The following is a 115,343-nucleotide window of genomic DNA, read 5'->3' as shown; positions in this document are numbered from 1 at the left end:
ATTATTTTCCTTTTGATTACGGATGAAGGGTTATTTTCAATAAATGTTGTAGACGAGCAAAAAAGCCTAAACAGGCAAAGTCTAACTAAAAGGTGGTAAAAGATATCATTGTTAATAGTGGCTAAACCTGGAGCTTTGACAAGCGTATTAACGACAGCTCTCACTTAAGGTAAAGCATTGTGTTATTTAACTGTTATGCCATTTAACATAGAGTAGATTGGGATTAGAGTAAAGTTGAATTTGTGAACAGCGCCTATTTACAATTTTGTTTTAAGTGTTTTTGTGTTGATTCAGGAGTATGGATATCTTTGTCTTACGAGTCTTTAACACAACTGCGCTGCAACTACTAAAGTAGTCATTTATAGATCTGATTATAATGATAGATAAGATACTAGACGTGTTAAGCAAAGTGATGTGGAAAACACTGTCTAAAAGCAATTAGTGCGTCAAAATCAATTCGCAATTTAAAACCAATTAGAGAGGGTATTATGAAAAACACGACTTATAAACTAGGGTTAGCCGCAGTGGCCGCTTTGGCAGTAACGCTTGGCGCTTGCGCGGAACAAGAGAAGTCTCTTGAAGAGCCCGACGCTATGCAGACAGTAGACGATGCACAAACGCAAGTAGAGCAAGAAGCGACTGGCGTTGATGATGTCGCACAAGTGACTGAAGGCGTCAACAGTGCAGATATCTCGGATGATCCTATGGTCGGTGATGATGTCGCAGTAGCGAGCGCCGATGATGACGTGGCTGTAGCGACGGTGGACGACGCTGATGTCCTCGATGGTTCTGAGTCTGAGGAGCATATCTCAACTTATTAATAGCTTATTGACGGTTAGGGATATCGCCGCGTTATTAGCGTGACAGATAATACAGCGCTAAGCGGCCTAAAGTGTTAAAATATAGCTCAAATTACGGCAGTGATTTGGGCTTTATTTATGGCGTAAGGGCTAGGAATAGAGAGTATTTGCCTTTTTGCTGTATGATAAGCGACAATACGCTGCTTTTTATTTCAGTAAGCTGCCAAAAGCTGCTTAAGCCTATAAGTATCGCCTTATTCATAATAATCGGAAAACTGTTGAACCATGCTTGATATTGCCAAAGACTCGACTCGCCCTATCGCTCTAGATATACAAGACCTACACAAAAGCTACGGCTCTTTAGAAGTGCTAAAAGGGGTATCACTCACCGCCTATGATGGCGATGTGATCTCGATTTTGGGCTCATCAGGCTCAGGGAAGTCGACGTTATTACGTTGTATTAACTTGTTAGAAAAACCAACTAAGGGGCGTATCAGTATCGGTGATGATGAGCTGATGCTAAAAGCCAGTAAATCCGGCGAGATGCAAGCGGCAGATCATAGACAGCTTGAAAATCTGCGGGCGCGTGTTGGTTTTGTTTTCCAAAACTTCAATCTATGGCCGCATAAAACGATACTGCAAAATATCATCGAAGGACCGACTCAGGTTCTAAAAATCAAAAAAGATCAAGCCATCAGTGAAGCCGAACAGCTCCTAAAAAAAGTAGGCTTATCCGATAAAAAAGACGCTTATCCTGCCAATCTCTCTGGCGGTCAACGTCAGCGTGTCGCTATCGCGCGCGCTTTGGCTATGCAGCCAAGAGTGCTTTTGTTCGATGAGCCAACTTCCGCGCTCGATCCTGAGCTAGTTAACGAAGTACTCGCCGTCATGCAAGACTTGGCAGAAGAGGGTCGTACGATGCTGATTGTCACCCACGAGATGCGCTTTGCTCGTGATGTATCAAGCCAAGTGGTATTCTTACATCAAGGTGTCATCGAGGAGATGGGCACGCCTGAGCAAGTGTTTGACAACCCAAACTCAGAGCGCGTCAGAGACTTTATGGCTTCTCATCGCCAGAACTAATCACTATTTCGGACTTATGAGCTGACCTGTCGGCTGATAAGTCTGTCTGCATCAATTGAGCTATTTTAAAACTGGCCTAGTGTTATCAATGTCCTCTCTTTATAGCGTATGTGCTATAAAGAAAGGCATTGCGTCATACGTTTTTACGGCGGTGTCTTCTTACTTATTTCCAATAACAGCAGCACCGTTTATTACCCAATAATGACAGTCAATACCTAAAACGTTTGTTTTTGATATTGTTGTCAGGTATTATCGATGGGTTTATAAGCTGCTAATATCTATCGTTATTACGACTGTTTGGTCAATGATTAGATAGGGATATTAAATTAAAATAAGGAATATATGATGTCGAATTCTCGTCTATTATGGTCATCAATGACTATCACCGCAGCGCTAGCATTGAGCGCCTGTAGCCAGCCAAGCGATGATACGGTAGAGACAAATGCTGAGGCACCTGCTGCCGATGTCGCGGGTAAAACCATTCGTATCGCAACTGAAGGCGCTTATCCTCCTTTTAACTATACCAATGCTGATGGCAGTATTGCAGGATTTGATGTCGATGTCGCCAACGCTTTATGTGAGCAGATGCAGGCAGATTGTGAGATCGTCGCGCAAGATTGGGATGGCATTATTCCAGGTTTGCTCGCGCAAAAGTATGACGCCGTTGTCGCAGGTATGTCTATCACTCCAGAGCGCCAAGAAAAAGTAGACTTCACTGAGCCGTACTTCGCTAATACTATGGTTTGGCTGACTGAGACCGATGGTAGTTTTGATCCTAACGCTATTAGTAACCTAAATTTAGGTGGTCAGCGCTCAACCACGCCTGGCGTCTATCTGCAAGATAACTATGAAGGTAAAGACGGCAACACGGTACAGCTTTATGATAACTATGACAATGCTTATTTAGATCTAAAATCTGGTCGCAGCGATGCGGTATTGGCCGAAAAAGTTTCAGCCAAAGCTTGGTTAAAAGACAATCCAGAAGGTTTTGGTATCGTGGGTGATGAGATTGATAACGATGACAACATCGCTATCGCGGTTCGTAAAGGGGATCCTTTGAGAGATGATTTTAATAAAGCTTTGAGCGAGATCCGTAGTAACGGTGAGTTGGCTCGTCTAGAACAAGCAAACTTCAACCAATAGTCTGCTGCTCGATAACTGAGGAAAACATAATGAGCTTATCTAAATATTCTCAAAACAAGTCAATCTTGCCCACCAAAGCGCTTTGGTTAGCACCGCTCAGCGCCGCTATGCTCATGCTTGCTGCTTGTAGTAATGGCTCAGCGCCAGAAGAGAGCCAAGTTGCAGACGACGGCGCAGCGACTGAGACGCCAATGAACATCAAAATCGCGACTGAGTCGAGCTATAAGCCTTTTAGCTATACTGATGCCGATGGCAAGCTGATCGGTTATGAAGTTGAGCTGGTCGATGCGTTATGCGCGCAGATGAACGCGGAGTGTGAGCTGATATCTCAAGACTGGGATGGTTTGATTCCCGGCTTAAATGCGCAAAAGTTTGATGCGATTATCGCGGGCATGTCGATTACGCCAGAGCGTCAAGAAGTTGTTGAATTTAGCGACCGTTCCAAAAATCTTACTCAAACCTAGCCAATATTGACTATTAGATAGGTTTGACGTTTTCTTTCTGCTTCATTGTCACGCGCTATTTCTCATTTGAGATTTAGACTGACCACGACTCCACAGACTTTTTTAATTGGCGATGGAACTCACCGTCCAATAAACAGGATTATGCAGCTGTTAAAATAACAGTCGCGTTATTTAAAATATTGATGCTGGCGTTGAGGTCACGGTCATGAGAAACCTGACAGTTAGGCTGCTCTACTCTGCCTTCAATGTAGCTCATCTTTGAGGATATGATTGCAGTTTGAACAGGTTTTGAGCTTGGGTAGAAGGGTCCGACTGATTTCACAACCTTGCCTTGCTCAGTGGCTTTGTAGAATGGCTGTCGCTTAAACTCAAAGAAACCCAAGTCACTGATAGCTCTTATTATACCGCCTGTTCTTAACCATACCTTTGACATTCAAATCCTCAATCATAATCATCGAACTCATTAACCAGACTTATTGTGATTTGATGGAGAAGAATCTTACCTAATACACCTGATCTTATAGTGCAAACGAGAGAGCTTGGTTTTTCGCTTTTCTGTTTTTACTGCCTTTTTAGTGCGACTGAGCGCTTTGTTTAGCGTTCTTAGTTTTTAAGGTTTGCTTGAAGTGGTTTTGGCGCTTTAATTTAGTGCCGTCTGATAAAACCAGTAAGTCAGTAATACCAAGATCAACATAACGCTTTTACCTGTCTTTTTAGTAGGAATTACAGCTTTTTGTATTTCAACAGCCACACTAACAAACCCACTTACCGCCACGTTTAGAGATGGTGGCTGACATGATCTTGCCGTCAAAACGTAAAGCTTCTTTTAAAGACAGCCCAAGTTTGGGATACGAATGGATTTACCATTTAATGGCAAATTGGTCGTTGGATAAACTGAATCTATCGTCACGGCCTTTTACGAGCAGTTGGGTATTTCGCTAAGCCTTTAAGTTGTTATAAGCATCACCCAGCTGCATGATTCCGCCTGCGGAGCGCATTTGGTCGCCAGCATATGGGGAATAATTCACGCTTAATGGCGTTCAATTCGCGTCTGACTTCGCCTGTGAGGGGCTTGTTTAGATTTTAGTATCAACCTCAACGCCTGCGGCCAAACACACTCACGGTACGCTTTGTCAAGCGCATACTGCCACTGCCACTCATGCAAAGCCAGTTGTAGGCTTTCTCGCCGCGCCACAAGCACGAGCAAGGTGATTTGCCTGTACGTTGTTTGGCTTGAGTTCGATAATGTGTCCACGGATCATAATGCTTTTAACCGCCTCTATTAATTGTTGGTTTTTCTTGCTGCGAGAGCCGTAGCCTCGCTGAAAATACGGTGATAATCACCAACATCTTGGGCTAGTCATCTGCTCAAAACTCAACTCTTTCACCTTGATTGATTATTACCACTTCAACGTGCGAGCCTCACACAACATGAAAACCAGTTCTGCAAATCGTAAAAGCCTGTCTTTATGGGTAATTACCAGCCGTTCAACTTTGTGCCCAGTATGTCATCAAGCAGGTTTTTAAGCATAACATAATTCATTCCACACCTGAGATCGGTAATCGTCTCAAAGTCCAGCCACTGGCACAATAGGATTCCAAAACTTGAGACTGGCGAAGTAAGTCGTCTTTTTGATCACGACTCGACACACGAGCATAAGCAATGGTTTTTCGGTCTAATTTGGGTGGTGTATTCAGGAATGGGGTCTGATTTCACTTAAAATCATATCATACAACGTTTTCGGTTCGCTTGGCGACTAACATACCATCTCCTCATCCCAACGTCTTAATGTGGATTGAAGCAACCCCGAAATGTTTGGCAGCCTCCCCAATACTAACCCAGTTTCCCCATAACTTGCTCTCTATATTATAGATATAATCTGCATCTATTATAGTAATAAATAGGTAGTTTTGTATATATTTTATTTAACTGTTTGCAACCCTTACTTTCATACTGGTATTATTCTTATCGGTAAAAAAGGCGACGATATTACAGTTGCTGATCTTGAGGGCCAACCAGTTGCTTCACAGCGCTCAACGGTATCTTCGCAGTACCTGCAAGACGAGCATCCAGAGTTTGATATCAAGCTTTATGATACCCAAGACAACGCTTATCTAGATCTAACTTCAGGTCGCGTACGCGCTATGATGTCTGACAAAGTCACTGGTATCGACTGGCTAAAAACTGAAGCCGGTAAAGACTATGAAGTCAAAGGCGAAGAGATCAGCACTGACGAAGATGCGATGGGTATTGCTTTTCGTAAAGGCGATCCGCTAGTGGGTAAATTTAACACTGCATTGGCTGAGCTAAAAGCTGATGGCACTTACGATCAGATCACTGGCAGCTACTTTGGCACCAGCTCTACTGCAGCGGCAAATAAAGCGGCGGCAGCGGATAGCGTTGAAGAAGTGATAGTGATTGAAGGTGATAATGTCGATGCGAATGCAACTATCGCAGCCGAAGAGCAGACAGAGACTGTCAGTAACTAAATATCAGTAACTAACTATCAGTAATTAGCTGTCAATAAATAAAGTAACAAGCACTGTTGTTTTATATGGCTATAGTTTTATGCTGAGCCCTACATAGTGGCGCTTTATGCTTCTCATAGCGTAGGGCGCCGTTATTGTTTATAGCGCTTGTATCGACTTACTCATAAAAAGGAATCAAGGATGACGATAAATTACCCTAGTATTTTTGGCGCAAGACAGGCGCTACAAAACCCTTTGTTTGCAGCAGTAGCCTTAGGAATGCTGGTAGGCTGTAGCAATGGTCAAGAGGCCAATACTGCGAGTACAGAAACTGCCGATACGGCTGCCACTGAAGCCACTGGCGAGGTTTTACGTATCGGTACTGAAGGCGCTTATGCTCCTTTTAACTATACCAACGCTGATGGCTCGCTTGGCGGTTTTGATATCGAGATTGCCAATGCTCTATGTGATGATATGCAAGTCAGTTGTGAGATTATCGCGCAGGATTGGGATGGGATTATCCCCGGTCTCAAAGCGGGCAAATACGATGCCATTGTCGCTGCGATGTCGATTACCCCAGAGCGCGCTGAGCAGGTCAGCTTTACTGATCCCTATTTTAGTAATACCTTAGTGTTTTTGGCAGAAGAAGGCAGCGATTTTGACCCGAGTAATCCTGATGATATCAACTCAAAAAGCATCGCTGCTCAGCGCTCGACGATTTCATCGCAGTGGCTAGAGCAGGCTTATCCAAAAGCCAATATGCAGCTGTACGATACTTTGAGTAATGCCTTTTTAGACTTAGGCTCAGGGCGTGTTGAGGCGATGATATCTGATAAGCTGCCAGCTATCGAATGGCTGAGCTCCGCCTCAGGCAGCCAATATACGCTAAAAGGTGATGAGATCGATATCGATGATAATTTTGCTATTGCGGTACGCCCAGGGGATCCGCTGCAAGCTCAAATCAATGAGTCATTAGCTAATATTAAAGCAGATGGCAGCTATGATGCTATCCATAACAAATACTTCTCAGTAACCACAGATAGTGACTCTAGCAGCACTGCCACGCCAGTAGCCGCTGAGGTAGAGTAGTCAAAAGCTGTCGCTTGAGTTTATGAAAGTTAGGCTGGTAAGCACTCAAAAGGATATCACAGCTTCGTGGTATCCTTTTTTATTGCCACTAACTGTCTATTTTGACTGGGTATTTGCTATCAGCGTTAACATCGAGCGTCTCAGTTATGATAAAATCAGCGCGTATTTCTATCTGAGTAATCAGTGCATGAATCTTTGAGTCAACTGATAGTCATTTATTATATATTCCAAAACCGCTTCTCGTTGCTACAGACCATAACTATCGCTTTATTTTCGCTGGCGTCAGGACAGTAAGCTGACATTTCGAGCGTTATTTGTGGCTTAGCAAAAACGCCAGTGACGCGACCAACATATAGAGACTGAGTGAATAACTGTGTTTGATTTACAAGGATTTGGCGCCCTGCTATTAAGCGGCGCGACCGTCACCATTAAGCTTGCCATAACTAGCCTGATAATAGGTATGCTATTAGGACTGCTTGGGGCAACGGCTAAGCTGTCGAACGTTTGGCTACTGCGTAAGCTTGCCACTGTCTATACCGCAACGATGCGCGGTATCCCTGAGCTATTATTAGTGCTATTTATCTATTATGGTGGCTCTATTTTGCTGATGAGCATTCTCAAACAGTTCGGCTACAATGAGTATGTAGAGATCAGCGCTTTTTGGGGCGGGGTGATGGCCTTATCTATTGCTTTTGGTGCTTATGCCACTGAGATCTTTCGGATGTCTATTCAAGAGATTCCTGCCGGACAGAAGGAAGCGGCGCAAGCGATAGGGATGCGTCCTTTTCAGACCTTTTATCGGATTACTTTGCCGCAAGTTTGGCAGATTGCCTTGCCAGGCCTTGGCAACTTGTTTTTAGTACTGCTCAAAGACACCGCTTTAGTCTCGGTCGTTGGACTCCAAGATATTATGTATCAATCTTCACGCGCGGCGCAATCCACCCAGCAACCTTTTACCTTTTATATGGCAGCCGCTATCATCTATTTAGGTCTTACTATGCTTATCACCGGCTTTATGCTTTGGCTAGAATGGCGCGCCAATCCAGCCGCGCGCTATGCCAAAAAAATCAGCCGTCAATCCACTCATCAGCCATCGACTTTAGGGTAGAGGAGAGACGTTATGGATTGGAATTGGCAGGTCATTTTTGAGTACTTTCCGGATCTATTAGGCGGGGCGGTACTGACTGTACAGCTCGTTGTGATCTCAGGAATCATTGGACTGTTCTTTGGTTTGATTTTGGCGTTACTGCGTCTGTCTAAAAGCTGGCTGGTACAGATATTACCGTTTTTGTATATTTTCTTTTTTCGCGGTACGCCGCTGCTAGTACAGATATTCTTAATCTACTATGGTTTAGGTCAGTTTGAGGCGGTACGTGAGTCATTCTTGTGGGAGCCGGTACTCAGTCAAGCTTACTGGTGTGCGATTATCGCTTTTACGCTCAATACTAGTGCTTATCTTGCAGAGATTATTCGCGGTGCGATTCAGGCGATTCCGGTAGGGGAGCTAGAAGCGGCAGATGCTGTGGGCATGTCACCGTGGCAAAAGCTCACTCGTATTACATTGCCGCGCGCTTTTGGTATTGTCATTCCTGCTTATAGTAATGAAGTGATTTTTATGCTCAAAGGCAGCGCGCTGGCTTCAACCATTGCGCTAATGGATATCACCGGCGTGGCTCGTACGATTAGTGCGCGGACTTATACCTTGATGGAGCTGTTCTTTGCCGCTGGTATTGTCTATCTATTATTATCGTGGATTATATTATTTAGCTTTGGACGGTTTGAGAAAAGAATGAACCGTCATGCCAGCTACGTGCCGCCTGATGTGATGACCAATACTATTCCATAATTGAGCGATAGATGAGTGATGAGCCAAGCGCTGAGAGTTACCGATAAGAAACTTGATAATAAGGTACAAGCTGCTATTGGCAAAGTGGTTTGCGTCGGTCGTAACTACGCCGCTCACGCGCATGAGCTCGGTAATGCAGTACCAAGCACACCGCTACTGTTTATAAAACCAGCCTCTGCTATCGTCTCTATTCACAATGACATTATCCGTCCAGATCCCAAGGTTTATGGTGAGACTCATTATGAGGCGGAATTATGCATTCAGCTTGCCTGTGGTTTATCGGCAGCGACTGCCGAGCAAGCGAAGCAAGCGATAGGCGGCATCACTTTAGGATTAGATTTGACCTTAAGAGACTTACAAAGTCAGCTTAAAGCCAAAGGTCACCCTTGGGAGCGCGCTAAATGCTTCGATGGCGCTTGCGTCCTTGCTGACTGGCTCGAGCCGCAAAGTTTCGGCGACTTAACGCACATTCAGTATCAGCTCTACGTCAATGGCGAGCTCAAGCAAAATGGTGATAGTGCCTTGATGTTATTTCCTATCTATGAGCTACTCGCCGATATTAGCCACGCTTTTAGCTTACAGGCAGGTGATGTCATTATGACCGGTACGCCAAGCGGAGTAGGTATTTTGCGGGCAGAAGATAACTTAACGCTAGTCTTAGGCAAACAGCAATGGCAAACCCAAGTTAAGTAACTTTTATTCTTATAAAGTATTAAACATCTTAGTGATTTATTGGCTTATCTATAACATCCATCCTAGTTACAACCATAAAACAAATACATCTCTTCTTTTTATCTGCTATTAAGGATAGTATGTAATGCTCTCTTTCTTGTAAATTATCAATATTATGAATCGTCCAGACTTACCCGATATTACTCATGATAGCTACGGAAGTGGCAATAAAGACGATGCCGACATGGTCTATCGTCCGGGCGCGCATCCTGTCGCAAAGTCTAGTATGGCTATTCATGGCGATTTATATGAACACCTCTCGCAGCTTGATATGGATGAGATGGCTAGGTTATTAGCAGATGACGCTGAAGATACGCTCACTACAGACTCAGTCTCTCTAGGCGATTTTTTTGAGGGTTTAGCTCAGCTGGCAACGATGGGTGTGGTGGAGATGACAGAGATTGTTGAGTCTATGCATCGCGAGATTATGCTGCGTCCGATAGGGCGCTTTAACGAAAACCACCTAAAAAACTGGCATGGCGGCGTCACAGGGCGCGTTTACGGACTCGTACGCCATGTGATGCTGATGTTAGGCAATAATCTCTCCTCAGGACTGCGTCTATATAAAAACGTAGCAAGACAAACCAGCGCTCAGCCGCTTCCTGCTAGCCTAAAAAAACTCGTCAATGTGTTTAATGGGGTGATGGGTGATCATCTAGTCAATAATGGTAACTCGCTTGCGATTCCTATGACCCTATACAACCAAGAGGGCGTGCCTCAACGCGAAGAGCTATCGGGCCGTATTATTATCTTGTGCCATGGCCTATGTTTAAGCTACTTAAGCTGGCATCCAGACGAGGACAATAGCTTAGGGCAAGCCATCAGCCGCAGCCAGCCTGACTCGACAGTGCTTTACTTAGATTATAATACTGGGCGACGTATCTCACGCAATGGCCGCACACTCTCCAAACTGCTACAAGACTTAGTGGATAATAATCCTAATATCAGTCAAATCGATTTGGTCGGCCATAGTATGGGCGGGTTAGTGGCTCGTAGCGCGCTGTTTTATGCTAAGCAAGATCGCCTAGATTGGATGAAGCGCGTGGGTAATTTGATTACTTTAGGCTCGCCGCATCACGGCGCTGTCCTTGAGCGCATTGGGTTTTTGGTGCAAGATATTATCTCCAAAGTCCCCTTCGCAAGCTCGCTTGCGCACTTAGGGGATATGCGTAGCGCCGGTATCATTGATTTGCGTCATGGTAGTATTCGTGATGCCGATTGGCAGTCTTTAGAGGGGCGAAGTGTCGTGCCACAAGACTTCCGGCATCCTGCTCGTCTGCCAAGCGGTATTAAGACCTATTTTGTCGCGAGCGCCTTGATAGAAACCCATTACGACTCAAAGGTAACTAACCTGCTCGGGGACAGTCTAGTGTCAGTAGCTTCAGCATTGGGCGAAGATGATGGTGAGCACAATCTGTTTGTACCAGAAGGCCGTAAAGCGATCTTTTATGGCGTGAACCACATGGGTCTCATCCATAGCAGACGAGTGCGCGAACAAGTCGTGGCTTGGCTACTTGATAACGGCAAAAGCGATTATGCTGCTCGCGACCGTATCCACTCTTATCCTCGCAGCTTAGGCGTGATTGCTGAAGCGTTATAAAAATAGGGTTACACCAATTTTGTACGACTGACGTTTAAAAAACTATATATTTAAGAGCCAAAAAACCCTTTAAACTTGCGCCTAAAGGGTTTTGAATTTACCTAATAACCAGCCAATTTATTGTGCAAAAATAGCCGTCACATCGTCTTTATCAAAGGTATAGACCTCACCGCAAAAACCGCAGTCCATCTCAAAAGTGCCGTTTTGCTCTTCAATGATATCGAGCGCTTCGGTTTCACCGATTTGTGCTATCGCCATCTCACACTTCTCACGCGAGCAAGTACAGCCAAACTCTAAGCTGACAGGGTCAGGCGCAACGACGTTTTCTTCGTTATATAAGCGGTAGATAATCTCGCTGGCTGCAAGTGTGGTCAGCTCTTCACTTTTGACGGTGCTAGTCAGTATGCTCAAGCGCGTCCATAAGTCATCATCGATACCAGCGTCTTGATTACGCTCCACTTCGATATTCTCTGCTGCCGTACGCGGTAACATCTGCACCAATACGCCGCCGGCTTGCAAACCGTCTGACGCCAAGTTAATCAAGGTGGGAATCTGAGCGGATTGCTTTTGGTAATGGGCTAGGCAGTCCGCTAGATTATCATGGCTACGCTCGACGATACCTTGATACGGCTCGCCATTATCCGGCTGAATATTAATAAATAAGACGCCTTGACCAATCGCGCCTAGCTCTGCAAAAGCCTCATTTGCCTGCGTCATGTCTTCCCAAGCAGCGATTTGCTCATCGTTATCCGCTTTCCAGCTAGCAAGCGCCCGGATAATGCCGTTTTGATCGCACTCAGCCATCGCCCAGTTCAGTAAGCTATCTTGATCTGAGGACTGTAGTTGGATAGATAAACGACCATCTATCTTGACGGTACCTATCAGTAAGCTTGCTGCCGTGAGCATCTCGCCTAGCAAGCGTTTGATGGCTTCAGGATAAGGCTTTTGGGCAATAGTGGAAGCGTAGCTACGCGATAAGCGCACCACATCACCGCGCACCGGCGAGTCTTCGATAAAGAAGCGCTGACGCACATCATTACCGCTTGCTTTGTCTGAGGGCTGCAACTGATTTGTTTGCATAGCTGAAGTATCTTGTGTCATATATTTTTATCTTATTGAGTTAAGAAGGTGCTAGCTTTATGGGGGTTATTCAGAATTTATCAATCATAAGAAGAGCACTTGTGGCCACAGTTTATGCATACCCGAAGATGAATTTATTGTAGAAAATAGCAACAATAGGCTAAAAAGTTGCATAATAATTATAAAAGTGTTGTACAGTAACATTAAGTTGCATTAAGATAACTAAAAGTAACTACACGGATGCCTGTTAGTAATAGCTAATTAAGCATTTTTTAACTAATAATATGTGATAAAAGGATGTACCCTATGGCTTACGCACTCAGCAAACCTCTAACATTAGCAGCGTTTATGGCACTAGGCCTTGCTGGCTGTAATAACAGCAGTCAAACTGCGACCGATGACGCTGCAACTGACGATGCTGCCACTACTGAAACCTCTACAAATACCAACGGCACCCTTCAAAAAATCAAAGACTCAGGCACTATCGTTGTCGGCTATCGCGACTCTTCTATTCCGTTCTCATACATCGCGGATGATCCAAATCAGCCTATGGGCTATGCGCACGATTTAGAGATGAAAGTTGTGGATGCGGTGAAGCAAGAGCTCAATATGCCGGACTTGAATGTTCGTTATAACTTGATTACCTCGCAAACGCGTATCCCGTTGGTACAAAACGGCACTGTCGACTTTGAGTGTGGCTCAACGACTAACAACGAAGAGCGCCAAAAACAAGTGGGCTTCTCAAACGGCTTTTTTGAGATCGGAACGCGTTTGTTGACTGCGACAGACTCAGGTATCAATGATTTTGCTGACTTAGACGGTGAGACATTAGTTACTACCGCAGGTACGACCTCAGAGCGCTATATTCGCCAGTACATCGATGAAAAGCAAATGGATACTAATGTCATCTCCGCCAAAGATCATGGCGAGGCATTCTTGATGCTAGAAAACGGCCGTGCTGATGCCTTTATGATGGATGATGTACTACTAGCCGGCGAAAAAGCCAAAGCTAAAAACCCAGATGAGTGGGTCATTGTAGGCGAGCCGCAGTCGTTTGAGATTTATGGCTGTATGCTGCGTAAAGACGATCCTGAGTTCAAAGCCGTAGTCGATAAAGCTTTGACGGATGTCTTTGCCTCAGGTGAGATCAATAGTATTTACGATAAGTGGTTCTTAAACCCAATCCCGCCCAAAAACGTCAACTTAAACTTTGAGATGTCAGATAACCTAAAAGCACTCATCGCCGATCCTCATGATGGCGCTCAGCCAAAAATGGCAGCGGCACAGTAACCCTCACTCCTCAACTTAGCTGGTACTCCTAAAAGCTTCATTATTGAAGCTTTTAGGGGTTAAGCCTATCAACCACTGCTTGGAGAGACAAGCATGAATTATAGCTGGAACTGGGGTGTGCTCTTTGAGCAGACTGGTGTCGGTAGCGAGCTGTATATCCATTGGATGATTACTGGCCTTGGCTGGCTGCTACTAATCGGTAGTATCGCTTGGGCTATTGCGATGGTCGTTGGTACTATCTTCGGTATTATGCGTACTTTGCCAAGCAAGCCTGCGCGGGCGATCGGTACCGCTTATGTGACCTTTTTTCGTAATATTCCGCTACTGGTGCAATTGTTCTTTTGGTTCTATATTGCCCCAGGGTGGCTGACACCGGCGCTACAAGAGTGGTGGTATAAGGAGCTCACGCCTAATACCTCAGCGATGCTCTCAGCGAGTATTGGTCTGGGTCTATTTACCGCGGCGCGTATCGTTGAGCAAGTGCGCACGGGTATTGAGTCCTTGCCGCAAGGCCAGATTAACGCCGCTTACGCGCTAGGCTTTACGATACCGCAGGCTTATAAGCAAGTACTACTGCCGCAAGCTTTTCGTATCATCTTGCCGCCTTTAAGCTCTGAGCTGACCAACTGCTTCAAAAACGCCTCTGTTGCCTCGCTCGTTGGGGTAATGGAGCTGATCAGTCAGACGAAGACCATTAGCGAATACACCCAAAATAGTCTTGAGATCTATACTTATGCGACGATTATCTATTTAGTGTTTAATCTGTCGCTGATTGCGATTATGGGTCTAATCGAGCGTAAACTTCGCGTACCAGGGCTTATTGCAGGGAGTCAGAAATGAGTATGATGACCGAACTTGCGACTGCATATCCAGGCCTGATGGGCGGGATGATTACCACCTTAAAGGTGTTGTTTTTAGCGATTCTTGGCGGTATAAGCCTTGGAACCGTACTGGCCTTGATGCGCTTGTCGGGTATCAAAGCCTTAGAGGTACCGGCTAAGCTGTACGTAAACTACTTTCGCTCAGTGCCACTGCTACTGGTGCTATTGTGGTTTTATTTTGCCGTACCGATGATTTATTTTTGGGTAGCAGGTAAGTACTTGCAGCTCAATGCCGCTTTTGCCTCTTGTGTGGTCGCTTTTATGATGTTTGAGGCCGCTTACTTTTCTGAGGTCGTGCGAGCTGGTATTCAATCCATCGGTAGTGGTCAAGTCAATGCAGCAAAAGCGCTTGGCATGACTTATGGGCAGACCATGCGTCTGGTTATTTTGCCGCAAGCGTTTCGTAAGATGCTACCGCTGATCTTGCAGCAGTGTATTATTCTCTTCCAAGATACCACTTTGGTTTTTGCGATTGGTTTGACCGATTTTTTCCGTGCCGCTTACGTGCGCGGTGAGCTGATGGGGTTACTCACCCCTTATATATTAGGTGCAGGGGCAATTTACTTTATTATCAGTTTGACCGCTTCTATTGGCGTACAGCACGTGCAAAAAAAGCTCAGGTTCTAGCGTTTGATTGAATAACTTAGTCGTAGAGGTTTTCGCACTAAACTAGCGTAAACCCTACGGACATAGCGCTATCACTTATTTTACATACATGACAAAAATATTAAGCATAAGGCTAGGAGCCGACGATGAATAAGGCTAAGACATTTATAAATGACTTTGGCGGACTGGTGACAGATAACGGTCATGCTAGCGATGAGATAGTCATTGAAATGGATAGCGTCAGCAAGTGGTATGGCGACTTTCAGGTACTCACTGACTGTACTGCTCATGTCCATAAAGGCGATGTGGTGGTCGTTTGTGGCCCATCTGGCAGCGGTAAATCTACTTTGATTAAGACCGTTAATGGTCTTGAGCCTTTTCAAAAAGGGCAAATCATGGTCAATGGTATCTCGGTTGGCGACTCGAAAACCAATCTGCCAAAGCTACGTAGCCGTGTCGGCATGGTGTTTCAGCATTTTGAGTTATTTCCGCATCTGACTATCATTGAGAATCTGACGGTCGCGCAGATTAAAGTTTTGGGCCGCCGCGAGGACGAGGCCAAACAAAAAGGTATGGCTTATCTAGACCGCGTGGGACTAAGCGCGCAGGCACCAAAATATCCGGCTGAGCTGTCCGGTGGTCAGCAGCAGCGGGTAGCGATTGCGCGGGCGCTAGCGATGGATCCTGTGGCGATGCTGTTTGATGAGCCGACCTCCGCGCTTGATCCTGAGATGATTCAAGAGGTGCTCGATGTGATGGTAGAGCTGACCCGTGAGGGTATGACGATGATGTGCGTGACCCACGAGATGGGCTTTGCCAGTCAAGTGGCGAACCGTATTATCTTTATGGATGAGGGTTATATCGTTGAGAACTGTAGCAAAGATGAGTTCTTTGAGGGTGCAAAAAGTGATCGCGCGCAGCAGTTCTTATCGAAGATTTTGAATCATTAGACTATTTCGATTGACGATTATTGATAGCTTTATTCTCAATAAGAAAGCCTGTTTTTTACCAGTAATGATTATACAAAGCGCCTTATTAAAGACAGTGAAACACTCTCTTTAATAGGGCGTTTTATATTGACGCTTTTACACTTTTTTTATAGCGATTCAAAATTATAGCAATTCAAAATTATAGCAATTCAAAAAAAAGACTTGGAGCTTATGATGTTTACGCCTAAAGCATTTAAAGAGGAGCGCTTTGATATCATAAAAGCATTTATCAAAGAGCAGCCTCAAGCGACGGTCGTCGCACAAACCAAGTTAGGACTAGAAGCTTGTCATATTCCGATGTACTGGCAGGATGACGGTAGTGAGTACGGTTGTCTGTATGGTCACATTGCCAAAATCAATCCGTTAAATAGTCGCGATAATATTAAGATGCCATGGCTGGTGATATTTCAAGAGGCAGGTCATTATATCAGCCCCAACTGGTATCCAAGCAAAGCGATAACCCATAAAGAAGTACCGACTTGGAACTACCGTAGTGTACATATCACAGGATCAGTGAGTCTGCTCACGGAGTCTGAAGCCTTGGTTGATATTTTATCGACGCTGACACAAGACTTTGAAGCCAGTCAGCCGATGCCATGGTCGCTCAATGATGCACCAGAAAACTATATTCAGGCACTCTGTCGAGCGATTGTGGGTATTCGGGTTAGTATCACAGATGTGCAAGCGCAGTTTAAACTGAGTCAGAATAAGACAGCGGAAAATAAAGCAGGGGTAGTCGCAGGACTAAAACGGTGTAAGACGGTAAAGGCAGATGCCATGGCAGCGTTGATTGATTAGGTAAAGGTGTATAGATAGTATAATATAGATGGATTAAATATTATTTAATGATATCAATCTAACTCAATCTCAGTAGGACAAGTTATGACGTTAAAGCGAACCGTTGGAATACTGCTATTTAATGAAGTAGAGGTATTAGATTTTGCTGGACCTTTTGAGGTGTTCTCACTGGCTGAGAATAAATCAAATAATAAGCACTTTAATGTGATCACTATTGCTGAGCACCCAGCACCGATTTCTGCTAGAAACGGTCTACAGGTTATTCCTGATTATAGTTTTGCCAACCATCCTCATCTCGATGTACTCGTAATCCCTGGTGGTTATGGTGCCGAAAAAATAGAGATACATAATCAAATAGTGATCGATTGGATTATTGTTCAAGCAGGCGTCGCAGAGCTGACTCTGTCCGTATGTACAGGTGCGCTGCTGCTAGCAAAAGCAGGGTTGCTCGCTGGTCGAGCGGCAACCACACATTGGATGGATTTGGACAACTTAGCCTCTTATCCTGATATAGACGTTATTGATAATATTCGTTATGTCGATGCTAGTGATGATATGCGTAATATCGTTACATCAGCAGGGATAAGCGCGGGTATCCACGCCAGTCTGTACTGTATCGAAAAGCTCGTAGATAACCAAACCAAGCGCGCCACCGCCCATCGTATGGAATTCGATATTGATTGAGCAAGTTACTGGATAGATGAGTGAGTGCATGTCTGTTTACTGATACAATGGCTGCCATTCTTGTTGATAATTAGAATAATTCATAAACCATATTGGAGTTTTTATGAGCGTAGACAATCTATCTGTAGCATCGGCAACCTCATCAAAAAATGGCATCGTTATCGTTGGTGCAGGCCTAGCAGGCTGGCACGTGATAGATGCTATCCGTAGTAAAGATAAAGAGATACCGATTACTTTAATCACGGCCGATAATGCCGATCGCTATCATAAGCCGATGCTGACGATGGCGATTAGCCAAGATAAAAAACCGGCCGATTTAGTGCGAGCGGCGGGGGAGCAGGCAGCAAAGACCGCTAATGTCACTTTATTAGCCCATACGCAGGTCAGTGATATCGATGCGGCAAGCCAAACATTGCAGCTGGTCTCTGCAAATCGCTCAGACCCTGCCAACACCAATTACGCGGTCATCAATTATGACAAGCTAGTGCTCGCGATGGGCGCACATCCCATATTTCCTAAGAGCTTGCCTGAGAGTTTAGTCTGGCATGTCAATCATATTGAGCGCTTCGGTCAGCTGCAAGAAAAGCTCTCGACGGGTAGCCAGCACGTGGCTATTGTGGGCGCAGGGATGGTCGGTACCGAAATCGCCGAAGACTTGCTCAAAGCCGGTCACAAAATCAGCCTAATTGATCTCAATGATGCGCCACTTGCGCAAATGCTACCGGCGAAAGCGACCGCTCGTATTAGGCAAGCGATTGAGTCGCAAGGTATTGAATTTTTGGGCGGTTATCAGGTGACTGATGTCGTACGTAATGAGGATGACAGACTAGAAGTCAGCTATGAGCCGTTAGAGAATGTGCAAGGACAGGCTAATACTATGACAGTCGATCATGTGATTGCTAGTACCGGTCTGGTCGTCGATGATAAGCTGCCCGCAGCGGCAGGTATAGAGTTCAATCCGCGCACGGGTATTGTTGTCGATGCGCCAACGCTACGCACCAATGCTAACAATGTCTATGCCATTGGCGATTGTATGTCTATCGATGGCGTGGCTTGTCGTTACGTGGCACCGCTAAGAGCGCAAGCCGCGACTATCGCTGATGATATCTTAGGCCACGCGCATGCTGGCTACGACCATAAACCGCCGATGATTCGTCTGAAGAATAAGGCGATTGCGGTAACGGTGGTTGGCGTGCCACAAGCGACAGGTAACTGGCAAGTCAAAACCGAAACGACCGATGAGCTGGTCATGGAATTATTTGACGACGCTACTGATGATAAAGCGGTAAAAGCCACAGTGTCTCTTAAAGTACCAGCAAAGCCAGCAGCGAAAGCTTGATGGGTATGCAAGTGCTCTTGGTGTGATAGCTGGGTCGCCAGTCTTTTATTCATAAGAGGCTGGCTTTTTTACGGCTAGTCATATCATTTATCATAACGGCTATCGACTGTGTGAATGAGACATCTTGTATCAATATGATTGACAGGGTTTGATTTCAGACGTTATAGTGAAGAGATATAAGGGACAAGCCACAATAGATTTATTGATAAGCTTGATTAGCAAAACGGAAAAGTAAAACGAAAGGATTCGTTATGATTCAACCCTCTCCACTTAGCACTGCCTACAGCGATATTCTAAATAATATTCCAAAAATAAACATGGGCGCACGCTCCGCAAATGCACCTCTCACTCAAAGTTACGACAAAGGCCCCGATGTCCCGCTTATAGAAGCCACTATTGGCGATTTTTTTGATGCTATTGTGGCCAAATATCCCGAGCGCGAAGCGTTAGTGGTGCGTCATCAAAACATTCGTTGGACTTATAAACAGCTACAAGGGCAAGTCAATAAGCTCGCCAGCGCCATCATCGAGATGGGGCTTGAGATTGGTGATCGCATCGGTATCTGGTCGCATAATAATCGTTTATCCCAATGATGGCTTTGAACCACTAACGGTACTACAAACGGTAGAAGCTGAAAAATGTACCGCGCTGCACGGCGTGCCGACGATGTTTATCGCTGAGCTTGATTATCCTGACTTTGATAAATTTGATTTATCGAGTTTGCGTACGGGGATTATGGCAGGCTCTAGTTGTCCGATTGAAGTGATGCGCCGAGTCATCGATAAGATGCATATGCAGGAGGTCACCATTGCTTATGGCATGACTGAGACGAGCCCTGTATCCTGTCAAACTAATGAGCACACGCCGCTTGAAAAACAAGTCTCGACCGTTGGACTGGTGCAGCCTGCGCTTGAGGTCAAAGTTGTCGATACGGGTACTGGCGAGACTCTACCTATCGGCGAGACAGGCGAGCTACTGACAAAAGGCTATTCAGTGATGAAAGGCTATTGGGGTAGCCGCTTTAAGACTCGCGAGGCGATACAAGACGGCTGGATGCATACTGGCGATTTGGCGACGATGGACGAGGATGGCTATGTCAAAGTCGTCGGTCGTAGTAAAGATATGGTCATCCGCGGCGGCGAGAATATTTATCCGGTTGAGATTGAAAACTATCTGTATCGTCATCCAAAAATACGCGACGTACAAGTCGTTGGCATTCCAGATGAGCGTTACGGCGAGGTGTTGGCGGCTTGGATTATTCCTAAAGAGGGAGTTGATCTGACAGAAGAAGAGGTCAAACAGTTCTGCTACGATAATATCGCCCATTATAAAATCCCGGCTTACTATCGTTTTGTCACAGAATATCCGATGACCATCACGGGTAAAATTCAAAAATATAAAATCATTGAGCAAATGACAGCAGAGTTAGGTTTGGCATAGTATTGATTTATATAAGTATTGATTTATATAAAAGCTTTATCATTCAAAACACTGCTAAGTATTTAATGACCCCTTATTTTTGCAAAAATGTTTTATAGTTAAAATTAAGACATAGAAGTATAACAAGGAAGACCATGAGCGCCATTATCACCAGTAAACTAAGCCCCAATTCGAGCGAGTTTCAGCAAAACAGTACCGCGATGCAAGCGCTCGTCGATGATTTATACCAGCATCTGCATAAAATTGCCCAAGGTGGATCAGAGCGTGCTCGAGCTAAGCATTTAGCGCGCGGTAAGCTGTTACCTCGCGCGCGCGTGGAGCGCCTGCTCGATGTTGGCACGCCGTTTTTGGAAGTAGCACCGATGGCAGCGCATGATATGTATGATGCCGATATCCCAGCGGCAGGCGTGATTGCCGGTATTGGCCGTATTAACGGCATCGAGTGCATGATCGTCTGTAATGATGCTACGGTGAAAGGCGGTACTTACTACCCGATGACGGTTAAAAAACACTTGCGCGCACAGGAAATTGCGCAGCAAAACCATCTGCCTTGTGTTTATCTCGTTGATTCAGGAGGCGCGAATCTGCCGAATCAAGATGAAGTGTTCCCTGATAAAGATGACTTTGGGCGTATCTTTTTTAATCAAGCCAATCTGAGCGCGGCAGGTATTCCGCAAATCGCGGTTGTGATGGGCAGCTGTACCGCAGGCGGCGCTTATGTGCCGGCAATGAGCGATGAGTCTATTATTGTCAAAGATCAAGGGACGATATTTCTCGGCGGCCCGCCACTGGTCAAAGCGGCAACGGGTGAAGAGGTCAGCGCAGAAGACTTGGGCGGCGGTGATGTGCACACGCGGCTATCAGGGGTGGTCGATTATCTAGCACAAAACGATACCCATGCGTTGTCGATTGCCCGCGATATCGTTGGGCATTTGAACCGCGATGCGAAAGTCATTCCCAATCAAATCACCCCGCGGCCTCCACGCTATGATGCTAAAGAATTATACGGCATTATTCCCACCGATAAACGCAAGCCGTTTGATATTAAAGAGATCATCGCCCGTATCGTCGACGATAGCGCCTTTGATGAATTTAAGGCGCGCTTTGCCAATACGCTGATTTGCGGCTTTGCCCATATCGAAGGCATGCCTGTCGGTATTATCGCCAATAACGGTATCTTATTTAGTGAGTCGGCGCAAAAAGGCACACACTTCATTGAGCTGTGCTGTAAACGCAAAATCCCGCTGGTGTTTTTGCAAAATATCACCGGCTTTATGGTCGGACGTAAGTATGAGAATGAAGGCATCGCTCGTCATGGTGCCAAAATGGTGATGGCGGTTGCCAATGCCAAAGTGCCTAAATTCACTGTCATCGTTGGCGGCTCTTTTGGCGCAGGTAACTATGGCATGTGTGGCCGCGCTTACGACCCAAGATTTCTATGGATGTGGCCAAACGCACGTATCTCTGTGATGGGCGGCGAGCAAGCGGCATCGGTATTGGCTACGGTAAAGCGTGATAACTTCGAACGCAGTGGCGAGTCGTGGAGCGCTGACGATGAAGAAGCGTTTAAAGCACCAATACGCGATATGTATGAGGAGCAAGGCCATCCTTATTATGCCACTGCAAGGTTATGGGATGATGGCGTCATTGATCCTGCTGATACCCGTCAGGTATTAGCGTTAGGACTTAGCGCGGCTCATAACGCACCTATTGAAGAGACGACCTTTGGTATTTTTAGAATGTAGATTTAGTTTGATAAGTGATAATTCTCGTCTACAAGTATGATAGGAAACTTGGCGTGTGGCTGGTAAAAATTTCCTTGCGTGCTGTGCCTACGCCGACAGAGGCTGCAAAAATTTCTACCAGCCACACTATTTACTTTTCAAAATAGAACTACTGTATTGAAAGAAAAGCTGCTACAAAACTAAGAGAAAAATTATATGAATAATTATAAAAACCTATTAGTAACCATAGAAAACTACGTCGCAACCGTAACTTTAAACCGTCCTGAAATACGCAATGCGTTTAATGATAAAACAATTAGCGAATTAACCTCTGTGTTTAAGCAGTTGGGTCAAAGCGATGACGTTCGTGTGATTGTCTTAGCGGCAGCAGGTAAGGCTTTTTGTGCCGGCGCGGATCTGAACTGGATGCGAGCGATGGCAGATTATGACTATCAAGAAAATCTAGCCGATGCTGATACACTCGCGCAAATGCTCAAAACCATTTATGACTGCTCAAAGCCCACCATTGCGGCTATCCAAGGTGATGTTTATGCCGGTGGCATGGGGCTGGTGGCAGTGTGTGATATCGCTATCGCGGTTAAAAATGCGAATTTCTGTCTCAGTGAAGTGCGCTTAGGTCTAGCGCCTGCAACGATTAGCCCTTATGTGATAAAGGCGCTAGGCGCGCGAGCCTCACAGCGTTACTTCTTAACCGCTGAGGTGTTCAATGCCAAAAAAGCACGGCAACTTGGGTTTGTACATGAGCGCGTCAGTGAAGAGAGCCTAGATGATACGGTCGCTAGGCTATGCGCGAAGATCGTCAATAACAGCCCTGATGCGGTCAAGACCTGTAAGCGCTTACTTCATGATATCGAAGGTAAGCGTATTAATGATGAGTTAATCGCTGATACGGTGAAGGAGATTGCTGATATTCGCGCGTCAGAGCAAGGAAAGGAAGGCGTACAAGCCTTTTTGCAAAAGCGTAAGCCGGATTGGTTGGCTGATAAAGAGTAGTGTAGTTGATTCACTTTAAAACCAATACAGTGCTACTGGGATAAATTGTATGCAGCATCGAAAAGTGCGAAGCGCACAGCAAGCAAAGAAAATTTATACCAGTAGCACGACAAAATAAATATATCGATTTTATTTTGAATTGACTATAACCCGTTTAAATTAAGGCAAAGTATCAAATATAAAGCACAGGAATTGCTATGTTCTCCAAAATACTCATCGCCAACCGTGGTGAAATCGCTTGCCGAGTCGCGGCTACTGCCAAACGTATGGGCGTACGTACGGTCGCCGTTTATTCAGATGCTGACCGATATACCAAGCATGTCGCTGTTTGTGACGAAGCCGTTTATCTCGGCGGTTCTGCGCCTAAAGACAGCTACTTGAAAGGCGATGTGCTCATTGCCATTGCCAAAGATCGCGGCGCGGAGGCGATTCATCCCGGTTATGGGTTTTTAAGTGAGAACGCTAATTTTGCTGAAGCATGTCAAAATGCAGGTTTAGTATTTATCGGGCCCTCAGCGAATGCCATACGCGCGATGGGCGGTAAATCGGAGTCTAAGCGCTTGATGGAAGCGGCTGGTGTACCTCTGATACCCGGCTATCACGGTGATAATCAAGATAGCGATTTTTTGAAGGCGCAAGCAGACGCTATTGGCTATCCGGTACTCATTAAAGCCAGTGCAGGCGGCGGCGGTAAAGGCATGAGAATCGTTGAGAATAGTAATAACTTCGACGATCTTTTAGCGTCCTGCCGCCGTGAGGCTATCACCAGCTTCGGTGATAGTCATGGTAATTATGTACATTTGTTTGAGCGCGACTGCTCGGTACAGCGCCGCCATCAAAAGGTACTAGAAGAAGCGCCTGCGCCTGACGTCGATGAGTCCATGCGGGCGGCCATGGGAAACGCTGCCATCGATGCTGCGCGTGCAGTCGATTATGTCGGTGCGGGTACGGTCGAGTTTATCGTTGAGCAGCGCGAGACGGGTATGAGTTTTTATTTTATGGAGATGAACACCCGTCTGCAAGTCGAGCATCCCGTGAGTGAGGCGATAACAGGCGTCGATTTGGTGGAGTGGCAATTACTGGTAGCCGCCGGTCAGAAACTACCGAAAACGCAAAATGAATTATCTATTAGTGGTCATGCGATTGAAGCCCGTATTTGCGCGGAGAATCCTGACAATAATTTCTTGCCAGCAACGGGGACGCTGTTCACGTATCAAAAGCCTGAACATAGTACTTTTACTATTAACAAAAACGGTAATGATGTGCGTATCGATGATGGGGTACGCGAGGGCGATGTCATCAGCCCGTTTTATGACTCGATGATTGCCAAGCTTATCGTGCATGCGCCAACCCGCGCGCAAGCATTAGCGAAAATGGATCAAGCATTAGCACTCACTCGTATCGTTGGCTTACCCAATAATGTCGCGTTCCTACGTTATGTGATTAATACTGACTCTTTTAGTCAGGCCAATCTAGATACGGCTTTAATAGAGCGTGAAGCGGATAAGTTATTCAATCAGCACCCGTTAGAGCTATCGGCGTTGGTAACCACTGCTATCGTGCAACAATTGGCTAGTGAGAAAGACACAGTGAGAAATAATGCCAATGATCCCTTTAGTCAGCTCTCCGCGTTCCGCGTTTATACCGACTACACGCGTACTTTTAACCTCATTTATAATGAAGAAAATTACCTTGCTCATATTAGTAATTGGCACAATGCTAATAATGCTGCATGTCAAAACAATGCGGGTCAAAAAAATACAGATAGCACCGATCGTTTTTCTTTAACGATTGAGCATGATACGAGTGGGGCAAGCTCCTCAGAAAAGTCAGATGAGGCTTTATATAACGCTCAAGTCAGCTACCATAGTGATGATGCCCATAATCATACCTTATGGCTCGATGATACGCGCATCAAAGCGCAAAGTTGGACGCATACCGAGACGGTTTATGTCTTTACCGATAGGGGTCGCGATCAGATTGAACTTATCGATGCCATGGCTTATGCAGGGGAGGATTCTGCCGCTGTTGGTAGTCTCAAGTCGCCTATGCCAGGACAGGTGATTGCCTTTAAAGTCGCGGTCGGCGATAGCGTCAAGCAAGGCGAGCCATTAGCGGTGATTGAAGCGATGAAAATTGAACATACGATTACCGCGCCCACTGACGGCGTTGTCGCAGAATTGCTATTTGCAGCGGGCGACTTAGTCGCCGATGGTGATGAGCTACTGCGTATTGATAGCGAGACGAGTGAAGCTTAAGGATACTAACTATGAATAACGCGTACCCAAATCATGTCACCATCGTCGATGTCAGTCCGCGTGATGGCTTACAAAACGAATCCATGACCGTACCGACAGCGATCAAACAGGCCTTAATCGAAGATTTGACCAAAGCAGGGGTTAAGAAGATTGAGACTACTAGCTTTGTTTCCCCTAAATGGGTGCCGCAAATGGGTGATAATAATGAGCTAATGACAGCGCTTGCAGCTAGTAGATCAGATGACGTGATCTACTCAGTGCTGGTGCCAAACATGCGCGGTTTTGATGATGCTATCTTGCACCGTCCTGATGAGGTGGTTATCTTTGCCTCAGCGAGCGAGACTTTTAGTCAAAAAAACATCAACTGCAGTATCGATGAGAGTATCGAGCGTTTTGCGCCAGTCGCTGCCGCGGCCAAAGCGCAAGGCATCAAAGTACGCGGCGTAATCTCCTGCACGGTCGGCTGTCCTTATGAGGGCGAGATTGACCCTAATCAAGTGGCTTATGTGACCAAACGCTTGGTTGAGATTGGTGCAGAACAAATTGGCATCGCTGATACCATAGGCGTCGGTACGCCTATTAAGGTAAAAAAAGCGTTAGCAGCGGCACTTGAGTATATCGATATTGCACATATCTCAGGGCATTTCCATGATACTTATGGACAGGCGCTGAGCAATACTTTAGCGGCGCTCGAGATGGGCGTTAACGAATTTGACACCTCAGTCGCGGGCCTTGGCGGTTGTCCTTATGCTAAAGGCGCTACGGGCAATGTCGCGACCGAAGATGTGGTCTATATGCTCCATGGCATGGGGATTGAGACTGGTATTGATTTAGATAAATTAGTCGTCGCAGGCGAGCGCATCAGCGAATTTTTAGGACGCCGTAACGACTCTAACGTTGCAAGAGCTTTGATTAATAAGCGTTCAGCTTAAGTCATCCTGTTTTAATTAGGGCGTGTTGAACATTCACAAATGCGCACTGCTGATCGCTACTAGTTTATCAAAGCTGTGTTCTAGTCGTCGTTAAAATTGCAGGTAATGCTTATTGCATTGGTTAGCTGATTTTATTTAAACAGTCGCAACGACTAGGGCGATTTTAGCATCAGCCCTCACGACAACAACAGGGACAGGACTATTTTTTGCCGCTTTATTGATAAAAATAGACGCTTAGAACGACTAAACTTACCATTTTTATCTGCAAATCGCCTAAAAAATAGTCTCTGTCAGTGCCATGGTCGAATGTTCAACACGCCCTAATATAAATATCTACCGCTGCGTATAGCTGGCGCAAATTTTATTCGCTTGCTGTGTGACTTCGTCACTCCAGAGGCTTCAAAAAATTTATGCCAGCCATGCCATTTTTATACATGCTATATTTTTATATAAGTTATCTAATTTTATTAATAGAGTTAAAGATTATAAATAAGGAATTATTATGAGTTTACCCGGTTTAGACTTTCAGCTTGGCGAAGATATCGATGCGCTGCGTGATGTGGTAGCGCAGTTCGCCGCTAAAGAAATCACCCCACGCGCAGGCGAGATTGATAGCAGCGATGAGTTCCCGATGGATCTATGGCAAAAAATGGGCGATTTAGGCTTACATGGCATTACCGTACCTGAAGAATACGGCGGCGCTGACATGGGCTACGTCGCTCATATGGTGGCGATGGAAGAGATTAGCCGTGCATCCGCCTCTATTGGTCTAAGCTACGGCGCGCACTCAAACCTTTGCGTCAATCAGATCAAGCGCAACGGCTCAGAGGCACAAAAGCAGAAATTTTTACCTAAGCTAATCACCGGCGAGTTCATCGGTGCGCTTGCCATGAGTGAGACGGGTGCAGGGTCTGATGTGACCAGCATGAAGCTTAAAGCCGAGGAAAAAGGCGACGTCTTTGTGCTAAACGGTAGTAAAATGTGGATTACCAATGGTCCAGATGCCGATGTGATGGTGGTCTATGCCAAGACCAATCCTGAGCTTGGCGCGCAAGGGATTACCGCCTTTATTATCGAAAAAGGTATGGACGGTTTTGGTACGGCGCAAAAGCTCGATAAACTTGGGATGCGTGGTAGCCACACGGGCGAGATGACTTTCAATAATGTTGAGGTGCCAAAAGAGAACATCTTAGGTGGCCTGAACAACGGCGTAAAGGTACTGATGAGCGGCCTTGATTATGAGCGCGCAGTATTGGCAGCGGGTCCTATCGGTATTATGCAAGCCGTGATGGACAATGTCGTGCCCTACATTCATGACCGTAAACAGTTCGGTCAAGCGATTGGTGAGTTTCAGCTGATTCAAGGCAAAGTCGCTGATATGTACACGATTTTGCAAGCAGGTCGCAGCTTTTTATATACCGTCGGCAAGAATCTCGATATGCTAGACGCACAAGGTGCAGGTCATAGCCGGCAAGTCCGTAAAGACTGCGCTAGTGTGATTCTATGGTGCGCGGAAAAAGCGACCTTGATGGCAGGCGATGGCATCCAAATCTTTGGTGGTAACGGCTATACCAATGAGTATCCGCTTGGGCGCTTATGGCGCGATGCTAAGCTGTATGAGATTGGCGCAGGCACCAGCGAGATTCGCCGTATGCTGATTGGTCGCGAGTTGTTTAATGAGACTAAATAGGTAGTTTATAGTCGATCTTGTAATAAAAAAAGCAGTAAGTCCAAGACCGACTGCTTTTTTATTTTTAACACTTTTAATATAGCTTTAAACCACTAGCTGCTTTTTACTGTAATCAAAATATCTAGCCAAGCCATTGAGAAGTAAGTCATCACGCAAGCGTACCGGACGATTGACATGCTCAGCAATCATAGCCGCATCACCGCCGGTCATGATCAGCTCAAAGTTAGGATGGCGATGAGTGATCTCATTGATAGCACCAACGATAGATAATAAAATGCCGTGATGGACCGCATCTTGAGTGGTGACTCCTTGCGCGATACTATCAAAAGCACCGTTTGAAATCGTAATCTGCTTAGTACCCGAAAATAGCGACTCGCGCTGCAAATAGATGCTCGGAAAAATATAACCGCCTAAATGCTCGGCATGATCGATCAGATCTATCGTGACCGCGGTACCGCAGCCCACTACGCATTGGCGCTTCGTCCTATCTACTGCGCCAAGCATCTGTAACCAGCGATCACAGCCTAATTGTTTGGCATCATAGCGACTACTCATCAGCGCGTGAGATGAGTCGACATTGACAAACTCAAAGGGTATACCCAGCCGACTGAGCGTCTGTGCTACTTTGCCATTGAGCTCATCACCCAGCACCGATGAGATACCGATAAAGTCAGGCGCGTAACGCTCAAATCGATCGGTCAGTCCCATTAGCAGCTCAGCTGGCGCTTGCAAATGCTGGAGTGCATTGTGCGAGACAATTTGGCCAATATCATCAGTGAGCCAGTATTTAAGCCTAGTATTACCTAGATCTAGCCAGAGCATAGTTTTTCCTTATTGGCTCTTTATCTAGTGTTCATTAAGTCTCATTTATCACATCAATGCGACCGGTAAAAAGTGCTGAAATATTACCGTTATCTTGCTGCAATTGCAAACAGCCGTTTGTATCGATACCACAGGCACGGCCTTCGATAACGTGCTCGTTATGGTTAAGATTTTGCGTGATTCTTACTCTCAAGCCTTTGAGTGCATCTTGCGGTGTAAACTCTCGGTTAAACTGAGCCATTGCATACTGGGTAGAGCTGGGCTGTACATGAGACTTTGCGGCCGATATAGCTTTGAAGCAATCGACAGCGTCTAGTAAAGCCTGACTGATTTGCTCATAAATAATGCTTAAGCTTGGCAAAGGTTCTAACGGATTATCCTTGGCATCTTTATTGATCGACTTATGAATATCTTGTAGGCTAATCGCTTGATAACTCATGCCTTCTAGCGTTTGTTCGGTGAGCTTAGGCGTCGCCGCTACATTTAACCCCACTCCTATGACTACGCCTTTTAGTTTGCTTGCTATCCATACCGGCTCAATCAAAATGCCAGCCAATTTATTAAAAGCGATAAGGCTGTTGTCATTTAAATCAAAACCTAAATCTTGCTTGTGCAGTGGATAAAAGCCCAAATCATTGGCCCATTTGACTCCGATAGGCGTTTTGTTTTGCGCTTTTAGCTGCGTGTTCAGCGCTTGGATAATCGGCATTTTTGCTAATTCTAAACCAATCATTAACGATAGCAGGCCACTGATAGGGGTGTTAATCGGATGATAAAGGGAGAGATAGACATTGCCCGGCGGCGATTGCCAAGAGCGGGTATGTTGCCCACGACCTGCTGTCTGCGTCTCAGCGGTCAGTAGCTGTTTATCATTGCTATCAAGCTTACCTGCTTGTAATGTCTCTAGCAGCTCGCTATTGGTTGATTTGCTACTAGAGAGGTGCCGATGGTTGAGCGCGGATAAGCTATTGTTTTGAATGGATAAAGGCATAAGGAGGTTCGCTAAAAATAGAGTGGTTTGAGCTGACGTCAGATGACTTGTAAGACAATAATTACTAAGATGTTTGCTATACTAAGCGCCTGCTACTGCGCAAGTCAGGCAAGTTATTATGAGCTAAAAGGTTATCTTATTAAATAGCAGACCCATAATAGCTGAACAAAACAGCAGAATAATCAGAGCGCAAATAAAGGATTTCGTTAATGCTATATGTATGGTTTGTGATTGCCGGCGCGTTTGCTGGCGTCTGCGCGGGTTTATTCGGCATCGGTGGCGGCATGATAATCGTGCCAGCTCTCGTTTGGATTTTTACCGCGTATAATTTTTCGCCAGAGGTCGTCACTCACTTAGCGGTTGGCACCTCTCTGGCGACTATTATCGTCACGTCTATCAGCTCATTGACCGCGCATAATAAACGCGGCGGCGTGCGCTGGGAGATTTGGCGCGGTATGGCTATCGGCCTTGTCGTGGGTAGTGTCGTTGGCGCAGGCATTGCTGACATGATAAATGGACAAGCACTACAAGCGATCATCGGTATCGGTGCTTTATTAGTCGCGCTGAAGATGCTGTTTTTTTCTAATAAAGAACAGTTAGGCAAACCGCTACCTTCTAAAGGCATACAAGTCGGAGCAGGGACAGGTATCGGTATGGCATCCTCCATATTTGGCATTGGCGGCGGTAGTCTGACCGTGCCATTTTTGAATTGGGCAGGGCTTCCGATGAAGCAAGCGGTTGGTACCTCCGCCGCTTGTGGTCTGCCTATTGCAGTGGCGGGAGCACTCGGGTTTGCTTGGTTTGGGCAAGATGTGGCTACTCTACCCGCAGGCACGATAGGTTTTGTGCATATTATTGGCTTTATCTGTATATCGGTGGCTAGCTTTATTACGGCTAAAATCGGTGCAAGACTTGCGCACCAACTGCCAGCACTGATGCTAAAACGAGCTTTTGGAGTATTATTGATATTCGCAGGCGGGCAGCTGTTTTTGAGTGGGATTGGGGTGTTGTAATTATCTTCTTTTTAAATGTCTTTTGCGTAGTAAGAGTCTTTATATTCAAAGCAAAGCGGCTAAGCAAACTTGTAGCCAAGCTGATCTCGTGCAAACGCAATACCTTTAAAGATCCTAAAAACCCATCTCAATTTCAGGTAGAATAGCCGCCTGTTTTATTATCGAAAAACTCACCGTTTATGCGTTTAAAATCTCTCAAACTGGCAGGCTTTAAGTCCTTTGCCAATGTCACTACTTTTAGCTTCCCCCGCGGCATCACTGCTATCGTCGGGCCAAACGGCTGCGGCAAATCAAACGTCATTGATGCAATCCGTTGGGTATTAGGCGAGACCTCCGCCAAGCAGTTGCGCGGCGGCGCGATGAGTGATGTAATCTTTGCTGGTACGCAAGATAAATCGGCCAAAAGCGTGGCCAGCGTTGAGCTGACCTTTGAGCATACCCAAGATGAGCAGACGGGCATTCGCCACGAGCTCAACCTCTATCAGGAGCTATCAGTACGTCGGCAAGTCAACATGGAGGGCCGCTCCGATTATTTTATCAATGGTACCCGCTGTCGTCGCCGTGATGTGGTCGATGTGTTTTTGGGCACAGGGCTTGGCGCGCGTAGTTATGCCGTGATTGAGCAAGGTATGATCGGGCGTATCGTTGATTCAAGCCCCATGCAGCTGCGCGAGTTTATCGAAGAGGCGGCGGGGGTATCGCGTTATCAGGCTCGGCGGATAGAGACGCAAAAGAAGCTTGAAAAGACACAGGAGAATTTAGCGCGTCTGCACGATATGCAAAGCGAGCTAGTCCGTCAACAAAAAAGCTTAGCGCGTCAAGCGAGCAGCGCTCAGCGCTACAATGAGCTGGCCGAGACCTTAGCGGATATTAAGCAACAACTGGCGATTCAGCAGTTATATCAAGCCAAACAAGCCCAACTGCAACATAAGAATGCGTATGAAGGTAGTGATTTAGCACTCAAAGAGCGGCAAGCGCACTATGAGCAGTTAAAGCATAAGCAAGACAAGCTCAGCACCCAGATCAACCAAGAGCAATGGCTAAAAGACGAAGCACAAAGCGCGCATTATCATCAGCAGCTTGAGCTTCAACAAGCAAAGCATCAGCTAGACGATGTTACGGCGAAGCTGACAGTGATTGAGCAGCAGCTGGTTGCTTTGGAGCGGCAGCGTCAGCAGTCGACTGACGAGCTTGATAGAATAAAGGATGAGCAGGATCAGCAGCAGCTCGAGCTTGCTCGCCTGCAGCCAGAGCTTACTAAGCTAACCAAGAAGCGCCAAACGTATCAAGCGGAAGAGCCGCCACTACAACGCGCATGGTCTGAGTCACAATCGCAGTTAACGCGTCTGCAAGATAACGTGCGTACCCTCGAGCAGCAGCAAGCCATCAATAGCCAAGCGCAAAAGCGTCATCAGCTGAGTCAAGAGAAGCTCGCTGCTCGCCAGCAAAGTTGGCAAACGCTGTGGGATCAGGCGCAGACTCAAAGCCCTACTCATGATGACTCTTTGAGCATAGATGAGCAAGACAAAAGCGCCAGCAGCGTTATCGATGAGATAGAAGCTCAGTTACAGCAGCGTGCGCGTCAGCAAGATAGCGTCGCTGAACGGCTAGCGGATTTGCAACCGCAAGCTCATACGTTGCAGCAGCGTTTGACCGAGCAGCTACGCGAGGTGACAGCACAAGAAAAAAGCCACGCGCTACTGGCAGGCGAGTACGATACGCTACATAAGATCGTACATGCCAAAACGACTCAGAAGCCGACCGCACAAAAAGAGAAGTCGGATAAAGGTTTGGCAAATGACGTTGTTATTAATACTGACAATCTACTGCCGGTTTCTACTTTGCGCGAGCAAATCAAGCTTAGTCCACTTGGCAAGGAGCATGCGCAAACCCTTGATAAGGTATTAGCATTATGGCTAGATAGCCAAGTGCTTATTGGTGATCAAGTTGGTCTAATCTCAGAGCCAGAGCTTTCTAGATATCTGCCAAATTTACTGAGCTTTCAGCATAGCCAACACTCCCAAAGTGAAGCTAATAAACAGTCAGCTAGTCGCCATAGTTTGTGGCTGCCTGCACAGATGGCCGATAGCGCTGATCAGGATTTTACAGCCAAGCTACCTGCTAATTTGCAAGCTAAAGTACAGCCTTTATCTGCATTAATTACTAAGCCTGCTTTAGCGATATGGCAGCAGTGTTATTTATATCTTGCAGATGATGCGCCTAACCGCGAGACCACTGCAGAATTGACCGAAATCCTAAAAGTATTGCCGTCATCGGTTTTATTAGTGACTGCAGAAGGTTGGTTGATTAGCGCTAGTGGCACTGTGAATTTTAATCAATTCGCCAAGCAACAAGACGCTGCGCAAAACAGTCAATTTTTGATGCAGCGTATGCAACAGCAGCAGCGTTTAATAGAGTTGGAAGAGCTGCTTGATACTAGCGATGAGCACATTGATTGCTTGCATAAGCAAATAAAGAGAAGCCAAAGCGAGTATGACGCGCTGACCATAAGCTTAGATGAGAGCCGCGCTCAAAACGAGCAGCTTACGCGCGAGGTGTATGATTATCAGCAGCAATTGGCAACTGAGAAAGCTGCCCTCAAGCAAAGACAGGCCGATGCCCAGCGTTTGCAGAGCGACAAATTGGCACTGGAGCACGAGCAACAAGAGCTTGCCGCCGAGCAACAAACACTTAATGATGAGCGCGTGCAAATCGAAACAGACTTACAACTCATAAGGCCCAAAGTCCAAGCTGCACAGGATCGGCGTCAGCAGCTACAAGAAGAGCGTCACGAGCTGCAGCGCAATCGTCAAAAAGTTGACGCCGATTGGCAAGCCCTGCAGCTGCGCCAACAAAAACTTGAGATGCACCTTGAGCATAGTGCTAATAGTCTACAGCGTGCAGCGCAATTTCTTGATGAGTCTTTACAAAACCGGCAGACACTGATCGCCAGTCGTGACAGCTACCAACAGCAACTGCCGACGCTGCAGGTCACATTACAGACTATAAACGCCAAGCGCGATGAGCAGCAAGATTTATTAGCCACGCGTGAAGCCGCGCTGAGCACTCTTAAAGATGGGTATAACGAGCAGCAATCTGCCTTAGATACTTTGCAGATTACCTTACAGGATCAGCAAGAGAGCAATGCCAAACAGGCGACAGAGTTGGCGCTGAGTGAGTCTAAACTCAACGATGCAAAGGATAGCGTACAGAGCGCATTAGATGAGTACCATTATATTTTATCTAAGAGTAGTGAGCAGGCGTTAAAGGCTGCGCCGCCGCAGATAAGTGTCTCAAGCTTATTAACCGATTTTATTACTCATAAACGCCGCGTCCGTCCCGAGAAAATCGCTGAGTTACAAGCTGAGCAGGCCAGTCTTGAGCAGCAAATCAGTAAAATAGGCGCGGTCAATCTGGCAGCAGTGGCAGAGCTGGCTGAGGTTAATGGACGCTTAGAGCCGCTTGCACAGCAGACCGAAGATATTGCCGCTAGTATGCAGACTTTGACGGATGCTATTGCTTCGATTGATGAGACGACTAAGACGCTATTTATGCAAACCTTAGAGTCGGTCAATGGTGAGTTATCTAAACTGTTCGCCAAAGTATTTGGCGGCGGGCAAGCCAGTCTAACGCTAGATTTGCAGGATATGCCTACGGATACCCAATCTGATATCAGCGCTGATAAATCTGAACATTGGCGCGCAGGGTTGACGTTAATGGCGCAGCCAAAAGGCAAGCGCAATAGCCGTCTCGCTGTACTCTCAGGCGGCGAAAAGACCTTGACTGCGCTGAGCCTAATTTTTGCCATATTTAAACAGCATCCGGCGCCGTTTTGCGTGCTCGATGAAGTCGATGCGCCGCTTGACGATGCTAATGTTGCTCGTTTTACTAGCTTGATTCATGAGTTGGCGGATGATTTACAGTTTATCTTCATTAGCCATAATAAGCTCTCGATGCAGATTGCCGATGAGCTAAAAGGTATCACTATGCCTAGCGCAGGTGTTTCTACTTTAGTGAGCGTCTCACTTGATGAAGCCGAAAAGTACATCGAAAGTTAACTATAGTCGATCCACTATAAAAGAAATGCAGTGCTACTGGAATGAATTTTGCGCAGCCTCTGGGAACGCAGCACGCAAGGAAAATTTATACCAGTAGCACATTACAATGCCTGTACTCTTTTACTCTTTTTATTTAGGATTTACTATATCACGAGTTAAGTATTGATAAACAAACTTTATAATTTAGGGTAAAATCAAAGCCGTTATATTTATGGCAAGTTTCTATTCGCTTTCTACACGCTTTTTACCCGCTATCATCTACTGAACGGCACGTGCAATGATGAGTAACAAGTGTCAAACCGTTACAAGGTGATGACGCTTTTAGGTAGCCGTGCTAGACTGATAGCGTTTAAACTGCTGTATATGCTCTGATTACTTTTATCATTACCTATATTGTTAGCTATATTATTATTAGGATGTATTCTCTTATGACCGCTATCCAGTTTGTGTTGATCGCCATTGCCGCTTTGATTGTGCTAGCAGGACTGTTTATGGTCATTCGTAGTTTCAAGCGCCAACAAGATACTGATGCGGCCGCCGTTAATTATGATAAAAACGGTATCCCTATCATTCCGCGTCATGAGCGCAATGTCGTTGATGAGCCAGACTTCGATGATACTATCGCCGGTGAGACAACGATTGTTCCTAATAGAGAGTATCTGAGTGCTGTGGTTGAAGAAGAGCCGTTGACACAAAACCATACTGAGGTTGATGCGCAGCTGACACAAAATCGTGGTACGACGGCTGATATTAATGATAATGAAACCAATCCTGAGTATGCCCGCTGGCAAGCAGAACAGCAGCGCGCAGATGACGAAGAGTTTGCGCAATTCGCCCAAGACAATAACTCTGACATTCAAAGCGAGCCGGATGCTTTTTCAAGCCTGATGTCAGCGACCGATAGCCTGATGCCCGTGATTGATACTGCCGAGGAGCCGAGCTTCACGGACAACAGCCCTGTGCTCGACCAGCACTTATTGACGCCTATTGATGAGGCGCAAAACGGGCCGCTGATCAATGCCAAAGACAACATCAATATTACTATTTTGCCGCAGCAAAGCCGTGAGCGCCCGAGTGCGATTATTCGCGGCAGTGATTTATTAACCTTAGTGGATAAGTACGGCTTGCGCTTTGGCGCGATGAATATGTTCCATCGTTATGAGCAAAAAGACGGCACCGGTATGCTTTGGTTTAGCATGATGGGTATCACTGATAATGGTATCGCGCCTTTTGATCCGCATAGCGTGGCGACCAATGTCTATAGCGGCGTGGTGTTGTTTTTATCGCTGCCACATCCGCAAGCGGTGCGTAGTTTTGATAGCATGATGAGTATTGCCTATATGATGGCAAGCGACCTTGATGCGATAATGCTAGACGAAAATAACGAACCGATTACGCCAGATTATAAGCAGCAGCTACGCAATCAAGTCCGCGATTACGACAGCTAAAATAGCCAAATAACCTCTCATTTAACGTCATTTTTATTAAGTAAAAGTGGCGTTTTTTTATGCCAGTGTTTACTGTAAAGCGCCCCCTAAATTGTTATCATAGTTGCTATTATCAATCGCTCAATAACCACTATAGATACCGACTATGACTGACTCTGGCAACTCTAATAACACTCATAACTCTAAAAACCATGCGACCCATGCGACCCATGATAGCGATGTCATTAGCAAAATGCGCACCTTGATTGCAGCGCTAAAAACGCATAATAATGCCTATTACGTCCTTGATAATCCTATGATTGAGGATAGCGAGTACGATCAGCTGCGTCTGTCCCTTATCGAGCTTGAAGAAGAGTATCCAGATTTGGTGCAGCCTGATAGCCCGATCAATCAAGTCGGTGATGTGCCGCTATCGGCCTTTACGCAAGTCACCCATGACATTGCTATGTTATCGCTTGGCAATGTCTTTGATTATGATGATCTCAGCGACTTTATGCGCCGCGTCAATGATCGTCTAAGCGTGGCACAGCAAAACCCTGAGTATGAGATGGAGATGAAGCTCGATGGCTTGGCCGTGTCGCTAAAATACGAGTATGGCCAGTATGTACAAGCGGTCACTCGCGGCGATGGACAAACGGGCGAGGATATCACCCAAAATGTCAAAACTATCCGTAATCTGCCACTGTGGCTGGCAGATGCCAAAGATATCGAATTGCTAGAAGTACGCGGTGAGGTGTTAATGCCAAAAGCCGGTTTCGAGCGCCTCAATCGTCTAGCAGAGGAAAATGGTGAAAAAACCTTCGCCAATCCACGCAATGCCGCAGCAGGAAGTTTGCGTCAGCTCGACCCTGCGGTAGCGGCCAGTCGCCCGTTAGCGTTCTATGGCTATTCGGTCAATCAAGGCTTGCCTGAGCGTATCGACACGCAATCGGGTGCACTGGCTTGGCTTGGCGATATTGGCTTTACCGTCAGCGCAGTGCGCGTGGTTGCCAATCCACGCGAGGCGCAAGCGTACTACGAGTCAGTGATTGAAAAACGCAAAAAACTACCGTTTGAGATTGACGGAACAGTGATTAAAGTCAACAGCCTTGCTCTGCAGCAGCAATTAGGGTTTTTATCTAGAGAACCACGCTGGGCGACCGCTTATAAATTCCCTGCTGAAACCGTGATGACCCGCCTGCATACTATCGAATGGCAAGTCGGGCGTACCGGACAGATCACCCCAGTCGGCAAACTAGAGCCGGTCAAAGTTGGCGGTGTCACCGTCAGTAACGTCACTTTGCATAACTTTGGCGAAATTCAGCGCTTGGATGTGCGCGCAGGCGATATGGTCAGTGTGCATCGTGCAGGCGATGTGATACCCAAAGTCACCCGTGTTTGGGAAGAGCAACGCCCAGACGACTCTCAGCCTGTCGAGCTACCTTCCACTTGCCCGGTTTGCGACTCACCCGTAGTGCTACCCGAGGGCGAAGCCTTAGCGCGCTGTACGGGCGGTCTGTTTTGCCCGGCGCAGCAGACCGAAGCGCTGATTCATTTTGTCTCACGCCGCGCCATGGATATTGATGGTTTGGGTGAACGCTGGCTGATCAGCTTTTTTGAGCAGGGACTTATCAAAACCGTCGCCGATATTTATCAGTTGCATAAGCATCAGGATGAGATGATTACCTTTGAAAAACTCGGCGAAAAATCAGTACAAAACATCATCGAAGCTGTTGAGGCCAGTAAAAAAACGACCTTGCCACGTTTTATCTATGCCCTTGGCATTCGCGGCGTGGGTGAGACGACCGCGCAAAACTTCGCGCAGCAATTTGGTGATTTGGATAGCTTAATGAGCGCCGATATGGATGCCCTTATCGCCACGCCAGACGTTGGTACGATTACCGCCGAGCTGATTTATGAATTTTTCCGCGCCCCGCACAATGTTGAAGTTATTGAAAAGCTGCGCGCTGCTGGCGTGCATTGGGATACCGTCGAACAAGTAGCGTCCGACAGGTTACCTTTAGATGGGCAAACTTGGGTCATCACCGGCGCGCTTGCGAGCATGGCGCGTGATGAAGCCAAAGCAAAACTGCAAGCCCTCGGCGCAAAAGTGGTGGGCAGTGTCTCCGCCAAAACTACGGCGCTACTGGCAGGGGAAAAAGCTGGATCAAAACTAACCAAAGCGGAAAAATTGGGTGTGAAAGTGGTGAGTGAGGATGAGTTTTTGGCGATGGTTGGGGAGTAGTGCAAACGAGCAAAGTTAGCAAAAACAAGACCCTAGTTTATTCAAATAAACTAGGGTTATGAATTAAAACATCTGTAACCAACGCTTTTATAACAGGCACACTTACAGCGTTACCTAATTGTTTGTATGCAAAACTGTCTTTTGGATGCAAGACGTAAGAATCTGGAAAACCTTGTAATCTGGCGCATTCTCTAGGTGTCAAACGCCGTACGCGCCCATTATGATAAACCCCTAGCCTGTTAGAATCAGAGGCTGTTAATGTAATTGATACGCTATCAGGATCAAGGAATTTGAACACCTCAAAAGACATATTACCTGCGACTAAATTGTATAGACCCTCTTTTTCTTTAATATAGCGTTTATCCAATAAAGACTCAATGACCGTGTTTATATCGTCATAGGGATAAAAAGTAGCAATTTGTTCTTTGCTCAATGCTTTGCCATCTTGATGCGTACCAAAAATATTTTTTCGGCGATTAGCGATTAACAAATTCATAAAATCAATTTCATGGGGAGTGCATTGTCCGCGCAATCCTAAATCCCATGAATGTATAGAGTTGCCACCACGGCTATCAATAAGGCGTATGCCATGTAATCTATCTAAATCACCATCCAAAACCTGAGTTAGTTGAGAAATAAATGTGTCAGAACAATCGTAATACTCGTTGGGGTTTGACTCTAAAATATCTTTAACCAATACAGGCTGAATACTTTCAAACAAATCCATAGTGGTCAGACTTTGTTTGAAAGCATGTGAGTCTACGGCGCCAACATCATTTGCTAATGTCAGGATAGGTTTGGCGTCTTTAACGGCGACAATATAGATACGCACCCGATTTTGTGCCACACCATAATTACTAGAGTTTAATAGTCTATATTCAAATTGATACCCTAAGTCACTCAGTACATTTTTAATAGTTTCAAAAGTTTTGCCTTTATTATGACTGACAAGACCCCTGACATTTTCTAAAACACACATAGAAGGCTGTTTGGTGGCAATCAAGCGTGCCACATCAAAAAACAATGTGCCTCTTGTGTCTTCAAAACCTAATCGCTTACCTGCAGAAGAAAAAGCTTGGCAAGGAAATCCTGCTAATAATACGTCAAAATCTTTTACGTCAGACAATTGAGTAATATCACAATATGGATTTTCACCGAAGTTTTGCTCGTAAGTTTTGCAAGCTTCTTTATCTATTTCTGCACTAAGCACGCATTTGGTTTTGATACCATTTTTATTCAGTGCTTGTTCAAACCCCAGACGGATACCACCCGTTCCAGCGAATAAATCAATAAATGTAATCATCAAACGTTGTCTTTTATATAGTTAGCCATCTTTGATAAACTTGCATCAGAAAAATTAGCGGTGAAATCACTATAATTTAAAATGTTTTGCACGGCGCTTTTTCTTTGAAAGTTCCCTGAGCCATCGATAATATAACCTACTTTATGCCCATGCGAATGTGCTATAGACTGCCTGTTATTGGCATTTTGTGACTTTCTTTCAATAACAGAATTGGTAGTGACTTGAAAGCTAATTTCTATACCTATAGAGCGATCCGTTTTAGCATTAGAAATGACCAAATCAAATTTGGTGAGTTGATCGTTGTTTAATGTCATGTTTCTTAGAGTATGACCGTCAAAAGTGTAGTCGTCAGGCAACATGGCTTGTAGCTTATCTTTAATATAACCTTCACAAATGTACCCTAAGTCATTAGCGGTCGATCCACCAATTTGACGACTGACAAACAAATAGCGCTCTTTGATATATTTTTCTAGCTTATCGGCATCACCAATCATACTGCCAATAATTGCTTTTTCTAAGATTTCATCTGGCAAATTGGCAGGGTCTGTCGTATTCGCGCCCCAAATCAATAACATGCATACATCGAGCATATCATGATCAAAGGTTTGCCTGTTTTCAAGTAATAGCGTCTTTTCTACTCTAAGCTTTTTATTGTTCCAAACCCGTTTTTTAGGAGTGCTAAATACATAAGTATGAATCACATCATCAGCGGTAAATTGTAGCTGACCTGTAGGAAACAGCTGAGCAAAGTCTTTGCCATAGCGCTGTAAGCGTTCGCCGCCAATATCGGTTATTACCATCAAATGCTTCAAAAATAAATTGGCAGACAGCTTTTTATTTTGAGCCAGTGCTTGCTGCCAAGCGTAGGGGGTGGCATCAGCAAACTTTAAAACATTGATAAAAATATCTTGCGTTTCAAGCAGCGGAATCAATGTGCTTTTGTCCGCCGCTTCTTCTACCAACTGCGTTGGCCAATAGTTACAAGCACCTTGTGCCAGCTCTTCGACAGTCTGCATAAAATAAAGCGCCCTATGTATAAATAAAAGATAGATTTTAACATCAATTGTATGTGGGCACGAGTTGTAAATAGATCGGAGGTTGTAGGTTTATATGTGACTAAATACTATAATCCGCTCAACTTTTGCCACCTAAAATTTAAATTTAGAGTACCACGCTAACCAACTATCTAATCCTCATGCGGATTAACCATAGCCTCACTTTTTTCCCCATCCGGAACAATTCTAATCGGCAATATCAAACCTTTAGCAAAGTCATCGGCGAACACATACTCGTATCGGCTAGCAGTGACCTCAGGAGTCGTATGAACGATAAGCTCAACCGTTTCGCCATCGGTAAGCTCGTGCGAGGTGTATGTGCTTTCTAGTTGGTTAAGGACTTTTGATACGGCCTCATTACTTGCCATGCCGACGGTGAGACTGTGCTGCGCTGTCGCCTCGTCCACATCGAAGTAGTCCGCGTAGTCTTTGACGTTTTGACTATCGATAGCAAAGGGGTAGTCGTAGTTGCTACGATCTGCGACAGGCTCACCGCTAGCTACTTTTGACCAGTCAATATCGGTAACTACTGACGAGGTTTTATTTGCAGTAGTCGCATTATCGACCTCTACAGAGACATTTGCCTCAGTATTAGCAGAAGTAGCGACGCTATCTTGGTTACTAGTATCACAACTCGTTAGTACGGCTATGCTAAGCGTAGATGCTAGCGTTAGACGTAATAGATGAACTCTCATCACTCTTCCTTTTTTATAAACAGCTTATTTGAGCATGAATTATAGGCAATTAGCATTGCTAATATTTTGACAGCTTTTATGAGCGTTCACCACTTAATCGGCTATAAAAAAACAGCCATCACTCGATGACTGTTTAACGTATTGCTAATCAATACAAATATAGTTTTAGTTAAAGCTCAATCACTATCACTGCTTGATTGACGCAATACTATTAACGACCCATCTTACAGTTGACTTGGTACTCTTTACCATTTGCCCATTTCGTAGCCAATATAGCTTCATCACCTTTCATGTGCCAAGCATAGATGATATCTGGGTTAGAGTCATTAATATAGCTTGCCGTGTCGCCATTGACGCCGCCGACTAAGATCACTTCTTGTTGTGACCAGTTCAGTTTAGGAACAGTGGCACTGATCGTCGCCTGATTTTTATTAATGGACTGCTTTGCTAGGATTTGGCTATCATCAGTACAAGTATAAGGGGCAGGCGCCATACGATCGTAAGCCATATCACTCGTACTATTTGTCGGAGTGGCTGGAGTAGTAGGAGCGGTAGGGGTAGTGGTAGAGCAGGCTGCTAGTAGAGCAACGGCAGGTAGGGTAGCGGTGAGTTTCATCATAGTATTCATAAACATCTCCAAAATATATTACTTTATTATTAGGGGTTCTAGCACTGTAGGTGCATAACATTTATGGTAACCAAAGCATCTACTTTAGAGTGTTAGGAATTGTTCACTACCTTATAACTTCATTTCTTAAATATTGACTAATGTAATTATGAAATTTAACTAAAAAAAGCGCTTGCTGACTTAAGCCAACAAGCGACTTTTTATAGTGCTTCGTACTATTTACACTTTTCTATCTCACGTTATTTAGTCTTACGCGGCGGTAAGCCCGTATGCTGAGTCTGAAAGTTACCTTTGCTGACTCTCTTTTTGGAGCGGTTGTTGGCTTGAGCTTTATTAGTACTATTTTTATTACGGTTCTGACGCTTAGCTGAATCATTACCAATGCGGCTATTTTTCTTACGCGCCGATTGATAGCTGTCCTGCGCCGCATCGCGGCCTTCTAGATGCGCATTATATGGCGGGATAAGGCAGCCACGGTTTTTACCGATAAGATCGCTACGGCCCATATCTTGCAGCGCTTTACGCAGTATTGCCCAGTTTTTAGGATCATGGTAACGCAAAAAGGCTTTATGCAATTTACGCTGCTTACCTGATTTGACGATATCCATATCACCGCCCGCGCGGCTGACTTTGTGTAGCGGGTCTTTGTGAGTGTGATACATCGTCGTCGCTGTTGCCATAGGGCTTGGATAAAAGGCTTGCACTTGATCGGCGCGGTAGCCATGACTTTTTAGCCATAGCGCCAGATTCATCATGTCTTCATCTTTAGTACCGGGGTGCGCGGCGATAAAATAAGGTATTAGATACTGCTCTTTACCGGCCTCTTGACTGTATTGCTCAAACATCGCTTTGAACTTATCGTATGAGCCCATGCCCGGCTTCATCATCTTGGACAGTACGCCTTCTTCTGAATGCTCTGGGGCAATTTTTAGATAACCACCAACGTGATGGCTGACCAGCTCTTTGACGTATTCAGGATCTTTTACCGCCAGATCATAACGTAGACCGGATGCAATCAGGATCTTCTTCACGCCTTTGATATCACGCGCTTTACGGTATAGCTGAGTCAAATTACTATGATCAGTAAGCAGGTTTTCGCAGACGTCTGGATAGACGCAAGAGGGCTTACGGCAGTGCTTTTCGATGGTTTCATCTTTACAGTTAAGGCGATACATATTGGCCGTCGGGCCGCCAAGGTCGGAGATGACGCCTGTGAAGTTTGGCGCGGTATCACGAATGGCTTCGACTTCACGTAGGATAGAGTCCTCAGAGCGGTTTTGAATAATACGACCTTCGTGCTCGGTGATTGAGCAAAAAGTACAACCGCCGAAACAGCCGCGCATGATATTGACCGAAAACTTAATCATGTCATAAGCAGGGATACGCGCATCGCCGTAGCTCGGATGCGGCAGGCGCGCATAAGGCAAGTCAAAGACATAATCCATCTCTTCGGTCGATAGCGGAATTGGCGGTGGATTGAGCCAGACATCGATAGAAGTGAAGGAGTTACCCGCGCCGCTACTATGACGCTGCACTAGCGCCCGCGCGTTACCCGGGTTAGTCTCGAGATGTAGAATACGGCTGGCATGCGCGTAGAGCACCGGATCTGATTTGACATGATCGTAGTCGGGCAAGCGAATGACAGTTTGCTCACGTGGCGGCATTTTTAGCTTATGTTTAAGAGCAGTTTTTGGCTTATATTCTTTATTATCTTCAGCCTCCATACCGCGCATTTGCACCACTTGCGTATCCGTAACGACTTGCTCAGCGTTCAGAACTTTATTAGTGACAGGCTCTGCGACAAATCCTGCGTATTGGGCAGACATACCAGTCATCGCTTGGCCAACGGGCGAATCGCTAGGCTTTTCTTGCTCAATTTTGCAGCTATCAACGTCTTCAGTCATCACATAAGGGTTGATAATTGGATCGACACGGCCGATGGTATCGACATCGTTACTGGCGACCTCTGTCATATGCGCTTGCCAGTGGCGACGGCTTGGAGTCAACAAGAAAGCTGTACCGCGAAGGCTGCTCATTTGCTCAAAGGTATAGCCTTTGGATAAACCATGCACCACGTCGACGATAGCGCGCTCAGCGTTCCCGTAGAGTAAGACATCAGCGCGGCTATCGAGCAAAATACTACGACGTACTTTATCCGACCAATAATCATAATGGGCGATACGGCGTAGGCTGCCTTCGATGCCGCCTAAGATAATGGGCACATCAGGATAAGCTTCACGGCAGCGTTGACTATAGACGATAGCGGCGCGGTCCGGGCGTTTGTTCGCTACATTGCCTGGTGAGTAAGCATCATCGCTACGTATCTTGCGATCAGCAGTGTAGCGGTTGATCATGCTATCCATATTGCCGGCGGTGACACCATAAGCGTAGACAGGTTTGCCAAGCTCCATAAAGGCGTCTTTGCTCTTCCAATCAGGCTGCGCGATAATACCGACGCGAAAGCCTTGCGACTCAAGCAAACGCCCGATGATTGCCATACCGAAGCTTGGATGATCGACATACGCATCGCCCGATACGATGATAACATCGCAAGCATCCCAGCCCAGCGCGTCCATCTCGGCTCGGCTCATCGGCAGATAAGGCGCCGGCTCATAGCAGCTCGCCCAGTGCTTATCGTAGTCATATAACGGTTTAGTGCCTTGTTTAAAGGCGGTATGGGCAATGGTATCGGCAGACATGGACAGACCTTAATCAAAAAAATGTGTTTTGCATGTAGCCGCTACTATCAGTTTTAGTGAGCCGCTCATTTAAAGGCGCTCATCTTAACATGAATCGTACTCAGGATGTGATATTCAATCACCGATAAGTGATTGATAGTGTAAGATTAATCCAATAATATCTTCGTACCACTTTTGGTGAAGTTCATCACAAACTGACTGCTAAAACTACGCACATTATTATCATGCGTCAGCAAATCACGGGTAAATTGATGGTAATCTTGCATATTTTTGGCATTGACCATCAGCATAAAATCCGCATCCCCTGATACTTCATAACAGCTCATCACCCGGGGCTGGCTGCTCATTAGGCGCTCAAATCGGTGCTGCATCGAGTTATTCGAGCGTAGCATCTGGATCATCACTATTGCTGTTAGGCCGTATCCCACCTTGTTTGGATTGACAATAGCAATCTGTTTGCTAATTACCTCATTATCTATTAGCGCCTGTACGCGTCGCTGTGCGGTTGCAGTAGACACGTGTACTTTTTCGGCAATGGTTTTTAGCGGTAAAGTCGCATCGTCTTGTAGTAGATTTAGTATGGCTTTGTCGGTTTGATCAAGAGTGTGCGTCATAGTAGTAGTCTGCTTAATTAGGCAAGGTTCATTAGTCAATAAGGATAATCAGTAACAACCCTAAATTGTGATAAATAACGAATAATAATCCAATATTGCGATAAATAAATTCATAAATAGTTAAATATAGAGATAATATATCAAAGCGCTCGCGTAAACTAGCATCCCTCAGCTTAATAACAACAAGATGCTGTGGCATAAAATCTAGTTCAATTTTGGAGCGTCTATGTCAACCACTACTTTATCATCGGCATTCACAAGCACTGTCTCACGCTTGCCTGTACCTGCGATTTGGGCTTCAGGCAGCGCTAAGCAGCGCACGTTGATTATAGGCGCGGCATTAGCGGTATTGTCTAATGTATTATTTGGTGTAATTTATGCTTATAGTCACTTTTTAGCGCCATTATCGGGTACGCAGGTTTTTATTTGGCGTATGCTAGCGATGTGGGCGGCGCTCGTAGGCTATTTATTGATTAGCGGGCGTCTAAGCTTGCATGTCGATAAGTTAAAACAGCTAAGAGCAGCCAAGCAGTGGGCATGGCTGCTACTACCAACGCCGATATTTTTGAGCCAGTTTTGGCTATTTATGTGGGCACCCATCAATGGCCAAGGCGTACAAACGGCGATGGGTTATTTCCTGTTTCCATTGATGATGGTGTTGTTTGGTTGTGTGCTATTCGGTGAAAAGCTTAGCCGCTTACAATGGTTGGCGGTAGGCTTTGCTGCGCTTGGCGTTGGCAGTGAGATTGTACGGACCCAAAGCGTGTCTTGGGCAACACTTTGGGTGTGCGGTACTTATCCGCTGTATTATATTATTCGCCGTCTGCAAGGCATTGGTGCGATAACGGGCTTACTGGTTGATTTGACTATTTTTGCACCGTTTGCTTTAGGGTATTTATGCTTTATAGCGCCAAGTAGTTTGAGCTTAGTTGGCGGCTCAGGCTTCTTTATTATGATGCTAATAGGACTAGGTATCTTAAGCGTGCTGGCGATGAAAACCAACGTCGATGCCAGTCAAATGCTACCAGTCAATGTGTACGGCATGATGAGCTACCTAGAGCCGGCGCTGCTATTTATCTTAGCGATTACGGTGCTGGGTAATCCGTTTGAGTCAGCGATGCTCTATAGTTATGGGCTGATCTGGTTAGGCATTGCGTTTTTAATTATTCATGGTTTTCGTCAATTGCGTAAAGCCAGTCAAGCAAAAAAGGCTTCGCTAAAAATTAAAACCGCATAACATTTAAAATTAATAAAACTAAAAAAAGGACGGCTTATAAAAGTCGTCCTTTTTGTATTAAACCACTATAAATGACTTAACCCAAATGCTGTTTAAAGCCGCGCTGCTTATCACGCTCCCAGTCGCGATCTTTTAAGGTTTTACGTTTATCATGCTGCTTTTTACCAACGGCAAGTCCGATCTGACACTTCACCATTGAGCGCTTCCAGTAGCAGGATAAGGGCACGCAAGCATAGCCTTTTTGATTAACTGCGCCGTAAAGCTTATCGATCTCGCGGCGATTAAGTAGTAGCTTACGCGTGCGCGTGGTGTCAGGGTTGACGTGCGTAGAGCTGGAGATTAACGGCTGAATATGGGCACCAAACAAAAAAGCCTCATTATTACGAAAGATAATATAAGCTTCGGTAATGGTCATTTTGCCGGCGCGAATGGACTTGACCTCCCAGCCTTGCAGTGACAATCCTGCCTCAAAAGTCTCTTCAATAAAATACTCGTGCCGCGCTTTTTTATTACTGGCAATTTGGTTGTCCGGTTTTTTAGATTTTTTTGACATAATTTCTCCCTCAAAACGTTAAGTTGCTGTTTTAAATGTGCTGACTTGAACTTAACGCTTTAGTCTTACTGTTCCTCATCCTAACCCACTAATGTCATCATTAGCTTGTGGTTATAAAACGGATGAGTCGAGCGAGTATTGTAACAAATCGATAGTTAAAAAGGGTAAAGCGAGCTTAGGACAAATGTAGTCGTTACTATTGTAGTCTAAGCTCGCAAAAGCGAATAAACTGAGTGTTCAATCACTGCTAAATTTGCTAGGATACGCATACTATCAACGATTATATTAGCCTTGCTATGAACCCATCATCTACACCTAAAGCTTCTAAGCTACATACCAAAATCCTCTATCCTGGCACCTTTGATCCCATTACCACCGGTCACGTCGATTTGGTCAAACGCGCGACTAAATTATTTGATGAAGTGGTCATTGCTGTGGCTTCAGGCCATCATAAAAAGCCGCTATTTAGTTTTGAGGAGCGGGTACGGTTGGTGGAAACAGTATTTGCGGATCTGCCGCAAGTCTCTGTCGTTGGGTTTGAGGGTCTGCTGGTGGACTTTATGCGCGAAAAGGGAGCAACTGCTGTTTTGCGCGGCTTGCGCGCGATGTCAGATTTTGAATATGAGTTTCAACTGGCCAATATGAACCGCGAGCTCGATGAAAATTTTGAGGCAGTGTTTTTGACCCCCTCTCAGAACTATTCATTTATCTCATCGACTATGATTCGCGAAATCGCTAAGCTTGGCGGCGATGTCAGAAAGTTTGTACCAGAATGCGTCTCGCAGGCCTTTATCGATAAGTTGGCGATTCAGACTGAATAGATTAGCAAGTATTGGCTTTTATCACTAACGAAGCGTATTTTTAAAACGGTAACCACAAAATCATAAAGGGGTAGGTCATGGCGTTATTAATCACTGATGAATGCATCAACTGTGATGTCTGCGAGCCGGCTTGCCCAAATGAGGCCATCTCCGAGGGCGATGATATTTATGTCATTGATCCTGACTTATGCACCGAATGCGTCGGTCACTTTGATGAGCCGCAGTGCGTGGTGATATGCCCGGTGGATTGTATTCCCAAAGATCCAGATCATGTTGAGACTGAAAGTGACTTATTGGCCAAATACAAGCGTATTACGGGTCAATAAATATTGATAAGCGATTGATGACGTTTGGGTTTACAACGCTTTAGGGACGATACGATGACCAAAAAAACCACGACCGCCACAGCTATCCTAGCAACGAATGAGTTTGATCAGCAACATCTTTGGCATCCATATGCCAGCTTACCACCCACCTATTCCAATATCGTTATCGATCGCGCTGAAGGGATTTATATCATTACTGAAGACGGCACGCGCCTGATTGATGGTATGTCGTCATGGTGGGCGAGCGTCCATGGCTACAATCATCCTAAGCTAAATGACGCACTGACTCAGCAGCTGGGTAAAATGGCGCATGTGATGTTTGGTGGCTTGACCCATCAGCCAGCGATCGATCTGGGCAAAAAGCTACTCGATATTGTGCCTTCTGGTCTCGATGCGATTTTTTATGCTGACAGTGGCAGTATCGCCGTAGAAGTGGCACTAAAAATGGCGCTGCAATATCAAGTAGCTGCTAAGCGCCCAAACAAGCAACAGTTTGCCTCGACCCATTCAGGCTATTACGGTGATACGTGGCACGCCATGAGTGTCTGTGATCCTGTCAATGGGATGCACAGTCTGTATGGCAAGCAGCTACCGATGCAGCATTTTGTCTCAGCACCGCCACTTGGCTTTGATCGCGCATTGACGGCAGATGATCGTGAGTCATTAGCTCAGTTTTTTGTAGAGTATGGTGAGCAGCTGGCAGGTTTTATCATTGAGCCAATTATTCAGGGCGCAGGTGGTATGCGTTTTTATAGCCCTGAATATTTGCGGCTATTACGCGCACTTTGTGATAAGTACAATGTACTCTTGATAGCGGATGAGATTGCTACTGGATTTGGGCGTAGTGGAAAGTTATTTGCCTGTGAGCATGCCAGCATTACCCCTGACATCATGACCATTGGTAAAGCGCTGACGGGTGGCTATATGACTTTTGCCGCAACGCTCTGTACTCGTCATATTGCCGATACCATTCATAATAGTGACTGTCCAGCGCTGATGCATGGCCCGACTTTTATGGGTAATCCGCTCGCCTGTGCGGTCGCCTGTGCATCGATTGATTTGATCCTGTCTTATGATATCGAAACGCGTACTGCCAATATGCAACGTACGATGGAGCAAGACCTGACGCCAGCTGCGCAGCTGGCAGGTGTTGCCGAGGTACGTTGTTTGGGGGCAGTTGCTGTGATTGAGTTGTATGAAGCGGTTGATATGCCCATTTTTCAGTCTTTATTGATTGATCATGGCATCTGGGTCAGACCCTTTGGTAAGTTGGTATACATCATGCCGCCTTATGTGGTTACAAATGACGAGCTGACCACCTTATGCCAAGCGCTGCTAAAAGTAGTACGTAAATATTTAGAACATCGAGGTTAACCATGAGCGTGCTATTTGTATCCGGCATTGATACCGATATCGGCAAAACCTATGCCACGGGTCTACTTGCCAAAGCGTTGATGCAGCAGGGTGTGAACGTTATCACGCAAAAATTGGTGCAAACAGGCATCAGTAAACAAGCAGATGGCGAACTAGGCATTGCGGATGATATTTTAAGTCACCGTCAATTGATGCAGATGCCATTACAGCCATGCGATCTGGACTTTACCACCTGTCCTTATCGCTATGAGAAGCCTGCGTCACCGCATCTGTCCGCAGCATTGGCCAATCAGCCTCTTAACATCAATGTGATTACTGATGCCACCAAAGCACTACAAGCCGATTATGAGATGGTGTTGCTTGAAGGGGCAGGCGGGCTACTGGTACCGATAAATGAGCAACTATTAACCTTGGATTATATCGCTGAGCAAGGCTATCCTATCGTCTTGGTCACCTCTGGCCGACTGGGCAGCATCAATCATACGTTACTAAGCTTAGAAGCCATAAAATCGCGCGGCTTAATGATCCATAGTGTGATTTACAATCATATCCATGATGATGCTGAGCAAACGGATGCTGAGATTGCAAATAGTACCATTGATTTTTTGCAGGCGTATTTGGCGCGCTATTATCCCAAAGCGCACTGGCTGGTTTTGGCCAAACAAGCAAATGAACATTCAGATGATGCTGACATAGCCTTGCCAACAGCGTTTATCTAAGTGTTTAAAATGCTTTTAAGGTCATTAAAGTCATTCTAAAAATAAGCTGAAAAGACATTCCCATACAGGCGTTAGTTTTGCTATACTAGCGCGCTTGGTAGACTAGGCAATCGCCGCTGCATACTGTTTGTTATTTTTAATAGATAGAATTGCAGGGGAGGAAAGTCCGGGCTACATAGGGCAGCGTGCCAGCTAACGGCTGGGCAGAGTAATCTGACGACCAGTGCAGCAGAGAGTAGACCGCCTCACATCAGCATGTGAGGTAAGGGTGAAAGGGTGCGGTAAGAGCGCACCGCGTGAATGGCAACATCTCACGGCAAGGTAAACTCCACGCGTAGCAAGACCAAATAGGCATCGGTATGGCGCGGCCCGCGTTCGATGCGGGTAGGTTGCTTGAGCGTATTAGCGATGATACGCCTAGAGGAATGATTGTCCACGACAGAACCCGGCTTATCGGTCTGCCAAACCTATTTTGCTTATTAGGTTTGCTAATTTATTTCAGCAGTTAAAGCAGTTTTTTTGCAAAAAATGTCAGATTGGGGTTGACGCAAGTCGATGCTATCGGTATTATACCGAGCCTTAAATGGCGATGTAGCTCAGCTGGTTAGAGCGCACGACTCATAATCGTGAGGTCAAGAGTTCAAGTCTCTTCATCGCCACCATATTCAAAAAAGCCAATCCTTAGCGGTTGGTTTTTTTTTGCCTGAAATTTTACCTCAAGCATAGAGTCGACAAATCGTGTTGCGCCGTTTGTTAATGGTATCAGGCCTTTCTTTATTTATAATCAATGTTTATACTCAATCGAGAATGACTCCATCAAAAACGCTCGTTTTTTGTTATGCACCAATCTTGTCAAATAAAATCGCCTTACTTTAGAGCCAAAAACTGCTAGAATACCTGCACGTATAAGTACGTTGTAATAAATGCTAGAGACGCGATTTTGCAACTAACAACTACGATCCAATCATCCTTTATTTAGTAGGCGCTTTGTGACTGCATTAGCCAATATTCGTAATTTTTCTATCATTGCCCACATTGATCATGGCAAGTCGACCCTTGCTGATCGTTTTATTCAGATGTGCGGCGCGCTGCAAGATCGTGAGATGCAGGCGCAAGTGCTTGACTCTATGGACATCGAGCGTGAGCGCGGTATCACCATTAAAGCGCAGTCGGTCACGCTATATTATGACCATCCTAATGGTGAGCGTTATCAGCTAAACTTTATTGATACGCCAGGTCACGTCGATTTTTCTTATGAAGTATCGCGCTCATTAGCGGCTTGTGAAGGCGCGCTGTTAGTCGTTGACGCGGCGCAAGGCGTTGAGGCGCAGTCGGTTGCCAACTGTTATACCGCAGTCGATCAGGGCCTAGAAGTCATGGCTGTCCTTAACAAGATTGATCTACCGCAAGTGGAGCCTGAGCGCGTTATTCAAGAAATTGAAGATATTATCGGCATAGAGGCAATCGATGCCCCTCGTGTTTCTGCCAAGTCAGGCTTGGGCGTGGAGGCGTTATTAGAGGCGCTAGTTGAGCGTATCCCAGCACCGACAGGCGATCGCGACGCGCCGCTACAAGCGCTCATTATTGACTCTTGGTTTGATAGCTATTTGGGTGTTGTGTCTTTAGTGAGAGTCCGTGAAGGTACTGTGCGTAAGGGCGATAAGATTTATATCAAATCGACCCAAGAATCGCATCCGGTCAGCTCAATTGGTGTATTTACCCCTAAGCCTTTAGATACTGGTATTTTAGAGGCGGGTGAAGTTGGCTTTATCATCGCTGGGATCAAAGATATCGCTGGCGCGCCAGTAGGGGACACTATCACTCATGAAAAAACGCCTGACGTCGATCGTATTCCAGGGTTTAAGCAAATCACTCCGCAGGTCTATTCAGGGATGTTTCCGGTAGATTCTAACGATTTTGAAAAGTTCCGCGAAGCGCTGAAAAAACTGCAAATCAATGATGCGTCACTGTTTTTTGAGCCAGACACTTCTGATGCGCTAGGGTTTGGTTTTCGCTGCGGCTTTTTGGGTATGCTGCACATGGAGATTATCCAAGAGCGTCTTGAGCGCGAATATGACTTGGATCTAATCACCACAGCGCCTTCGGTTATCTATGAGATAGAAAAGAAAGATGGCGAGGTGATCTACGTTGATAATCCATCAAAACTCCCTGAGCCCAACAATATCGAAGAGTTTCGTGAGCCGATAGCGCGCTGTCAGATATTAGTGCCGCAAGACTATCTGGGTAACGTTATGACCCTATGTATTGAGCGCCGCGGTGTACAGGTCGATATGCGCTTTATGGGTAAGCAAGTACAGCTTATTTTTGATATTCCAATGGCCGAGGTGGTCATGGATTTCTTTGATCGACTCAAGTCAGTCTCACGCGGCTTTGCATCCTTAGATTATAACTTTGAGCGCTATCAAGTCGATAAACTGGTCAAGGTTGATGTGCTGATTAACGGCGATAAAGTCGACGCCCTAGCGATGATTGTGCATCAAGATCAAGCGCGTTTCCGTGGTAATCAGCTAGTGGGTAAGATGAAAGAGCTGATCCCGCGCCAGATGTTCGATGTCGCAATTCAGGCCGCGATTGGCAGTCAGATTATTGGTCGTAGCACGGTCAAAGCGATGCGTAAAGACGTCTTGGCTAAGTGTTACGGCGGTGATGTTTCGCGTAAGAAAAAGCTGTTATCTAAGCAAAAAGCAGGTAAAAAACGCATGAAGCAAGTAGGTAATGTGGAGATACCACAAGAAGCCTTCTTAGCAGTATTGCAGGTCGATAGTTAATAAATCATTACGACTACCGATGGTTTGATATCAGAATAGTTACGGTTTTAAACGAAGCGATAAAGTGAATGTGGCAAAATGAGTCATTTTTTGATAGCTGAAGGGCACTTTGATGGATTTTGATTTTAACTTAATTTTAGTGCCACTAACGCTAGGTTTAGGGCTGATTTGGCTATTAGATAAACTGGCCTTGAAGCAACGAAAAACGCGTGGTCCCGGCGAAGAAAACCTACTAGTGCGCTGGGCCTATGACTTTTTTCCAGTACTGGCAGTGGTCTTAATTGTACGCTCTTTTTTGATTGAGCCTTTTAATATTCCATCCTCTTCTATGGTGCCGACGCTATATACTGGCGATTTCATTGCGGTAAATAAGTTTGCTTATGGCGTGCGCTTGCCTTTAACTTATAGTAAAGTTATTGATACAGGTGATCCTGAGCACGGCGATGTCGCTGTATTTCGTTATCCTGAAAATCCAAGTGTGCATTATATCAAGCGCGTTATTGGCCTGCCGGGTGATACAGTCAGTTATGACAATGGTACTCTTGCTATCAATGGTACAGAGGTAAAAACAGAGTCTGTCGACTTTGCTGCCAATCCGGAATTGACCTCACAGCTGTATCCAGCAGGTCAGATTGCGCCAGGTGAAGTGCTAACTGACGCCGAAGCGATGAGAATGGGGCAGTTAGAAGAAGAGCAAGCGCAGTATTTTAAAGAGACGCAAGGCGAGCATGAGCATCTGGTTCGCTATCTAAAAGGCATGAACAGCTCACAATATGCGCCTTTTTTACAGCAGCAAGCGTCAGAGGTAGTGAGCTCGGCTGGGAATCAGTGGCGTATCACGGTTCCTGAAAATGAATATTTTGTCATGGGTGATAATCGTGACCGCAGCTTAGATGGCCGTTTTTGGGGATTTGTTCCTGATGAGAACTTAGCCGGAAAAGCTGTTTATATTTGGATGCATAAGCCGCCTGGTCTAAGTATGCCAACTTTTGATCGCAATGGCTCCATCGACTAACGATACCAGCTTACTCAGCTTACCCATTTTATATAGGAAGCGTAAGGATGAAGCAAAACAGTTTATCTGCACAGCGCGGCAGTGTGACTAGTATAATTTTATTATTAATCATTATCGTCATAGCAGGTAAGCTAACCTTAGCTATTGCGCCTGCGCAAGTGGGCGATTATCAATTGACGAAGCTATTAGCGGCTCAGTTAAAAGAAGCGAATGCTAATAACGAGACATCGACTCAGTATATTGAACGCGTCAATAGACAACTGAATATCAACGCTTACTACGATACTGTAGCCCAAGATATTTTTACCTTTACGAATAAAAAACCAGGACAATTGGCGATTTATAAAAATTACCAAGAAACCAATAACTTTTTTGCAAACGTTGATATCGTCAATCGCTTTGAAGGCGATATCGATGGGACGTCAGCAGAATAAGCACTCACTAAGCTGCTATATTAATACGATAAAAGGATAGCCAAAAGCCACGCATGAAATCAAATCCGCCGCAGCATAAAGCAAAGCCCGTGCCTGCTAGTCATAAAACAAGCACCGTTACTGACGCGCTAACATTAACCCCAAGTTTTATTCAGGGCTTAGAAGTGCTGATGCGCAAGCTTGGATATGTTTTTAATGATCCAAGCTTACCTAAGCTGGCTTTGACTCATCGCTCTTTTGATAGTAAAACAAACTACGAGCGCTTAGAGTTCTTAGGGGATGCGCTGCTCGGAATGATCGTAGGTGAAGCTCTATACCATCGTTATCCTACGCAAAACGAAGGACGCCTGACACGTATGCGCGCGACTTTGGTTCGCCAAGAGTCGCTGGTCATCATAGCGCAAAACCTAGAGCTGTCGAATCATCTCATACTCGGTGTTGGCGAGCGTAAGGGCGGCGGTCGTAACCGTGCTTCTATTTTAGCCGACGCGGTAGAGTCATTAATCGGCGCGATATATCTCGATAGTCAAGATATTAATATTACCCGTAATTGCGTGCTGGATTGGTATGGTGAGCTGATAGAAAACGTCAATGAACAAAAAGTGCTAAAAGACGCCAAAAGCCGTCTGCAAGAATGGCTACAATCTAAGCAGTTCGAGCTTCCGGTTTATGAATTAATAGAAACTCGCGGTAACGCTCCGCATCAGATTTTTGTTGTTCGCTGTCAGGTAAATATCAGTCAGTGCCCTGATGTGACTGAGTCTGGCGAGAGTCGCCGTATCGCCGAACAAAAAGCAGCTGAGCTGATGATCAATCAGTTGCACAAACTCCCCAAAGCGATAAAAAAACGCCCTTAAGATAAGCCTTACTCTTTACTCTTATCCTTTTATAACTATCCTTAAAGTATCAATTCTTTTACTATAAAAGTCATTACTTTAACCTTAAAGATAAAGCCAATAATATGAGCCAAAATAACGAAACTGAGCCAAATACCGAAATTAACACGCCTAAAAACAGTAGAAAGATAGGCGAGTCGTTAGCGGCTGTGCAATCACAAACAGCTAATGATGCTGACAACAGTGCCGAGACACTAAACACTACTGATAATGACGACGCAATCGATAGTTTCTTTTCAGCGAATAGTCACAACGACATTGCAGAGAACTTCAAAGCCGGTTATGTGGCCATTGTCGGACGTCCAAACGTAGGTAAGTCGACGCTGATGAACCATCTTTTGGGTCAAAAGCTCTCTATTACCTCACGTAAACCGCAGACGACGCGCCACCGTATTCATGGTATTTTGAGTACCAATGAGATGCAGGCGGTGTTCGTGGATACCCCAGGCATTCATCACAATGAGGTGCGCGCGATCAATGAGCGCATGAATAAGGCGGCATTATCAGCCTTAGTAGATGTGGATTTGGTACTGTTTGTAGTAGACTCAGATCAATGGCGTGAAGATGATTTATTGACTCTACAAAAGCTGGGTGAGACTGACCTAAAAATCGTTTTGATTATCAATAAGGCCGATACCCTAAAAGATAAGGGCGTGATATTACCGTTAATCGAAACGTTCAATGAAAGCTTCGATTTTGCCGATATCGTACCGGTTTCTGCTTTGAAGAGCCAAAACCTAGACCGCCTGCAAGAAGTTATTGCTTCGCATTTGCCCGTTGCAGATCCTATTCACGATCTGGAGCAAATCACCGATCGCTCAGAGCGTTTCTTAGCTAGTGAAATTATCCGCGAAAAAATTATGCGTAGCGCCGGAGATGAAGTACCCTATGATCTGACGGTACAAATTGATGGCTTTAAAGATGAAGCGGCGCATAAAGACCCTAAAACCGGGCGTCCTCGCAAAGCTATGACTTTTATTGATGCAACTATCTTTGTCGAGCGTAGTGGTCAAAAAGCCATTGTCATTGGCGAGAAAGGTCAGCGCATTAAACAAGTGGGTATAGACGCTCGCAAAGATATGGAGCTGCTGTTTGACAAAAAAGTCATGCTCACGCTTTGGGTTAAAGTCAAACGCGGTTGGTCAGATGATGAACGTGCTCTAAATAGCCTAGGGTATTAATAAAAGCTGTCACTCAAGTAACACTCTAATTGACGCTGAGGTAATAATAGATGCGCAATGAAGCATTAGTCGGTTATTTATTACATCAGCGCTCCTACCAAGAAAAACGCGCGATCTACTACCTTTTTTCTCAGCAGCATGGCGTCGTACATGGTATTGGCAAAAAAGGCGCGCCGCTATTTGCACCACTACAGCTGTTTGCTACCGGTAAGCGCGATCTTAAGACTTTTAGCCAAATTACCCTCAGTCAGCTCGATCGCCTATTAAATGATGAGCCTACTCCCGCAACAAACCAGTCATCAGCAGTAACATCGCCAGCTGCTCATAACCCACACTATGGTCAAATCCGCGGTCAACAGCAATACGCGGCTTTATATCTCAACGAGATATTATGGAAGCTACTTCCTAGCGAAGATCCTATGCCAGTGCTATGGCAACATTATCAAGATAGTTTAAATTTGCTCAAACAGCCATTAACAGCCGATGAGCTGCGCTTGTGTCTACGTCAATTCGAGCAGCACTTATTTAAAGAGTTAGGCTTTGCACTGAGCTTAACGCAGGATAGTAACTTAGAAGCTATCGAGGCAGAGACTAGCTATCGATTCTTAGCTGATACTGGTTTTGTACCAGTGGTAGCAGAGGAGTCAGCAGACCTTTCTTCCTCAGCAGCCGCTTTGTTTCGTGGTCAAGAAATACTGTCAATGACTCAGCTCGGTATCGAAAGCTCAACTTTGAGCTCATGGTCGCGCTTACATCGTCAACTTATCGATCAGCTACTCGATTATCAGCCGCTACAAAGCCGTCTGTTGTGGCAGCAGCAACAGCGTTATCAATAACTTCTCTTCTGTTTAGAAACTTAAAAAAATGACTAACAGCCAGTTGGATGAGCGGCGTCAGGTTTGTATTTCACAATACCGCCTTGGTTAAAAGATATTTGATACTTACTTTGATTGTAGCTGGAGGTAGGACAGTATTTGATATGACCAAAAAATCCTCGAGGCCTACCGCTATCGCCCCAAAACTTAATATAGTGCCGATTACCTGCTCGCAGATGCAGCTGCGCATACCTAGGAGACAAGCGCTGTTGCTCTAATAGCTCATCTGTAGAAATATCGAAGTGCTGATTATCGTTGTGGTCAAAGAATAGTAACATCGCTTTATTGCTATTTTTATGACAACGTCCTGCTGAATCCGATAAACAAACAATTAGATTTTGACGTCTTAAATAGCTCTCCGCTTTTGCAGTAGCTAACATAGAGCTTATGTCGTATCTGATGCGCTTGGACTCCATATTGGCTAACTGAGTTAATATAGATGGCGCAGCAATGATGGCTATTATCGCTAAAACACAGACAGTTACGATAAGCTCTACTAAGGTAAAACCCTGATCCTTTTGAATCTGGCATGAGCGTCGCTCGATAGTGTAACTTAGAATGAAAAAGATAAATAATACTAAAATTAATATTAATATAAACGAATATGTTAGTAATGGATGATTTAAAGAGTACATGATTTCTTACCGCCCTGAGCTAATTGCTAATTAATAGGGGAATGCGGTCTACAGTAAATCTTAAATAAATGAGTAAAGCCTACAGCGCACTACTGACATAGATTATATTTACGCACTGTATTTATCTTTAGTGATAGCACTATCTATTATTGGATAAATAATAAGTCCAATCCTAATAGGATTATTAGTGCTAGCAAGTGAAATAATGTTTACTAGTACATATAAGCAGAATATAGCCTAACTGTCAAAAAATGTTTCAATTAGTGAACTGAGCGTTTTATGAATAGAGAAAGCTACAAGGATGTATTAGAATGCTCAGATACAACAAATAAAGAAGTTGATATTATTTAGGTAGGTTTAGTAACCATAAGTCTAAGGTCAAAAACAAAAAGATTGTGGTTATGTCAGTTAATATCAGGAATGTATCTCAAGTTTGTTTTAGTTACCCTATTATCATGTAATAATGTGTAGCTGCCTGATAAAAAAAGTTGTAAACTGAATTAATAATCGCTAAGCTACTTCCTAATTACTTTTGTTGTATAATGACACATTCGTGATAGGTGTGTAGTTAACATATCTTAGGAAGTGGTATGACTTGTTTTATCCACTTAAATTATCCTTTGGAGGAAGCTCATGAAATTGAATAAAATCGCTCTAGCTCTGTTCGCTGTAACAGCTGCTCCACTAGCGGCTAACGCTGGTGTTACTATCAGCCCGGTGCTATTAGGCTATCACTACAGCGAAGGCGCTGATGATGACCAAGCTGATTTACTAAAAGATTATAGTGGCAATGGTAATAGTTACTATAAAGAAGACGGTCTATACACTGGTGCCGCTTTAGGTATCGAGCTAACGCCTTCTACTCAGTTCCAAGTAGAGTACGGTGTGTCTAACACTGACGCTATTACTACAGATGCTGGTGGTAACGATCTTGGCGATTCTTACGATGCAGAGCAAGAAATGATCTCTGGTAACTTCTTAGTTGGTTTTGAAGAATTCAGTGGCTACACTGAAAATGCATTCAAGCCATACATGCTAGTTGGTGCCGGTCAATCTGACATCGAAATCGAAGACGAAGACGGTAACAAAGTTTCAGGTACTAAAGACACTATCGGTAACTTAGGTCTAGGTGCTATGTACCGCATCAATGACGCACTAAGCTTACGCGGTGAAGCTCGTGCTATCCATAACTTCGATAACAACTGGTGGGAAGGCATGGCCTTAGCTGGTCTAGAAGTTGTACTAGGTGGTCACTTGAAGCCTACCGTAGCAGTACCACCAGTGGTAGAGCCTGACGTTTATGTACCGCCAGTAGTCGTTGTAGAAGAAGATGTAGACTCTGACGGTGATGGTGTTGTTGATTCACTAGACGCTTGCCCAGGTACACCAATGAACGTCGTCGTTGACGAACGTGGTTGCCCAGTCCCAGTAGATATTACTGATGAGTTGAAAATGGAGCTACGTGTATTCTTCGATAACGATAAGTCTAACATCAAAGCACAATACCAGCCTGAAATTGCTAAAGTAGCTGAGAAGATGCGTGAGTATCCAAACTCAACTGCACGTATTGAAGGTCATGCTTCAAAAACTGGTCCATCAGCACGTTATAACCAACGTCTATCTGAAGCCCGCGCTGTAGCAGTTAAGTCTATGTTGACTAACGAGTTCGGTATCGCACCAAACCGTTTATCAACAGTAGGCTACGGTTACGACCGTCCTATCGCTGATAACGATACTGAAGAAGGTCGCGCTATGAACCGTCGTGTTTATGCCATCATCACTGGTGACAAAACAATGACTGTAGAACAAACTAAAGACATGGTTGTTCAGTAAGTAGCAATTTGATATCTTAATTGTTATAAAAAAAAGCCACCTTTAAAGGTGGCTTTTTTCGTTGCATAAAAAGTAATGATATAAATAACTTAATGCAAAAAAGTATTTGCATTAATGTTATACTATCCGCCCAAACATTTTGCAAATGGACAAGTCCCCTATTATTGCTGCTATTTAGCAATAGATTTGTCACTATCAGCACTTTACGCGGTAAGCCTTACGCCAAAAAGATCTTTATGGCGCTAAATGTATTATTTAGTGCCCTAAATCGAAAATTACGGCGTCTATGCCTCCTAATTAATCGTATGCAAATGACGATTGACTACTATCTTCGTAAAGCTTTTGCTAAATTGGTAAATAAAATTTATCCAGTAGCATAGATGGCTACTGTATTTTCTTAAGACAAAACGAGCATTTTATATGGCGAACGATATTAAACACTTGCGTAATATTGCAATTATTGCCCACGTTGACCACGGTAAAACCACTTTGGTTGATAAGTTATTACATCAATCAGGTACTTTTGGCGATCGTGCTAACATTGCCGAACGTGCGATGGACTCTGGTGATATTGAGCAAGAACGTGGCATCACCATTTTAGCTAAAAACACAGCGATCAGATGGACAGATAACTCTGATGATACTGAATATCGTATTAACATTGTCGACACCCCAGGTCACGCCGACTTTGGTGGGGAAGTTGAGCGCGTCATGTCGATGGTCGATTGTGTATTGTTAGTCGTTGACGCTGTTGACGGTCCTATGCCGCAAACTCGCTTCGTCACGCAAAAAGCATTTGAACAAGGCCTAAAACCTATTGTCGTTATCAATAAAATCGACCGCCCAGGTGCGCGTCCTGATTGGGTTATGGACCAGATCTTTGATCTTTTTGATAACCTTGGCGCAACTGATGAGCAGTTGGATTTCCCGGTGGTATATGCCTCAGCGTTAAACGGTATTGCTGGTCTGGATGCTGATGATCTGGCTGAAGATATGACGCCGTTGTTTAAAACCATTGTTGATGTAGTACAGCCGCCACAAGTGGATGCTGACGCACCATTTCGTATGCAAATATCTAGCCTCGATTACAACAGCTTCGTAGGTGTTATCGGTATTGGCCGTATTCAACGTGGTAAAGTGTCTACCAATACACCAGTTACTGTCATTGATAAGCATGGTAAGACACGTAACGGCCGTATCTTAAAAATTATGGGCTACCATGGCCTCGATCGTATTGAAGTGGAGAATGCGCAAGCGGGTGATATTATTTGTATTACGGGTATTGATGCACTAAATATCTCTGATACTATCTGTGATCCAAATCATGTCGAAGCACTACCAGCATTGACTGTGGATGAGCCAACCGTTTCGATGAACTTCCAAGTGAATAACTCACCATTTGCAGGCCGTGATGGTAAGTTTGTGACTTCTCGTAATATCCGGGAGCGTCTAGAGCGTGAACTGATTCATAACGTTGCTCTGCGCGTGGAAGATACTGAATCTCCAGATAAATTTAAAGTCTCTGGTCGTGGTGAACTGCATTTGTCAGTATTGATCGAAAATATGCGCCGTGAAGGGTTTGAGATGGGTGTATCTGGCCCAGAAGTTATCGTCAAAGAAGTCGATGGCAAACTACAAGAGCCTTATGAAAACGTCGTTTTCGATATCGAAGAAGAGCACCAAGGCGCTATCATGGAACAAGTTGGCTTGCGTAAAGGCGAGATGACCAATATGGAGCTTGATGGTAAAGGTCGTATGCGTATTGAAGCGACTATACCTGCTCGCGGTCTAATTGGCTTCCGTTCTGAGTTTTTAACACTGACCTCAGGTAGTGGTATCATGACCTCAAGCTTCTCACATTATGGTCCACAAAAGATCGGTGATGTCGGTGGTCGTACTAACGGTGTGTTGGTTTCAATGGCTAATGGTACCTGTTTAGGCTTCGCTCTGTTTAATCTACAAAAGCGTGGTAAGTTATTTGCAGAGCCTCAGCTTGAAGTTTATGAAGGCATGATCGTCGGTCTAAACTCGCGTAATGATGATATGGCTGTGAACCCTACGACAGCTAAGCAGCTGACTAACGTTCGTGCTAGTGGTACGGACGAGGCGTTGACCTTGACGCCAGCGGTTAAGTTCACCCTTGAGCAAGCGCTTGAATTTATTCAAGATGATGAGTTGGTCGAGGTGACACCAAAAGCTATCCGTATCCGTAAGCGTTATTTGACTGAAAGTGAGCGTAAGCGTCACGGTCGTAAAAAGAACGCATAAACCTTGATTTGACTTAGTGTCACAATGCAAAAAGGCTAACCTCGTGTTAGCCTTTTTTTATGTCAAAAATTTATAATAGATAAGAGTAGTCAGCGAATAATAATTAACTGTGCATTGAGCTTGCAACGCTACTATTATTAAGGTATTGCTATTACTCACGTATTAACGCTACTAAGGAGTTACTACGACGTAGTCATTAGTATTAATCAAGATCTCTGAAGGCTGATCGACTACGATGCGCACCGTATTATCATCGACTGCTTGCGACTTGTAGTAGTTATCCTCGGCGACGGTACAGCCCAAACAGCGGCTCATGGCCTCCCAAGGCTCCACAAATAGTTTTTGCTGCGACTGATCCGCATTACCACCGACGACGGCGAAAGGCAGGCTAACTAAATAGGCGGCTGTACCAGTAACGGCGGCGACTAGTTGCAACGGCTTACCTACTACCGTATCGACTACCATAGTGTCATATGAAGGACCAAAATCTGTCTCGTCAATCTCGATTGCCGCTGAGGCTGGATTCATAGTGATAACTACAAGGCTGATACTAGTAAGAGCGGTTAAAAGCTTGGACTTAACAGCATGTTGAAAGCGAGTTTTGACAGTCATGATGTCATCCTAAAATAAGGGTGGAAGATAGAGGCTAAGGCTATTGCTAAACGTTAGTATTATTGAGCACAACTACTATTAAACATAGCTACTATTAAACCAAGATGTTGGGCGATTAGCAATATAAATCCATGCGCTGCACCCTTGGCTTTATCATTAACGGCTTAATGAATCACTTTTGTCTTGACTACTTTTTATAAAGCTTTAGTGAGTCATGTAGCTAACGATTTGGCTTTGGTAGCGGTTGACACTCAGGGCAAAAGACACTCGCGCGCCCATTGAGCTTGATATTATCCAGAGTAGCGGCGCAGTTCGGACAATCTTCGCCTTGTCGTCCATAAACATTTAAGGTTTGTTGAAAGTAGCCTGTTTGGCCACTAGCTACCGTGAAATCGCGTAGAGTAGAGCCGCCAAGCGTAATGGCTTTATCTAAAATTGCTTTAATATGTTCAACCAGTAGCGCTATCTGCTCATAAGATAGGCTGTTAGCAGGAGTAGCGGGATGAATCGCCGATAAAAAAAGGCTTTCGGCAGCATAAATATTACCGACGCCCACTACGACTTGCTGCTCCATAATGACTGATTTAATCGGTCGCGTGATAGGTTTTTTGTTCGTTATCTTTTTCTTATCTATGTCATTTTTACTGGCACTGTTATCACTATTGCTGCGTTGAATGACCTGATATAGATAGTCGGTATTAAAATCATCAGATAGAGGCTCAAGCCCGAGGTGATCGAGTAGTTTGGTTTTATAATCGGCATACCAAAGTACCGCGCCAAAACGTCTTGGGTCGTGATAATGTAATTGACTAAGGGTATTATCTTCATTGCTAAAGGTGAGTATCAAATGGTCGTGCTTACGTTTTTCAGTACCATAAGCGCGCTGCTGCAGACTCCCTGACATACCTAAATGAATAATCAGCTTACGGCTATCGCTATTTGACTCCGTACTTTGTGATAACTGCGCTGATGGTACAAAGCTTAAAATCAAGTATTTTGCACGGCGTTCAACATTCTGTAAGCGGTAACCGGCCAAGGTTTGCAAGTCATCAGGCATCTGCCAGCGCAGTTTAGGCTGGAACACTTGTACTGACTCTACAGTCTTATTAAGTAAAGGCGTAAGACTAGTCTTGGTCGTTTCGACTTCGGGTAATTCAGGCATAAGCGTTTATATCATGACCTTTAAAGGAATGGTTTTGAGTAGTTACCAGCACTAAAGCAGTGCTGTATTAAGGCGCAACCGCTCGGCGTGCGTGCAATATGCCAGGCTGTTGTTCAAGTTTGGCTAACAGTTTAGATAAATGCGCCAATCCTGCTACCTCAACATGGAACTTCAAAAAAGCAATATTATCATCGTTACTTGTGGTGTCCACTTGACGGATATTGACGCTTTCTTTATCGATGACTTGAGTCAAGTCGCGTAGTAAGCCACGGCGATCATACGCCTCGATGTGAATGTCTACAGGCTGATAACGCCCGGATTTTGCTCTCCAAGCTGCACTAACAGCGCGCTCAGGATCGCGCTCTATTAGACGTTCATATTCAGGACAGCCACGATTATGAATGCTGACGCCGCGTGATAAGGTGATATATCCTGAGATAGGTTCCCCTTGTATCGGATGACAGCAGCCTGCCAAATTGATCTCGATATTATCCAAACCTTCGATATAAATCTTATAGGCATCCGCTTTGCCCGTGGTTTTTGGGTCGATAGTAGGAGTGAACTCAGCTTTTTGCTTTTCAGGCTCTAAATGTAGCTGCCTGGAGATATGTCCTGTCAGCTGATTCAGACCAATCTCACCGGTGACTAAGCCGACGATAATATCGTCAGGAGTATTGACATGAAAAAACTGAGTGTAGTCATTCAGATCGATACTGTTTGGATGCACCGATAAGCGCTCAAGCTCACGGCTGAGCATATGTCGACCAATCTCAAGGTTTTTATCGCGGTCTTGCTTATTAAACCATTGACGTAGCTTGGAGCGGGCACGGCTAGTATGAATATAACCCAAAGAAGCAACTAGCCAGTCGCGATTAGGCTCGCGCGAAGCTTTGGTAATAATCTCCACTTGCTCGCCAGTTTTGAGCTGATAGGTGAGGGGCACATAACGCTGATTGACCCGAGCCGCTTGCGCGCGATTACCGACTTGAGTATGCACATAATAAGCAAAATCAAGCACAGTGGCATTCTTAGGCAGCTCTATAATGTCGCCATCACGGCTAAAGACGTAGATGCGCTCAAGCTCATCAAAATCAATGGCTTGTTCATCTTCATCAAAGTCATTTAGATCATACTCTACGTCGCTCTCATTATCGCCTTGAGCTTGATTACGCGCTTCGTTATTGATGGATAATAGCTGACGTAGCGAGCTAATTTTTTGGTTGAGATAGTTGTCCTTTTTATTCTTCAGCCCTTCTTTGTAGTTAACGTGCGCGCACATGCCAAGCTCAGCTTCAAAATGCATCTCGTTAGTACGAATCTGTATCTCAAGCGATTTATTCTCTGCGATGACAGCGGTATGTAGGGAGCGATAACCATTGGGCTTAGGGTTGGTAATATAGTCATCAAACTGCTCAGGGATATAACGCCACAAGCCGTGTACTAAGCCTAAGACGTGGTAGCAATCTGCAGGACTTTGGACTAAGACACGCAGCGCACGAATATCATAGAGCTGATCAAAAGATAAGCTTTTGAGCTTCATTTTACGATAAATAGAATAGATGTGTTTGACCCGACCTGAAACCTCGCCTACGATATCAGCATCGATGAGTGCTTGATTAAGCTTGCTCTCTACCCGCTGAATATAAGCTTCGCGCTCGCTACGTTTCTCAGATAATAGCTTGGCAATTTCTTTATAGCGATCAGGGGCAAGATAACGAAACGCTAAGTCTTCAAGCTCCCACTTAAGCTGAGCAATCCCTAATCGATGCGAGAGCGGCGCATAAATCGTCATGACTTCACGAGCCACGCGTTGTTGGCGCTCAGCGCTAGAAAAAGAGAGCTCACGCATTGCAAAGGTACGCTCAGCAAGCTTAATCAGCACTACTCGCACATCGTTAGTGACCGAGATCAGCATGCTATAGATATTAGAGAGCTGGTCGCGCTGTTTATTAATAAAGTGGTCTTCTAAGCGTTTGTTATTTTCAATAATAGCGGACAGCTTACCCATCGCTAATGTATCTTTGACTAACATGCGAATATCAGCGCCAAAGTTTTGCTCAATCTCAGCCAACGAAATCAGAGATTTACGCGCGCTTCGATAGAGCATCGCAGCGACTAAGGCGTCTTCGTCCTGATAGAGATAAGTGAGAATATCACTCATACCGATGCCAGTGACATAAGCTCCTGAGCGCTCAGACTCACTGGTATTCATACGGCTGCGAATAAACTCACAAGCTGCCGCCAAATTAGGAACTGAGTCTTGGCCGATACGTTCGGCGACATTATCTAGCCACGCCGGTACATCAATGTTGGCTTGGTCTAAATCTGGAAAATCTGTCGGAGTGTAGGAGTCCGCAGCGTAATCAGCTAGTTTTGGGTCGTGAGTATGATAAGCAAGCGCGGCTGAGCGATCAAATGTGGTATGCAGCTTATGAGTGGCCAATTGCTGCTTGATATCGAAAGGAATTTGCGCATAGCTATTAGCAGACTGGTGAGAGCGTTGGTTGGCAACCAATTGCGCCGCCAAGCTCGCACTATCTTCTTGGGTAGTTTGACCATCTACTAAGGGCAATCCTTCTCGAATCTTGACCATAGCTGGCTCCTTTTAGCTATTAAAGATTGTTGACAGCGATATTGGTAATCCATCATAAAAATGATCATCAATACCTATAAAACTTAAGCCAAGACAGCCGCCAAAATAGCAGCGGTTATAAAGCGGTGAGTCATCCTAGTTTGTGCTATGACGCTTTAGTTATAAGCTCAAGTAATAACTTTTATAAAAATACTAAAAAATCAAACTATAAGGCTTAGGGCTGCCAAACTCTTTTATTCCAGTTACTAGCATCAGTTACTAGCATTTAGTTAAGTAGCAGTTAAAGCAAATCATTCAAGAGTGCTTAAATATAGACTAAATGATAATTAAATAAATAGCTGTTGCAAAACCTTAGCAATTTTATGATAGCTGTCATGACTATTATCGCAGTTTGCTGCTATAACTCAAGTTGAGCTCTGTAATATTGCTACTCGTAAACATAATCTTTACGCCATAGAATATAACCCGGGCGCTTTAATAGACTTAGCAAAACAAGTGATTACGCAGATACTTTTTCAAACCTAGCAATCGATTCCACATGACCGGTGTGACAGAACATATCCATAACCCCTGCATGAGTCAGTCGATACCCTTGCTCAAGCAATGCCTTAGTATCGCGGGCAAGCGTCGCCGGATTACAGGAGACATAAACGATGCGCTGGGCATTGAACTTAGGTAGATACTGCATAATCTCCCAAGCGCCTGAACGCGGCGGATCGATAAGCAGCGCATCAAAGCCTTGGTTGGCCCATGGCTCAGTTGTGCAATCTTGGGTCAAGTCTTGACTATAAAACTCCGTGTTATCAAGACCGTTGCGCTTGGCATTAGTAGCGGCTCGTAACGTCATCTCCGCGCTGCCTTCCACGCCAATCACCAAGCCTGTCTCGCCGACCAAACGCGCTAATGGTAAGCTAAAATTACCTAAGCCACTAAACAGATCTAGCACGCGCTCGCCAGCTTTGAGCTCTAATAGATCACAAGCCAGCTTCGTCATTTGTCTGTTTACCGATAGATTGACTTGGGTAAAATCGGTCGGAATAAACTCATAAGTTAAGTCATATTCAGGCAACTGGTAATATAAACGGCCAAACTGCTCGCTCATATCGTCATCTGGGGTTAAAGCGATACGCTGAATGCTATCGACGCCTTTAGATTGTAGATATAACTGCCAATTGCGCGCGGCAAAAAAGGCTTTTAGCTTATCGATATCGGCATCTGATAAGGGCTCTAGATGACGGACAATCAGCGCTACCGGCTGTGTACCATCGGATAGCTCAGGAATATACTCACCCATCGCCAGCTCAAGCTGGGCAATCTTGTCACGGCTTTCGAGCATACTGATTAGCGTCTTTAAATTCTCAATCTCAAAACCGATACGTGGATCTAAAATATGACACTCGTTTAGCTCGGCCAAAAAGTTACTTGAACGCTCACGGAAGCCGACTAGCGCGGTTTCTTTTTTGGCGACATAGCGCACGCCAAGACGAGCCTTCGTACGATATCCTAATCTATCGCCAACCACCGGCTCTAACCACTGCTCCGGCTGCACATCAGCTTGATGCTCGAGCATCTCAGCCAGCACGGACTGTTTAAAGCTGATCTGACTATCTGGTTGCCAATGCTGCAAGTTACAGCCGCCGCAGACGCCAAAGTGCGGGCAAGGTGGCACTGCGCGCTCTGGATTGGGGTTGGCAGTAACCTCTATAGCATCGCCTTCCTCAAAGCTGGCTCGGCTATTGGTCAGCTTGACTAAGGCGCTCTCTCCTGGCAAAGCAAAGCTGACAAAGACTTTTTTGCCATGCTTATCTTCAAGGTGACCCTTATCTGCGCCAAAGCCATTACCATAGATGGCTACACCGCGACCATCATGAGAAAGACCGTCGATAGTAAAAGGTACTGGCGGTGCATCTTTTAAGCGCCGACGAGTCTTTGAGGACGGTTTCGATTTCTTTTTATTAGGCGGGGTGATAATCGCCTTGCTGTCTCTTTTATTAGAGCGAGTCTGAGCAGTAGCATCACTGCTATTAACATTGTTCTTAGTGTTTTGATCGTCGGTGGGCTGCATAAACCTGCCTTAGCAATAAATGATAAAAATAAGTAAAAATTGAAAATGGGTGTACTGGGTTAATAAATAGGGGATCAATAAATATGAGACTAATAAATACGGCCGATAGCTGATATCTTAGTTAGCATCACTTTTACTTAGCGTCACTAAGAAGGTAATGACCACTCATCAAGAAAGCTTTGATGACGCATGCGCCCATCGGCTTGCGTAAAGCCGGTCAGATAATCGCGGCTTTGCTGTTGCCACTCTATAAACCCTGTGGAGGAGAGCTGTCCAGTCAAGCGCAGCCAGCGCAAGTATATCAGCCAAGTGTTCATCACATCGGACTCGCAATATATCGATAGCGTCTGCCATTCCTCATTACTGACCAGCTCCCCAACCATACTACCATCGACATCCGTCTTGCCCGGCAGACCGTAGAGACTAGCGACCACATCCATCGCTTCACGTCGAGAGGCGCCATACTGACTAAACCGATCCATCAGATCCAAATGCCGAGTTTGGAAGCGATTGACATAATTGTTGAAGCGCATGTTTTTGATACGCTCGCCCTCTTCAAATAACCAAGGCGCTGAGAGGTCATATTGCATAGCCCGATAAATAAGCACAGGAATATCAAAACCTGAGCCATTCCAGCTGATCAGCTGTGGTAGCTTCTCTAAATCGCTAAAGGCGCGGAAAAACTTTGCTAGTATCTCTTTCTCACTGAAACTATCCGCTGTTAAGGAAAATAAAGAGAATTGACCGTCTTTGATATATAAAGCGGAGATACAGACGATACGCTGTAAGGGCAGGCGCATAAAATCATGCCCGGCTTCTTGGGTGCGAATAGCCGTCAGCGCACTTAAAGTATCAGCATCGTTGAGACTCGCCAATTGTGGATAGATACGACGGGCCGCCTCAGTATCAGCGATGGTTTCGATATCGAATACTAAGACGGGATTAGCGGGTAGGGCTTGGCTCATAAATAGTCCTGATGGCACTTATAATTGCGCTTAGCGCTATAATTGGTCGGCTATAACAGGCGATGCTATAAACACTCTTAATCTGAAGCACTATCATCAGCATCATTAACGTTATATAACCCAGTTGATAAGTATCGATCGCCACGGTCGCAAACGATAAAGGCTATCACCGCATCTGGATTGGCTTTGGCAACTTGCACAGCAGCCCAAGCTGCAGCTCCTGAGGACACACCAGCAAAGATGCCCTCGAGCTTGGCAAGCTTACGCATATAGACTTCAGCGATTTTTTGATCGACATCCATAACCTCATCGACCAAGTCAGCATTATAGATGCCCGGCATATAAGCAGCTGGCCAACGACGAATACCAGCGATAGACGCTTCTTCATCTGGCTGTAGACCGATGATTTGGATATCAGGATTTTGCTCTTTTAGATATTGACTGACGCCAGTGATGGTGCCGGTGGTACCCATAGAGCTAATAAAGTGGGTAATTTTACCGCCCGTTTGCTGCCATAATTCAGGGCCAGTCGTGAGATAATGCGCTTGACTGTTATCCGGGTTGTTGAACTGGTCTAGCACTATACCTTTGCCATCAGCTTGCATTTGTAAAGCCATATCGCGTGCCGCTTCCATACCTTCATCGACTTCAATCAACACAGCGCCGTAGGCCGCCATGGCGTCTTTACGCTCTTGGGTTGAATTGGTAGGCATCAATAGGGTAATCGGATAGCCGCGCATAGCCGCAACCATCGCCAAGGCAATGCCAGTATTGCCGCTAGTGGCTTCGATGAGCATATCACCAGGCTTTATGTCGCCGCGCTGTTCTGCTTGATAGATCATATTAAAGGCAGGGCGGTCTTTTACCGAGCCTGCTGGGTTATTGCCTTCAAGCTTGGCAAGCAGTTGAGTGCTGTCAGTCACCTCTTCTTGCGCAGGTAAACGCTGCAACCTGACCAGCGGTGTCTGACCCACGCAATCGGCAAGCTGTGTGACTTGAGTAATAAAATTAGCGTTGGCGGTAGACGACATGGGGCATCCTATTATAATAAAAGTTAATGTTGCAATGAGCGCTATTGTGAAGTGTTTTAGCTCATATTATTGGCTAGTGTGAAGGCAAAGGTATAGTGAATAATGAGCTTGCTACTGGCTGTGGCTAATCGCCAAAACGCTATAGCAAAGCTAATAAAATGTAGCGTGAATAAAAACTGGCCTTATTATATCATTTTGTTTTTGGCTACGCTTAGCGCATCATTAATTACTTGTGACCAAATGAGAATTAAGGGGCAAATTAAGGAGCAGGAGGATTGATTCACAGAGACGCTAAGAATACTGCTAAAATGGAATTTATTATCTCAATTGTCCTAGCAATCATTCGATCCATTCCTTTGAAGTGACCTATAGAGTCGTTGGAGTTTATTTTTAGCATGGCATATAAAAAACGCTTTGATACGAGTAGCGCTTACGGTCAGTTGATCCTACTGGTGTTTTTACCCATATGCATCCTAGCCGCAGTCGGCGGCATATTGGTATTTTATGAGACCATGCGCGCCTCTAACTCTGAGCAGCAAGCCTTAGCTGAGGCGGTGCTCATTCGCTATAAGCCGACTATCGCTGAGATTGCGCCAAAGTTACTAGAGCAGTCTCAGGGTTTAGCGGCTACGCAAACCAACTCGCTAGAAACTCAAACAACGCTCGCTGCTATACAAGAAAAGCTGAGCAATATACAGTCAGAGCAGCATGTGCAGCGTATCGCTATTATCGATGAGAGTAATCAAGTCTTAGCAAGTGTCGGTTACGGCGTAGAAGAACAGTGGCCGCAGATTAATCCTGCCAAGAGCGTTATGATGCAGCAGCCTACCGCCATAGGCACCGCTTATGGATTACCTCTAAGCGATTCTGCCGATCAAAGGCTGTGGCTGCTCATTGATATGGATAATGAGCCGCTATATTTGGCGCGTTACCGTATCGCTATGGCCTTAGCGATTACTGGTCTGCTTACTATTTTGATATTACTGCTTAGCCTCAATATCTATGCCAAGCGCTGGATAGCCCCTATTTATGAGCTGCGACTACAGCTGCAGCGTACCACCGTTGATAATTTATATAAGCCTATCTTGACCGAGTCTAACGGCGAGTTAAATTTGCTACAGCAAGATCTAGTCAGAACCTTGCGCCGCTTACATAGCAGTTTTCAGGAATTAAGAAACCACGCCGAACAGACCGAAGATGATTTGCGCCTAGCCTTTGATGAGATGGAAATGCAAAACATCTCGATTCGTAATGCCCGTGACGCTGCCATATCCACCAGTCAAGCCAAGTCGGCATTTTTGGCAAATATCAGCCATGAGCTGCGCACCCCGCTCAACAGTATTGACGGCTTTATTAATCTACTTGCTCGTCATGGCGAGCTTAATACTGAGCAAGATCTATATGTGCAGACTATTCGCAAGTCCTCGGCGCATCTATTAGCGCTGGTCAACGACGTGCTTGATTTCTCCAAAATAGAAGCAGGTAAGCTGGTGCTTGATCGTCACGAGTTTGATCTCTACAGCACTATTTATGATGTGGTCGATATGTTGTCTCCTGTCGCCGCTGAAAAAGGCTTGCGGATGGCGGTATTGTTCTATAATGATGTGCCTATGCAGATCGTAGGGGACGCTCTAAGACTCAAGCAAGTACTGACCAATATAGTAGGTAATGCCATTAAGTTTACTGATAATGGCGATGTGGTCGTGCGCGTCAGCTTGGACGACTATCAAGATAACTACCTAATGATTAGTGTGCAAGATAGTGGTAAAGGTATCTCAGAGGCCGACCAAAATATGCTGTTCCAAAGCTTTAGCCAAGGTGACCCTTCTATCACTCGGCAGTATGGTGGTACTGGACTTGGGCTTGTTATCTCAAAACAGCTGACTCGGCTGATGGGCGGTGACATTGGTTTTTATGATAATGCACAAGAAAATATCGCTAATAAGGGCGCGACTTTTTGGTTTAGAATGCCAACCCACGTTGATGTGTTAGAGGCGGCAAGCGAAAACACTATTTCGCTACCTATGCTTGCACCGCTAGCGGGAGCGGGCGACGAGTTTCATATGTTGGTGTGGATTAATCATACCGCCTCCCTACAGGTGCTCAAAGCTAGCCTACAGAATCTTCCTATCAAGCTGACTCAAGCCAACTCCTTGCCAGGCGTGCTTGAATCGCTAAAAGAGCAAGATAACTATTGGGATTGGGTGATCGTTGATAACGATAACCAAGATGATATGATGGCGCTACTCAAGCAAATCAGGCTACATTATCAAGGTAAGCTGGCAGTATTTGGCTACCAAGTGGCGGCTGATCAAGCCCTACTAAATCGCTATCATGCCGATATCTTGTATGAGCCATTGGATAAGCGCCAGCTCTACGCTATTTTAGACACTCAAAATAAAAAAGCGTTAGTACAAGTGCAAGAGCCGCGCTGGCAGGGAATCACGGTACTCGCTGTCGATGACCATCTGCCTAACCTTTTGGTATTGGACGCGCTTTTAAGCGAGCTTGGTATCCATGTCATCACTGCCAATAGTGGCTTTGAAGCGATAGAGCTGATCAGTAAACAGCAGGCTAGGCAAGCCAAAGCCAATAACAAAAGTGCCACTCAAAGCTTATCGAGTAAGACTCAGCGCTCAAAAGCAGAAGCGCGCGAGCAGCTCAGTAATGCGCCATCTTTATTGAAGTCAAGCACTGAAAAAACCGCAACAGAAAAAGCAACGACCACTCATCATGACATCGATCTGATATTTATGGATATCCAAATGCCGCGAATGTCAGGAAGAGAGGCTACCGAACAGATCCGAAAAATAGAAGCAGCAGACAGTCATATTCCTATTATCGCGCTGACGGCTCACGGCCTATCTGATGAGCGCGACCGCCTTATTGCTAGTGGTATAGATGATTATGTCGGTAAGCCTATTAGCCAGCCGCAGTTACTACAAGTGCTACAAAAATGGCTAGGGCGCGCCGCAACCAAGCATATGGCGACGAGTACTCAGCTGGCGCACACTAATATAGCGGATTCGAGTTTGGCCGATTTGAGTGCCAATAATGCCAATGACACTCAGTTAAAGGTAAGCGATCAAGACAATAATGAGGGTAAACAAACCCAGCTACACCCCAAGAAAAACAATAAAAAAATGCTGCGTCCGCTATCGCTAAAGAAAATTCGCGATAATTATCTGCGTGATAATGTACACGATACGCTACGTGACAACCTACCGGATACTCAGGCAGCTCAAGGCTATGGGCGTAATAGCACTCAAGCTCGTTATAACTATCTCGATCAAAGAAAACTATCACAAAGTCCTTTAGAGCCTGATGTTCATTTGCAACCAAATCAAAGCTATGCAACGGATCGGCAGCTACTACCTCTAGAGCAGCCCTCTACGACAAACGCCACTGTCAGATCTGATATTTTGGACTGGCAAGATGCATTGACCCGTTCAGCGAATAAGCCAGATCTGGCAGCGAAGCTTATCATCATGATGCTCGATACTATCGCTGATGAAAGAGAAGCGCTCGCTCAAGCTTGGCAAGCAAAAGATCGTCATATGCTTGCGCAGATTGCTCACCGTATCCTAGGAGCTAGTCGCTATACTGGCGTCCCGCAGCTGCGTCTTGCCAGTCAAAACCTAGAAGATAAGTGCTTGTTAAACGTACAACATACCACGCCTGCACAGTTTGCCATGCTACAGCCTTATTATGAAGACTTAATGACCGCGCTCAATAATCTACAAAAGCTAGATTTATCGCCTTATTCTGAGCTCAATTACCACCGTCTAAGCGAAAACGATATGAACTGGAAGATGATTTGAATGGATAGTCAGTTATTGCTAGGGTAGCTTTGAGATAACACTGCTATGATTAAAATTCATTTTAACTTTCACTTTAAGGTTCACTTTGTCGACCACTATTTAAGGGACTAACATGCACGCCATCGCCGCTTATGAATACCAAACGCTACACGTCAGTGTCAGTCAAAACATAGCCACTGTCACTTTGAGTCGCCCGCAGAAAAAAAACGCTCTGAGCTTTCAGATGGTGGATGAGCTCATTCGTGTTGCAGGCCATATTAGCAAAGACAAAAGCCTAAGAGCGGTAATATTAAAGGGTAGCGAAGGTACTTTTTGCGCCGGTATCGACCTAGGGGATTTGAATAATCCAAAAAACCAGCTATATGCGATGTGGGAGCTGATTAAGCCGAAACAAAGCCTGTTTCAGCGTGTCTGTTTGGTATGGCGTGATCTGCCTGTCCCAGTGATTGCAGTACTAGAAGGCCACTGCATCGGTGCTGGCATGCAACTGGCACTGGCTTGTGATGTACGCATCAGCCACCCTGATTGTAAGCTATCGATTATGGAGGCAAAATGGGGTTTAGTGCCGGATATGGGCTTGACTCAGTCCGCGCTTGGTGTCGTGCGTGAAGACGTACTCAAAGAGATGGCGATGACTGCGCGTATCGTGGATGCCACTGAAGGTAAAGAGCTGGGCCTAGTCAGTCATTGTACTGAGACGCCTCTTGAGCACGCGCAAAAGCTAGCCGAAGAGCTAGTAGAGCGCTCCCCTGATGCGGTGCTGGCAAGCAAACGTGTTATCAATGCCATGCATCACCAGCCAGCACTAGTGCTGTATAAAGAAAAAATGTGGCAAATGAAGCTGATGCTTGGTCGTAATCGCAAACTTGCGCTTAGAAAAGCCAAACAAGCGAGCACGGTGTTCGCTAAACGTCAATTCCGCTAACCGTTTAGGCTCGTAGCTAAGAAAATAGCTTAGCGTGAAACGAATAGAGGTTTTCTTAGAGTGCTGTGTCTACGCTGACAGAGGCTGCGTAACATTCATCCTAGTTCCGCTGTATTTTTTTTATACTGAGCTTACTATCGTAAAGATTATGTAATCGGTTACTTTAAGCGTTATCACTCCATTGAAAAAGCAGCAGACAGTCCGATATAGGATTGTCTGCTGCTTTGTTTGCGTAATATAGTCGAACCACTATTAAAGTGTTACAGCGTTAGACTCGTTTAGCCTACTACTGTAGTACTTGCACTCGTCTGCCTTGTACCACTTTTAATATTGATTGACTATAGTGTTTACTGGTAAATACTATCCTTAACCTTATAAACCTGTCTTTCACACCATAATCATAAACGGTACGTACTATGTCTGCTCCAAAACCCAATGTCACAAATGACAAAAAGGCTGCTCGTCAAAAAGCCGCCGCTACTAGAGTACGCTCATCAGAGCTACCGGTAGCTTGGATTATGATGCTAGGGCTTATTGTGGCGATAGGGCCGTTATCTATTGATATGTATTTGCCCGCACTGCCTGCTATGGCAGATGACTTTGGTGTATCGACCGCTTTTATGGCCAACTCCGTACCGGCATATTTTGTTGGTTTGGTTTTTGGTCAGCTGATCTATGGGCCACTGAGTGATCGCGTCGGCCGCGTCAAGCCGCTCTATTTTGGCATGGCGCTCTACGTTGTCGCATCCATAGTTTGTGCTACGACAAGTAGTGAATATGTCTTATTTGCAGGCCGTACTGTGCAAGCGCTTGGCGCTTGTGTTGGCGCTGTAGTGACGCGAGCGGCAATTCGTGACAGGCTGACAGCAAAGCAAACCGCAAAGGCTTTTTCTATCATGATATTAGTGATGGGTCTGGCACCAATTTTAGCGCCTTCGCTTGGCGCTTTATTCCTACAGTTTTTTGATTGGCATTCTATTTTTTGGTTTTTGGCTGCTTTTGGCATGCTCAATCTACTACTCACCAAGTTTTTCTTCTTTGAGACCTTAAGCGAAGAAAATCGCAATGCTCGCCCAGCCAAAGAAGTGCTGAGTCAATATTGGGACTTACTAAAAGATCCAAGGTTCAACTATCCTGCCATAGGCGGCGGCTTATTAATGGGCGCGATGTTCGTCTATATCAGCTCAGCTTCCGAGCTTATCATGGATACTTATGGCGTATCGGCGACTCATTTTGGCTGGCTCTTTGGTATGAACGCGGCAGGTTTTGTGGGCTTGACTCAGCTAAACCAGTGGCTCACTAACCGATTTCGGATTCTAAGTATCCTGCGTTTTGGGACGATGATGCAGGTCATCTCTGCTGCTGCATTATTTATAATCGGGCTAATTTTCGGTACTGATGCTTGGTTGCCGCTGGTGTTAGGATGCATCTTTTTCTGTATTGCAGGACTAGGATTGACCCAGCCGAATGCTTCTGCTATCGCTTTAGCCTTTCAAAAAACCCGTGCTGGTATGGCAAGTGCTATGCAAGGCTCACTGATGTTTTCAGTCGGTATCTTTGGCGGCTTGTTATTAAACTTATTCCCCGTTAACCCCGTATTAAAAATAGGTATCGCGATGTTTTCGCTGATGAGCCTTGGCGCATTCTTGATTTGGCAAATCGATCGCAATCTTAACCTTGATGATTTGGAGTGAGTTTGATCAACGCTTGCTTAGGGCTTTTAGTACATTCTGTAAGCTATAAAAAAGCGCCATCAATCAAAGCATCAAGCAACAAAGTGCTAGAGCTTACCCTTGCTTTTATGATAAAATACAGCGCAGCTATTTATTGCAGGGTAGTTTTAATATTTTAGTTTAACTGTCCCTCGCAAGTGGCGCATTCTTTAAACCAACCAATGACACACATCTTACGATAAAAGATGACTGGGTGTCTGGCGATTTGATTAATTTGTCTGAGTGCTTTTTTATAATTTTGATTATTTAATAACGCTTTAGCAAATGCGTGTCGCTAGATAGGTCGTTTTTGTAAGATGGAGGCATAACCCAACCAAGGATAATATCATGGCTATAGACAACCCAACTCAAGTATCAATGCGCGACCTTCTACAAGCAGGCGCTCACTTTGGTCACCAAACACGTTTTTGGAACCCAAAAATGGGTCCTTATATTTTCGGTGCTCGTAACAAGATTCACATCATCAACTTAGAGCACACCGTTAAATCATTTAACGAAGCACTAAACTACGTCAACAACCTAGCCGCTAAGAAAAACAAAGTCCTATTCGTAGGTACCAAGCGCGCGGCAAGTGGCGTTATTCGTGAGCAAGCACAGCGTGCTGGCATGCCTTATGTTGACCATCGCTGGCTTGGCGGTATGTTGACTAACTGGAAAACCCTACGCCAGTCAATCAACCGTCTAAAAGATCTTGAGAAGCAAAGCGAAGACGGTACGTTTGCTAAGCTAACTAAGCGTGAAGCGCTAGAGCGTACTCGCGATATGGAAAAACTAGAGCGCTCACTAGGCGGTGTCAAAGACATGGGCGGCTTACCTGACGCTATCTTTGTTGTTGACGTCGATCATGAAGCGATCGCGATCAAAGAAGCCAAAAACCTAGGTATCCCAGTTATCGGTATCGTTGATACCAACTCTAACCCAGATAATGTTGATTACATCATCCCTGCTAACGATGATGCTATCCGTGCCGTGACTCTATATGTCACAGCAGTAGCCGATGCGGTTATCGCGGGTAAAGAATATGCTCAAACGCAAGCAGGCGGTAAAGCTGACCAGCAAGCTCCTGCTGAGCAAGAAGCACCAGCTGAAGCCAATGCTACCGAGCAGCCTGCAGAAGCGCCGGCTACTAAGAACCCAGCGGAAGCACAAGCTGATCTATAAATAGCCCTAAGATATGGCAAGCCTTGATTTATAGTGCTTGGCACCCATATAAAGCTATTAATAGCGTATAAGCTGAGCTTGTAAATATAAGCTCAAACCAGCTCAAAATAGGCATGATGAAGTTTTACTCGTCATGCCTTCTTATTAGTTTATTAATCTGTTATTGACACGTTACTGACTTGCTGGACGAAGATTCAATGTGTTCAGATACGTGCAAATATCTCTCACAGATATATCTTGAGACATATAAGTATCGTGTACCCCATACATATCAATACTCACATACATAATAAAAGGTAACTCTTATGTCAGAAGTAAAAGTATCTGCCAAAATGGTAAAAGAATTGCGCGACCGTACTGGTCTTGGCATGATGGAATGTAAAAAAGCCCTGCAAGAAGCCAATGGTGATGTCGAAGTTGCTATTGATAACCTACGTAAGTCAGGTCAAGCAAAAGCGGCTAAAAAAGCAGGTAATATCGCAGCTGACGGCGCTATTGTCATCGCGCAAAACGATAAGCAAGCCTATCTTTTAGAAGTAAACTGTCAGACTGACTTCGTGGCAAAAGATGATAGCTTCACTGCATTTGCAGAAAAAGTGGCTAATCTTGCGCTCGAAAACAACGTCACTGACGTTGCTGCTATCTCTGAACTACCTTATGGTGATGGCCAAAGCGTTGAAGAAGCTCGCGTTTCTTTAGTACAAAAAATCGGTGAGAACATTCAAATTCGCCGTGTAGAGACTTTAGAAGGCGACAACCTAGCGTCATATCGTCATGGCCTACGCATCGGCGTTGTTGTGTCTTTTGAAGGCGGTAACGAAGAGACGGGTAAAAACCTAGCGATGCATATCGCTGCATTCAACCCAGTAGCAGTTAATGACGAAGACGTGTCTGCTGATGTATTGGCTCGTGAAAAAGATATCATCGAAGCCAAAGCTAAAGAGTCTGGCAAGCCTGACAACATCGTTGAAAAAATGATCGAAGGTGGCCTACGTAAGTACCTAGACGAAGTGACTTTACTACGTCAGCCATACGTCATGGACAATGACAAAAAAGTCGGCGATGTACTAAAAGCTGAGGTCGTAAAAGTACTAGGCTTTAAGCGTCTAGAAGTTGGCGAAGGCATCGAGAAAAAACAAGAAGATTTCGCTGCTGAAGTTGCTGCTGCACAAGCGGCTAGCAAGTAAGCGTTGAGTATGTTGTTACTCTAAAGTCAGTAAATACAAAAAAGCCCATTACTTAAGTAATGGGCTTTTTGCGTTGATATGGGCTATTAGATACTGATACTTATAAACCATAACGATAGACAAGTGCTTAACGTAACGCCTCAAAAGCAGAGTTAACGTAGCTTGCGCTATGAGCATTACTGCTCGTACCATAGCTTACTTTTTGTAGACCACTATTGCTATCAGCATTACTAGCAATCATGGCACTACCCACGACGCCAGCATCATTTTTATATAGACTATGATAGCGGCTCATCACCCGTTTGACATAATTGCGCGTCTCTTTAAAGGGCGGAATACCATTATATTTATCGACATTGCCTTCGCCAGCATTATAGCCTGCTACAGCAAACTCCACGTTATTATTAAAGCGCTTCATCAGCCAAGCGATATACTTCGCTGAGCCTTCAATGTTCTCTGCAGGGTTCCAAGCATTACGGACGTTGAAGCGGCGGGCAGTGGCTGGCATAAGCTGCATGAGACCTTGTGCTCCCACTGGTGAGCGCGCATTGGGGTTAAATGCAGATTCAGTATGCATCATCGCTTTCATCAAGCCAGGATCGACGCCATGACGCGTCGCAGAAGCGCGAATGTAGCTATCATAAGCATTACGACTACTGCTCTTACTAGCGGTACTAGTGCCATAGTTATTATAGGTGTTATCGCGATTGCTTTCATGCACCTTGGCATCTTTGTAGTAAGTGACTTTGACTTTTTTGGTAAATTTATCAAAATTACCGCTCGGACTGACATTGGTCAAGAGGACTTGGCCCGCTTGATCCTTATAGATGTACATATTACCAGCGTGTGCCGTCACGGTAACAGCGGATAGGGCGATAGAGGTCAGCAAGATAGATGACCAGCAGCGACTCAATAAAGGGGCAGTATTCGGCATAAGAAAATCACTCTTTATCGGTTAATGACGAAACGATAGCTTCAGCAGTAGCTTTAACCATAGCTTCAACGATGGTATCAATAACTGATGTATTAGCCAGACAAAGCATTTATAGCGATTCGCATTATTAGTAAATTCTATAAGGTTACAGTTCTGTAAAGTTACAATAGTAACCAAACCACTAGTAATAAATACAAAATATAATAGTTACTTACTATAACACAAAATATTGCTTAGCCCTATTGTATTGATAGCTATAGGTTTTTAGTCAAAATTATTTATTTGGTAAAATTTAGATGTTAAAAGCACTGATAAATATAGGAACCCAAACAGCCGTCAATAAGCCATTTACCGCAAGACCGAAGGCAGCATAGCGCCCAGCGGTAGGGCTGATTTGCCAAGCTTCTACTGTGCCGAACGCGTGAGCGGCCAGTCCTAAGGCTAAACCTTTGGCTCTGTCGTCATCTACTTTTTTAAATAAAAATCTAGCGACGGCACCGCCCAGCAGTCCAGAAACAATAATAATTAAGTTGGCCATCGCAAGCGGTGCACTGATTAAGTCCGCCACGCTCAAGCCAATAGGGGTAGTGACAGAACGCGTAGCAAAGGACAACAAAGTGTCGTGACTGAGTGAAAACAGATAAGCTAACGACATCGGTAACAGCGCGCCGATCACACTTGCGATAAGGACAATGATAGATAAGCGCTTAACCGGCAAACCTTTAAAATTCATGGCGGCTAAAGGGATAGCCAACAGTACCGTGACATAGCCAAGCAAGCGATCAAACACTGGTTTGGCAACGCTATAATAATGCTCGTAATCCCACTGCGTAATAAATAAAAACAGCAGTACTAATACCAAAGCGGTAATGACCATAGGCAGCCATGAGATCTTTTTGGCCAAGATACGCGCGATCACGTGCGCGACTAAGGTCAATAAAATAGCGGCTAGAGTCGCCATAAATACACTGCTAAACATCATCTTAATTCTCCGCCGCGCAGGCTACTCAGACTTATCGCTAACTTTAGGTGTTGTCAGGCCTGTACTGCTCTTATTGTCAGCGCTAGAGCTCAACCAGCGGTTGGCTAGAATCGCTAGACCCCAAAGCGGTATCAAAGTACTAATAGCCATTGTCAGCATGACGCCCCAAAATTCATCACCTAACTCAAACAATAAAATACCAGCGCCTGCTGATACCGGCAAAAAAGCAAAACCGCTATCGACTAACAATAAGTTACTGGCTCTGGTGATCCATTCCGGTAAGCCTTTGAGCAAGCGCCAAACGACTAAAATGACGAACATCGCCACGAGGCCTACAATGTTGGCGGCTTTTTCGATACCGGCCCACTGACACAGGAGTAGCGCTGATTCGCGCACTATGACCACCATGGCGAGCGTCAAAAGTAAGGCTAACCACAAAGGCAGTTTGGTTTGGGTAAGGGCATTCATAAGCTATCCTTGCCAAGACGGCAATTACAGAGTCTAGATAGAATAAAATCAAGCGCCATGCTATTGATAAAAAGTACTGACGAAAACTATCGATAAACAGCATCGCAAATAGCTATGGCTAGGCTTTTAGATGGATTGCGTAAAAGTTTTACTCTATCATTTTAAAAGAAATAAAGGTAAAAAACTTTAGTTGAGGGACAACCAATGCGCTCGATTATATAGAGAAGTGAGCGACTAATAAACCTTAAGGGCCGGTGTATTTACAACAAAAACTCATGCGCGGTGATAATAGCAAAAGAGCCAGGACAGACAAACAATAAAAAATGAGCACATCAGCCTAAAAATGGCCAATATACTCATTGCTTAATACAGACTTTACAGCAGCTATCTTGCTGGTTCTAAAACCTTGATGTTAACTCTTACGCTTGCGGACTTGGATTGTCATCTATAGCAGTATGATCGCTAGACTCATTATCTGTCTCAAAGATCTGCTCGTAGGTTAAGTCTTCCGCTACTAATGACTCATCTTCAGACGGCTGCAAATATTCCTCATTGTTTTGCTCAAAAGGCTCAAGAATAGGCATCAGTAAAGTCGCTTGCGCTAACGGTAGCACCTCCATAGGCTGCAGGTTTGCTTCCCCTAGTAGCTGCTTGAGACGCTCGCTTGGCAAGCGAATAGTCAAGCACTCGTGGCCGCTATCATCATAGCTTTCTTCTAAGATAACCCCAAGCTCATACAAGGTGTTTTTAAAGTGTCCGGCATGGTAGGGCAAGGTTAGATCAAAGGTAGTCAAAGTACCCGTCATCAGCTGTTGTACCGCAAGTGTGAGCTCTTCGATGCCTAAATTGTCTTTTGAGGAGACATAAACGCGGTTTGGCTCACCTTCGTTGGCATAACCTATGCGCGCAGGCTCGCCCGTTAAGTCAATTTTATTATAGACGTTGAGTACTGGCACATCATTATCAATCTCTGCTAGCACCTCTTTGACCGCTGCAATCTGCTCGTGCATATCCTCGCTAGAAGAATCAATCACGTGCAACAATAGATCGGCCTCTAAAGTTTCCTCCAAAGTGGCGTGGAAGGATTCGACAAGCTCATGCGGTAGATGACGCACGAAGCCTACCGTATCAACTAAGACCACACGGCCGACACCTTGCCAATCTAAACGGCGCAAAGTCGGATCTAGAGTCGCAAATAGCTTATCTGCGGCATAGATGTTTTCATCGACTAAGCGGTTAAATAAGGTAGATTTGCCTGCGTTCGTGTAGCCGACTAGTGATATCGTCGGGACGTCGGATTTTTGCCGGCGAGCACGGCCTTGCGCGCGAGTTTGACGTACTTTTTCAAGCTTAGATTTGAGCTGATTGACCCGCGTTTGTAGTAGACGACGATCGGTCTCAAGCTGCGTTTCACCAGGACCTCTTAGTCCGATACCGCCTTTTTGTCGCTCCAAATGCGTCCAACCACGTACTAGTCTAGTGGATAAGTGGTTCAACTGAGCCAGCTCTACCTGCAGCTTACCTTCGTAAGTACGCGCACGCTGTGCAAATATATCCAAAATAAGGCCAGTGCGGTCAAGCACGCGGCATTTCGTTAAAGCTTCTAAGTTACGCTCTTGCGAGGGGGAGAGGCTATGATTAAAAATCACAATATCAGCATCATTGGCACTGACCAACTCAGCAATCTCTTGAGCTTTACCAGAGCCGACGAAGTACTTAGCATCTGGCTTTAAGCGTGAGCCTGTCACTAGCTCCACGCGCTGAGCGCCAGCGGAGTCAACAAGTAGCTCAAACTCGCTTAAATCATCGGGATCTTGTATTTGACGAATGTCTAAGTGCACTAAAACAGCACGCTCGCCACCTTCATATCTTTCAAAATATTCCAAAAATTTTCACCTATAAATGGGGGAAATAAATCGCTATTATCGGCTATAATTAGGCGGATAATCGCGTTCAGATAATAGTCTATATGCGGTCTTATTACTGGTTATTAAAGCCTAATTGTCATAGTGACGCCAGTTTTATGTTACTGGGTTTACAAAAGATAGGCTTATAGTAGATAGTGAATAACGAGAACCCTCATTCAAGCTCAGTGAACAAATCGTCACTGACTATGAGAATTTTGCTATACTTATGCCATTTTTACAGACATTCAATGATGAGGGATACAGATGAGCCATTCTAAGCCAGGCTTTTCATTAAAAAAACAATTCAGCCGCAGTAAGCAAATTGTTGGTATGACTACCACTATGGCAGGTGGTCTACGAGCTGCACAGCGTATAGGCGCTTTTAAGAACCCGCCGCGCGAAAAACTACCGCGTTATATCCAAGCGTTTTGCCGCAAGATGGTCGGCTCTTTTGGTATAAAGGTTGTCGAAGTTGAGCCGGTACAGCAGTATCATGGGCTTTGGGTATCCAATCATGTGTCATGGATGGATATTCCGGTGGTTGGTACGGTCAGTCCGGCTTTCTTTTTATCTAAAGCGGAGATAGGCGAGTGGCCGATATTCGGTAAGCTTGCTTATGCGGCTGGTACCGTGTTTATTCAGCGCGGCTCGGGCGATGCCGGCTCAGTAGCAGCGCAAATCGCTGAGTTTTTGCGCCAAGGGTTTTCAGTTATTTTCTTTCCAGAAGCCACTACCACTGATGGCTCCAAGATTAAGCGCATTCATGGTAAGCTCTTGCAAGCGGCTATCGACGCTGATGTGCCGGTACGAGCGATGGTGATTGCCTATGTCAATAAAGACGGCAGCTTAAGTCAAGAATTGCCTTATTATGGCAAGCTGACCATGAAGCAGAGTCTAAAAAAAGTACTCGATACTAAGAACGTCACCGCTTATGTTTTGCCGCTTGAAGCGATCGACCCACAAGGCCGTAGCAAAAGCGAGCTGACAGATCTGTTGCAACAGCACATGCAAGAAGGGCTCGCAGAACTACATGCACGAGTATTAAGCTAAGAGCCGATATAAGTGAATGACAAAGGCGCTAATCATATCGAGTAGCGCCTTTTTGCGTAAACGTCATAGCTTTAGAATCTAGCAGCCTTAGAATCTAACAGCTTTAGTTAGCTGAACTAAGGAGATGGATTCGGCTGCTGGGTGTGCACCGCCTCGATAGCGGCTAATACGTCATCGCTTAAAGTTAGATTAACACTATCGATGTTTGATTTGAGCTGCTCGATGCTCGTGGCACCAATGATGTTGCTTGTGACAAAGGGCCGCGAGTTCACAAAAGCGAGCGCCATCTGCGCCATATCTAGTCCGGCATCGCTGGCAATCTTAGCGTATTGCTCAGTGGCTGCTAGCGCTTGCTCATTAATATATCTTTGGAATCTATCATACATCGTCAGCCGCGCGCCAGCTGGTTTTTTGCCACCCAAATATTTACCAGAGAGTACCCCAAAGCCTAGGGGCGAGTAGGCGAGCAAACCGACATTCTCGCGATGGGCAATCTCCGCCATGCCCACCTCATAAAGTCGATTAAGCAAGCTATAAGGATTCTGCACCGTGATAGGCGCGATGAGACCGTTTTTGTCCGCTTCCCATAAGTAGCGCATCAGTCCCCAAGCAGTATCGTTTGAGAGTCCATAAGCACGAATGCGGCCTTTTTTGATCTCATCATTGAGCGCTTGAATGGTCTCTAAAAACGGCGTTAAGTCATCAAGCGATTGCGCTGACATCTCGCTGTCATAACCGCGCTGACCAAAGAAGTTCGACTGCCGCTCAGGCCAATGCAGCTGATAGACATCAATATAGTCGGTTTGTAAACGCTGCAGATTACCGTCAATAGCGCTACTAATATGCTTGGCATTATAGCGGCTATTACCGTCTCGCAAAAAGCTCATCGGCGACATTTTACTGGCCAAGATAACTTTATCGCGCTGCTGTGTCTTTGCAAACCAAGTACCGATAATGCGCTCGGTATCGCCTTGTTTATCTTTGTCAGGCGGTGAGGGGTACATCTCTGCACAGTCCCAAAAGTTCACTCCTTTGCTAAGGGCTAAGTCCATTTGTTCATGGCCTTCGCGCTCATTGTTTTGTTGTCCCCAAGTCATCGTTCCTAGACAAATTTTCGATACCTTTTCATCGATTTGTGGCAGCACTTCATATTGCATGGTTGCATCCTGATTATTATTGATTATTGATTATTGATTATTGATTATTGATTATTGTTTTGAGTTGCTTGTGTGATTAACTCAGCTGAATGCCAGTCACACCCGGCGGCGTCACCTTAAAGATTTTGACTTTAAATAGCACGTCCTGCCCGGCTAGGGGATGGTTAAAATCGACCTCGATCTCATCGTCATTAATCGCGCTAATGGTACCGGGCAAAGTGTTTTTACCTTTATCCTCAAACTCCACCATCATACCAATCTCAGGATTGTCCGCGACTAAAGCAAACTGCGGACGACTAAAGTGCTGTACATTATCTGGATTCCAGTCGCCAAAAGCTTGCTCAGGCTCTAAGTGCGCGGTACGGGTGTCGCCTGCCCGCAGATTCATCAGCACTTGCTCAAAACCCGGCAACAGGCTTTCATCGCCGACAGTCAAACTGACCGGCTGATCACGATTAAAGGTCGAGTCAATTACCGTACCATTTTCTAATGACACCTCAAAATGCAGCTTGACTAAGCTGCCATGGGTGATACGAGTGTCTTCGTTCGGATTGATAAATTGTGATGAGGTTTGAGAGTCAGTCATAATAAAAAACCAGTTTTAGTTAAAAGTAGAGTGCTGTTATCAGTGAATAGATTCAGGTGATAGATTAAGAAATGATAAGCGAAATACTGCCCTATGTAAGCGTAAATAGTGTAACGTAAAGGCGCTAAAATAAAGGTTAACTGTAGAGAGTTACTGATTATAAAAAGTGACCGATTATAAAAGTTTTAATCCTAGTCAAATAAGAGAGTATCGCAAACATGGCAAATAGACAACAAGGCCGAATTACAAAGTGGCAAGATGATAAAGGCTTTGGCTTTATTGAGACCGAAGCTGGGGAGTCACTGTTCTTTCATGTCAGCGAGTTCAAAGCGCCGCGTCGACCTGTCATCTATGAGCCAGTGGTCTTTAGTATTGGACAAGATAAACAAGGACGCTTGCAAGCCAAGCAAGTACAGGAGCTCAGTTTTGTGCAGCAACAAATGGCAGATAAGAACAATCAAATCCGTCAGCGTAACGCAAAGAAAAGCCAACAAGCAGACTTTGAAGCAGGGCAAAAGAAGAGGCTACTTTTAGGCGTGGCATTCTATGCAGTCTTAGTATTATTAGTAGTGATGGGTGATTTGAGCTGGCTGGTCTTGGCTTGGTATGTGTTGTTAGGCGTTATTACTTATCTCACTTACGCCAAGGACAAAGCGGCTGCGCAAAGCGGCGCGTGGCGTACGTCTGAATCGACTTTGCATCTACTAAGCGTGCTCGGCGGCTGGGTTGGGGCGATGGTCGCGCAGACCTACTTGCGTCACAAGTCACAAAAGCCTGATTTTCGCCTTAGTTTTTATCTGACGGTAGTGATTAATCTTGGTGGGTTATTATTTATTATGGCCGGCGGCGGTTTAGAGTACTTGCAAGCGTTGCTATAGATTTTTAATATTACTTTTGGGCGCTTTATATCAAGTGGAGCACGCTGAGTTTGAGCAGACTCACGCAAATGATTAAGGTATGCTTACAGCACTGAGATACTCTCAGAGTGTATGCTCAACCGAAGGTATTACTGATAATCATCATTGCTTGCTACTTTCTACTCACTATTCACTATTTATAATAGCCACTACTCATAGTGGCTTTTTTATCGGTCGACTGAATAAGCGTGAGCTATATTGAGGCTAATATTTGTTTATAACATTCGGCATCGTTGTCTGAGAAGCAGCAAAAAATCACTTCATCAATTGATAAGCTCACAGAATTGTCTAGCTTGTTTTGTATATAACTTCTCACCGTATTTACCGCTACTTTAGTGGCCTTGTGTATTGGGTAACCATAAACGCCAGTACTGATGGACGGGAAAGCAAGGCTAGCGACCTTGTGTTCAGCAGCCAACTCTAACGCGTTTTGATAGCAGCTCGTCAGTAGCGCCTCTTCATTATCATTACCGCCATGCCAAACTGGCCCTACTGTATGAATGACATAGTCACAGGGTAGATCAAACGCTGGGCTTATTTTTGCCTCGCCAGTGGCGCAGCCGTTCAAGGTGCGACAATAAGCGAGCAGCTCCGGCCCTGCGCCTCGATGTATCGCGCCATCCACACCGCCGCCACCGAGCAAACTCGAATTGGCCGCATTGACAATAGCATCAATTTTTAGCGTAGTAATATCCGCTTGTAATACGGACAAAGTAACCGTGCGAGTAGCAGAACTAGCAGTAGAGCTATCAGAGACAGAGACTTGCTTTTGCAAAAGTGGCTTGGTTTGAGCATTCGTCATGGTAGCGTCCTTATCATTAATCCATAAATTCTATATTAATAGTCTAAGTGATTTGCTATCGTTTAGGTTTATCTGATATGAATATAAAAGTTTTTAAATTATATTTCTAACCAACTATAAAAAGGACGTTTTAGTGATTACACTCTATAAATACACCCATCCTAGCCGCGCAGAAACTGTAGTCTGGGCACTACAAGAGCTTGGCCTAGACTATGAAACCAAAGAATTAAACGCTTATAAATTTGAGCAGCGAAGCCCTGAGTTTTTAGCGATTAACCCGTTTGGCAAAGTGCCAACGATGACCCATGACGGTAAGCATTTCACTGAATCGTTAGCGATTATCGAATACCTCAATGACTTGCATCCTGATAGACCGCTAGCGCCTAGCCATAACGATGATAACTATGCCGAGAAGAACTATAAACTGCGTCAGGTCATCTCATTTGGCATGATAGAGCTTGAAAGTTATGTGTGGATATTAACGAAGATAAAAGTATTAGACAATTATGAGAACTGGCCTGAGGGCACCGCTGAGAAGTGCATAACTAATATTCAAAACGCGCTACCGATTGCCACGAGTTGGTTGGATAGCCAAGAGTATATAGCAGGTGATCGCTTTAGCTTAGCTGATATCTATTATCATCATCTATTTAATTGGCTAAAAATGTTGGGGGTTTCGTTACCTGAGCAAGCGAAAGCATACGTTAAAAGATTATCCGCGCGAGAGAACTTTCCTAAAAAGTAGGAGAGTAGGGTTGTTGGTTGGAAATAGAGTGCATCCTGAGCACCATCAAGATTCATCTCACTACACTAAACCCAAAGCAAAAAAGGGCTGACATGATCGTAAGCCCTTTTTTCATTCAATTAAAATAGCAGTATCAAAAGCTAACCTTTAGATTTGCCTGCGCGCTTACCTTCCAAAAATATCATGTCAATAACAATGATAGCCACGCCAATACAAATCGCAATATCCGCGATATTAAAAATCGGATAATGCCAAACATCAGCATAATGCACATGAATAAAGTCGACCACTTTACCAAGTCGCACGCGGTCGATTAGATTACCAATCGCACCGCCGAGCACCATAGCGAGCCCTAGCGATAACAGCTTAGCATTACGTGGCGCTCTAATTAAATATACGACTAACAACAACGCAATCACGAGCGCTAAACCCGAGAAAAACCACTTTTGCCAGCCGCCTGCATCGGCCAAAAAGCTGAACGCTGCACCATAATTATAAGCCAATGTCCAATTCAAGAAGGGTTCAATAACCGGTATCGGCTCCAAAAAGTTTAGCTTAGTTTTCGCGAGCCATTTGGTCCACTGATCGACGATGATAATCACTATCGACAGTAAGTACCAAACAAAGGCTCGACTGCCATTTGCCAGCACTTTTGGGGTTTTGGTCAGCCGGCTTCTAGGCGTTACCGAGTTGCCTGTCGTAACGTGAGCAGGTCTTGGCGAATGATCGACTTCGTTAGTAGGACGCTCAGGCGTATCAAGCATAGTGACGCACCTCACCGCTGCCTACCACGTTAGTTACGCAGCGCGCGCACAGCTCTGGATGCTCGCTGTCAGTGCCGACGTCGCTACGGATGTGCCAACAGCGCACGCACTTCGTCCCATCGGCGACGTCAATGGTAACTCTTAAATCCGCTGCTGCGATGTCTTCCTCGTTATCTTTAGTTTGATGATCAGCAGGCGCTGCGCTGATAGGCTTCAAGGTGGCGCTACTGGTAATCAGCACAAAACGCAGCTCATCGCTTAATTTGGCTAAGCTGTCATACATAGCGCCATCAGCGTACAAAGTGGCATCAGCGGCTAGATTGGCATTCAGTAGCTTGTTGCTGCGCGCGACTTCGATGTTTTTATTCACCATGTCTTTGGCGCGCATGATATGGTGCCAGTCCTCACTACTGATCGTGCTCAGCTCAAGCGCTGGGAACTCGTACCACTCTTCAGTGAAGACATAGCTATTGGCCTGCTCATCTTTGCTGTTCAAGACTTCCCAAGCTTCTTGCGCGGTAAACGACAAGATAGGGGTAATCCAGCGTATTAAGGCTTGAGCGATATGATAGATCGCGGTCTGCGCCGAGCGGCGCGGCTGACCATCCTTTTGAGTGGTGTACTGGCGATCTTTGATGATATCTAAATAAAAGCTGCCCAAGTCCTGCGAGCAAAAAGCAGTGATATGCTGGGTGACTTGGTGAAAGTCCATTGCATCATAAGCACTGACGATTTGCGCTTGTACAGCCTGCGCGCGCTCGATGATGAATTTATCAAGACTGACTAATTCGTTGATATCGATGCTGTCATTAGCCGGATCGAAATCATCGGTGTTCGCCAGTAAGAAGCGCAGGGTATTACGAATGCGGCGGTACATATCAATTGCGCCTTTAAATACCGTCTTGCCTGCGCTCATCTCATAGCGATAGTCGCTAGAGGCAATCCAAAGACGCAGCATATCAGCGCCGGTTTTATTGATCTCATCTTGCGGGGTGATGATGTTGCCAAGAGACTTACTCATCTTACGGCCATTTTCATCGACCACAAAACCGTGCGTCAACACTTGCTGAAACGGCGGACGCTCGTACATTGCTTCTGACGTGAGCAGTGACGTCTGGAACCAACCGCGATGCTGATCGGAGCCTTCTAGATACATATCGGCAGGATTGGTGAGCTCATCACGCTGCTCAAGCACGGCATAATGAGTAGTTCCTGAATCAAACCAGACATCTAGCGTATCAGTAGACTTATCATAATCGGCCGCCTCATCCCCTAAGTAGTCTTCACAGCTGGCATCAAACCACGCTTCCACGCCGCCTTCCGCGATATTTTGCGCGGCAGTTTCCATTAGCTCCAAGGTGCTCGGATGCAGCTCGCCGGTCTGTTTATGCATAAAGAAGGTAATCGGCACGCCCCAAGTCCGCTGACGCGAGATGCACCAGTCCGGGCGACCGGTCATCATCGACTCGATACGGTTCTGACCCCAAGCAGGTGTCCACTTAACATCAGGGATGTCTTTGAGCGCGCGCTCGCGTAAGCCTTCTTTTTCCATACTAATAAACCACTGCGGCGTGGCACGGAAGATAATCGGCGACTTATGACGCCAGCAGTGCGGATAGCTGTGCTCGATCTTAGTATGGTTTACCAAATGACCATTATCATGTAAAGCGGCAATGATTTTTGGATTGGCTTTATAGATATGCTCGCCGGCAAATACCGCCGCGCTCTCTAGATAGACACCATTACCGCCAACAGGGTTCTCAACAGGCAAGTTATATTTTAGACCCACGATATAATCGTCGAGACCATGACCTGGCGCGGTGTGTACTAGGCCAGTACCGCTATCGGTGGTCACGTGATCGCCTAAGATAATAGGCACTTGACGATCTGCAATTAGTGGATGCTGCGCGCGCAAGCCTTCAAGCTCCTTACCTGAAACGGTCACTAAGATACCTTGGCTGTCTAACTTAAGCTCAGTTAACGCAGTCTCGACCAAATCATGAGCGAGTAGTAGATTGCCTTTCTCAGTGGCTACAACCGAATAGTCATGCTCAGGGTGCACTGAGATAGCTTGGTTAGCAGGCAGTGTCCAAGGCGTCGTCGTCCAGATAACGACTGAGATAGTACCCTCTATTTCTGCCAAAGCGGTTAGCTTGTCAGTATCAAGCACATCGAAGCTGACATAAATCGCATCAGAGACCTTATCTTGATATTCCACTTCCGCCTCTGCCAATGCTGAGGTACAGTCCAAGCACCAGTTGACCGGCTTCATACCGCGAGTGACATGGCCGTTTTCGTAGATTTTACCTAGCGCACGGACGATATTGGCTTCCTGATGAAAGTTCATGGTCAGATAAGGGTTGTCCCAATCGCCAAAGATACCTAAACGCTTAAAATCAGCTTTTTGTAGCTCGATTTGGGTCGCTGCATATTCACGGCAGAGACCACGAAACTCAGTTGCCGAGACTTTTTTGCCGACCTTACCGACTTTGGCTTCCACCTTTTGCTCAATAGGCAAGCCATGACAGTCCCAACCCGGCACATAAGGCGCGTCAAATCCTGAAAGCGTCTTCGACTTAACAATCATGTCCTTAATGACTTTATTGACCGCATGACCTAAGTGAATCTGACCGTTCGCATAAGGAGGGCCGTCGTGCAAAATGTACTTAGTCGCGCCAGTACGCGCCTGACGAATCTTACCGTAGACATCGTCCGCTTCCCAAGCCGCTAACCAATCCGGCTCGCGTTTGGCCAAGTTAGCGCGCATCGCAAAAGGCGTGTCAGCTAGATTGAGAGTGTCTTTGTAATCGTGGCTAGGGGTGTCAGTAGCTTTGTCAGTCATAGGAAGGTATCTTTTATCAGGTTAAGTAGTTTATTGAGTTAAGCGGTTTTTTAATCAAATAGTTTTTAAATTAAACAATTTTTAAGTTAAATAGTTTAGCAGTCCAAGCAAATAATGTATGGGGGCGAATAGCTAAGGTTAAATAGGGCTTAGATGAAATAGCACTTTACCCTAAATAATGCCTGAACTTAAATAAGTTAGCGTCAGATTATGTTAAGAATGGCAGCTATTATATGTTAATTCTACTGGGGTAAAAAGGGGCTTGTACTGCACGTGTCATTTTAGTTGCGTAATAGCGATAAGCAGTGTACAAATGTACTTAACAAGCGTTTCACTTAAAGTACGGACATAAATCCAATACATAATAGGGCGTGTTGAACATTCGCAAATAGGCACTGCTGATTGCTAAAATTGTTCCAGACAAGGCACAAAGCGACGATAATGCAGATGCCTTAGCGAGATTTGTAACGCAGTATGGGGCAATTTTAGCATCAGCCCCAACGATAAAAGCAGGGGACAGGACTCTTTTTTGCCGCTTCATCGTTAAAATAAGCGCTTAGAATGACTAAACTTATTATTTTTAACATCGAATCGCCTAAAAAATAGTCGCTGTCAGTGCCATGGTCGAATGTCCAACACGCCCTAATATCGGCTAAAAACATTGTATAAATGACGATAAATATAAAGGAGTCGTCATGAAAATAGGTATCCCCAAAGAGATTAAAAACAACGAAAATCGGGTCGGTCTCCCGCCAAGCGCCGTTATGGTGTTAGTCAGCGACGGTCATAAAGTGTTTGTCGAATGTGATGCGGGCGTGGGTTCGCACTTCACCGATGAGGATTATGAGGAAGCAGGCGCGACTATCGTCAATAGCGCCAACAAAGCTTGGGACGCTCAATTGGTCGTTAAAGTCAAAGAGCCCCAGCAAGAAGAGTTTCAGTATTTAACCGAAGATCTGATACTGTTTACTTACTTGCATCTGGCCAATGAGCCGGAGCTGGCGCAAGCACTCGTTGAGAATAAAGTCACGGCGATAGCCTATGAAACGGTGCAACTGGCTGATAACTCCTTACCGCTGCTGACCCCGATGAGCGAGGTTGCCGGCCGCATGAGCACCCAAATCGGCGCGCAGTTCTTGCAGAAGTTCTATGGCGGCAAAGGAATATTACTGGGCGGCGTACCAGGGGTACAAAAAGGCCGCGTCACGATCATTGGCGGCGGCGTTTCAGGCACGGAAGCGGCCAAAATCGCTATCGGCCTGCGCGCGGATGTGACCATCTTGGACTTAGATCCACAGCGGCTCAAAGAGCTATCTGAGATGTTCGGTAATAATGTCCAGACGCTCATATCTAATAAGGTCAATATCGCCGAAAGTGTTGAGGTTAGTGACTTAGTGATCGGTGCGGTACTGATTCCAGGCGCAGCTACGCCTAAATTAGTCACAGAAGAGATGATCGAGTCAATGGACGACGGTGGAGTCATCATCGATATCGCTATCGATCAAGGCGGCGTCTTTGAGACTACCGATCGCATTACCACGCATGACGATCCGACTTATACTAAGCACGGTATCGTCCATTACGCGGTAGCTAATATCCCAGGAGCGGTGCCTCGTACAGCGACGATGGCGCTATCGAATGTCACCTTACCATATATCCAAAAGCTGGCCAAAAAAGGGGTCAAGCAAGCTTGCGCGGAGGATGCTGCCTTTGCAAAAGGGGTCAATACAGCGCAAGGTCATATCACTTATAAGGCGGTGGCTGAGGCGCTAGATTATGAGTATAAGGCGTTAGATGAGATGCTTAGTTAGTTTTGGTTAAAATATCGACGATAACCATAGCCTTAATTTTAGTGACCAAAGCGGCTGAATACCGGTCAGCCCTTGCGTCATCTCACTGTCTTTTAATACCACATAAGAGGGCGTCACTTGTCCTTGCCAGTTAGCGAAGATTGCGCCGTCTTCGTCGTTAATAGTGGTGAAGTCAAAATTATTTTGCTGCATATATTCTGCAAGCCGTTGGTTGGAGCCTGACTTAATGGCCACCGTCACTAACGGATAGCTATCACTAGCGGCAAGCTTGTTGATAGTGGGCGAGGTATAAGTACATATCGGACACCAAGTACCCCAAAAATACACTAGCGTAGGCTGCTTGTGACTCATCGCTGCTAAGTCTAGTGTCTGTCCTTGATAGTCGGTCAGCTGCAATTGCGGATTGGCTGGCATGATAGGCTGTCGCCACCAGTTGACAACAGTATAAATAACAATAAAAACGAGACCATAGAGTAGAGCAGTCTTTAGCACTGACCAAAGCTTTTGCTTCGGCGTTTTTTTTACTTTTAACTCTGTTTTTTTGATATCAGTCGTCATATTGCTTTCTCTGAGCCTAAAATTTAAATCACTTGCTTTTTATAGATAAAAATAAACGGCTGAAAGGTCAGCCGTTTATAAAAAGTTAAGTGTTTACTTGAGCGTTTAATAGATCAACATTTAAGATTTTTGCGCGCGGTTTTGTAGCGGATCGCCTAATAGTACGCTGCCTGAGTTTTCGCGGCGCTCTTCATTGCTTAACTTACTAGCAGAAACTTTAGATTTACGCTTCCACTTTAGGCTAAATAAGTCGTCACGGCGATCGAGTAAATTATGTACAGAGCCTTCGTTACGCACATGAATGAGCTTGTCTAAGTTCACATCTGAGAAGAATACCATCTCTGTATTGGCGGTAGTCTCCGCCATGATGGCATCATGCGGAAAAGCAAAGTCAGAGGGCGAGAAGATAGACGACTGCGCATACTGAATATCTAGGCTCTCAACTTGTGGCAGGTTACCGACTGAGCCGCAAATCATCACATAGCACTCGTTTTCAATCGCGCGGGCTTGGGCGCAGTGGCGTACGCGCAAGTAGCCATTTTGAGTGTCTGTCCAAAACGGCACAAATAAGATATCCATATCATCGAGTGCCATGAGACGCGCAAGCTCTGGGAACTCAACGTCATAACAGACTAAAATACCAACGCGGCCGGCATCCGTATCAAATACTTTTACCTCATCGCCGCCCTCAATCACCCAAGCGCTACGCTCGTGGGGAGTGATATGAATTTTGCGCTGCTCCTCAACGGTGCCATCACGGCGACATAAGTAACTGACGTTATAGAGGGTATCGTTTTCATCGAGTAGCGGCATAGAGCCGGTAATGACGTTGACGTTATAGCTGACGGCTAAATGCGAGATTTCATTCTTAAACCATTCGGTATAATCTGCCAAAAAGCGAATGGCAACGTTTTGATCCGTCGACTCGCATAGTCCCATCAAGGGCGCGTTAAAGAATTCTGGCAGGCAAGCAAAGTCAGAATTATAATCGGCCATGATATCAACGAAGAACTCGACTTGTTGTAGTAGCTCCTCAGGCGACTCGACCTCACGCATCTGCCACTGAATACCGCCGATACGCACCTCAGACTTGCGAGTGTTCGGCTTGTAGTCTTTGGGCTCATAGTAGATGTTAGCCCACTCAAGGAGCGTTGCAAAGCCTTTGGACTGCTTATCATCAGGCAGGTAGCCGGTCAAAATACGCTTGACGATAAAGCCGTTAGACAGCTGAAAAGAGAGCGCCGGATCATGAATCTCACGTGATTCAACAGCGTCGATATACTCGCCTGGCGTCAAGTCCTGATGGTTATAATATTTAGGAATACGGCCACCAGCTAAGATAGAGCGAAAGTTCATCTGCCGGCACAGCTCTTTACGCGCATCATAGAGGCGTCGGCCCAAACGATAACCGCGATACTCAGGATCGATAAGCGCATCCAACCCGTAGATAGCGTCGCCCTTAGGATTGTCTTTTATGATCTCTCTATGACCGGTAAGATCGTCATAAGTATGCGGGTTTGAGAATTTGGCATAATCGACGCGCATCGATAGCACCATCCCGATCAGCTTATCATGGTCAAATAAGGCAATTTGGCCTTCAGGAAAGGCATCGATTAGAGTGTGAATCGTGGTCTTTGACCAAGCGCCGCCTAAGTTGACGTAGACGCGATCCATCAGCTCTTTGACTTGTGGATAGTCTTTTTTCTTAATCTCGGCAATCGTTAAATGAAAGTCGTCTAGTTTTTCTATCTTGCTCATCGGTGTTCCTATTTTGGTAGTGTTAGCCATTGAACGTAGGTTGGCTGTGATTAACTTTCTTTATTTGCTATGGTTTGATGGGTTTTTAAACAACTATTTGTTCGCTTAAATGCATAAGCTACGCCTTTAACTAGGCTTGTTTATCAGTCAGTTTTCTGTTTTTCTTGGTTTATAAAAAAAAGTATTAAATCCGTAGTATGGATGATACAATAATTAATAATAACAATTACTTGCCAGTTACTATTTAGAATCTATCCTTTATTTTGTCTCTCGAAAATCTGTGTTTGTCATCATAACATTTGCGCAACAGGTTACTAGTTAATCCTAGTAAGCGTGACAGTCACCGCTAGTTTAGTTTATTTATTTGGTCTACTAGTCAGTTAACCCACTATTAGGATTGCATATGACCTTACTTCTAAACCATACCGATACGGTTAAAGCTTTAGATAAAACAGCAGAAACCGCTTTGATTCGTTTGGTTTATGTGAGTAGTTTGACGCTCCATTCGCGCCTAAAAGCTTCGATATTTGATGAAGTAGAAGCGCATGCGTGTGATTATAATGAGCAGCAAGGTATTACTGGTACGCTATGTTATGGCAATAGCCATTTTTTGCAATGTTTAGAAGGCGAAAAAGCGAAAGTACTAGCGCTACAACAGCGAATATTTGCGGATAATCGTCATAAAAACATCAAGATACTCTTACTCGAAACCATTGATCAGCGTATCTTTTCAGATTGGCGTATGCGCTTACTGTTTTTGGAGCGTTGGCTGTGGTCCCCTGCGACCAAACAGCAGGCGATGCAACTCTCCCCATTCCTACCTTTTGCGCCGCATGGTTGGAGTAGCCAGCGTACTGAGCAGTTTTTGCAAGTGATTAAAGATTTTCAGACGCCGCCGCACATCAAAGCTGCGGGTATCACTTATAATGCCATGGGTAATATGATCAAGCACGTGGCCGCGCCGCACCAAGCTTTCTTAGTCGTGCAAGGGTTTTTGGCGGTATTATTGGTGGTCGGCTTACTGCTGCTCAATTACTGATTACAAACCTGGCGAGCCAATCAGCGATTATCTGCTAAGCCTTTTAGCTTTTTAAGTCAGCACCTCAATCATAAAACTAAAAACGACGCTAGACTAAATGTTTAGCGTCGTTTTTTACTGCGATTTTGAAATCAATAGCCTTATTACATATCAAAAATCTTACCGCGATTCATAATGTTATTGGGATCAAAGACTTTTTTGACTTCGCGTAGATAATCAATCTCAGTATCACTGCGACTATAGTTGAGATAAGGCTTCTTAGTCATACCCACGCCATGCTCTGCTGATACCGAGCCGCCATATTTTTCTACGGTTTCAAACACATATTTATTGACGATTTGACACTCATCAAAGAAATCGTCCTTGCTCATATTCTCAGGCTTTAAGATATTAAGATGCAAATTCCCATCGCCGATATGGCCAAACCAGCACACTTCAAAGTCAGGATAATTGCTGCTGACGATCGCATCGATCTCTTCAATAAACTCAGGCACGTAGCTGATCAACACCGAAACGTCGTTCTTATAAGGGGTGAATACTGAGATGGTCTCAGAGATATACTCGCGTAGCTTCCATAGCTCTGCCGCTTGCGCCAGGCTCTGACTCATGACCCCATCGACGACCCAGCCCTCATTCATACAGTCTTCAAAGATCGCCATCGCCTTATCCATAATGGGCTCATAAGGTGCTTCGAACTCAAGTAGCGTATAAAACTTGGTGCGCGATTCAAACGGCTCTTGCACTTGTCCATGCGCCATCAGCTTATCGATAGCGGTATCATCAAAGAACTCAAAGGCGGTCAGATCAATCTTCGCTTGAAAGGCAGAGAGTACGTTCATAACGTCATTGAAGCTATCCATACCCAGCACCATGACGTTCAAGTCTTGAGGTAAGCGATCCAGTTTAATCTGCGCCTGAGTGACTAGACCTAATGTGCCCTCAGAACCAATAAAGAGTTGACGCAAGTCATAACCGGTGGCGTTTTTGATCATTCCGCGATTGAGGTGCAAGATATCGCCTTTGCCTGTCACTACCGTTAAGCCCATAATCCATTGACGGGTCATACCGTAGCGGATCACCTTGATACCGCCGGCATTGGTGCCGATATTACCGCCCATTTGGCTCGAGCCTGCCGAAGCAAAGTCAACGGGGTAGTACAAGTCTTTGGATTCAGCGAACTGCTGGAGCTGCTCGGTGACCACACCCGCTTCGATCTCAACCATACGATCAGCGGGATAAAAAGTGCCAATCTGATTCATCTTATCCATGCTGACGACGATCTCGCCATTCGCGGCTACTGCGCCCGCCGAGAGACCAGTACGACCACCGCTTGGGGTTAAGACGACGTTATGCTCATTGGCTAATAATACAATCGCTTGCACTTGCTCGGTTGATTTTGGGAAGACGATGGCAGAGGCTGCTGGGGCGAAGTGCTTAGTCCAGTCTTTACCCCAATGCTCTAGGCTCTCGCTATCGGTTTTGATTTGGCTCTCTTCAAACTGATGGCTATGAAGCAGAGCTTGTAAAATAGCTTGCACCGCTGCAGTATCAGTAGCAGACTGCAAGCTTGGCTCATTAATGTCTGCTTGCTTTGCGGCGTGAGTGCGCTCATGGGCCGGTTGGTTTTCGGTAACGATGTCATTCATAATAGTCTCGGCGATTTAGCAGTAGCAATAGATAAAGGGGAGGAGATAAGTCTAATATTAGCACATCACGGTGCTATATCTAAGCAGATGCAAGGCTCAAATAGTCATTATTAACCAAAAAGATGACGACTTATTCCTGTTATTCCCTAACATCCTTGGGCAATTTTGTGTAATATAAGCGCATTGTTTTTATTCATCATAAGTGAGTGATAATACAAGAGGGCGTCGCTTTCACTTTTTTAATGGTCATACTTGTTTGAACGGTGATGGTGTTAAAAGTGATGGTTTTAAAAGCGATAGTTTTAGACTGATACTAGAGTCAGGGCAAACTACTGGCATGAGTTTCGCAGCGTCTGTAAAAGCAGTACGCTAAAAAAGGCATATCAGCAGCGTAGTATTATCTTTAAACAGAGTCGAGCAGATACACGGCTCACACCCTACTTATCAATCAACTGCTCACTTAACAAATCATAGGAAAGATCTCGTATGGCATTATCATTACAAAAAGATAAAATTCGTTTTCTATTACTAGAAGGCTTGCATGAAAACGCTTTAAAAGTACTCGAAGGAGCGGGTTATAGCAATATCGAATACTTAAGCCACGCGCTTGATGAAGAGGAGCTGATCGAAAAAATCAAAGATGCGCATTTCATCGGTATTCGCTCGCGTACGCAGCTCACGCGTCAAGTATTAGAAAAAGCTGAGAAACTCATCGGTATTGGCTGTTTTTGTATTGGTACCAACCAAGTCGATCTTGAAGCGGCACGCGAGATGGGTATTCCGGTCTTCAACGCCCCTTATTCCAATACGCGCTCAGTGGCTGAGCTGGTATTAGCCGAAGCTATCATGCTGTATCGCGGTATTCCAGAGAAGAATGCGACCGTCCATCGCGGCGGCTGGGGCAAGTCTGCCAAAAACTCGCACGAAGTGCGCGGTAAGACTATCGGTATCGTCGGCTACGGCTCTATCGGCTCGCAGCTATCCGTACTAGCTGAAAGCTTCGGTATGAAAGTCATTTATCATGACGTGATGACTAAGCTGCCATTAGGTAACGCGGTACAAGTCGGCAGCCTAGAGGAGCTACTCTCTACCGCTGATATCGTCACTTTGCATGTACCAGACGTACCAAGCACGCGCTATATGATGGGCGCTGAGCAGTTCGCGCAGATGAAAGAGGGCAGCTACTTTATCAATGCCGCTCGCGGTACTTGTGTGGAGATTGATGATCTAGCCGCAGTTATCGAGTCGGGTAAAGTGCTCGGCGCGGCGATTGATGTATTCCCAAAAGAGCCAAAATCTGCCGATCAAGAGTTCGAGTCGCCACTACGTAAGTTCGACAATGTCATCTTGACGCCGCATATCGGCGGCTCAACGCAAGAGGCGCAAGAGAATATCGGTCTAGAAGTGGCTGAGAAGTTTGTAAAATACTCAGACCAAGGTGATACGGCGACCGCAGTCAACTTCCCAGAAGTGTCAATACCGTTTAAAGAAGGCTCGCATCGTCTATTACACATCCACAAAAACGTACCAGGCGTCCTCTCGCAAATCAACCGTCTGTTCGCCGAAGCGGGTATCAATATCTTAGCGCAAAGCCTTATGACCGAAGGCGATGTCGGTTATCTAGTGATGGATGTCGATTATAACGACTCAACTGCAGCGCTTGATCAGCTCAAAGATGTCGAAGAAACGATCCGTGTGCGTATCTTGTTCTAAGTCACGGGCTATAGCTTAAGACAAAAAAGAGACTCCTAAGTGAGTCTCTTTTTTATATTGCCGATTAAAGTTTTATAGGGTCGCTGCTGGGCTAAGGCGATCTTCTATACAATATAACTACTTTGCGTTATTGGCTTCATCTGCCTGACGACGTGCTTCTTCTTTTGCCATTTTACGTTTTTCCATCACCTCTTTGACTTCGCTACCGATGTGCGCTTCACCGCGAGCCTTAGCTAATTGCATCTGCCGCTCACGCTCGCGAAAACGCGCTTTTTGCTCGTCGGTCGCTTTACCGATACAATGCGGGCAAGACTCACCTTTACTATAAGCGGGGCTTTGCATGTCATCAACAGTGATCGGCATCCGGCAAGCAAAGCATTGCTCATAATCGCCTTTTTCTAGGTCGTGATTGACCGAGACGCGATTATCAAAGACGAAGCAGTCGCCTTGCCACATAGAGTCTTCTTTTTGCACTTCTTCTAAATACTTTAAGATGCCGCCCTCTAAGTGATAGACCTCTTCAAAGCCTTGCTCGCGCATATAAGCGGTGGATTTTTCGCAGCGGATACCGCCAGTGCAGAACATCGCCACCTTTTTATGCTTGGTAGGATCGAGCTCTTTTGCCACGTATTCTGGAAACTCGCGAAAGGTCTCAGTATTAGGGTTAATGGCATTTTCAAAGGTGCCGATTTGCACTTCATAATCGTTACGGGTATCGATGAGGATGACTTCTGGATCAGAGATCAGCGCGTTCCAGTCTTTTGGTTTGACGTAGCGCCCAACCGACTGCAAAGGGTCAATATCTTCGACGCCCATCGTGACGATCTCTTTTTTGAGCTTCACTTTGGTGCGATAAAACGGCTGCTCGTTGGTATAAGACTCTTTAAAGGTAAAGCTGCCAACCGCTTCGATGTTACGCAAGTAATCTAAGACACTATCGATGCCCGAGCGTGTGCCTGAAATCGTCCCGTTGATGCCCTCGCTGGCAATCAACAATGTGCCTTTGACATCGTTACTCAGCATGGTATCTAAAATGGGCTGGCGATAGTCTTCATAATTATCGAAGCGAGTAAACTTATAAAGCGCCGCGACAACGATATTGTTGGTTTCGCTATCGTAGGCGGGTGCTGATGTTGCAGTGGGGTTGTTGGTGCTCATACGGGTCTCCTGCGGGCTAGGACGTAAACCTAGTGCGTTGATTCATTTAGGATAGCTATCTAATACTAGCAATAACACTAACCTGATTGTGGAATTGGTTAGCGCGGGCGTAGTGTAGCAAATTTGGCTCAATTTTTGAATATTTTATTGCTGATATAGTCAGTTTGCAGTAAAACTATTAGTATAAATTTTGCTTGCGTGCTGTTATTGTTCGACGCTGCATAACTGTTATTCAAAAGAAACATCGCAGCAGCGCTACGTCATTTTTGAAGGGTATCGACTATACTATGACTCAAGTTCTCAATAAGGCTTAAGAATAAAAAATCCAGCATCTAAGCTGGATTTTTCTTATCTACTATAACGAACTACCACATCAAATCATCAGGAATCACATACGCCGCGTATGGATCATCTTCTTCCATCTCATTCTCGGACTTATCATTCGACACTACGATGAAGCCCTCTAACTTAGCATTGATACGATCAGCAAGCGGTCGCGGCAGTAGTGCGTAGTCGTCTTCTAAGCGCGCGATGACCACAAAACCTGCGACGATTTGCTCGTAGAGCTTCTGCGTGGTGTAAATCTTCTTAATCTTAGAGTCATCGACGAACTGATAGCTGACCTCGCCATCGGTCTCGGTGATTTGATGCTGCTTTATCATCTGAATGATATTGGCGCGTAGGGTTTTTTCTTCTAACTGCTGCTGCTTTTGCTGATTGAGCTTGAGATCCTTTTCAGCCTTTTCAGCTTGCGCGGCGGCTAGGGCTTTTTTGCTTTCAGTAGCCGCAGCGTCGCCAGTTCGCTTGGCGTGCTGAGCTTGTTTGCTGATTTTTTTGGCTTTTTTATCGTCTACTAGACCTGCTTTTAGGAGCTGCGCTTGTAAGGCATTTTTGGCCATAATGGGATCACCTGCATAACGGTATTTGAATAAAGTATGGGCTAACAAAATATGTGTTAGCAAAAGATTCGCTAATAATAGGATAGATAGTAGCAAATTTCATCTATTGGCGTCAGTCCTTAAATGATGCTGAGCGCTTATTTTATAGCCATAAAAAATCCAGCACAAAGGCTGGATCTATTGGTAAACGACATCTGCGCCAAAGCTTACTTGCTTTATTGACGCCGATTTATTTACTCTGAAACCAAGTATCCGCTTGGCTACGAGCGCTTGCGATATCAGAAGAGGATAAGTTAAGCGCTAACTGACCGATTTTGCCGCGCGCTTTATTACGTACCTTTTCATCTAGCATGCCATCACGAGCCGCTAGGTCATACCACTTATAAGCGTCGACTAGGTTTTTTTGCTTCTCATCGAGTAGCGCAAGCGTATAGCTGGCACGGTTGTCGCCGCGCATGGCTGCTTTTTCTAACCATTTACGCGCCTGCTGGATGTTTGGCTGAACACCTTCACCGCGAAGATACATAATCGCTAGATTGAGCTGAGCAGGAGCAACGCCTTGCTCGGCGGCGCGGGTGTACCACTGGATCGCTTGCTGCGTGTTTTGCTTGACGCCTTGGCCTTTTTGTAGACGCTTGGCAAGATAGAACTGCGCGTGATCGCTACCTTGGGCAGCGCGAGCAGATAAATCACTAACTGACATTAGCTCAAAACGTGAGGTATCAAGCGGTACGTTTGAGATTAGCTCAGCATTGGCTAGGCCAGCACAAGAAAATAGAGCGGTGAATAAGGCAGCTTTTAAGAGTTTCATAGCGGCTCCAAAATAGGCAGTGAGTAATGAGCGAACAAACAATATCTTCGTTTGAGTAATATCGTTGTTGAATAAGTAATAAATAAATATGCTTGAGCTTATCTTAGGGTAGCGGCTGGGGTAAAGTCCTTTTTAGCCATATCGCTTATACTAAAGCGCCAGATAAACGGTCGAAAATGGGTTGTCATTGACAATATTTTGTAAGCTTAACACTCAAAGTTACGAAACTCAAATACTAATTACCTACTTTTACCACAGTTGGGCGCCGCAGGAAGCCAATAAAATCATAGAGTTACATTGGCGTGACTTATTGCCACAAGTCTATAACCTACTTTGTAACCTTATTTATTCCTATTTTATGAGAGTTACGGCGCTTAGTTATTACCACTGTCTTTAAAATTATTAAATGCTCTAAGCTTTAGTCACTCGGTAAATAGCCACATCCGCTAGCAAGTTTGGCGCTTGACGCACTAAGGTTGACATAAGCGGCGCATAGCCTTTTTCAGAGTCGCTCACCGCAAAACGGTTAAGAATACGAATATTATGCTTAGCGCACAGCTGCTCAAAGTCCTTGAAGGTACATAGATGAATGTTCGGGGTGTTGTACCATTCATAGGGCAGGGCTTCTGAGACCGGCATCATGCCTTTGAGTCCTAAATGAATCCGGTTTTGCCAGTGGGCGAAGTTGGGAAAGGTAATCACTGCTTCACGGCCGACGCGCAGCATATCGAGGAGCAGCTCGTCAGGGTTTTTGACCGCTTGTAGCGCTCGCGCCATCACCACGGTATCGAAGCTGTCATCTGCGAAGCGCTCAAGGCCATCGTTGAGATCTTGTTCGACGATAGATAAGCCTTTGCCGATGGCCTCGTTTATTTTGTGCTCATCGATTTCAATGCCATAGCCGCTAACGCCTAGCTGCTGCTGTAAGTGCGCGAGTAGCTCACCATTACCACAGCCTAAGTCTAAGATGTGCGAGCGCGGCGCAATCCAGCGCTCAGCGAGTTGATAATCCATTCTCATGAGCGCGCTCCTGTTAGCTGATTGGGCTGTTGCTTGTCTGTAGTGTTATGATCGCTGATAAACGGCGCCGTCAAAAAGCCTTTGATAGCCCCCATATAGCGCGGGATATCGAAAAGAAAAGAATCGTGACCATGCGGCGCGTCGATATTGGTATAGCTGACCGGTTTACCTGTCGCCATTAGCGCGTCGACAATCTCTTGTGAGCGCTCAGGAGCGAAGCGCCAATCGGTGGTAAACGATACAATCAGATACTGGCACTGCGCATGAGCAAAGGCAGTCTTTAAATCATTGAGCTCAACAGAATCCTCATCCTCTAGCACAGCAGCTTCTTCGACCTCTTGTTCAGCGTCTGCTATCACCTGATCGATACTTTGCTGCTTGGTCTCATTATCACTTAGCGCTTGCTGCTCGATTTGTGCTTGATAGCCACGCGTTGGATCAAAATAGTCTAAGGCTTTGGTCATCAAAAGATAAGTATTGGCATCGAAGTTTTTACTAAAGCGCTCGCCTTGATAACGCAGGTAGCTCTCAACCTGAAACTCGACATCGTAGCCGTACATAAACTTGCCGGACTTTAGGTCGCGGCCGAACTTAGCTTTCATCGCATCATCGGTTAGATAAGTGATATGACCGACCATCCGCGCCAGTATCAAGCCGCGCTTAGGGTACGTGCCTGCTTGTAGATAGCGTCCGCCCATAAAGTCAGGATCTGACAAGATAGACTGCCGCGCCACTTCGTTAAAGGCGATGTTTTGCGCGGAGAGCTTCGGCGTACAGGCGATGACCACACAGCGTTTAAGGCGATCAGGATAGTCCACGGACCACTGCATGGCTTGCATACCGCCCATCGAGCCGCCAACGATAGCATGCCAGATATCGATGCCTAAGCGATCAGAGAGCATGGCTTGGGTTTTGACCCAATCTTTGATGGTGATCAGCGGAAAGTCAGGGCCATAGACTTGTCCGTCATCGCTCTCAGGATTGACAGTGGTCGGGCCAGTAGAGCCAAAACAGCTACCGATATTGTTAACGCACACCACATAGAACTGATTGGTATTGATGGCTTTATTAGGGCCGATCATATTATCCCACCAGCCGGCTTTTTTATCGTCCTCATTATAGTAGCCAGCAGCATGATGACTGCCAGATAAGGCATGACAGATCAAAATCGCATTCGACTTGTCTGCATTCAAGGTGCCATAAGTCTCATAGACCAGATCAAAGGATGGCAAAGTGCGATTACACTCCAAAGTCAGCGGCTCGGAGAAGTGCATCGTCTTAGGCGTGATTAAGCCTACTGATCCTTTTGGACCTTTTGCGCTTTTTTGGCGCTGTCCGTTGGAGGACGCCTCAAAGTCGTTATCGGTCGAAGAATGGTTAGTCGAAGGGATGTTAGTATCAGAACGTACGCTCAAAGCTACCTCGCAAGATGACGTTTTTATAGGGGCAAATACAGCGCTATGCTCATTGCCGATGCTGTCTATTGTATGGCGATGCGCCTGCGAGTACAACCTAGATTATCAGGGTTTAAAAAGGCAAAGCGGCAAAGGGCAAACGAGCGGCATTTCTCCTGCGTATATAGACGATAAAATGCTACACTAAGCAACACAAAAACAGCTTAGTATCATTAAGTATAGCTTAAGATGTTTAAGAAAAGGTAGCGAGAACCTTATCAAACCCTTCATAAACTTTATTCAAATAATGGGCTGCTATGAAACCTAAACTGCCTCCGCGTATTGCTGTGTTGTTGATCAATCTAGGTACACCAGACGCACCGACCGCGCCTGCGGTACGTCGCTATTTGCGTCAGTTTTTGTCCGATCCGCGTGTGATTGAGATTCCAAGATTCCTGTGGGCGATTATTCTCAATCTGTTTGTATTACCTAGCCGCCCTAAGCGCGTGGCGGAAGCTTACGCAAGTATTTGGGATGGCGACTCACCGATGCGCAATATCTTAAACGCTCAAGCTGAGCAGCTAGAGCCGCGCTTGGCATCGGCAAATGCGCCGTTTCGAGTCACCGTACATCCAGCGATGAGCTATGGTAATCCGGGCCTGCCTGATGTCATGGATAAACTGCGCGGCGAGGGCGTCGATCATTTTGTCTTGCTGCCAGTGTTTCCGCAGTATTCAGCGACCTCAAGTGGCGCGGTCTATGATGCGATCAATAAGTGGGCGCTCAAGCAGCGCAATCTGCCCAATTACACCATTGTCAAAGACTACTTCGCGCATCCGCTATATATCAAGGCCTTGGCTGATAGCATTCGCCGCTTCCAAGCCAAGCACGGCAAGCCTGAAAAGCTGATGTTTAGCTTTCATGGTATCCCGCAGCCCTACGCCGATAAAGGTGACCCTTATCCAAGCCGCTGCAAATGTACCGCCGCGCAAGTCGCGCAGGAGCTAGGTCTGAGCGCGGATGAGTGGATTATCAGCTTTCAATCGCGCTTTGGCAAGCAAGAGTGGGTCAAGCCTTATACCGATGTGGTGCTAGATGACTGGGCGAAGTCTGGCGTCAAGTCGGTACAGATCATCAGCCCGGCGTTTTCGGCAGATTGTCTGGAGACACTAGAGGAGCTGGCGATTGAGAACCGTGATAACTTCATTGAGGCGGGCGGTGAGGAGTATCATTATATCCCAGCGCTGAACATGGATGAGGCGCATATCGACTTGTTAGAAGCAATGAGTGCGCCGCTGGTGAAAGGCTGGGCGGGCACGCTTGAGGGCTGGGTGTAGGTGATTACTGCTTTTAAAACAAAAAAACACGCTCAATTTGAATTGAGCGTGTTTTTTTGTGGCTGTTTACAACTTAGCCTGAGTAATCAAATAATTATTCTATTAAAAATCATCATCATTACTGCGCTCGGCAGCTTCCTTATCAGCGATGTCGACTATACTAGGATACGTGTCATCGTCTAAGTTATCTTGTACTAACACGTTCTCGACAGTAGCTTCATCGACATTTTGTCGATGCATAGGCGTTAAGCGCTGAGTGGCATTGGTACCGACTTCTGAGTTATCAAATCCGGCACTATTGTCAATCACATCATCATTATCAATAGTGCGCAGCATATCGTTGTCTAGATCGACAAGTTGATTATCACGGTCCATATCAGTGCTTTTATTACTATGAATGCTGTCCATCTCTTCTGGTAGTGGTGATTTTGAATTGTCCATAGCAGCTTCCTTATTGTCATTATTAAGATTATGGGTATTAAAGTTTGTGTTGATAGCTATCTTATAAGCGCTATCAAGTATTGATGCTAGTATTTTGACGGTTTAAGTCGCGCCGCGCTAGTAGCAAGCTGTCACAGCATGTCAAAAAATGTAAGACGTTGGCTATTACTCTGAAATATTGAGCACAGCCTCAATTGCAATAAAAAACGACTACCAAATTAGGCAGCCGTTTGAGATAAGTAGGGCGTGTTGAACATTCACAAATGCGCACTGCTGATCGCTAAAATAGTTCTAGTCTAAGTGAAAATTGCAGGTAATGCTTATTGCATTGGCTAGCTGATTTTATTTAAACAGTCGCAACGACTAGGGCGATTTTAGCATCAGCCCTCACGACAACAACAGGGACAGGACTATTTTTTGCCGCTTTATTGATAAAAATAGACGCTTAGAACGACTAAACTTACCATTTTTATCTGCAAATCGCCTAAAAAATAGTCTCTGTCAGTGCCATGGTCGAATGTTCAACACGCCCTAGTAGGAGTAGTGAATAGTAACAGTAATGAACAGTGGCAATGCTAAAAACTACTTAGCGCCAATCTTTTTATTAATAAAGCGAATGACTGAGTCTGGCGTCACCTGCGAGGTGCTATGCAATATCTTGGCCGGTAAACCAATAGGATAGTGGGTTTTTGAGATCTTTCGATTCGCGCAGCCGCTGAGCTTACATAGTTTTTTGGCGACATCATCGACCGTTAGATTGATGCCTAAGCGATCAATACTGGTCACTTCGATGTCTTTGGTCATATCGGATTTGACCCAAAGTGGCATCACATCTATCACCTTGATGCCCATGTCTGCGTACTCGACATTGAGCGCTTCGGTCAGACCGCGTACAAAGAACTTACTGGCGGAGTAAGTGGCGACCTCAGACTGTCCGTAAATCGCAGAGGCAGAAGATAGGTTAATAATCTTACCATTGGTGCTATCAGCAAGATACGGCGCAGCTTTATGACAGCCGATCAACACACCTTTACAGTTGATATCGACTAGGGATAATTGCTTGTCCAAATCAGTCGTTGGCAGCACACCGCTGACCAGCACCCCAGCGTTATTGATGAGCACATCGATACCGCCGAAGTTATTGACCATCTGCTCGATGGCGTTATCCCAAGATTCGGTTTGAGTGACATCTAAATCGCCTGTAATCACGCGCTGGTTTTTATTGGCTTTTTTGAATGCCTTTTGCTTGATAGCGTGCGATAGCTCATGCGTATCGATATCGAAGAGTCCAACGCAGTGACCTTTGGCAGCCAAACGCTTAGCTGTCGCAAGACCAATACCGCGTGATGCGCCAGTGATGAGTACATTCATAACCTATCCTATTCTTAGAGTAACAGTAAAAGTGAGTGTGGGGAGTGCGTGTCTTAATAATAATAAAACAGTCATAACTATCAATAAGCTAGCATACCTAAAGCCCACTATCGAATGCTAGAGGGTATCGGTAACTAAAGTCTCGATTGGCTTGATAGGGGCTTAATGAGTCACTTCCTTGAGCTCTAATCTGCGCTCCAGACGCTCTTCAAATCCTGCCACTTTAAACGACCACAAATAACCAAGAGCCAGTAGATAAATAACCGCCTCAGATAACTCTTCCACCACTATACCTAAGCTATGGGAGAAGCCAATAGCGTTCTCGCCTATATACTGCAGTAATGCCAAAGCTGCGACGCTTAGATATAACCACAGCGGAGTCGTTTTTAATACCGCCCAGCAGTAACGCCAAGCGTAAATCAACAATCCTAGTGCTACTATATAAATGACTAGCAAGAGGCGATCCTCCCACCAGTCGTAGTTATGGCCTAACCAAAGCGCCTGCATATCGATAAACAAATCAGGAAGATGATTTAGTTCGCGGCGAATAACAGTAAAAAGCACTAAAACAGCGGCTATCCAAAAATAAACGCCTTGCTTAAGATGGCTTTGCATAGTGTGTTGTATGCAGCGCAGTAAACACAGCATCAGCAGGACAACACTAGCGATTTCTATGATACCGTTTTCAGTAAAAATGAGCGGCTCCTAAGCGATGATAAATAATAGTAGAAATGAAAAAAGCGAGCTCAAAAGCTCACTTTTTTAAGTATATTAACTCATATCAACCCAGTTAGATGGTTGGTATAACTAACATAAAGCGTCATTATAATACGTGCTAATATGATATGCTATTGATAACTATGACTAATTCATCAATTATTTATATTAATATTTTTAATATTAACCTATATTAATATACCTAGTAATGATATCAATGCGCCTCATCCCAGTTCTCACCGATACCGGTCTCGACCAATAATGGCACGGCAAACTCAATGTCCCAGCCCATACCTTTAGCTGTATCTTGCAGCACATCTTGCATCGCATCAGTAATCAGCTGCGCAATGTCATCAACCTTGCCGCTATCCACTTCGAACACCAGCTCATCATGGACTTGGAGTAACATTTTAGCTTGCTCTTTTGGCAGCACCTTATCGACCGCTATCATCGCAAGCTTAATCAAGTCAGCGGCTGAGCCTTGTAGCGGCGCGTTGATAGCGGCCCGTTCAGCGGCTTGTTTGACCATGCGATTGCTGTTATTGATATCAGGGGTATAGAGCTTACGGCCAAGGATGGTCTCGATATAGCCGCGCTCATAGGCGCTTGCGCGCGTGTCTATCATGTATTGCTTGACGCTAGGATAGCGATCGAAGTACATATCGATATAATCTTGCGCCTCGCCTCGGCTCATCTGTAATTGTTTGGCCAGACCAAAAGCACTCATGCCGTATAGTAGGCCAAAGTTAATGGCCTTGGCATTACGGCGCTCTGTTGGCGTGACATCGTCAACCGCTTTGCCTAACACTTCAGCTGCGGTAGCAGTATGAATATCTAAGCCTTCATTAAAGGCGCGAGTTAAGTTGGCATCGCCTGAGAAATGCGCCATCAATCGCAGCTCAATTTGTGAGTAATCGGCTGCAAGGAGTACGCGACCCTCTGGCGCGATAAAGGCTTGGCGAATCAGACGTCCGGTTTTAGTACGGATCGGGATGTTTTGTAGATTAGGATCCGTTGAAGACAAGCGCCCGGTACTGGTCAAAGCTTGATGATAGCTCGTATGCACGCGATCGGTGTCCTTATCTGCTACTGCATCAAGGGAGTCGGTATAGGTGTTTTTTAGTTTTGACAAGCCGCGGTACTCTAGAGTAATCTCCGCAAGCGGATGATCAATCTTGGATAGTATTGCTTCGCCAGTAGAGTACTGACCTGATTTGGTTTTTTTACCGCCTAACACGCCCAGCTTCTCAAATAGCACCTCGCCTAACTGCTTTGGTGAGCCTAGATTAAACTCCTCGCCAGCGATGTCATAGGCCTGCTTTTCTAGAGCAATAATTTCTTCGTCAAAACGCTTGGATAGCTCATTTAAGAACGAGCGTTTGATTAAGATACCGTTAGCTTCCATTTGACAAAGAATCTCAGCGGTTGGAATCTCAAGCTCATTAAGTAGGCGCAGGTTATTGTCGTCATCGGCAAGGGTTTTGCTGAATACTTCAAACAGCTGATAAGTAATGTCCGCATCTTCACAAGCATAGTCGCTTGCGATATCGATAGCCACTTGATCAAAGGTGACTTGCTTAGCGCCTTTACCGGCAACGTCTTCATAGCTGATGGTTTGCGTCTGCAGATAATGCCGCGCTAGATCGTCCATACCGTGACGAGTAATCGCCGCATTGATTACGTAGCTGGCAAGCATAGTATCCATCGCCCAGTTGTTCTGCGCCTGCTTATCATCAGAGTGTATTGCGCCAATGAGGTCGATATCATAATGGCTGAGAATATGGGTATCGTACTTTAAGTGCTGACCGATCTTACCGATTTTGGGGTTTTCTAATATTGGCTTAAGACGCGCTAGTACCGTATCGCGATCGAGCTGTTTGGCGGTTAGCTCATCGCCCTCTAAGCGATGCGTCAGCGGTACATAATAAGCTTCATGGGCTTGCACGGCAAAGGATAGACCGACAATCTCCGCCTCGCGCCAGTAGATACTAGTCGTTTCAGTATCAAGGACGAAATGCGGCGCTGCCTCTAGCTGCGCAACTAAGCTGTCAAAGGCGGGCATGTCGAGGATAGTATGCCAAGCCTTGTCATGGCTTTTGCTATCTTTGATGTTCTCAAGGGCAGTCGATTGTAATGATTTAGCCACTTGCGCTTGCGATTCGCTATTGGCCTGCGTCTCGGCAACGCTTTGCGCGCCTTGCCCATTAGCATTGGCCGGATGATTGGGGTGGTCTAAGGATGCCAGCTCATTTTTAAATTCAAGCTCAGTGTACAGATCGCGTAGCTCATCGATATGGGCACAAGGATCAGTGTTGATTTTTAGATCATTCCAGTCATGACCGATATCTAAGTCGGTGATGATAGTGGCAAGCTGTGCGTTCAACGGAATCTCATCGGCGTGCTCGATTAAGCCTTTAGCACCGCGCCCTTTAATAAAGCCAATGTGCTTAAGCATATTATCGATATCGCCGTATTCAACGAGTAAATCTTTAGCCGTTTTTTTTCCGATACCAGGCACGCCTTTGATACCATCAGAGGTATCACCCATCAGTGTTAAATAATCAATCATCTGGCGAGGCTCGATGCCAAGCTTATCGATGACCCCTTGGGTGTCAGTAATCTTGCCCGTGAAGCTGTCTTCTAATATCACCGCATCATTGACCAGCTGCATCATGTCTTTATCCCCAGTGGAGATGACCACGTGATGGCCTTGTGCGACAGCGCGATAAGCCATCGTTCCGATAATATCATCGGCTTCTGCGCCTTCAATACGCAGCAAGGGAATCCCTAATGCGGTGACCAAACGATGGATATAAGGGATCTGCTCAACCAGTTCGGCATCGATTGGCGGACGTCCGGCTTTGTATTCTTCTGACATTTTATGGCGAAAAGTGGGCGACTTAGTATCGAAACACACCGCCATATGAGTCGGGTGATAGCGGCGCATCAGCTTAAGCAGCGCGTTCAATGTACCGCGGATGGCATTAGTAGTCAGCCCTTGGGTGTTTTGCATGGTTTTGGGCAGCGCATGATAAGTGCGAAACAGATAATATGATCCGTCAACCAAGATAAAAGGCGGCTGATCTTTATTGACCTGACTGGTGTCCATAGTGGCCACGTTTGGCATAGCGTCAAAGTTAGGCAAGGTATCAGGGTCGATAGGCGAGTGGGAGTTGTGATCGTTGTCTTTGGTATGAGTAGTCATAAGAGGTCACTTATTAGCAGGTAGCAAAATTTAGCAAGTATTAAAATATAGTATGACCATATTATAACGATAAAACGAGCGCGTGCCGAATGGTGTAAAATTTATCAGGTCTATACCTAAAAACCTAAAAAAAGAACGCTATGAGCACGATAAATGCTGATAACGTTCTGTGCTTCTATGCTCTGACTTTTATACTCTAAGATATGTCATAACATAAAGTAGCGGCTTGCTTTATTTGACTTCAGAGGTCACTTCCATCTCGATATTGCCTTTAGTCGCTTTTGAATAAGGGCAGACCTCATTGGCTTTTTCTACGAGTCTTTGAAACTCATCGCTTGAGATATCCGTACTATCGGCAATAACGTGAATTTTTACTGCTAGTTTATAGTCATGGTTATCGCCTTGCTTAAGATCGACAGTGGTCTCAGTGGTAGAGCCAAAGCTGGCTTTTTCCATCTTTTTGACCACACCTAAGGCGCTATCAAAGCAAGCCGCATAACCCATTGCTAATAATTGCTCAGGATTATTGCCTTCCATGTTACCGCCAGGAGGCGCCATATTGATTTTTAGATCGCTGTCATTGAGTGACGCATTACCAGTGCGGCCACCAGTGACTGTGGCTTTGGTTGAGTATAGAGTTTTCATACTTTGTCCTTTTTAAGTTTTTATTAATGGCTTTTTTAAGGCTACTAGTATGAGTAACCTGTATTACCTGTTTAGCACTTATTGAGCATAGCAAGGTTTGCACAAAAGGTTATATAAAGGTCGTAAAGCTATACTGTGAATTTGTAAGCACAACTGCACAATGAACAGGAGACATACAAGCGGCATCTATGAATAGTCATAACAGTACTGTAAAATTCCAAAAAAGAATAAACGATGTCAGCGCTATAAATCAGCCCGATATAAGACTATTTTGACAACAGGATATTTTGCTATGAAAAAAACAATAATAATAAATTTGATTATCAGACGGTTTATAGAACGCTGAATCTAGCAGGGGTAAATGTCTTTGGTTATCGAGCAGGGAACGGCGCTAATGCCGCTCGGGGTATCTTTACAGCCTTAAATACTTATCCTAGTGTTGGCAGTAATGCGCCTAGCACGCTTAGTTTCCCGAACGGCTCGGTTTGCTATATTCCAGTGACCACTAGTGATCGCTCATTTTTTGTTTTTAATAATAAAGACAAGACCAATTATTCAGATCTTGATGACTGGATAGACGCGGCAGAAGATCGCTTCAACGACAATAGGAACTTTAGAACCTCTGAGCGCTCTATTGGTGCAAATAATGATAACCCAGCAGCGCAAGTGACCTTTTTTGCGACCAATAATGATCCTGAGTACCTATTTAACGGCGTCAATTATGATAACGACATTTATGAAACTGACTTTGTCGATAAAAACGCTATACGCCCGAATGAGGACAGCGTTCGCGGTGTCGTAGACTGCACGGTAGTCAATGAAGTCGCCGCTGATTTTATTGAAGATAGTATTCGTCGCTACTATTGATAGTGATAGCCATCGCAATTAGCCGATAATAATTAGCCTATAGGGCTGAGTGGAGATACTGGTTTTCAAATTTGACACGCTTTAGCA

General features: G+C 45.3%; 93 protein-coding genes, 1 tRNA gene, 1 other RNA gene and 2 pseudogenes. 55 read left to right on the top strand and 42 right to left on the bottom strand.

All coding sequences use genetic code 11. The features are described 5' to 3' along the window. Positions 1-488: 488 nt before the first annotated feature. From JMY03_RS01605 to JMY03_RS01590, 4 genes are all read left to right on the top strand, one after another. Positions 489-821 carry a hypothetical protein gene (locus JMY03_RS01605; protein ID WP_201600391.1) on the top strand — a complete coding sequence of 111 codons (333 nt, stop codon included), beginning with the start codon at positions 489-491 and terminating at the stop codon, positions 819-821. 264 nt (positions 822-1,085) lie between these two features. Then, complete coding sequence (locus JMY03_RS01600) at positions 1,086-1,883, top strand: ABC transporter ATP-binding protein (protein WP_201559694.1); 798 nt, start codon at positions 1,086-1,088, stop codon at positions 1,881-1,883. Positions 1,884-2,228: 345 nt separating this feature from the next. Further along, complete coding sequence (locus JMY03_RS01595; RefSeq protein ID WP_037059452.1) at positions 2,229-3,026, top strand: transporter substrate-binding domain-containing protein; 798 nt, start codon at positions 2,229-2,231, stop codon at positions 3,024-3,026. A gap of 29 nt (positions 3,027-3,055) precedes the next feature. Then, positions 3,056-3,490: a transporter substrate-binding domain-containing protein gene (locus tag JMY03_RS01590; protein WP_390879706.1), complete on the top strand. Its 435-nt coding sequence runs from the start codon at positions 3,056-3,058 to the stop codon at positions 3,488-3,490. Between the two features lie 139 nt (positions 3,491-3,629). On the opposite strand, the gene JMY03_RS13030 is transcribed toward JMY03_RS01590, so the two are convergent. The 3 genes and pseudogenes from JMY03_RS13030 to JMY03_RS01580 all read right to left on the bottom strand — a co-directional run. Continuing rightward, complete coding sequence (locus tag JMY03_RS13030; RefSeq protein ID WP_227675446.1) at positions 3,630-3,923, bottom strand: zinc ribbon domain-containing protein; 294 nt, start codon at positions 3,921-3,923, stop codon at positions 3,630-3,632. Positions 3,924-4,647: 724 nt separating this feature from the next. After that, positions 4,648-4,752, bottom strand: coding sequence for a helix-turn-helix domain-containing protein (locus tag JMY03_RS13245; RefSeq protein ID WP_265089608.1), 105 nt, complete (start codon positions 4,750-4,752; stop codon positions 4,648-4,650). Continuing rightward, positions 4,750-5,161: pseudogene (locus JMY03_RS01580) on the bottom strand (IS607 family transposase); the annotation flags it as partial. The gene JMY03_RS13245 and the pseudogene JMY03_RS01580, both read right to left, overlap by 3 nt. A gap of 240 nt (positions 5,162-5,401) precedes the next feature. On the opposite strand from JMY03_RS01580, the gene JMY03_RS01575 reads away from it, so the two are divergent. The 6 genes from JMY03_RS01575 (at position 5,402) to JMY03_RS01550 (ending at position 11,226) form a co-directional block, all read left to right on the top strand. Continuing rightward, on the top strand, positions 5,402-5,980 hold the full coding sequence (locus JMY03_RS01575) for a transporter substrate-binding domain-containing protein (protein WP_227675445.1): 579 nt from the start codon (positions 5,402-5,404) through the stop codon (positions 5,978-5,980). 180 nt (positions 5,981-6,160) lie between these two features. After that, the gene (locus tag JMY03_RS01570) at positions 6,161-7,048 is read left to right on the top strand and encodes an ABC transporter substrate-binding protein (RefSeq protein ID WP_227675444.1); all 888 of its coding nucleotides are present in this window, start codon (positions 6,161-6,163) and stop codon (positions 7,046-7,048) included. Between the two features lie 373 nt (positions 7,049-7,421). Further along, complete coding sequence (locus tag JMY03_RS01565) at positions 7,422-8,156, top strand: ABC transporter permease (RefSeq protein WP_201600389.1); 735 nt, start codon at positions 7,422-7,424, stop codon at positions 8,154-8,156. Positions 8,157-8,168: 12 nt separating this feature from the next. After that, complete coding sequence (locus tag JMY03_RS01560) at positions 8,169-8,894, top strand: ABC transporter permease (protein WP_025646468.1); 726 nt, start codon at positions 8,169-8,171, stop codon at positions 8,892-8,894. Between the two features lie 18 nt (positions 8,895-8,912). Beyond that, on the top strand, positions 8,913-9,587 hold the full coding sequence (locus JMY03_RS01555; RefSeq protein ID WP_201600387.1) for a fumarylacetoacetate hydrolase family protein: 675 nt from the start codon (positions 8,913-8,915) through the stop codon (positions 9,585-9,587). A gap of 154 nt (positions 9,588-9,741) precedes the next feature. Next, positions 9,742-11,226 carry a GPI inositol-deacylase gene (locus JMY03_RS01550; RefSeq protein ID WP_227675443.1) on the top strand — a complete coding sequence of 495 codons (1,485 nt, stop codon included), beginning with the start codon at positions 9,742-9,744 and terminating at the stop codon, positions 11,224-11,226. A gap of 117 nt (positions 11,227-11,343) precedes the next feature. Here JMY03_RS01550 and hslO read toward each other — a convergent pair whose 3' ends face one another. Continuing rightward, positions 11,344-12,327, bottom strand: a complete 984-nt coding sequence (gene hslO, locus JMY03_RS01545; protein ID WP_390879703.1) for an Hsp33 family molecular chaperone HslO — start codon at positions 12,325-12,327, stop codon at positions 11,344-11,346. A 285-nt stretch (positions 12,328-12,612) separates the two neighbouring features. On the opposite strand from hslO, the gene JMY03_RS01540 reads away from it, so the two are divergent. The 13 genes and pseudogenes from JMY03_RS01540 to JMY03_RS01480 all read left to right on the top strand — a co-directional run bounded on the left by JMY03_RS01540 (position 12,613) and on the right by JMY03_RS01480 (position 27,951). Continuing rightward, entirely contained in the window at positions 12,613-13,596 is a 984-nt protein-coding gene (locus JMY03_RS01540; RefSeq protein ID WP_201600385.1) for a glutamate/aspartate ABC transporter substrate-binding protein, read from the top strand. A gap of 93 nt (positions 13,597-13,689) precedes the next feature. Further along, positions 13,690-14,436: an amino acid ABC transporter permease gene (locus JMY03_RS01535; protein WP_201559335.1), complete on the top strand. Its 747-nt coding sequence runs from the start codon at positions 13,690-13,692 to the stop codon at positions 14,434-14,436. Beyond that, a complete protein-coding gene (locus JMY03_RS01530) occupies positions 14,433-15,104 on the top strand; it encodes an ABC transporter permease subunit (RefSeq protein ID WP_201600382.1) in 672 nt (223 codons plus the stop codon). The genes JMY03_RS01535 and JMY03_RS01530 overlap by 4 nt, the downstream gene beginning before the upstream one ends. A 209-nt stretch (positions 15,105-15,313) precedes the next feature. Next, the gene (locus JMY03_RS01525) at positions 15,314-16,033 is read left to right on the top strand and encodes an amino acid ABC transporter ATP-binding protein (protein WP_037059487.1); all 720 of its coding nucleotides are present in this window, start codon (positions 15,314-15,316) and stop codon (positions 16,031-16,033) included. 210 nt (positions 16,034-16,243) lie between these two features. Continuing rightward, complete coding sequence (locus tag JMY03_RS01520) at positions 16,244-16,870, top strand: FMN-binding negative transcriptional regulator (protein WP_201600379.1); 627 nt, start codon at positions 16,244-16,246, stop codon at positions 16,868-16,870. Between the two features lie 84 nt (positions 16,871-16,954). Beyond that, positions 16,955-17,554 carry a DJ-1/PfpI family protein gene (locus JMY03_RS01515; RefSeq protein WP_201600376.1) on the top strand — a complete coding sequence of 200 codons (600 nt, stop codon included), beginning with the start codon at positions 16,955-16,957 and terminating at the stop codon, positions 17,552-17,554. Positions 17,555-17,657: 103 nt separating this feature from the next. Then, the gene (locus tag JMY03_RS01510) at positions 17,658-18,893 is read left to right on the top strand and encodes an FAD-dependent oxidoreductase (protein WP_201600373.1); all 1,236 of its coding nucleotides are present in this window, start codon (positions 17,658-17,660) and stop codon (positions 18,891-18,893) included. A 251-nt stretch (positions 18,894-19,144) separates the two neighbouring features. Continuing rightward, positions 19,145-20,333 (top strand): annotated as a pseudogene (locus tag JMY03_RS01505) (AMP-binding protein). 134 nt (positions 20,334-20,467) lie between these two features. Further along, the gene (locus JMY03_RS01500; protein WP_201559331.1) at positions 20,468-22,078 is read left to right on the top strand and encodes a carboxyl transferase domain-containing protein; all 1,611 of its coding nucleotides are present in this window, start codon (positions 20,468-20,470) and stop codon (positions 22,076-22,078) included. Positions 22,079-22,273: 195 nt separating this feature from the next. Then, positions 22,274-23,071 (top strand): enoyl-CoA hydratase/isomerase family protein, encoded by a 798-nt coding sequence (locus JMY03_RS01495; RefSeq protein WP_201600371.1) that lies wholly within the window; start codon positions 22,274-22,276, stop codon positions 23,069-23,071. Between the two features lie 197 nt (positions 23,072-23,268). Further along, positions 23,269-25,329, top strand: coding sequence for an acetyl/propionyl/methylcrotonyl-CoA carboxylase subunit alpha (locus JMY03_RS01490; protein ID WP_201600368.1), 2,061 nt, complete (start codon positions 23,269-23,271; stop codon positions 25,327-25,329). Positions 25,330-25,340: 11 nt separating this feature from the next. Further along, the gene (locus JMY03_RS01485; RefSeq protein ID WP_201600364.1) at positions 25,341-26,261 is read left to right on the top strand and encodes a hydroxymethylglutaryl-CoA lyase; all 921 of its coding nucleotides are present in this window, start codon (positions 25,341-25,343) and stop codon (positions 26,259-26,261) included. Between the two features lie 502 nt (positions 26,262-26,763). Then, the gene (locus JMY03_RS01480; protein ID WP_201559572.1) at positions 26,764-27,951 is read left to right on the top strand and encodes an isovaleryl-CoA dehydrogenase; all 1,188 of its coding nucleotides are present in this window, start codon (positions 26,764-26,766) and stop codon (positions 27,949-27,951) included. Positions 27,952-28,035: 84 nt separating this feature from the next. Here JMY03_RS01480 and JMY03_RS01475 read toward each other — a convergent pair whose 3' ends face one another. Continuing rightward, entirely contained in the window at positions 28,036-28,773 is a 738-nt protein-coding gene (locus JMY03_RS01475; RefSeq protein WP_201600362.1) for a pantothenate kinase, read from the bottom strand. Positions 28,774-28,807: 34 nt separating this feature from the next. Next, positions 28,808-29,764 carry a biotin--[acetyl-CoA-carboxylase] ligase gene (locus JMY03_RS01470; protein WP_201600359.1) on the bottom strand — a complete coding sequence of 319 codons (957 nt, stop codon included), beginning with the start codon at positions 29,762-29,764 and terminating at the stop codon, positions 28,808-28,810. A 209-nt stretch (positions 29,765-29,973) separates the two neighbouring features. Between JMY03_RS01470 and JMY03_RS01465 the strand changes: the two genes are divergently transcribed. From JMY03_RS01465 to ligA, 4 genes are all read left to right on the top strand, one after another. Continuing rightward, positions 29,974-30,777 (top strand): sulfite exporter TauE/SafE family protein, encoded by an 804-nt coding sequence (locus JMY03_RS01465; protein WP_201600355.1) that lies wholly within the window; start codon positions 29,974-29,976, stop codon positions 30,775-30,777. Between the two features lie 179 nt (positions 30,778-30,956). Continuing rightward, positions 30,957-34,835 (top strand): AAA family ATPase, encoded by a 3,879-nt coding sequence (locus JMY03_RS01460; protein ID WP_201600353.1) that lies wholly within the window; start codon positions 30,957-30,959, stop codon positions 34,833-34,835. A gap of 428 nt (positions 34,836-35,263) precedes the next feature. Next, positions 35,264-36,283 carry a cell division protein ZipA gene (locus tag JMY03_RS01455; protein ID WP_201600351.1) on the top strand — a complete coding sequence of 340 codons (1,020 nt, stop codon included), beginning with the start codon at positions 35,264-35,266 and terminating at the stop codon, positions 36,281-36,283. Between the two features lie 232 nt (positions 36,284-36,515). Further along, positions 36,516-38,507 carry an NAD-dependent DNA ligase LigA gene (ligA, locus tag JMY03_RS01450; protein WP_227675505.1) on the top strand — a complete coding sequence of 664 codons (1,992 nt, stop codon included), beginning with the start codon at positions 36,516-36,518 and terminating at the stop codon, positions 38,505-38,507. A gap of 37 nt (positions 38,508-38,544) precedes the next feature. Here the strand turns inward: ligA and dcm are convergent, their stop codons facing one another. From dcm to JMY03_RS01420, 6 genes are all read right to left on the bottom strand, one after another. Continuing rightward, the gene (gene dcm, locus JMY03_RS01445; RefSeq protein WP_201600347.1) at positions 38,545-39,810 is read right to left on the bottom strand and encodes a DNA cytosine methyltransferase; all 1,266 of its coding nucleotides are present in this window, start codon (positions 39,808-39,810) and stop codon (positions 38,545-38,547) included. Then, a complete protein-coding gene (locus JMY03_RS01440; protein ID WP_201600344.1) occupies positions 39,810-40,826 on the bottom strand; it encodes a hypothetical protein in 1,017 nt (338 codons plus the stop codon). Before JMY03_RS01440 ends, dcm begins: the two co-directional genes overlap by 1 nt. A gap of 170 nt (positions 40,827-40,996) precedes the next feature. Next, positions 40,997-41,560 (bottom strand): hypothetical protein, encoded by a 564-nt coding sequence (locus JMY03_RS01435; protein ID WP_201600342.1) that lies wholly within the window; start codon positions 41,558-41,560, stop codon positions 40,997-40,999. A 211-nt stretch (positions 41,561-41,771) separates the two neighbouring features. Next, positions 41,772-42,188 (bottom strand): hypothetical protein, encoded by a 417-nt coding sequence (locus tag JMY03_RS01430; protein WP_201600340.1) that lies wholly within the window; start codon positions 42,186-42,188, stop codon positions 41,772-41,774. A gap of 239 nt (positions 42,189-42,427) precedes the next feature. Continuing rightward, positions 42,428-44,887 carry a YgiQ family radical SAM protein gene (locus JMY03_RS01425; protein WP_201600338.1) on the bottom strand — a complete coding sequence of 820 codons (2,460 nt, stop codon included), beginning with the start codon at positions 44,885-44,887 and terminating at the stop codon, positions 42,428-42,430. A gap of 146 nt (positions 44,888-45,033) precedes the next feature. Beyond that, on the bottom strand, positions 45,034-45,501 hold the full coding sequence (locus tag JMY03_RS01420; protein ID WP_201600335.1) for an Lrp/AsnC family transcriptional regulator: 468 nt from the start codon (positions 45,499-45,501) through the stop codon (positions 45,034-45,036). 226 nt (positions 45,502-45,727) lie between these two features. Here JMY03_RS01420 and rarD point away from each other — a divergent pair, with 226 nt between their 5' ends. Continuing rightward, on the top strand, positions 45,728-46,738 hold the full coding sequence (gene rarD / locus JMY03_RS01415; RefSeq protein ID WP_201600332.1) for an EamA family transporter RarD: 1,011 nt from the start codon (positions 45,728-45,730) through the stop codon (positions 46,736-46,738). Positions 46,739-46,814: 76 nt separating this feature from the next. Here the strand turns inward: rarD and smpB are convergent, their stop codons facing one another. Then, on the bottom strand, positions 46,815-47,291 hold the full coding sequence (smpB, locus tag JMY03_RS01410) for an SsrA-binding protein SmpB (protein ID WP_025646496.1): 477 nt from the start codon (positions 47,289-47,291) through the stop codon (positions 46,815-46,817). Positions 47,292-47,587: 296 nt separating this feature from the next. Between smpB and coaD the strand changes: the two genes are divergently transcribed. From coaD to recO, 12 genes are all read left to right on the top strand, one after another. Then, the gene (coaD, locus tag JMY03_RS01405) at positions 47,588-48,112 is read left to right on the top strand and encodes a pantetheine-phosphate adenylyltransferase (RefSeq protein WP_201600329.1); all 525 of its coding nucleotides are present in this window, start codon (positions 47,588-47,590) and stop codon (positions 48,110-48,112) included. A 77-nt stretch (positions 48,113-48,189) separates the two neighbouring features. Continuing rightward, complete coding sequence (locus JMY03_RS01400) at positions 48,190-48,438, top strand: YfhL family 4Fe-4S dicluster ferredoxin (protein ID WP_100748898.1); 249 nt, start codon at positions 48,190-48,192, stop codon at positions 48,436-48,438. A 54-nt stretch (positions 48,439-48,492) separates the two neighbouring features. After that, entirely contained in the window at positions 48,493-49,812 is a 1,320-nt protein-coding gene (gene bioA / locus JMY03_RS01395) for an adenosylmethionine--8-amino-7-oxononanoate transaminase (protein ID WP_201600327.1), read from the top strand. A gap of 2 nt (positions 49,813-49,814) precedes the next feature. After that, positions 49,815-50,531: a dethiobiotin synthase gene (bioD, locus tag JMY03_RS01390; RefSeq protein WP_201600325.1), complete on the top strand. Its 717-nt coding sequence runs from the start codon at positions 49,815-49,817 to the stop codon at positions 50,529-50,531. A 94-nt stretch (positions 50,532-50,625) separates the two neighbouring features. Next, an RNA gene (rnpB, locus tag JMY03_RS01385) (RNase P RNA component class A) lies at positions 50,626-51,000 on the top strand. Between the two features lie 116 nt (positions 51,001-51,116). Continuing rightward, positions 51,117-51,193 (top strand) — tRNA-Met (locus tag JMY03_RS01380). Between the two features lie 327 nt (positions 51,194-51,520). Continuing rightward, positions 51,521-53,320 (top strand): translation elongation factor 4, encoded by a 1,800-nt coding sequence (gene lepA, locus JMY03_RS01375; RefSeq protein WP_201558154.1) that lies wholly within the window; start codon positions 51,521-51,523, stop codon positions 53,318-53,320. Positions 53,321-53,432: 112 nt separating this feature from the next. Continuing rightward, entirely contained in the window at positions 53,433-54,335 is a 903-nt protein-coding gene (gene lepB, locus JMY03_RS01370) for a signal peptidase I (protein WP_201558156.1), read from the top strand. Between the two features lie 47 nt (positions 54,336-54,382). Then, the gene (locus JMY03_RS01365; RefSeq protein WP_201600323.1) at positions 54,383-54,769 is read left to right on the top strand and encodes a DUF4845 domain-containing protein; all 387 of its coding nucleotides are present in this window, start codon (positions 54,383-54,385) and stop codon (positions 54,767-54,769) included. 53 nt (positions 54,770-54,822) lie between these two features. Further along, the gene (gene rnc / locus JMY03_RS01360; protein ID WP_201558158.1) at positions 54,823-55,626 is read left to right on the top strand and encodes a ribonuclease III; all 804 of its coding nucleotides are present in this window, start codon (positions 54,823-54,825) and stop codon (positions 55,624-55,626) included. 104 nt (positions 55,627-55,730) lie between these two features. Further along, the gene (era, locus tag JMY03_RS01355; RefSeq protein WP_227675442.1) at positions 55,731-56,846 is read left to right on the top strand and encodes a GTPase Era; all 1,116 of its coding nucleotides are present in this window, start codon (positions 55,731-55,733) and stop codon (positions 56,844-56,846) included. A 50-nt stretch (positions 56,847-56,896) separates the two neighbouring features. Then, positions 56,897-57,682 carry a DNA repair protein RecO gene (gene recO, locus JMY03_RS01350; protein WP_201600321.1) on the top strand — a complete coding sequence of 262 codons (786 nt, stop codon included), beginning with the start codon at positions 56,897-56,899 and terminating at the stop codon, positions 57,680-57,682. Between the two features lie 32 nt (positions 57,683-57,714). Here the strand turns inward: recO and JMY03_RS13405 are convergent, their stop codons facing one another. Next, positions 57,715-58,356: a pilus assembly FimT family protein gene (locus tag JMY03_RS13405; protein ID WP_201600319.1), complete on the bottom strand. Its 642-nt coding sequence runs from the start codon at positions 58,354-58,356 to the stop codon at positions 57,715-57,717. A gap of 633 nt (positions 58,357-58,989) precedes the next feature. Here JMY03_RS13405 and JMY03_RS01340 point away from each other — a divergent pair. Both JMY03_RS01340 and typA read left to right on the top strand, forming a co-directional pair. Then, positions 58,990-60,189 (top strand): OmpA family protein, encoded by a 1,200-nt coding sequence (locus JMY03_RS01340; RefSeq protein ID WP_201600317.1) that lies wholly within the window; start codon positions 58,990-58,992, stop codon positions 60,187-60,189. A gap of 420 nt (positions 60,190-60,609) precedes the next feature. Then, positions 60,610-62,457 carry a translational GTPase TypA gene (gene typA / locus JMY03_RS01335; protein ID WP_201600314.1) on the top strand — a complete coding sequence of 616 codons (1,848 nt, stop codon included), beginning with the start codon at positions 60,610-60,612 and terminating at the stop codon, positions 62,455-62,457. A gap of 171 nt (positions 62,458-62,628) precedes the next feature. Here the strand turns inward: typA and JMY03_RS01330 are convergent, their stop codons facing one another. From JMY03_RS01330 to cysM, 6 genes are all read right to left on the bottom strand, one after another. After that, the gene (locus JMY03_RS01330; protein ID WP_201558188.1) at positions 62,629-63,069 is read right to left on the bottom strand and encodes a hypothetical protein; all 441 of its coding nucleotides are present in this window, start codon (positions 63,067-63,069) and stop codon (positions 62,629-62,631) included. Positions 63,070-63,289: 220 nt separating this feature from the next. Continuing rightward, complete coding sequence (mutM, locus tag JMY03_RS01325) at positions 63,290-64,231, bottom strand: bifunctional DNA-formamidopyrimidine glycosylase/DNA-(apurinic or apyrimidinic site) lyase (RefSeq protein ID WP_201600312.1); 942 nt, start codon at positions 64,229-64,231, stop codon at positions 63,290-63,292. 67 nt (positions 64,232-64,298) lie between these two features. Beyond that, on the bottom strand, positions 64,299-66,824 hold the full coding sequence (locus tag JMY03_RS01320) for a RelA/SpoT family protein (protein WP_201600309.1): 2,526 nt from the start codon (positions 66,822-66,824) through the stop codon (positions 64,299-64,301). A gap of 499 nt (positions 66,825-67,323) precedes the next feature. Beyond that, the gene (rlmD, locus tag JMY03_RS01315) at positions 67,324-68,889 is read right to left on the bottom strand and encodes a 23S rRNA (uracil(1939)-C(5))-methyltransferase RlmD (RefSeq protein ID WP_201600306.1); all 1,566 of its coding nucleotides are present in this window, start codon (positions 68,887-68,889) and stop codon (positions 67,324-67,326) included. 146 nt (positions 68,890-69,035) lie between these two features. Next, entirely contained in the window at positions 69,036-69,854 is an 819-nt protein-coding gene (locus JMY03_RS01310; protein WP_025646514.1) for a 3'-5' exonuclease, read from the bottom strand. 77 nt (positions 69,855-69,931) lie between these two features. After that, positions 69,932-70,885, bottom strand: coding sequence for a cysteine synthase CysM (cysM, locus tag JMY03_RS01305; RefSeq protein ID WP_201600303.1), 954 nt, complete (start codon positions 70,883-70,885; stop codon positions 69,932-69,934). Positions 70,886-71,280: 395 nt separating this feature from the next. Here cysM and JMY03_RS01300 point away from each other — a divergent pair, with 395 nt between their 5' ends. From JMY03_RS01300 to tsf, 5 genes are all read left to right on the top strand, one after another. Beyond that, positions 71,281-74,706 (top strand): ATP-binding protein, encoded by a 3,426-nt coding sequence (locus tag JMY03_RS01300; protein ID WP_201600300.1) that lies wholly within the window; start codon positions 71,281-71,283, stop codon positions 74,704-74,706. Between the two features lie 112 nt (positions 74,707-74,818). Beyond that, a complete protein-coding gene (locus tag JMY03_RS01295) occupies positions 74,819-75,631 on the top strand; it encodes a crotonase/enoyl-CoA hydratase family protein (RefSeq protein WP_201600298.1) in 813 nt (270 codons plus the stop codon). A gap of 416 nt (positions 75,632-76,047) precedes the next feature. After that, positions 76,048-77,325: a multidrug effflux MFS transporter gene (locus JMY03_RS01290; protein ID WP_201600296.1), complete on the top strand. Its 1,278-nt coding sequence runs from the start codon at positions 76,048-76,050 to the stop codon at positions 77,323-77,325. A gap of 366 nt (positions 77,326-77,691) precedes the next feature. Then, positions 77,692-78,525, top strand: coding sequence for a 30S ribosomal protein S2 (rpsB, locus tag JMY03_RS01285; protein ID WP_201558205.1), 834 nt, complete (start codon positions 77,692-77,694; stop codon positions 78,523-78,525). Positions 78,526-78,830: 305 nt separating this feature from the next. Beyond that, complete coding sequence (gene tsf, locus JMY03_RS01280) at positions 78,831-79,712, top strand: translation elongation factor Ts (RefSeq protein ID WP_201600294.1); 882 nt, start codon at positions 78,831-78,833, stop codon at positions 79,710-79,712. A gap of 127 nt (positions 79,713-79,839) precedes the next feature. On the opposite strand, the gene JMY03_RS01275 is transcribed toward tsf, so the two are convergent. The 4 genes from JMY03_RS01275 to hflX form a co-directional block, all read right to left on the bottom strand. Further along, entirely contained in the window at positions 79,840-80,646 is an 807-nt protein-coding gene (locus tag JMY03_RS01275; RefSeq protein ID WP_201600292.1) for a lytic transglycosylase domain-containing protein, read from the bottom strand. A gap of 292 nt (positions 80,647-80,938) precedes the next feature. Then, positions 80,939-81,628, bottom strand: a complete 690-nt coding sequence (locus JMY03_RS01270) for an LrgB family protein (RefSeq protein ID WP_201558207.1) — start codon at positions 81,626-81,628, stop codon at positions 80,939-80,941. A 21-nt stretch (positions 81,629-81,649) separates the two neighbouring features. After that, positions 81,650-82,096, bottom strand: a complete 447-nt coding sequence (locus JMY03_RS01265; RefSeq protein ID WP_201600290.1) for a CidA/LrgA family protein — start codon at positions 82,094-82,096, stop codon at positions 81,650-81,652. Between the two features lie 419 nt (positions 82,097-82,515). Further along, positions 82,516-83,982, bottom strand: a complete 1,467-nt coding sequence (gene hflX / locus JMY03_RS01260) for a ribosome rescue GTPase HflX (protein ID WP_201600287.1) — start codon at positions 83,980-83,982, stop codon at positions 82,516-82,518. Between the two features lie 285 nt (positions 83,983-84,267). Between hflX and JMY03_RS01255 the strand changes: the two genes are divergently transcribed. After that, entirely contained in the window at positions 84,268-85,053 is a 786-nt protein-coding gene (locus tag JMY03_RS01255; RefSeq protein WP_025646525.1) for a lysophospholipid acyltransferase family protein, read from the top strand. A gap of 116 nt (positions 85,054-85,169) precedes the next feature. On the opposite strand, the gene JMY03_RS01250 is transcribed toward JMY03_RS01255, so the two are convergent. Together JMY03_RS01250 and fkpB are read right to left on the bottom strand one after the other, a co-directional pair. After that, positions 85,170-86,210, bottom strand: coding sequence for an aldo/keto reductase (locus tag JMY03_RS01250; protein ID WP_201600284.1), 1,041 nt, complete (start codon positions 86,208-86,210; stop codon positions 85,170-85,172). 76 nt (positions 86,211-86,286) lie between these two features. Further along, the gene (gene fkpB, locus JMY03_RS01245) at positions 86,287-86,796 is read right to left on the bottom strand and encodes an FKBP-type peptidyl-prolyl cis-trans isomerase (protein ID WP_025646527.1); all 510 of its coding nucleotides are present in this window, start codon (positions 86,794-86,796) and stop codon (positions 86,287-86,289) included. Between the two features lie 218 nt (positions 86,797-87,014). Here fkpB and JMY03_RS01240 point away from each other — a divergent pair, with 218 nt between their 5' ends. Next, a complete protein-coding gene (locus JMY03_RS01240; RefSeq protein ID WP_201600281.1) occupies positions 87,015-87,674 on the top strand; it encodes a DUF1294 domain-containing protein in 660 nt (219 codons plus the stop codon). 232 nt (positions 87,675-87,906) lie between these two features. Here JMY03_RS01240 and JMY03_RS01235 read toward each other — a convergent pair whose 3' ends face one another. Then, positions 87,907-88,515 carry an O-acetyl-ADP-ribose deacetylase gene (locus tag JMY03_RS01235; protein ID WP_201600278.1) on the bottom strand — a complete coding sequence of 203 codons (609 nt, stop codon included), beginning with the start codon at positions 88,513-88,515 and terminating at the stop codon, positions 87,907-87,909. A gap of 133 nt (positions 88,516-88,648) precedes the next feature. Between JMY03_RS01235 and JMY03_RS01230 the strand changes: the two genes are divergently transcribed. Next, positions 88,649-89,260, top strand: coding sequence for a glutathione S-transferase family protein (locus JMY03_RS01230; protein ID WP_201600275.1), 612 nt, complete (start codon positions 88,649-88,651; stop codon positions 89,258-89,260). A 140-nt stretch (positions 89,261-89,400) separates the two neighbouring features. Here the strand turns inward: JMY03_RS01230 and lspA are convergent, their stop codons facing one another. Together lspA and ileS are read right to left on the bottom strand one after the other, a co-directional pair. Beyond that, a complete protein-coding gene (gene lspA, locus JMY03_RS01225; protein ID WP_201600272.1) occupies positions 89,401-90,024 on the bottom strand; it encodes a signal peptidase II in 624 nt (207 codons plus the stop codon). Continuing rightward, positions 90,017-92,866 carry an isoleucine--tRNA ligase gene (gene ileS, locus JMY03_RS01220; RefSeq protein WP_201600269.1) on the bottom strand — a complete coding sequence of 950 codons (2,850 nt, stop codon included), beginning with the start codon at positions 92,864-92,866 and terminating at the stop codon, positions 90,017-90,019. The genes lspA and ileS overlap by 8 nt, the downstream gene beginning before the upstream one ends. 695 nt (positions 92,867-93,561) lie before the next feature. Between ileS and ald the strand changes: the two genes are divergently transcribed. Further along, complete coding sequence (gene ald / locus JMY03_RS01215; RefSeq protein WP_201600267.1) at positions 93,562-94,677, top strand: alanine dehydrogenase; 1,116 nt, start codon at positions 93,562-93,564, stop codon at positions 94,675-94,677. Between the two features lie 6 nt (positions 94,678-94,683). On the opposite strand, the gene JMY03_RS01210 is transcribed toward ald, so the two are convergent. Together JMY03_RS01210 and JMY03_RS01205 are read right to left on the bottom strand one after the other, a co-directional pair. Continuing rightward, positions 94,684-95,235: a protein disulfide oxidoreductase gene (locus tag JMY03_RS01210; RefSeq protein ID WP_201600265.1), complete on the bottom strand. Its 552-nt coding sequence runs from the start codon at positions 95,233-95,235 to the stop codon at positions 94,684-94,686. 120 nt (positions 95,236-95,355) lie between these two features. Further along, on the bottom strand, positions 95,356-96,993 hold the full coding sequence (locus JMY03_RS01205) for a carbon-nitrogen hydrolase family protein (protein ID WP_201600263.1): 1,638 nt from the start codon (positions 96,991-96,993) through the stop codon (positions 95,356-95,358). Between the two features lie 403 nt (positions 96,994-97,396). Here JMY03_RS01205 and JMY03_RS01200 point away from each other — a divergent pair, with 403 nt between their 5' ends. Further along, a complete protein-coding gene (locus tag JMY03_RS01200; RefSeq protein ID WP_201600261.1) occupies positions 97,397-98,032 on the top strand; it encodes a BLUF domain-containing protein in 636 nt (211 codons plus the stop codon). Positions 98,033-98,175: 143 nt separating this feature from the next. On the opposite strand, the gene JMY03_RS01195 is transcribed toward JMY03_RS01200, so the two are convergent. Continuing rightward, positions 98,176-99,678, bottom strand: a complete 1,503-nt coding sequence (locus tag JMY03_RS01195; protein ID WP_227675441.1) for an FAD-binding oxidoreductase — start codon at positions 99,676-99,678, stop codon at positions 98,176-98,178. Positions 99,679-100,164: 486 nt separating this feature from the next. Between JMY03_RS01195 and serA the strand changes: the two genes are divergently transcribed. After that, positions 100,165-101,391, top strand: a complete 1,227-nt coding sequence (gene serA, locus JMY03_RS01190; RefSeq protein ID WP_201557965.1) for a phosphoglycerate dehydrogenase — start codon at positions 100,165-100,167, stop codon at positions 101,389-101,391. 117 nt (positions 101,392-101,508) lie between these two features. On the opposite strand, the gene trhO is transcribed toward serA, so the two are convergent. The 5 genes from trhO to metX form a co-directional block, all read right to left on the bottom strand. Next, positions 101,509-102,549: an oxygen-dependent tRNA uridine(34) hydroxylase TrhO gene (gene trhO / locus JMY03_RS01185; protein WP_201600259.1), complete on the bottom strand. Its 1,041-nt coding sequence runs from the start codon at positions 102,547-102,549 to the stop codon at positions 101,509-101,511. A 365-nt stretch (positions 102,550-102,914) separates the two neighbouring features. Continuing rightward, positions 102,915-103,448 (bottom strand): DUF2058 domain-containing protein, encoded by a 534-nt coding sequence (locus tag JMY03_RS01180; protein ID WP_025644505.1) that lies wholly within the window; start codon positions 103,446-103,448, stop codon positions 102,915-102,917. 229 nt (positions 103,449-103,677) lie between these two features. Further along, the gene (locus JMY03_RS01175; RefSeq protein WP_201557960.1) at positions 103,678-104,259 is read right to left on the bottom strand and encodes a tetratricopeptide repeat protein; all 582 of its coding nucleotides are present in this window, start codon (positions 104,257-104,259) and stop codon (positions 103,678-103,680) included. Between the two features lie 411 nt (positions 104,260-104,670). Further along, positions 104,671-105,279: a methionine biosynthesis protein MetW gene (metW, locus tag JMY03_RS01170; RefSeq protein ID WP_025644509.1), complete on the bottom strand. Its 609-nt coding sequence runs from the start codon at positions 105,277-105,279 to the stop codon at positions 104,671-104,673. Next, positions 105,276-106,694, bottom strand: coding sequence for a homoserine O-acetyltransferase MetX (gene metX, locus JMY03_RS01165; protein WP_227675440.1), 1,419 nt, complete (start codon positions 106,692-106,694; stop codon positions 105,276-105,278). Before metX ends, metW begins: the two co-directional genes overlap by 4 nt. A gap of 296 nt (positions 106,695-106,990) precedes the next feature. Here metX and hemH point away from each other — a divergent pair, with 296 nt between their 5' ends. Beyond that, entirely contained in the window at positions 106,991-108,010 is a 1,020-nt protein-coding gene (hemH, locus tag JMY03_RS01160; RefSeq protein ID WP_201600257.1) for a ferrochelatase, read from the top strand. A gap of 102 nt (positions 108,011-108,112) precedes the next feature. Here the strand turns inward: hemH and JMY03_RS01155 are convergent, their stop codons facing one another. The 5 genes from JMY03_RS01155 to JMY03_RS01135 all read right to left on the bottom strand — a co-directional run bounded on the left by JMY03_RS01155 (position 108,113) and on the right by JMY03_RS01135 (position 114,389). Next, positions 108,113-108,451, bottom strand: a complete 339-nt coding sequence (locus JMY03_RS01155; protein ID WP_201600255.1) for a hypothetical protein — start codon at positions 108,449-108,451, stop codon at positions 108,113-108,115. 582 nt (positions 108,452-109,033) lie between these two features. Next, positions 109,034-109,822, bottom strand: a complete 789-nt coding sequence (locus tag JMY03_RS01150; protein ID WP_201557953.1) for an SDR family oxidoreductase — start codon at positions 109,820-109,822, stop codon at positions 109,034-109,036. A 162-nt stretch (positions 109,823-109,984) separates the two neighbouring features. Further along, the gene (locus JMY03_RS01145) at positions 109,985-110,437 is read right to left on the bottom strand and encodes a hypothetical protein (protein WP_227675439.1); all 453 of its coding nucleotides are present in this window, start codon (positions 110,435-110,437) and stop codon (positions 109,985-109,987) included. A 316-nt stretch (positions 110,438-110,753) separates the two neighbouring features. After that, entirely contained in the window at positions 110,754-113,666 is a 2,913-nt protein-coding gene (gene polA, locus JMY03_RS01140; RefSeq protein WP_227675504.1) for a DNA polymerase I, read from the bottom strand. Positions 113,667-113,975: 309 nt separating this feature from the next. Then, positions 113,976-114,389, bottom strand: a complete 414-nt coding sequence (locus tag JMY03_RS01135) for an Ohr family peroxiredoxin (RefSeq protein WP_201600246.1) — start codon at positions 114,387-114,389, stop codon at positions 113,976-113,978. Between the two features lie 498 nt (positions 114,390-114,887). Between JMY03_RS01135 and JMY03_RS01130 the strand changes: the two genes are divergently transcribed. Continuing rightward, the gene (locus tag JMY03_RS01130; protein WP_201600243.1) at positions 114,888-115,256 is read left to right on the top strand and encodes a hypothetical protein; all 369 of its coding nucleotides are present in this window, start codon (positions 114,888-114,890) and stop codon (positions 115,254-115,256) included. Positions 115,257-115,343: the final 87 nt, after the last annotated feature.

The organism is Psychrobacter submarinus, from assembly GCF_904846685.1.
Lineage (GTDB): Bacteria > Pseudomonadota > Gammaproteobacteria > Pseudomonadales > Moraxellaceae > Psychrobacter > Psychrobacter submarinus.
This window is presented reverse-complemented; position numbering and strand designations above follow the sequence as displayed.

Excerpts from the sequence above, each read along its gene's own strand:
- JMY03_RS01550 (WP_227675443.1), top strand. The coding sequence starts at position 9,742 with ATGAATCGTCCAGACTTACCCGATATTACTCATGATAGCTACGGAAGT.
- rnc (WP_201558158.1), top strand. The coding sequence starts at position 54,823 with ATGAAATCAAATCCGCCGCAGCATAAAGCAAAGCCCGTGCCTGCTAGT.
- JMY03_RS01145 (WP_227675439.1), bottom strand. The coding sequence starts at position 110,437 with ATGCAAAGCCATCTTAAGCAAGGCGTTTATTTTTGGATAGCCGCTGTT.
- JMY03_RS01420 (WP_201600335.1), bottom strand. The coding sequence starts at position 45,501 with ATGACGCACACTCTTGATCAAACCGACAAAGCCATACTAAATCTACTA.
- JMY03_RS01495 (WP_201600371.1), top strand. The coding sequence starts at position 22,274 with ATGAATAATTATAAAAACCTATTAGTAACCATAGAAAACTACGTCGCA.
- JMY03_RS01510 (WP_201600373.1), top strand. The coding sequence starts at position 17,658 with ATGAGCGTAGACAATCTATCTGTAGCATCGGCAACCTCATCAAAAAAT.
- JMY03_RS01135 (WP_201600246.1), bottom strand. The coding sequence starts at position 114,389 with ATGAAAACTCTATACTCAACCAAAGCCACAGTCACTGGTGGCCGCACT.
- cysM (WP_201600303.1), bottom strand. The coding sequence starts at position 70,885 with ATGTCGTCTACCGCCAACGCTAATTTTATTACTCAAGTCACACAGCTT.
- JMY03_RS01200 (WP_201600261.1), top strand. The coding sequence starts at position 97,397 with ATGACCTTACTTCTAAACCATACCGATACGGTTAAAGCTTTAGATAAA.
- lspA (WP_201600272.1), bottom strand. The coding sequence starts at position 90,024 with ATGCTTGATACGCCTGAGCGTCCTACTAACGAAGTCGATCATTCGCCA.
- ald (WP_201600267.1), top strand. The coding sequence starts at position 93,562 with ATGAAAATAGGTATCCCCAAAGAGATTAAAAACAACGAAAATCGGGTC.
- polA (WP_227675504.1), bottom strand. The coding sequence starts at position 113,666 with ATGCCAAACGTGGCCACTATGGACACCAGTCAGGTCAATAAAGATCAG.
- ileS (WP_201600269.1), bottom strand. The coding sequence starts at position 92,866 with ATGACTGACAAAGCTACTGACACCCCTAGCCACGATTACAAAGACACT.
- JMY03_RS01155 (WP_201600255.1), bottom strand. The coding sequence starts at position 108,451 with ATGGACAATTCAAAATCACCACTACCAGAAGAGATGGACAGCATTCAT.
- fkpB (WP_025646527.1), bottom strand. The coding sequence starts at position 86,796 with ATGACTGACTCTCAAACCTCATCACAATTTATCAATCCGAACGAAGAC.
- bioD (WP_201600325.1), top strand. The coding sequence starts at position 49,815 with ATGAGCGTGCTATTTGTATCCGGCATTGATACCGATATCGGCAAAACC.
- JMY03_RS01270 (WP_201558207.1), bottom strand. The coding sequence starts at position 81,628 with ATGATGTTTAGCAGTGTATTTATGGCGACTCTAGCCGCTATTTTATTG.
- JMY03_RS01295 (WP_201600298.1), top strand. The coding sequence starts at position 74,819 with ATGCACGCCATCGCCGCTTATGAATACCAAACGCTACACGTCAGTGTC.
- JMY03_RS01175 (WP_201557960.1), bottom strand. The coding sequence starts at position 104,259 with ATGAAACTCTTAAAAGCTGCCTTATTCACCGCTCTATTTTCTTGTGCT.
- coaD (WP_201600329.1), top strand. The coding sequence starts at position 47,588 with ATGAACCCATCATCTACACCTAAAGCTTCTAAGCTACATACCAAAATC.
- mutM (WP_201600312.1), bottom strand. The coding sequence starts at position 64,231 with ATGCCTGAATTACCCGAAGTCGAAACGACCAAGACTAGTCTTACGCCT.
- metW (WP_025644509.1), bottom strand. The coding sequence starts at position 105,279 with ATGAGAATGGATTATCAACTCGCTGAGCGCTGGATTGCGCCGCGCTCG.
- JMY03_RS13405 (WP_201600319.1), bottom strand. The coding sequence starts at position 58,356 with ATGTACTCTTTAAATCATCCATTACTAACATATTCGTTTATATTAATA.
- JMY03_RS01590 (WP_390879706.1), top strand. The coding sequence starts at position 3,056 with ATGAGCTTATCTAAATATTCTCAAAACAAGTCAATCTTGCCCACCAAA.
- lepB (WP_201558156.1), top strand. The coding sequence starts at position 53,433 with ATGGATTTTGATTTTAACTTAATTTTAGTGCCACTAACGCTAGGTTTA.
- trhO (WP_201600259.1), bottom strand. The coding sequence starts at position 102,549 with ATGAGCACCAACAACCCCACTGCAACATCAGCACCCGCCTACGATAGC.
- JMY03_RS01525 (WP_037059487.1), top strand. The coding sequence starts at position 15,314 with ATGGATAGCGTCAGCAAGTGGTATGGCGACTTTCAGGTACTCACTGAC.
- JMY03_RS01310 (WP_025646514.1), bottom strand. The coding sequence starts at position 69,854 with ATGAGCCAAGCCCTACCCGCTAATCCCGTCTTAGTATTCGATATCGAA.
- ligA (WP_227675505.1), top strand. The coding sequence starts at position 36,516 with ATGCGCACCTTGATTGCAGCGCTAAAAACGCATAATAATGCCTATTAC.
- dcm (WP_201600347.1), bottom strand. The coding sequence starts at position 39,810 with ATGATTACATTTATTGATTTATTCGCTGGAACGGGTGGTATCCGTCTG.
- JMY03_RS01485 (WP_201600364.1), top strand. The coding sequence starts at position 25,341 with ATGAATAACGCGTACCCAAATCATGTCACCATCGTCGATGTCAGTCCG.
- era (WP_227675442.1), top strand. The coding sequence starts at position 55,731 with ATGAGCCAAAATAACGAAACTGAGCCAAATACCGAAATTAACACGCCT.
- JMY03_RS01425 (WP_201600338.1), bottom strand. The coding sequence starts at position 44,887 with ATGTCTGCCGATACCATTGCCCATACCGCCTTTAAACAAGGCACTAAA.
- rpsB (WP_201558205.1), top strand. The coding sequence starts at position 77,692 with ATGGCTATAGACAACCCAACTCAAGTATCAATGCGCGACCTTCTACAA.
- JMY03_RS01595 (WP_037059452.1), top strand. The coding sequence starts at position 2,229 with ATGTCGAATTCTCGTCTATTATGGTCATCAATGACTATCACCGCAGCG.
- JMY03_RS01600 (WP_201559694.1), top strand. The coding sequence starts at position 1,086 with ATGCTTGATATTGCCAAAGACTCGACTCGCCCTATCGCTCTAGATATA.
- JMY03_RS01435 (WP_201600342.1), bottom strand. The coding sequence starts at position 41,560 with ATGAGAGTTCATCTATTACGTCTAACGCTAGCATCTACGCTTAGCATA.
- JMY03_RS01340 (WP_201600317.1), top strand. The coding sequence starts at position 58,990 with ATGAAATTGAATAAAATCGCTCTAGCTCTGTTCGCTGTAACAGCTGCT.
- typA (WP_201600314.1), top strand. The coding sequence starts at position 60,610 with ATGGCGAACGATATTAAACACTTGCGTAATATTGCAATTATTGCCCAC.
- JMY03_RS01205 (WP_201600263.1), bottom strand. The coding sequence starts at position 96,993 with ATGAGCAAGATAGAAAAACTAGACGACTTTCATTTAACGATTGCCGAG.
- JMY03_RS01265 (WP_201600290.1), bottom strand. The coding sequence starts at position 82,096 with ATGAATGCCCTTACCCAAACCAAACTGCCTTTGTGGTTAGCCTTACTT.
- JMY03_RS01535 (WP_201559335.1), top strand. The coding sequence starts at position 13,690 with ATGAATTATAGCTGGAACTGGGGTGTGCTCTTTGAGCAGACTGGTGTC.
- JMY03_RS01460 (WP_201600353.1), top strand. The coding sequence starts at position 30,957 with ATGCGTTTAAAATCTCTCAAACTGGCAGGCTTTAAGTCCTTTGCCAAT.
- JMY03_RS01255 (WP_025646525.1), top strand. The coding sequence starts at position 84,268 with ATGAGCCATTCTAAGCCAGGCTTTTCATTAAAAAAACAATTCAGCCGC.
- JMY03_RS01540 (WP_201600385.1), top strand. The coding sequence starts at position 12,613 with ATGGCTTACGCACTCAGCAAACCTCTAACATTAGCAGCGTTTATGGCA.
- JMY03_RS01400 (WP_100748898.1), top strand. The coding sequence starts at position 48,190 with ATGGCGTTATTAATCACTGATGAATGCATCAACTGTGATGTCTGCGAG.
- smpB (WP_025646496.1), bottom strand. The coding sequence starts at position 47,291 with ATGTCAAAAAAATCTAAAAAACCGGACAACCAAATTGCCAGTAATAAA.
- rlmD (WP_201600306.1), bottom strand. The coding sequence starts at position 68,889 with ATGCAGCCCACCGACGATCAAAACACTAAGAACAATGTTAATAGCAGT.
- JMY03_RS01240 (WP_201600281.1), top strand. The coding sequence starts at position 87,015 with ATGGCAAATAGACAACAAGGCCGAATTACAAAGTGGCAAGATGATAAA.
- JMY03_RS01475 (WP_201600362.1), bottom strand. The coding sequence starts at position 28,773 with ATGCTCTGGCTAGATCTAGGTAATACTAGGCTTAAATACTGGCTCACT.
- recO (WP_201600321.1), top strand. The coding sequence starts at position 56,897 with ATGCGCAATGAAGCATTAGTCGGTTATTTATTACATCAGCGCTCCTAC.
- JMY03_RS01480 (WP_201559572.1), top strand. The coding sequence starts at position 26,764 with ATGAGTTTACCCGGTTTAGACTTTCAGCTTGGCGAAGATATCGATGCG.
- JMY03_RS01570 (WP_227675444.1), top strand. The coding sequence starts at position 6,161 with ATGACGATAAATTACCCTAGTATTTTTGGCGCAAGACAGGCGCTACAA.
- tsf (WP_201600294.1), top strand. The coding sequence starts at position 78,831 with ATGTCAGAAGTAAAAGTATCTGCCAAAATGGTAAAAGAATTGCGCGAC.
- JMY03_RS01300 (WP_201600300.1), top strand. The coding sequence starts at position 71,281 with ATGGCATATAAAAAACGCTTTGATACGAGTAGCGCTTACGGTCAGTTG.
- JMY03_RS01210 (WP_201600265.1), bottom strand. The coding sequence starts at position 95,235 with ATGACGACTGATATCAAAAAAACAGAGTTAAAAGTAAAAAAAACGCCG.
- JMY03_RS13030 (WP_227675446.1), bottom strand. The coding sequence starts at position 3,923 with ATGTCAAAGGTATGGTTAAGAACAGGCGGTATAATAAGAGCTATCAGT.
- JMY03_RS01560 (WP_025646468.1), top strand. The coding sequence starts at position 8,169 with ATGGATTGGAATTGGCAGGTCATTTTTGAGTACTTTCCGGATCTATTA.
- JMY03_RS01465 (WP_201600355.1), top strand. The coding sequence starts at position 29,974 with ATGCTATATGTATGGTTTGTGATTGCCGGCGCGTTTGCTGGCGTCTGC.
- JMY03_RS01290 (WP_201600296.1), top strand. The coding sequence starts at position 76,048 with ATGTCTGCTCCAAAACCCAATGTCACAAATGACAAAAAGGCTGCTCGT.
- JMY03_RS01470 (WP_201600359.1), bottom strand. The coding sequence starts at position 29,764 with ATGCCTTTATCCATTCAAAACAATAGCTTATCCGCGCTCAACCATCGG.
- JMY03_RS01275 (WP_201600292.1), bottom strand. The coding sequence starts at position 80,646 with ATGCCGAATACTGCCCCTTTATTGAGTCGCTGCTGGTCATCTATCTTG.
- JMY03_RS01430 (WP_201600340.1), bottom strand. The coding sequence starts at position 42,188 with ATGAATACTATGATGAAACTCACCGCTACCCTACCTGCCGTTGCTCTA.
- JMY03_RS13245 (WP_265089608.1), bottom strand. The coding sequence starts at position 4,752 with ATGATCCGTGGACACATTATCGAACTCAAGCCAAACAACGTACAGGCA.
- serA (WP_201557965.1), top strand. The coding sequence starts at position 100,165 with ATGGCATTATCATTACAAAAAGATAAAATTCGTTTTCTATTACTAGAA.
- JMY03_RS01455 (WP_201600351.1), top strand. The coding sequence starts at position 35,264 with ATGACCGCTATCCAGTTTGTGTTGATCGCCATTGCCGCTTTGATTGTG.
- JMY03_RS01365 (WP_201600323.1), top strand. The coding sequence starts at position 54,383 with ATGAAGCAAAACAGTTTATCTGCACAGCGCGGCAGTGTGACTAGTATA.
- JMY03_RS01605 (WP_201600391.1), top strand. The coding sequence starts at position 489 with ATGAAAAACACGACTTATAAACTAGGGTTAGCCGCAGTGGCCGCTTTG.
- hslO (WP_390879703.1), bottom strand. The coding sequence starts at position 12,327 with ATGACACAAGATACTTCAGCTATGCAAACAAATCAGTTGCAGCCCTCA.
- rarD (WP_201600332.1), top strand. The coding sequence starts at position 45,728 with ATGTCAACCACTACTTTATCATCGGCATTCACAAGCACTGTCTCACGC.
- JMY03_RS01330 (WP_201558188.1), bottom strand. The coding sequence starts at position 63,069 with ATGACTGTCAAAACTCGCTTTCAACATGCTGTTAAGTCCAAGCTTTTA.
- JMY03_RS01235 (WP_201600278.1), bottom strand. The coding sequence starts at position 88,515 with ATGACGAATGCTCAAACCAAGCCACTTTTGCAAAAGCAAGTCTCTGTC.
- JMY03_RS01520 (WP_201600379.1), top strand. The coding sequence starts at position 16,244 with ATGATGTTTACGCCTAAAGCATTTAAAGAGGAGCGCTTTGATATCATA.
- JMY03_RS01530 (WP_201600382.1), top strand. The coding sequence starts at position 14,433 with ATGAGTATGATGACCGAACTTGCGACTGCATATCCAGGCCTGATGGGC.
- JMY03_RS01490 (WP_201600368.1), top strand. The coding sequence starts at position 23,269 with ATGTTCTCCAAAATACTCATCGCCAACCGTGGTGAAATCGCTTGCCGA.
- JMY03_RS01250 (WP_201600284.1), bottom strand. The coding sequence starts at position 86,210 with ATGCAATATGAAGTGCTGCCACAAATCGATGAAAAGGTATCGAAAATT.
- JMY03_RS01180 (WP_025644505.1), bottom strand. The coding sequence starts at position 103,448 with ATGGCCAAAAATGCCTTACAAGCGCAGCTCCTAAAAGCAGGTCTAGTA.
- JMY03_RS01320 (WP_201600309.1), bottom strand. The coding sequence starts at position 66,824 with ATGGTCAAGATTCGAGAAGGATTGCCCTTAGTAGATGGTCAAACTACC.
- JMY03_RS01195 (WP_227675441.1), bottom strand. The coding sequence starts at position 99,678 with ATGAATGACATCGTTACCGAAAACCAACCGGCCCATGAGCGCACTCAC.
- JMY03_RS01555 (WP_201600387.1), top strand. The coding sequence starts at position 8,913 with ATGAGCCAAGCGCTGAGAGTTACCGATAAGAAACTTGATAATAAGGTA.
- JMY03_RS01500 (WP_201559331.1), top strand. The coding sequence starts at position 20,468 with ATGAGCGCCATTATCACCAGTAAACTAAGCCCCAATTCGAGCGAGTTT.
- JMY03_RS01150 (WP_201557953.1), bottom strand. The coding sequence starts at position 109,822 with ATGAATGTACTCATCACTGGCGCATCACGCGGTATTGGTCTTGCGACA.
- JMY03_RS01440 (WP_201600344.1), bottom strand. The coding sequence starts at position 40,826 with ATGCAGACTGTCGAAGAGCTGGCACAAGGTGCTTGTAACTATTGGCCA.
- bioA (WP_201600327.1), top strand. The coding sequence starts at position 48,493 with ATGACCAAAAAAACCACGACCGCCACAGCTATCCTAGCAACGAATGAG.
- JMY03_RS01515 (WP_201600376.1), top strand. The coding sequence starts at position 16,955 with ATGACGTTAAAGCGAACCGTTGGAATACTGCTATTTAATGAAGTAGAG.
- hemH (WP_201600257.1), top strand. The coding sequence starts at position 106,991 with ATGAAACCTAAACTGCCTCCGCGTATTGCTGTGTTGTTGATCAATCTA.